Origin of the sequence: Fibrobacter sp. UWH4 (assembly GCF_900142475.1) — a bacterium.
Taxonomy (GTDB): domain Bacteria; phylum Fibrobacterota; class Fibrobacteria; order Fibrobacterales; family Fibrobacteraceae; genus Fibrobacter.
Genome location: NZ_FRAY01000001.1, coordinates 460,642 through 575,984 on the forward strand (window position 1 = coordinate 460,642; position 115,343 = coordinate 575,984).

73 protein-coding genes, 3 tRNA genes and 1 other RNA gene (2 of these 77 only partly in view) are annotated in these 115,343 nt (G+C 49.8%); 38 read left to right on the top strand and 39 right to left on the bottom strand.

All coding sequences use genetic code 11. From position 1 onward, the window contains the following. Positions 1-5 carry the start of a methionine--tRNA ligase gene (gene metG, locus BUA93_RS01885; RefSeq protein WP_072976931.1) on the bottom strand. Its footprint begins 2,065 nt before the window's first position, so 5 of the gene's 2,070 nt are visible here — the first part of the coding sequence; the start codon lies at positions 3-5; its stop codon lies off the left edge, out of view. A 110-nt stretch (positions 6-115) separates the two neighbouring features. Here metG and BUA93_RS01890 point away from each other — a divergent pair, with 110 nt between their 5' ends. Together BUA93_RS01890 and BUA93_RS01895 are read left to right on the top strand one after the other, a co-directional pair. Then, positions 116-529 (top strand): hypothetical protein, encoded by a 414-nt coding sequence (locus tag BUA93_RS01890; protein ID WP_072977252.1) that lies wholly within the window; start codon positions 116-118, stop codon positions 527-529. A gap of 38 nt (positions 530-567) precedes the next feature. Further along, positions 568-1,980 (top strand): MATE family efflux transporter, encoded by a 1,413-nt coding sequence (locus tag BUA93_RS01895; RefSeq protein WP_072976932.1) that lies wholly within the window; start codon positions 568-570, stop codon positions 1,978-1,980. On the opposite strand, the gene BUA93_RS01900 is transcribed toward BUA93_RS01895, so the two are convergent. Further along, positions 1,977-4,865 (bottom strand): type IA DNA topoisomerase, encoded by a 2,889-nt coding sequence (locus BUA93_RS01900; RefSeq protein WP_072976934.1) that lies wholly within the window; start codon positions 4,863-4,865, stop codon positions 1,977-1,979. The genes BUA93_RS01895 and BUA93_RS01900 overlap by 4 nt on opposite strands. Beyond that, positions 4,862-5,515: a hypothetical protein gene (locus tag BUA93_RS01905; protein ID WP_072976936.1), complete on the bottom strand. Its 654-nt coding sequence runs from the start codon at positions 5,513-5,515 to the stop codon at positions 4,862-4,864. Before BUA93_RS01905 ends, BUA93_RS01900 begins: the two co-directional genes overlap by 4 nt. Before the next feature lie 215 nt (positions 5,516-5,730). Between BUA93_RS01905 and BUA93_RS01910 the strand changes: the two genes are divergently transcribed. Both BUA93_RS01910 and BUA93_RS01915 read left to right on the top strand, forming a co-directional pair. Next, positions 5,731-8,433 (top strand): fibro-slime domain-containing protein, encoded by a 2,703-nt coding sequence (locus BUA93_RS01910; protein WP_072976938.1) that lies wholly within the window; start codon positions 5,731-5,733, stop codon positions 8,431-8,433. 321 nt (positions 8,434-8,754) lie between these two features. Next, complete coding sequence (locus BUA93_RS01915) at positions 8,755-9,489, top strand: SDR family NAD(P)-dependent oxidoreductase (protein WP_072976940.1); 735 nt, start codon at positions 8,755-8,757, stop codon at positions 9,487-9,489. 66 nt (positions 9,490-9,555) lie between these two features. Here BUA93_RS01915 and tgt read toward each other — a convergent pair whose 3' ends face one another. Beyond that, positions 9,556-10,692, bottom strand: coding sequence for a tRNA guanosine(34) transglycosylase Tgt (gene tgt, locus BUA93_RS01920; protein ID WP_072977254.1), 1,137 nt, complete (start codon positions 10,690-10,692; stop codon positions 9,556-9,558). 200 nt (positions 10,693-10,892) lie between these two features. Here tgt and BUA93_RS01925 point away from each other — a divergent pair, with 200 nt between their 5' ends. Then, entirely contained in the window at positions 10,893-13,127 is a 2,235-nt protein-coding gene (locus BUA93_RS01925) for a carbohydrate-binding protein (protein ID WP_072976941.1), read from the top strand. Positions 13,128-13,291: 164 nt separating this feature from the next. On the opposite strand, the gene BUA93_RS01930 is transcribed toward BUA93_RS01925, so the two are convergent. The 7 genes from BUA93_RS01930 to BUA93_RS01960 form a co-directional block, all read right to left on the bottom strand. Next, positions 13,292-13,375: transfer RNA gene (locus tag BUA93_RS01930), tRNA-Leu, on the bottom strand. A gap of 162 nt (positions 13,376-13,537) precedes the next feature. Next, complete coding sequence (gene murD, locus BUA93_RS01935; RefSeq protein WP_072976943.1) at positions 13,538-14,890, bottom strand: UDP-N-acetylmuramoyl-L-alanine--D-glutamate ligase; 1,353 nt, start codon at positions 14,888-14,890, stop codon at positions 13,538-13,540. After that, complete coding sequence (locus BUA93_RS01940; RefSeq protein WP_072976945.1) at positions 14,880-15,158, bottom strand: hypothetical protein; 279 nt, start codon at positions 15,156-15,158, stop codon at positions 14,880-14,882. Before BUA93_RS01940 ends, murD begins: the two co-directional genes overlap by 11 nt. 61 nt (positions 15,159-15,219) lie before the next feature. Then, positions 15,220-15,303: transfer RNA gene (locus BUA93_RS01945), tRNA-Leu, on the bottom strand. Between the two features lie 39 nt (positions 15,304-15,342). After that, complete coding sequence (gene secG, locus BUA93_RS01950) at positions 15,343-15,771, bottom strand: preprotein translocase subunit SecG (RefSeq protein WP_072976946.1); 429 nt, start codon at positions 15,769-15,771, stop codon at positions 15,343-15,345. A 30-nt stretch (positions 15,772-15,801) separates the two neighbouring features. Beyond that, positions 15,802-16,563, bottom strand: coding sequence for a triose-phosphate isomerase (tpiA, locus tag BUA93_RS01955; RefSeq protein WP_072976948.1), 762 nt, complete (start codon positions 16,561-16,563; stop codon positions 15,802-15,804). 168 nt (positions 16,564-16,731) lie between these two features. Continuing rightward, positions 16,732-17,172, bottom strand: coding sequence for a hypothetical protein (locus BUA93_RS01960; protein WP_072976950.1), 441 nt, complete (start codon positions 17,170-17,172; stop codon positions 16,732-16,734). 79 nt (positions 17,173-17,251) lie between these two features. Between BUA93_RS01960 and BUA93_RS01965 the strand changes: the two genes are divergently transcribed. Continuing rightward, the gene (locus BUA93_RS01965; protein WP_072976952.1) at positions 17,252-18,238 is read left to right on the top strand and encodes a hypothetical protein; all 987 of its coding nucleotides are present in this window, start codon (positions 17,252-17,254) and stop codon (positions 18,236-18,238) included. Here the strand turns inward: BUA93_RS01965 and BUA93_RS01970 are convergent. The 3 genes from BUA93_RS01970 to BUA93_RS01980 all read right to left on the bottom strand — a co-directional run bounded on the left by BUA93_RS01970 (position 18,149) and on the right by BUA93_RS01980 (position 20,953). Next, a complete protein-coding gene (locus tag BUA93_RS01970) occupies positions 18,149-18,919 on the bottom strand; it encodes a hypothetical protein (protein ID WP_072976954.1) in 771 nt (256 codons plus the stop codon). The two genes, BUA93_RS01965 and BUA93_RS01970, sit on opposite strands and share 90 nt — an antisense overlap. 311 nt (positions 18,920-19,230) lie before the next feature. After that, the gene (gene recA, locus BUA93_RS01975) at positions 19,231-20,328 is read right to left on the bottom strand and encodes a recombinase RecA (protein ID WP_072976955.1); all 1,098 of its coding nucleotides are present in this window, start codon (positions 20,326-20,328) and stop codon (positions 19,231-19,233) included. Positions 20,329-20,368: 40 nt separating this feature from the next. Next, positions 20,369-20,953: a CinA family protein gene (locus tag BUA93_RS01980; RefSeq protein WP_217650981.1), complete on the bottom strand. Its 585-nt coding sequence runs from the start codon at positions 20,951-20,953 to the stop codon at positions 20,369-20,371. 205 nt (positions 20,954-21,158) lie between these two features. Between BUA93_RS01980 and BUA93_RS01985 the strand changes: the two genes are divergently transcribed. After that, a complete protein-coding gene (locus tag BUA93_RS01985; RefSeq protein WP_072976956.1) occupies positions 21,159-22,238 on the top strand; it encodes a DUF5683 domain-containing protein in 1,080 nt (359 codons plus the stop codon). A gap of 47 nt (positions 22,239-22,285) precedes the next feature. On the opposite strand, the gene BUA93_RS01990 is transcribed toward BUA93_RS01985, so the two are convergent. Together BUA93_RS01990 and ffs are read right to left on the bottom strand one after the other, a co-directional pair. Further along, entirely contained in the window at positions 22,286-22,903 is a 618-nt protein-coding gene (locus tag BUA93_RS01990; protein WP_072976957.1) for a histidine phosphatase family protein, read from the bottom strand. A 115-nt stretch (positions 22,904-23,018) separates the two neighbouring features. Further along, positions 23,019-23,115, bottom strand: an RNA gene (ffs, locus tag BUA93_RS01995) — signal recognition particle sRNA small type. Between the two features lie 247 nt (positions 23,116-23,362). Between ffs and BUA93_RS02000 the strand changes: the two genes are divergently transcribed. From BUA93_RS02000 to BUA93_RS02035, 7 genes are all read left to right on the top strand, one after another. Further along, a complete protein-coding gene (locus tag BUA93_RS02000; RefSeq protein WP_072976958.1) occupies positions 23,363-27,889 on the top strand; it encodes a cadherin repeat domain-containing protein in 4,527 nt (1,508 codons plus the stop codon). A gap of 1,228 nt (positions 27,890-29,117) precedes the next feature. Continuing rightward, positions 29,118-37,229 carry a cadherin repeat domain-containing protein gene (locus BUA93_RS02010; RefSeq protein WP_175547355.1) on the top strand — a complete coding sequence of 2,704 codons (8,112 nt, stop codon included), beginning with the start codon at positions 29,118-29,120 and terminating at the stop codon, positions 37,227-37,229. Between the two features lie 51 nt (positions 37,230-37,280). Beyond that, positions 37,281-37,610, top strand: coding sequence for an SUI1 family translation initiation factor (locus tag BUA93_RS02015; protein WP_072976961.1), 330 nt, complete (start codon positions 37,281-37,283; stop codon positions 37,608-37,610). An 82-nt stretch (positions 37,611-37,692) separates the two neighbouring features. Next, positions 37,693-39,300 (top strand): FecR family protein, encoded by a 1,608-nt coding sequence (locus tag BUA93_RS02020; RefSeq protein WP_139257672.1) that lies wholly within the window; start codon positions 37,693-37,695, stop codon positions 39,298-39,300. Beyond that, on the top strand, positions 39,300-42,422 hold the full coding sequence (locus BUA93_RS02025; protein ID WP_139257674.1) for a right-handed parallel beta-helix repeat-containing protein: 3,123 nt from the start codon (positions 39,300-39,302) through the stop codon (positions 42,420-42,422). Before BUA93_RS02020 ends, BUA93_RS02025 begins: the two co-directional genes overlap by 1 nt. Positions 42,423-42,428: 6 nt before the next feature. Then, on the top strand, positions 42,429-43,271 hold the full coding sequence (locus BUA93_RS02030) for a deoxyribonuclease IV (protein ID WP_175547356.1): 843 nt from the start codon (positions 42,429-42,431) through the stop codon (positions 43,269-43,271). A gap of 48 nt (positions 43,272-43,319) precedes the next feature. Then, positions 43,320-45,155 (top strand): glycoside hydrolase family 9 protein, encoded by a 1,836-nt coding sequence (locus BUA93_RS02035; protein WP_072976964.1) that lies wholly within the window; start codon positions 43,320-43,322, stop codon positions 45,153-45,155. Here BUA93_RS02035 and BUA93_RS02040 read toward each other — a convergent pair. The 4 genes from BUA93_RS02040 to BUA93_RS02055 all read right to left on the bottom strand — a co-directional run bounded on the left by BUA93_RS02040 (position 45,141) and on the right by BUA93_RS02055 (position 48,223). After that, positions 45,141-45,992, bottom strand: coding sequence for a YdcF family protein (locus BUA93_RS02040; RefSeq protein WP_072976965.1), 852 nt, complete (start codon positions 45,990-45,992; stop codon positions 45,141-45,143). The two genes, BUA93_RS02035 and BUA93_RS02040, sit on opposite strands and share 15 nt — an antisense overlap. 1 nt (position 45,993) lies before the next feature. Continuing rightward, positions 45,994-46,458, bottom strand: a complete 465-nt coding sequence (rimI, locus tag BUA93_RS02045; protein ID WP_072976967.1) for a ribosomal protein S18-alanine N-acetyltransferase — start codon at positions 46,456-46,458, stop codon at positions 45,994-45,996. 31 nt (positions 46,459-46,489) lie between these two features. Next, the gene (gene tsaB / locus BUA93_RS02050; protein WP_072976969.1) at positions 46,490-47,116 is read right to left on the bottom strand and encodes a tRNA (adenosine(37)-N6)-threonylcarbamoyltransferase complex dimerization subunit type 1 TsaB; all 627 of its coding nucleotides are present in this window, start codon (positions 47,114-47,116) and stop codon (positions 46,490-46,492) included. Positions 47,117-47,188: 72 nt separating this feature from the next. After that, on the bottom strand, positions 47,189-48,223 hold the full coding sequence (locus BUA93_RS02055) for a D-alanine--D-alanine ligase family protein (protein ID WP_072976970.1): 1,035 nt from the start codon (positions 48,221-48,223) through the stop codon (positions 47,189-47,191). A gap of 408 nt (positions 48,224-48,631) precedes the next feature. Here BUA93_RS02055 and BUA93_RS02060 point away from each other — a divergent pair, with 408 nt between their 5' ends. Next, entirely contained in the window at positions 48,632-51,184 is a 2,553-nt protein-coding gene (locus BUA93_RS02060) for an ATP-dependent Clp protease ATP-binding subunit (protein WP_072976972.1), read from the top strand. Positions 51,185-51,346: 162 nt separating this feature from the next. On the opposite strand, the gene hisN is transcribed toward BUA93_RS02060, so the two are convergent. Beyond that, complete coding sequence (gene hisN, locus BUA93_RS02065) at positions 51,347-52,159, bottom strand: histidinol-phosphatase (protein WP_072976974.1); 813 nt, start codon at positions 52,157-52,159, stop codon at positions 51,347-51,349. 14 nt (positions 52,160-52,173) lie between these two features. Continuing rightward, positions 52,174-53,265, bottom strand: a complete 1,092-nt coding sequence (hisC, locus tag BUA93_RS02070) for a histidinol-phosphate transaminase (RefSeq protein WP_072976975.1) — start codon at positions 53,263-53,265, stop codon at positions 52,174-52,176. Between the two features lie 187 nt (positions 53,266-53,452). Here hisC and BUA93_RS02075 point away from each other — a divergent pair, with 187 nt between their 5' ends. Further along, positions 53,453-54,019, top strand: a complete 567-nt coding sequence (locus tag BUA93_RS02075; RefSeq protein WP_072976977.1) for a hypothetical protein — start codon at positions 53,453-53,455, stop codon at positions 54,017-54,019. Positions 54,020-54,054: 35 nt separating this feature from the next. Here the strand turns inward: BUA93_RS02075 and BUA93_RS02080 are convergent, their stop codons facing one another. Further along, on the bottom strand, positions 54,055-56,427 hold the full coding sequence (locus BUA93_RS02080; protein WP_072976978.1) for a DNA internalization-related competence protein ComEC/Rec2: 2,373 nt from the start codon (positions 56,425-56,427) through the stop codon (positions 54,055-54,057). Between the two features lie 73 nt (positions 56,428-56,500). Here BUA93_RS02080 and BUA93_RS02085 point away from each other — a divergent pair, with 73 nt between their 5' ends. The 8 genes from BUA93_RS02085 to BUA93_RS02120 all read left to right on the top strand — a co-directional run bounded on the left by BUA93_RS02085 (position 56,501) and on the right by BUA93_RS02120 (position 64,958). Next, a complete protein-coding gene (locus tag BUA93_RS02085; RefSeq protein ID WP_072977260.1) occupies positions 56,501-57,793 on the top strand; it encodes a zinc metalloprotease in 1,293 nt (430 codons plus the stop codon). Between the two features lie 25 nt (positions 57,794-57,818). Next, positions 57,819-58,358: a DUF4416 family protein gene (locus BUA93_RS02090; RefSeq protein WP_072976980.1), complete on the top strand. Its 540-nt coding sequence runs from the start codon at positions 57,819-57,821 to the stop codon at positions 58,356-58,358. An 86-nt stretch (positions 58,359-58,444) separates the two neighbouring features. After that, positions 58,445-59,404, top strand: coding sequence for a hypothetical protein (locus tag BUA93_RS02095; RefSeq protein WP_072976982.1), 960 nt, complete (start codon positions 58,445-58,447; stop codon positions 59,402-59,404). 12 nt (positions 59,405-59,416) lie between these two features. Next, positions 59,417-60,364: an asparaginase gene (locus BUA93_RS02100; RefSeq protein ID WP_072976983.1), complete on the top strand. Its 948-nt coding sequence runs from the start codon at positions 59,417-59,419 to the stop codon at positions 60,362-60,364. 99 nt (positions 60,365-60,463) lie between these two features. Next, positions 60,464-61,387, top strand: a complete 924-nt coding sequence (fmt, locus tag BUA93_RS02105; RefSeq protein ID WP_072976985.1) for a methionyl-tRNA formyltransferase — start codon at positions 60,464-60,466, stop codon at positions 61,385-61,387. Beyond that, complete coding sequence (locus BUA93_RS02110) at positions 61,375-62,628, top strand: transcription antitermination factor NusB (RefSeq protein WP_254793806.1); 1,254 nt, start codon at positions 61,375-61,377, stop codon at positions 62,626-62,628. The genes fmt and BUA93_RS02110 overlap by 13 nt, the downstream gene beginning before the upstream one ends. Beyond that, positions 62,629-63,231 carry a hypothetical protein gene (locus BUA93_RS02115; protein ID WP_072976987.1) on the top strand — a complete coding sequence of 201 codons (603 nt, stop codon included), beginning with the start codon at positions 62,629-62,631 and terminating at the stop codon, positions 63,229-63,231. After that, on the top strand, positions 63,231-64,958 hold the full coding sequence (locus BUA93_RS02120) for a hypothetical protein (RefSeq protein WP_072976989.1): 1,728 nt from the start codon (positions 63,231-63,233) through the stop codon (positions 64,956-64,958). The genes BUA93_RS02115 and BUA93_RS02120 overlap by 1 nt, the downstream gene beginning before the upstream one ends. 78 nt (positions 64,959-65,036) lie before the next feature. Here BUA93_RS02120 and BUA93_RS02125 read toward each other — a convergent pair whose 3' ends face one another. The 7 genes from BUA93_RS02125 to aroE all read right to left on the bottom strand — a co-directional run bounded on the left by BUA93_RS02125 (position 65,037) and on the right by aroE (position 73,110). Next, complete coding sequence (locus BUA93_RS02125; RefSeq protein ID WP_254793807.1) at positions 65,037-66,083, bottom strand: A/G-specific adenine glycosylase; 1,047 nt, start codon at positions 66,081-66,083, stop codon at positions 65,037-65,039. 123 nt (positions 66,084-66,206) lie between these two features. Beyond that, entirely contained in the window at positions 66,207-67,634 is a 1,428-nt protein-coding gene (locus BUA93_RS02130; RefSeq protein ID WP_072976992.1) for a glycosyltransferase, read from the bottom strand. After that, positions 67,603-68,424 carry a phosphoribosylformimino-5-aminoimidazole carboxamide ribotide isomerase gene (gene hisA, locus BUA93_RS02135; protein ID WP_072976994.1) on the bottom strand — a complete coding sequence of 274 codons (822 nt, stop codon included), beginning with the start codon at positions 68,422-68,424 and terminating at the stop codon, positions 67,603-67,605. Before hisA ends, BUA93_RS02130 begins: the two co-directional genes overlap by 32 nt. Beyond that, on the bottom strand, positions 68,424-69,437 hold the full coding sequence (locus tag BUA93_RS02140; RefSeq protein ID WP_254793808.1) for a hypothetical protein: 1,014 nt from the start codon (positions 69,435-69,437) through the stop codon (positions 68,424-68,426). The genes hisA and BUA93_RS02140 overlap by 1 nt, the downstream gene beginning before the upstream one ends. A gap of 98 nt (positions 69,438-69,535) precedes the next feature. Then, complete coding sequence (locus tag BUA93_RS02145; RefSeq protein WP_072976997.1) at positions 69,536-70,519, bottom strand: GDP-mannose 4,6-dehydratase; 984 nt, start codon at positions 70,517-70,519, stop codon at positions 69,536-69,538. Between the two features lie 91 nt (positions 70,520-70,610). Further along, on the bottom strand, positions 70,611-72,221 hold the full coding sequence (gene aroB, locus BUA93_RS02150; protein WP_072976998.1) for a 3-dehydroquinate synthase: 1,611 nt from the start codon (positions 72,219-72,221) through the stop codon (positions 70,611-70,613). Position 72,222: 1 nt separating this feature from the next. Beyond that, the gene (aroE, locus tag BUA93_RS02155; RefSeq protein ID WP_254793809.1) at positions 72,223-73,110 is read right to left on the bottom strand and encodes a shikimate dehydrogenase; all 888 of its coding nucleotides are present in this window, start codon (positions 73,108-73,110) and stop codon (positions 72,223-72,225) included. 155 nt (positions 73,111-73,265) lie between these two features. Here aroE and BUA93_RS02160 point away from each other — a divergent pair, with 155 nt between their 5' ends. Both BUA93_RS02160 and BUA93_RS02165 read left to right on the top strand, forming a co-directional pair. Continuing rightward, the gene (locus BUA93_RS02160; protein ID WP_175547357.1) at positions 73,266-74,390 is read left to right on the top strand and encodes a PD-(D/E)XK nuclease family transposase; all 1,125 of its coding nucleotides are present in this window, start codon (positions 73,266-73,268) and stop codon (positions 74,388-74,390) included. Between the two features lie 266 nt (positions 74,391-74,656). Continuing rightward, complete coding sequence (locus tag BUA93_RS02165; RefSeq protein WP_072977004.1) at positions 74,657-76,432, top strand: DNA repair helicase XPB; 1,776 nt, start codon at positions 74,657-74,659, stop codon at positions 76,430-76,432. A 40-nt stretch (positions 76,433-76,472) separates the two neighbouring features. Here the strand turns inward: BUA93_RS02165 and BUA93_RS02170 are convergent. Continuing rightward, positions 76,473-76,545: transfer RNA gene (locus BUA93_RS02170), tRNA-Thr, on the bottom strand. Positions 76,546-76,652: 107 nt separating this feature from the next. On the opposite strand from BUA93_RS02170, the gene BUA93_RS02175 reads away from it, so the two are divergent. Further along, a complete protein-coding gene (locus BUA93_RS02175) occupies positions 76,653-77,336 on the top strand; it encodes a tetratricopeptide repeat protein (protein WP_072977005.1) in 684 nt (227 codons plus the stop codon). Between the two features lie 103 nt (positions 77,337-77,439). Here the strand turns inward: BUA93_RS02175 and BUA93_RS02180 are convergent, their stop codons facing one another. The 4 genes from BUA93_RS02180 to BUA93_RS02195 are packed head-to-tail and all read right to left on the bottom strand — an operon-like array spanning position 77,440 to position 82,811. Then, a complete protein-coding gene (locus BUA93_RS02180) occupies positions 77,440-78,888 on the bottom strand; it encodes a GAF domain-containing protein (RefSeq protein WP_072977007.1) in 1,449 nt (482 codons plus the stop codon). Continuing rightward, positions 78,881-80,395: a TolC family protein gene (locus tag BUA93_RS02185; RefSeq protein ID WP_072977009.1), complete on the bottom strand. Its 1,515-nt coding sequence runs from the start codon at positions 80,393-80,395 to the stop codon at positions 78,881-78,883. The genes BUA93_RS02180 and BUA93_RS02185 overlap by 8 nt, the downstream gene beginning before the upstream one ends. Then, a complete protein-coding gene (locus BUA93_RS02190; RefSeq protein WP_072977010.1) occupies positions 80,392-81,198 on the bottom strand; it encodes an efflux RND transporter periplasmic adaptor subunit in 807 nt (268 codons plus the stop codon). The genes BUA93_RS02185 and BUA93_RS02190 overlap by 4 nt, the downstream gene beginning before the upstream one ends. Further along, positions 81,195-82,811: a carboxypeptidase regulatory-like domain-containing protein gene (locus BUA93_RS02195; RefSeq protein WP_083597082.1), complete on the bottom strand. Its 1,617-nt coding sequence runs from the start codon at positions 82,809-82,811 to the stop codon at positions 81,195-81,197. Before BUA93_RS02195 ends, BUA93_RS02190 begins: the two co-directional genes overlap by 4 nt. Positions 82,812-83,017: 206 nt before the next feature. Here BUA93_RS02195 and BUA93_RS02200 point away from each other — a divergent pair, with 206 nt between their 5' ends. The 7 genes from BUA93_RS02200 to BUA93_RS02230 all read left to right on the top strand — a co-directional run bounded on the left by BUA93_RS02200 (position 83,018) and on the right by BUA93_RS02230 (position 105,694). Then, on the top strand, positions 83,018-83,326 hold the full coding sequence (locus BUA93_RS02200; protein ID WP_072977014.1) for a DUF3467 domain-containing protein: 309 nt from the start codon (positions 83,018-83,020) through the stop codon (positions 83,324-83,326). Positions 83,327-83,872: 546 nt separating this feature from the next. Beyond that, complete coding sequence (locus BUA93_RS02205; RefSeq protein ID WP_072977016.1) at positions 83,873-84,772, top strand: Rpn family recombination-promoting nuclease/putative transposase; 900 nt, start codon at positions 83,873-83,875, stop codon at positions 84,770-84,772. A 218-nt stretch (positions 84,773-84,990) separates the two neighbouring features. Then, positions 84,991-86,223, top strand: coding sequence for an FISUMP domain-containing protein (locus tag BUA93_RS02210; protein ID WP_139257676.1), 1,233 nt, complete (start codon positions 84,991-84,993; stop codon positions 86,221-86,223). A gap of 69 nt (positions 86,224-86,292) precedes the next feature. Then, entirely contained in the window at positions 86,293-87,012 is a 720-nt protein-coding gene (locus BUA93_RS02215) for an LEPR-XLL domain-containing protein (protein WP_139257678.1), read from the top strand. Positions 87,013-87,147: 135 nt separating this feature from the next. Further along, on the top strand, positions 87,148-101,505 hold the full coding sequence (locus BUA93_RS02220; RefSeq protein WP_072977021.1) for a calcium-binding protein: 14,358 nt from the start codon (positions 87,148-87,150) through the stop codon (positions 101,503-101,505). 8 nt (positions 101,506-101,513) lie between these two features. Then, entirely contained in the window at positions 101,514-103,682 is a 2,169-nt protein-coding gene (locus BUA93_RS02225) for a hypothetical protein (protein ID WP_072977023.1), read from the top strand. Positions 103,683-103,747: 65 nt separating this feature from the next. After that, positions 103,748-105,694 (top strand): preprotein translocase subunit SecA, encoded by a 1,947-nt coding sequence (locus BUA93_RS02230; protein WP_072977024.1) that lies wholly within the window; start codon positions 103,748-103,750, stop codon positions 105,692-105,694. On the opposite strand, the gene BUA93_RS02235 is transcribed toward BUA93_RS02230, so the two are convergent. From BUA93_RS02235 to BUA93_RS02250, 4 genes are all read right to left on the bottom strand, one after another. Then, complete coding sequence (locus BUA93_RS02235) at positions 105,691-106,731, bottom strand: rhomboid family intramembrane serine protease (protein WP_072977026.1); 1,041 nt, start codon at positions 106,729-106,731, stop codon at positions 105,691-105,693. The two genes, BUA93_RS02230 and BUA93_RS02235, sit on opposite strands and share 4 nt — an antisense overlap. 45 nt (positions 106,732-106,776) lie before the next feature. Then, positions 106,777-108,366 carry a PHP domain-containing protein gene (locus BUA93_RS02240; RefSeq protein WP_072977028.1) on the bottom strand — a complete coding sequence of 530 codons (1,590 nt, stop codon included), beginning with the start codon at positions 108,364-108,366 and terminating at the stop codon, positions 106,777-106,779. Further along, positions 108,366-109,274 carry a hypothetical protein gene (locus tag BUA93_RS16130; RefSeq protein ID WP_072977030.1) on the bottom strand — a complete coding sequence of 303 codons (909 nt, stop codon included), beginning with the start codon at positions 109,272-109,274 and terminating at the stop codon, positions 108,366-108,368. Before BUA93_RS16130 ends, BUA93_RS02240 begins: the two co-directional genes overlap by 1 nt. Positions 109,275-109,429: 155 nt before the next feature. Further along, complete coding sequence (locus BUA93_RS02250; protein ID WP_072977032.1) at positions 109,430-110,284, bottom strand: outer membrane protein assembly factor BamD; 855 nt, start codon at positions 110,282-110,284, stop codon at positions 109,430-109,432. Between the two features lie 67 nt (positions 110,285-110,351). Between BUA93_RS02250 and BUA93_RS02255 the strand changes: the two genes are divergently transcribed. The 4 genes from BUA93_RS02255 to BUA93_RS02270 form a co-directional block, all read left to right on the top strand. Then, positions 110,352-111,764 (top strand): LptF/LptG family permease, encoded by a 1,413-nt coding sequence (locus BUA93_RS02255; protein ID WP_072977034.1) that lies wholly within the window; start codon positions 110,352-110,354, stop codon positions 111,762-111,764. Beyond that, on the top strand, positions 111,761-112,900 hold the full coding sequence (locus BUA93_RS02260; RefSeq protein ID WP_072977035.1) for an LptF/LptG family permease: 1,140 nt from the start codon (positions 111,761-111,763) through the stop codon (positions 112,898-112,900). The genes BUA93_RS02255 and BUA93_RS02260 overlap by 4 nt, the downstream gene beginning before the upstream one ends. 10 nt (positions 112,901-112,910) lie before the next feature. Next, positions 112,911-114,731 (top strand): sensor domain-containing diguanylate cyclase, encoded by a 1,821-nt coding sequence (locus BUA93_RS02265; protein ID WP_072977037.1) that lies wholly within the window; start codon positions 112,911-112,913, stop codon positions 114,729-114,731. Positions 114,732-114,811: 80 nt separating this feature from the next. Continuing rightward, positions 114,812-115,343: the 5' portion of a sodium:solute symporter gene (locus BUA93_RS02270; protein ID WP_072977039.1), read on the top strand. It continues 956 nt past the right edge of the window; only the first 532 of its 1,488 coding nucleotides appear in the window; it begins with the start codon at positions 114,812-114,814; its stop codon lies off the right edge, out of view.

Sequence of the window (115,343 nt, forward strand, 5' to 3'; positions counted from 1 at the left end):
TTCATGCGCTCAAATGTAGAAAAAACACTTCGGAGGCGTCAAAAACCGCTCCAAAAGGTCTATGGTTTTCTTGAAAGGCGCAATTATATTTATTTTTGATTGGACTGGAGAGCTTATGAATTGTAGAATATTGATGCGTTTCGTGGGGGTGAGCGAGGAACTCGCGGCAATTTATGATGCCCTCATGGAACAGTACCCCGAAATGGACTTGCCCAGTGAAGATGCGGGCGAGTGGTATTCGGTGGACGATGTGATGATGGACGAGTACGAATGCCGCTTCGAGGAACTCCCCGATGGCGAACTTTTGGCGATGGACGGATCTGTCCTGATCGAAGATGAACTCCCCGAAGATTTTTTTGCGGAGCTCATGGAACGTTTCGAACATGTCTACGGGGCCTTCAAATGGTCTTCCCTCGATGTGGGAGTCGGTTGCGGCACAAGCGACGGCTGGGGCGAGTTTATCCCGGACTATGCCGATGACTATTCCGACGAAGCGAACGAAATTTCCGAAGCCGTCATCGGTTTCTAAAAAATACTCGTGTAAAAAATTCTATCTTTGGCCACCCTATGGTCGATGCAATACTGAATAGGTTCTATAGGCCGTCTCGATTCAAGAAAAACGGCGATGTGAAGGATGTGCTGGTTGTTGCGCTACCGATGCTTCTGTCAATGTCGTTCGATACATTGATGACCTTTATCGATCGCTTGTTTCTTTCGAAGCTTGGTCCTGCCGAAATGAATGCGGCCCTCGGCGCGGGGGCGGTACAGCTGGCCCTCACGATGTTCTTTACGGGGATGATCAGTTACACGACCGCCATGGTGGCGCAACGGCTGGGGGGCAAACGGCGATGGGACTGCGCCCGAGCGTTTATGCAGGCGCTCTATGTTTCGCTGATGTGCGTGCCGCTCCTGTATTTGACGATTCCCCTAGGACACGTTGTTTTTGGTATGGAACATTTGCCGGCAGACCAGCTGCAGTATCAGAAAACCTATTTCAACATCTTGATGTTTGGTGGCGTCATCAACTTGGTGCGCAATGTGGCGCCTTGTTTCTTTAGCGGTATCGGTGAAACGAAAATCGTGATGAAGGCAGCCTTCGTGGGCATGCTCGTGAATGTAGCCTGCAATTTCGTGCTGATTTACGGTATGGGGCCAATTCCTGCTCTGGGCGTGGCGGGCGCTGCTTACGGGACACTTATCGGGAATTTAGTTTCGACCGTCATCCTGTTCGCTAAATTTTTCGGCAAGAGCTGTCATCGTCGTTTCCGCACGCGCTACGCATTTGCTTTCAGCTGGCCCTTGACGCAGGAACTTTTGAAAAAGGGAATTCCGTCGGGAGTCGAAATGTTCCTGAACATGTCGGCGTTCCAGCTGCTAATCCTGATGTTCCATGCGCTCGGTCCTGAGTCGGCGACAGCATCTTCGGTGATGTTCAACTGGGACATGGTGGCCTATGTTCCCCTGATGGGGCTTGAAGTTGCTTCTACAAGCCTTGTGGGGCGTTATGTGGGCGCGAAGGACGGGGCGGCAGCCTCCCGTTCCACTTATTCGGGTCTCAAGCTCGGCTGGGGCTATTCCTTGCTGATGGGCATTTTCTTTATATTCCTGCCGGGCATACTTACGGATATTTTCAAGCCCGATGTGACCGAGGCGTCAGCCGAAGCCATTGCAATCTTCGAATCGGCGCGTCCCATGAGTATCTTTATGTTGCGGATAGCGACCCTCTACATATTCGTAGAAGTCCTGCTGGTCATTTATGCGGGAGCTCTCCGCGGGGCGGGCGATACGCTATGGGTCATGTTTGCCTGTGCCATTATGAACTGGTGCGTGGCGGGTTCGTTGTACCTGGTAGCCTATGTGTTCGGTCTGCCTGCGCATCTCGCCTGGATTGCGGTCGTTGCGGTTTACAGCACGGCTCCGGTTCTTTTCTGGCTTCGCTGGAAAAACGGCAAGTGGCGCCGCCATATCCTGGATGTCTAGCCGTTAATGACTTCGACGGTTAACTTGTTGAAACCGATTTTGCCACCATCCCTTATTTCAAGAGCTGCGCGGAAGGTGGTGTCGTTTTTCTTGAACGGCTCCAGTACGGGGGTGCACTTGTTCTTGAGCAACCCTTCGACTTCTTCATCGCTGAATTTGCGCTGGTAGAATATCTGCGGAATACCGTAGCCGCATTGCGGGTTCATGCAGACGAAGGCGGCGTGCGTTTCGTTGCCTTGCGAAGTCGTTCCGCTGCGGAACCGTAGCTGGTCTCCACAGACGGGGCAGGGGAGGTTCCGGTGCAGGAATTCGAAGATGGCGCGGCCCCTGTCGGCGCCTTCGCCCCACTTGAGGCGCGCGGTAAATACGGCGCCTTTCTTGCTCTTGAAATCCTGGATGAGAGGCGTTGCCCCGTTGGTGAAAAGTTCGCTTATTTCTGCGGCGGTCAACGTGTGTCCTGCGACTGTCTTGAACAGCGTGAAGTTGCAATCTCCCGCACCGTCATTTGTCGTTGCGGTCGTTCCCTCATTTGTTGTCCCGGTCGCATCCTCGTTGGTCGTCCCGGCCGTCCCCTCGTTTGTCATCCCGGCCGTTCCCTCATTTGTCATCCCGGCCGTAGTGCCGGGATCCTTAGTCGCAGTACAGAATATCGCGTTCTTGTTTTCTTCGAGAACGGCTCCGCAGAGCGGGCACCTGTATTCGGTTTTCTGTCCGTGGAACTTGCCGTCGCTTTCGAATTCGAATTGGATGTTGAAATCCTTGTCGACGGTGAGTTTTGCCGCGAATTCGGTTCCTTTCTTGCTCTTGAATCCGACGAGGGGGCCGACTGCTTTGTTTGTGAGCAGTTCCTTCATCTCGTGGTGGCTGAGCATGCGGCCCGCTACGGTGTGCCCGATCTTGAAGGTGCAGGCTTCGTTCTTGCAGGTATAACCCCAGGGGGCGATTTCCAGGGGCTGTCCGCACTTAGGGCAGCCAATGGCGTCGGTCACGGTTTCGCGTTCGAACTGGCAGCCGTATCGTGCGTGTAAATCGGCGAACAGCTGCTTCACGTATTCCACGATGCCGTAGCGGAATTCCACCGGCGAAAGTTTGCCTTTTTCGACTTGCGAAAGCTGGTATTCCCATTCGCCCGTCATCTCGGGCGATTTTACCTTTTCGTCCATCAGCTCAATGACTTCGCGACCGCGGGCGGTGCTCACCAGGTAGTTCTTTTGCGCCTTGATAAATCCGCGTTTCTTGAGTGTCTCGATGATGCCCGCCTGTGTTGCCGGCGTTCCGAGCCCGCGGTCCTTCATGGCTTCGGCGAGTTCTTCGTTCTCAATCTGCTTTCCCGCGGTCTTCATCGCGGCAAGGAGCGTGGCTTCGGTGTAGTACTTGGGCTTGCTCTTCTTTTTCTTTTGCAGTTCGATGCTGTCGAACGGGGTGTGGTCGCCGACATTCCATTCGGGGAAACTTTCGACCTGGTTCGTGATTTCGTCGCTGTCGCCCTTGCCTTCGGCAGCGGCGTCCTTATTGTCGGTCGGTGAGCCTGTCGAACCGTTCTTTTTCTTGCCTTTCGTCTCTTCTTTCGTCAGCGCGCGGAAACCCAAGTCTTCGTTGCGCTTGAGCTTTAATCTGAATAAATCTTTCGTCTCTCGTCTTTCGTCTCTTGTCTGTAAAATCACCTCCATTTCGTTCCAGACATACGGTTTCAGCCAAGCCTGTACAAAGCGTTCCTTCGCGAGTTCGTAGATTTTCTGTTCCATTTCAGGGAGTCCGTTTGGAACTTCTCCTGTTGGGATAATCGCGTAGTGGTCCGTGACTTTGCTCGAATTGATAAAGACGAAATTTTCTTCGGCGCTCCGCATCACGCCTTTCTGCTCGGGGCTCGCAAGCCTTTGTGCAAGTGCGTAGGCTTCCTGTTTCATATTGTCGGGCAGGTACTGCGAGTCAGTACGCGGGTAGGTCAAAAGTTTTTTTTCGTATAAATTCTGTGCGCAGTCAAGCACCTGCTGGGCGCTGTATTTGAACCGTTTGTTGCCTTCTTTCTGCAACTCCGTGAGGTCGAAAGGCTTCTGTGGAAACTGCTTCTTTTGCTGCGTATCGATTTTTGCAATCGCAATATCGGCAGGAGGACTGCACCGTGTCACCACGGCGTTCGCACCGGCCTCTTTCTCGAAAACAGCAACTTTATCTTCTGCGAGGTACTGTGCCTGGAATCCTTTCCAGGTTCCGACGACACTATAGTAATACAGTTCCTTGAACTGTTCCACGATGGCGTCGCGTTCCACGACCAGGTTCAGGGTCGGCGTCTGCACGCGTCCCACCGAAATCATTTTCCCGCGACCGGCCGTCAAGGTGTAGGCTCGCGTGGCGTTCAGCCCGACCATCCAGTCGGCTCGTTGTCTCAGACGGGCTGCGTAGCTCAGGTTCACGCGCTGCGTGGCATCTTCCAGATTTTTCCAGGCCTTGTCGAGGTCCTTTGCCACGTAGCTGTTGACCCAGAGTCGCTTGATGGTCTTCTGCTTGAAGGTGGGGGTGTAGTCGAGGATCAGGTCGAAAATCAGGTTTCCTTCGCGTCCGGCATCCGCGCCGTTCACGAGAACGTCCGCCTGCTCCATCATCTGTCGCACCACGTTGAGTTGTTTCTTGGTGCTTTCGATTTCCATTAGTCGGAATTTTTCGGGGAGCAGGGGCAGGTTCGAAAGTCGCCATCCTCCTTCAAAGCCGGGGTAGGCGTCCAGCGGGGCAAGTGTAATCAGGTGGCCCACGCACCAGGTAATGCAATGGTTCTTACCAATCAGGCAACCGTCGCCCTGGGTGAATTTTTCACCTTCCAGGCGTTCGAGCATGGGGCGATAGTGCTGGTTTGCGACGGAGGGCTTTTCGGCGACAAGCAGAATCACGGGGCGTCATCCTGTTTGGGGGCCGAAGAGTCCCCGAGGTCGATTTGTAACAGATTCCCTTCCCAGGCGGCCTTGGCGTTTCGCAACTTGGCGAGTGAGTCGTCGTCGGCTCCGCTGGTGTCGCGGAGTTCCATCAGGTCCCGGTAGCCTTGGGCGAGTTCGTGTGCCTTGGGGTAGTCCGTCTCGAGTTCGTCAAGCTCCTTAAGGATTGCCTCGTCCGAATAGAGTCTCGCGATTCCTTCCAGGGTCCTCAGGATAAAATCTTCATGGCGTCCTTCTTGACGGGCCGATTGAGCTTCTTCGAATTCCAATGGACGGATACGATCCATCCAGGCTGCTTCGGCGCCAAAAAGTTCGTTGTCCTCGGCCAGGGCGTCCTTTTTTCTAGTAAGTTCCAGTTGCTTTTGCATAAAGGGGCGGTAGGACTCGGTATCTAGGTCCGTCCCCATTTTGGTGCAAAAATTTTTCAGATTCTGTAAGTTCCCGTTGGTCGGGTTGTTCAGAAGGCATTCCTTGAGCACGGCGAGCTGGTCTTTGGGGGCTAGTCGCTTGAATCCTTCGCCCTTCATGTTGGCGTCCTTGATTTTTAACCAAAAAATGCGTAAAAGGATGGCGACGATTGCGATTGTAAATAGGGTAGAAATTGACATCTTGTCCTACTATTTAGAATATTTGGGGCGAAAAAAACAAAAATTGAGCCAAAAACGCCCGGTGTCTGTTCAAAATGGCGTAAAAGCAGTCTCCATAATTCGCCAAAGGGCCTGTTTTTCCTTTTTTTTTCATAAATGGCGTTTTAAATCGGGTAGAAAAAGGTGTATATTTAGGGGTGAATGTTTTTAACCCATCTTTAAGGTGTGGAGATATTATGAAGCTGTTTGGTAAAAAAGGTAAGAATGTTCTCGGTGCTGTAATCGGTTGTGCATCGATGCTCTATGCTGTAGACGACATTCGTCAGTTGGATATCGTGGTCCGCGATTTCCAGCCGAATCACCCGGACTTTGAAAACTTCTCGGAAGAAGCTGTCGCCCATGACAACCAGATATTCAACTATTCCGCTAACGGTGCGTTGATGAATGTCTACGGCTACGATGCCACGTGGCTCGGCAAAAGGGCTTGCCATACGACTTGTGGTAACATGGCCTCCAAAACGGGAGCCCTGATTGCCCGTGACGGCCATCCCAAGACGGTGAACCCGGTGTTGCCGCCCTATTTGCAGACTGCCTCCATGGATGAAACCTTGGAATACGGTGAATGTGAAACATCGACGGTTCCTGGAATCACGCAGCGCGGTTATAGAAACGCATTGAATACGGTGAGCGGCTTTGTCTGCCAGGGCAACAAGACTTATTGGGCGAATCCGGTGTACTACACCCCGGGGATGGTCGCTACCTACATGCAATTCGACGCTCCCAACCCAGAAACGGGTGAACGAGACATGTATGACGGTGCCCATATCGTAAAGCTGAATGAACTTTGTGACAACCAGTTCTTCGACCAGTGGTACAACGATGTGGATGGCTGGAACCTGAGAACGAACATGACCATGGATATTCCGAAGGATCCGGCCGGTTCGAACTATTATATCTATGACTACAACTACAATAACGGTGGTTACTCGCCTCTCGATTCTATTGATCCGGTAAGTAAAAAGTGGATTCAGCCCAAGGTCTGTAATCCGGATATCCAGGAAAACAAGAAGTGTGAACAGTACGGTCCGCAGAGTCTTTCCATTTTCTGTCCGCCGTACGATTACCAGTACAACAAGACCCAGACCGACTTCCAGGGAGCCAACACTTACGCCCTTTGCACGTCCTGGTTGCAGAATGGCGGTCCCCGAGCCGTTACGGGTCCTATGGCAAACGTTGTCTATGGCGACGGTGTTCGCCCCACCACGAATATCACTCCTTACGGCAGTGCCGCGTGGAATGCCACCCAAGCGCATGGCGATCTTGGCTGGAAGCACCTGCGTAATTATGCCTTTACGATGATGGGTTATGCTAAGTTCAAGTATCGTGCCGCAAACCAGGTTCCGACTCCCGAAGTCTTTGAATTCGCGGGTGACGACGATATGTGGATCTATGTGGACGGTGTGCTCGCGGTGGATTTGGGCGGTACCCACTTGTCTGCTCCGGGTAGCGTGAACATCCAAACGCTTGCCTTGAATAACCATGGTTGCCATGCGGGTGAACCGCTTTCAGGCGATTCCAACTGCGAAGGCGCCTCTGACGCAACCGGTTGGGCCGACAATACTTGGCATCACCTGCACTTCTTCTATGCGGACCGCCAGACCGATGGTTCCAACATCTATATTAGAACGTCCCTTTCTGAACTTGCTCCGTCCCGCTACGGTCAGCCGGCCGTCGGTAGCGTGGTGGTCACTGTGGATGAAAACGGTAACCAGAACGTGAGCATGCTCTTGAACACGACTCTGGATGACAATACGCTTGCCATGATGCAGACCTCTGGACAGCCGGCGATCCTTGTTATGCGCGAAGTGGAAAATGCCGACGGAACGAAGTCCAAGGTCGTTTATGGCTTCTATATTAGCTCGGTGCAGCAAGGCCAGAACAAAGGCTCCTCTGGAGTGCAGTACGACTTCTCGGGTGTCCTGATGGACCTGCAGGGTAATATCGTTGAAACGGGTATCGTGGGTAACGACAAGATTGCGTTCAACTACCCGAAAACCGAAGGCCTTGTTTCTGATGAAGATGCCGCCGCCCTGTATTCTGAAGTCTGGACCCAGTTGATGGGCTGGGCCGAAAAGATGAGCTTCTCGGTTATGTCTTCGTCTGGCAAGGGCGTGACCGGTCCTCCCAACTCTTACGAAGACTGGGCAAACACCAAGCTCGTGGCAAACACCAAGGTGGCTTCGTTTACGCTTGACTCCCTCATTGAACGTCCTGACTTTACGGGTCAGTCCAATATCCTTACTCAGGTTGCCGACAATAATTCCGGTGAACTGCCGCTGAACTACACGGCCGACCTGTTGATCGCTTCTATTCCTGCCGGTAAGGGCCGCAACGGAAACCCGCTTGACTTGACCCCCGCAGAAAAGAAGGTTTACTCTGCTGCTGCACCGGAAGCGGGCTCTACCGGTAACCAGACGACAGCTTTTGTTGGTGGTAATGCCTCTGGCGCCTCTGGAATGTGCTACGGTAACGGTGATGGCACCAATGAAAGCTGCACCAGTATTGCTTATCCGGTTTCCGGTCCGTTCCGCCTGAATGTTCGCGTCTTTGACCATCTGGGTCATTTCGTAAGCCAGTACCAGCAGATCGTGACCGAAGAAATGCTGCACAAGGCGTTGGGTACTGAATCGCACCCGAGCGGATGCACCAAGCCGCTCTATGGTGAAACGGGTGCTGCCTGGATTACCGTCAAGATGTATCCGGTCTCGCAGAATGGCCGTCTCCTTGCAACGGGTCCCTACATTTACCAGGTGACTTTCGTGCAGGAACAGACGACGCATTGCCTTGTGGTGGGTGCTACCCCGCAGGACAACACCGTGTTCTATAGCCGTTCGAGCGACACCTACCGCTTTGGTTATAAGCGCAGCAAGCACAAGTAATTTCTGGCAAATTTAAATCTGAAATCCCCGGCATGGCCGGGGATTTTTGCACTTATGTCCGTTCCTCATCCAGTAGCCGTACGCCTGTATGTCCAGCAACAGTAACCCCGTTCGTCATGCAACAGTAATCCCATACGTCATCCTGCCCCAGTATGGGGCGGGATCCAGTGGCAGCATTCCTGCTTAAGGAATGAAAGATCTTCCCTTTACTTTTGTATACAGAAAAGGGCGGATTTGTTTTGCTTTTTGGGGTGCGAAAGTCTATTTTTTTATTTGGAAATACGGCGGATTGTTTCGTCGTTAAAATAAAAAGGATGGATTATGATCGACGTGAAGGGCAAATGGACCTTGATTACCGGCGGCTGCCGTGGAGTTGGCCGTCTCACCGCTATCGAAATGGCGAAACTCGGTGCGAACATCATTTTGCAGGGGCGCGACAAGGCTCATGCCGAACCGGTGATTGCCGAACTCAAGAAGTATGGTGTTGAAGTCCGCGCCGTAGGCTGTAACCTTGAAAACGAATCCGAAATTGATGCGGCTCTTGCCGAAATTGATAGCTGGGGAGTGCAGGTGGACCTCGTGTTCAACAATGCCGGGCTCATGAGCCATTACTTTACCGACTACCTGACCAATACCATGGACGATTTCCACCACGCCATGGCGGTGAATTTCTTTGCTCCTATCAAGATCGCCTATCACTTTTTGCCGGGCATGATCAAGCGCGGTTTTGGCCGTATGCAGCTCACTACGAGTGGTATTGCGAATGAACCCGAACTGATGGGGTATGCGTGCGCCAAGGCCGCTCTCACCAAGTTCGTGAAGGATTTCGCCTGCAAGCTGAATGGTACCGACGTGATGATGAACGTGATGGATCCGGGTTGGCTCCGCACGGATCTCGGCGGCCCGAACGCACCTAACGCTCCCGAATCCGTGATTCCGGGCTCCATGGTCTCTGTGCTTCTTGACGACAAGAAGAGCGGCCGTTGGTTCAGCGCACAGGAATTTACCGGTATGTCCCTTGCCGACGCAGTTGAAAAGGGCAAGTCTGTAGAATAATTGAAAAATCGAGGTGTTTGATAAAAGGTCCGGCAAAGAATGCTGGACCTTTTTAAGTGCTCGGGACTATTGAAGGTCGCGCTGCAAAATTTCGCACTTTTCCTTTTTCCATTCCTCGAAGGTGTCGTCGGCGATGTGCTGCTTGGCCTCGCGCATCAGGTGCAGGTAAAAGTGCAGGTTGTGAATGCTTGCAAGCGTAAACCCGAGGGATTCTCCGGCGTGATGCAGGTGGCGCAGGTACGCGCGGCTAAAGTTGCGGCAGCAGTAGCAGTCGCAATTCGGGTCGACCGGCTTGTCGAATTCTTCGGCATGGCGGGCGGCCTTGTAGCGTAATACACCTTCGCTGGTAAAGAGCATTCCGTTGCGGGCGTTTCGGGTAGGCATCACGCAGTCGCACATGTCCACGCCGCGCTCGATGAGTTCGAGCAGGTTCCACGGCGTTCCGACGCCCATCACGTAGCGGGCGTGGTCCTGCGGCAGAATGTCGGTGCAGAAGTCGGCGATTTCGTACATGGTTTCGGTCGGTTCGCCGACAGAAAGGCCGCCCATGGCATAACCGTCGGGGCCAAGTTCCGCGATGCGTTCGATAGCCTGCTTGCGCAGGTCCTTGTGCATGCCGCCCTGGATGATTCCGAAGAATTGCTGGTCGTAGCCGTGAATGGGCGGGTGTTCCTTGAGCCATTGCATGGCCTCGGCCGTCCACTTGAGCGTGAACTTGAGGCTATGTTCGGCTTCCTTGGCGGTACTCGGGAACGGAGTACATTCGTCAAGCGCCATGATGATGTCCGCGCCGATTTCGCGCTGGGCGTTCATCACGCTTGCCGGACTGAAAAAGTGCTTCGAACCGTCCAGGATGCTTCTGAATTCCACACCATCGGGGGTGATTTTGCGCAAATCCTTCAGACTCCACACCTGGAATCCGCCGCTATCCGTCAAGACGGGGCCGTCCCAGCCCATAAATTTGTGGATGCCGCCCGCTTTTGCGATTCGCGGGGTGGTGGGGCGCAGGTAAAGGTGATAGGTGTTTGCAAGGATAATTTCGGCCTTGATGTCCTTAAGTTGCGCGGGCGTTACCGCTTTTACGGTCGCTTCGGTGCCCACAGGCATGAAAATCGGCGTTGTCACGTCGCCATGGTCGGTGTGGACCACGCCAAGACGCGCTTTTGACTTTTTGGAGGTCTTTAGAAGCTCAAAACGGTTCATTAAGCCCAAATATAAAAAAACATATCGCAAAATCCAATTTTTTGAATCTAATTCCGAAATCCGAACTCTGAAATCCGAATTTTCCCCGTTGTCAATTTATCCATAGCAATATTGAAATTTAACTGGTTCTTACGCAAAAAAGGGGGTAGTTTTAACTTTGGATGGGTCTACATGTTGTAGATTCCTGCATGGAGTGATATATGGATTACAAAAAGGTGTGGAAAAGGGCTACCTGTCTTTTGGCGGGCTTGGCTGTGTTTGGCTTAGCCGACAATCCGGTTTCAACATATCATTATCTGGCGGACCCTTCTGCCGCATCTGACGGCGATACGTTCTACATCCTGACCGATGTCGACGACTACAGTCCTCAGAAAGATTTTAATTACGATATTGTGGGGCTTAACGCGTTCACTTCACAGGATATGAAGAACTGGACCGATCACGGCATGATTTTCAAGTCGAAACGCGAGTTTGGAAATTACCCCGACAATACCTGGGCATCCGGCATCGCCGTCCATAAGGGCAGAATCTACATCGTTTACCCTAATGGCGCTAGCGGCGTGGGCATGATTACTGCGACAAGCATCGATGGACCCTATACCGATCCTGTCAAGGAAACCCATGGCGTGAACTACATTGCGGCTTCCTTTGGATCTAGCGTGATTGGCAGCTGCGACCAGATTGCCCACTGCTTCGATCCGGGCATCTTCATCGAAGATGACGGTACGGGCTATGTGGTTTTCGGCGGTGGCGAAAACGCTCAGCGCCCCTATGGCAACAACCTGGATATCATTAAGTTTACCGAAAACAATGGCAAGATTACGTTCGATAAGAATTCTCTGAAGCGCATCAATGCTCCGGGTTCCTTCGAAGCTCCCTATATCCATAAGAAGGGGAGCACGTATTATCTGAGCTTCAATACGCAGCCGCAGGTGATCGACTACAGCATGTCCAATAACATCATGGGCCCCTATACGTTTGTAGGAACGGTCATTCCGGCTATCTGGAAGGTGCCTGATGCCCATAACGCGGGCGGAAACAACCACCAGGGCTTTGCGGAATTCAAGGGCAAGTGGTATGCCGTGTATCACGACCGCCGCCTGGTCACTGCGGACGAACATCCGGGTTCCTGCACGCAGTCGGGCCAGTGCACCAATAGCCCGAACAAGGAAAACCACAGAAGCGTGTCCATCGACGAACTCACCTGGAACGGTGACAAGATGAATGAACTCACCTTCACGAGCGAAGGCCCCAAGCAGATCAAGAACTTCGACCCGTACAAAACCTACAAGGCACTCACGAGTTCCAAGCAGCGTAACGTGCGCAGCCGTACCGACTGGACCAAGGGCAAGCCCGTGGTGCATGTGCTGACTCCGCTTGGCACGAAGGAATCCTGGATCCGCGTTTCTGGCGTGGACTTTGGTAACGGTGCCGAGAATCTCCGCGTGAAGGCTGCGAACGTGGGCGACGGCAACAAGATTGAAATCCGCAAGGGTTCCGTGAGCGGCACGCTCGCCGGTACCTGCAGCCTCGAAAAGACGGGTAACTGGAACTCCTATGTCGATAACGATTGCGAAATGAGTGGTCTTTCTGGTGTTGTCGATGAACTCTTCTTCGTGTTCAAGGGCTCTAAGGATTCCACCATGGGTATTATCGAATGGGAATTCCAGGGCACCAAGCGCGAACCTGAACCGCAGCAGCCGTTTGGCGGCAAGGCTTGGGCTATCCCGGGCAAGATCGAGATGGAAGACTTCGATGAGCCGGGCTATGGCGCAGGCAATGATTCTTATGCCGATAACGATTCCGATGATCACGGTGCCGAAAGTAATGGCGGCAAGAGCTACCGCGAAGGCACGGGTGTAGACATCTACAAGAAGGCGACGGGCTATGTGGTTGGCTATAACCAGACTGGGGAATGGCTGGAATACACTGTGGAAGTGGCTGAATCGGGCGATTACACCATGTATGCTGCCGTAGCCTCGGCCAATGCGACCTCAGGCTTCAAGCTTTCTATCGACGGTGATGACATTACCGAAGAAATCGCCGTGCCGCAGGCAAGTTCCGGCGAAGAAAACTACGATGACTACAACAAGGTCAAGGAAAACGTGACCCTCACGGCGGGCAAGCATATCCTCCGCTTCACCGTGACCGGTGACTGGATGGATATTGACTACATTAACTTCGTGAAGGGCAAGAATGCCGAAGATTCCGACCCGATCGGAGGTCCGACTGCAATCGGGAACAAGGTTGCGTTCAAGGCGATGCACTATACGGCTTACCGTGTGTTCGACCTGCGTGGCTCTGTGATAGGAACAGTGAACCTGGATTATGCTAATGCTGCCGAAGCCCTCAATGCTGCAGGTTTTGGCAAGGGCGTTTACATGCTCAAGCAGGTGCAGGGCGGCAAGAAATTCATGGTAAATACCGCCAAGTAGAATTTAGTCATACACACCTCCAAAAACCTTCTCGGTTCATGCCGGGGAGGTCTTTTGTTTAATGTCGTTGCTAGCCTGATTTGCCAACGAGGTGATCTCTAGAAACAAAGTATTGGATTAGTTTTAAAACGAAAAAAGACTCAGTTTTCACTGAGTCTTTCTTCTGCGGTCGGACAGACTTGAACTGTCATGGGATCGCTCCCACTAGCACCTCAAGCTAGCGTGTCTACCAATTCCACCACGACCGCGTGGTCCTTAGCGGAACGACCCAAATTTAGATTAATTCATTCCGCATGTAAAGGGGTAAGGGCGAATTTTTTTGAAAAAAAGTGAAAAAAAAGAAAATGCCGCACAGGGTGCGGCATAACTTTAAAACTGATAATTCCGAAATCTGAATTCTGAAATCCGAATTACAATTCGGCGACGAGTTTGTCAAACACCTGCCCGCGGACTTTGTAGTTCTTGAACAGCCCGAAGCTTGCGCAGGCGGGGCTCATGATGACTGTGCCGCCTTTACCGATTTGCAAGCTGTCTGCAAATGCTTCTTCGAGGGTGGGGAAGATGCTTGCGGGGACCTTTAGCCCGGCCTGCTTCAGCGATTCCAACATGCGTTCAGCGGTAGCACCGATGAGCGCGATTCGCTTGAGGTTCGGGCGGTCGTTCACCAGAATCTGCGAGAGTTCGGTAAAGTCTGCGTTCTTTTCGGAACCGCCGAGAATCAGCGCGAAGGGGCGCTTCATGCTGGCGGTCGCGGCGATCGTCGCGTCGGGGCGTGTGGCGTAGCTGTCGTTAAAGAATTCGATACCTCGCTTTTCGCCCTTGAATTCCATACGGAAGGGGAGTGTTTCGTAGCTCTTCAAGGCTTCGAAAGCGTCGGCCACCTTAATGCCCAAGGCCTTGCAAGCGAGGGTCGCCGCCGCCATGTTTTCGAGTTGGTAGATGCCGCGCACTTTGCAGTCCGAAAGGTAAAGTTTCTCACCGTCGATGGCGAGGGTGGCACCGTCGATGACGGCGTCTCCGTCGCCGGCACTCGGACCGTCTTTCAAACTGACCGCGAACTTCGTTTTGGCAGGGCTTTCGCTTGCTATCTTTGCGGTCGGTTCAGCATCCTTCAGGTAAACGCAGGTGCCGGCGCGCTTCTGCCAACGCACCAGGTTCGCCTTGGCATCGCGATATTCTTCGACGCTCTGGTGCCAGTCGAGGTGCTCCGTGGAAACACGCAGCACCACTGCTACATCCGGCGACACAGACAATGTCATCAGCTGAAAGCTCGAAAGCTCCAGAATGCTCACTCGGTCTGCCGTCTCGTCCTTCAAAAGGTCAAGCGCTGGCACACCGAAGTTGCCGCCAATCTCGTTATTCACGCCGCACTTGGTCAGGATGTGGCTAATCATGCTCACGGTAGAACCCTTGCCGAGCGTGCCCGTAACGCCTACAACCTTCTTTGATTTAGTTTGTTCTAAAAATAGCTGAATCTGGCTAGTCATGAGACCGCCGTTCATCTGGAACTTGAACAGCGCGGGACTCATCGGGTAAACACCTGCGGAACGCACCACCGTTACGCAGTCCTTAAGGCCGTCCATATAGTTTTCACCGGAACTCACCTTCACATTTATACCGGCTGAAACTTCCGGTAACTTCACCGGGTTCTTGTCCATGATTACGATGTCCTTGATACCGTTACGAACAAGGTAATTGAAGGTGCTTTGGCCTTCGACGCCAAAGCCCAAAACGCCAACAGGGGCTATAAGATTAGAATCCATATTCTTCTCGGTCTTTACATTTGATTTTCTCTGTGTTTGCACGGCACAGGGAATCGATGTTGAGTAGTTTTTCTGGTTGCAGAGTCGCTTGAATCTCTCGTTGCTGAACCTTGCATTTTTCGACGGCGTCTGTGTCTGTGCAAAGGCGGCTGTCGCGCTCGCGTTCGTTTTTGAAGAACTCGTTTTCTTCTTGGCAATGTTCGTCTGTCAGCTCCCAACATCCGCATGAGCTCAGTACAAGACAAAGAATTGTGACAAAACGCTTCATATCAAGAAATCTAACATTTTTACTTAGCGAAAAAAGTCCGCCACAAGGGCGGACTTCGTAATGCGGTCGGACAGACTTGAACTGTCATGGGATCGCTCCCACTAGCACCTCAAGCTAGCGTGTCTACCAATTCCACCACGACCGCAGCGTTGCCTGCGCAGCCTAAGCCGCGCGAGACAAAACCTTACTTGGCTTCAGCCGGAGCGGCAGGAGCTTCCGAAGCAGGAGCTTCTGTAGCCGGAGCAACGTCGGCGGCCGGTGCAGCAGCGTTAGCGGGAGCTGCAAAGTCGGCCGGGAGTGCCGGAGCCGGGGCTTGCTGCTGGGCAGCGTTTTCGCGGGTTGCCTTCTGCATCGAAGATTCTTCGACAGCCTGGTCCTGCTTGGCAGTAATCAGGCCGAGGGCGAATACGACGATAAAGAAGATCACGGCCACGACGCGGGTCAACTTCTGGATGAAGGTCGCGGCACCTGCGGTAGAGAAGGCAGACTGGGAAGTCATGCCGCCGAGGCCTGCGAGACCGCCCATCTTGTCGTTCTGAACCAGAACGAGCAACATGAGGAAGAGGCACAGGAACACGTGCAGGACGATACCAATCCAAAAGAGAGTTGTCATAGTCGTTTTACCTTGAGTTTAAAGTTTTAATTAGCGAGCTTCGGCAGCGTCGATGATTTCCTTGAAGGTGTTGGCCTTGAGACCTGCACCACCAATGAGACCGCCATCGATGTCCTTCTGGGCGAGGAGGCCGGCAGCGTTGGCACCCTTCATGGAACCACCGTACTGGATGCGCATACCTTCGGCAACAGCTTCACCGTAGATTTCCTTCACAACGGAGCGAGCGTAGGCCTGGGTGTCCTGAGCCTGTTCGTCGGTAGCGGTAACGCCAGTACCGATTGCCCAAACCGGTTCGTAAGCGAGAACGCACTTGGCGGCGTCTTCGGCAGAAACGTCCTTGAAGGCGCCCTTGATCTGGAGGCCGAGGACTTCCTTCAGGATGCCGCCGTTGCGCTGGTCGAGGGTTTCGCCAATGCAGATGATCGGCTTCAGACCGGCTTCGAGAGTCTTCTTGACCTTGAGGTTGACGGTTTCTTCCGTTTCGTGGAAGTACTGGCGCTGTTCGGAGTGACCGATAATCACGTATTCGGCACCGATTTCCTTGACCATGTCGATGGAAACCTTACCCGTGTATGCGCCCTGGTCCTTCCAGTGGATGTCCTGGATGGCGAGCTTCACGTTGGTACCCTTGATGACGTCTGCAACCTTGGTGGCGGCGAGGTAAGTCGGGGCGATGACCACTTCGGTCTTCTTCACGTCCTTGACGGCTTCCACGATATCCTTAGCGAGCTGAACGGATTCGCTAACGGTCTTGTTCATCTTCCAGTTACCAGCAATGATATACTGACGCATAATTAACTCCTTGAGAGGTTTAAAATTTAACGCGCCTAAATTTAGTAAAATTCAACCGAAGGCGGTAGTCGGTCTTTCTTTTTTGCAAAAAAAGAAGATGCCCGCGTGATAGCGGGCATGAAAACTCCATTATGTCATTCCGGGTTTTGACCCGGAATCCCTACTTAATTAGTAGTTGCTGGAATGCTTGGAGGTCGGAGCCGGAGAACCACCGTAGCGGTCGCCTTCGATCTTTTCCAGGATCCATTCTTCTTCGTAGCCCTTCAGGCGAGCCTGGTCAGGGTGCTTCCAGATAAGGCGGGTAATGAGCTTACCTTCGCGGGTGTAATATTCCCAGATGCTCGTCTTGTCGTTGGTCTTTTCGTGGTCGGGAGGGCCCCACAGCAGGTTGACCATGTCGTTGGTCATGCCTTCTTCGATATAGCCCTGCTTGAACACGTCCTTAAGACGCTTGTCGATGCCCATACTTTCCTTGACGGCAAAGTATTCGCGTTCGTATTCCTTGCGACCTTCGCCACGTTCAATCAGGATGGGGGAGGAATAACGGCTGGCGCATGCCCAGAACATCAGGGCGCTCACGCCAAGCACGCATAAATGAGACAGCTTCATAGTGACTCCTATAAATTAATGCCTACAAAATAAGAATTTATGGCGCAAATGGGAAAATTATTTTAAATTTTATCCCGAAATGTCTTTTTTTAAGAAATTTTCGGCCTTTATTGTAGTTTTTTTTACTTGCAACGTCGCCTCTTTAGCTGACGGTTTCAATGAAATTGCCAATTATGGCTTCCGTTACGGCCCGAACCTTTCCTGGAGCCTGATGGGGAACACCCCGTTCGTGTGGGGCCAGTGGCTTCCGCAGGCGACGGGTATGTTGCACTATACCTGGCTCGAACCCCTGCAGGATCTAGCGTACGGGGAACGTCTCGATGTCAATCCGACCTACCTGCGTATGGATGCCGCGCTGGAGGTGTCTCCGTTTTATGGCGGTTACCTCGCTGGGCTCGGAATCCGTCCGTTCAAGACGAATCCGCAGCTGGAACTCAACGCGGTTTATGAAAGCTATGTTTATTTCCAGTCTAATCTGGAAATGGTGACTGCCGAGGTGGAAGGCGAGGGGCGCATTGCTGAAAGCTGGAACGCCGACTACATCACGGATAACCTTTACGAGGGTGACGACGATATTAACTATATGCAGCTTATTGACCTTGCCGCAAGTCTCAGCTATTCCTTTCCGAAGGGCTCCATCCTGGGGTTGAAGTTCCACTATGTCCTGTCGGACATCAGTACCGACTTCGAAGGCAAAAGCTACGACTACCGCAGGAATATTCCCGTGTTCAGCCGCGATTTTATCATCGTCCTGGACGGTTACGGGCGAATTCCCCTGAACAATAACTTCGCGGTGCTGTTCGAATCGAGTTTCTACAAGACTGGCCTTTTGCGCGAGAAGAATACGGTGCAGAAGGAGTCGCTCAGTTATGGCAAGGCGATGCTCGGCACGCATTTCTTCTGGGACGACGGCCTGCAGAACATTATCTTGGAAGTGGGTGGCTGGAGCCGCACCGAAAAGCGTTTCTATAACGGATCACTCGCGCAGCAGTTCCTGATTCAGCTTGAGTATCAGGGGTATTTTTCTTTCCCCTTTCACCGGAATTTTTCTAAAGAGGTCCGGTAGCGGCTGCTTGGTCTTGCCTTCGACTTTGTTTTTCAACGGGTCGCTTGCGAGCGCTTGCATCGGATAGGCGGAACGGATCCAAAGTTCGCCACTGTATCTTTCGCTTTCTAGCTTTACGAGGGTGGGGAGCATTTCACCCGAGTAGTTTTTCCACTGACGGATGCTGAAGGTTCGCTTTTCTTTGCGTGCGCCGTTCATGGTGACCTTGGATGGCGTGGGCAGCGAATCTGCAACCAGGTTCCACCAGGCCATTGAGAAGGCGGTCGACAGAATGTTCGGCTTTTGTTCCGTAGAATCCTTGCACAGGAACTGCCCGTTTGCGAGAAGCTCCATGTCGTCAAGTTTCAGGGGCGTTTCGCCGATGGTTTCCTTTAGATGGTGCGTTCCCAGTTGGCGCTTGACCTTGATATCTGGAAATTCCATATAGCGGTATTCGCCCGCAGTAATGAAGTTGAACTTGGGCGCGTCAGGCTGGTTTACAAAGAATGTGTCCAGTGCATCTGGATGGTGTCGCCATTCCACGTCGAGGCTTGCTCGTGACATCTTCTGGTTGATGAAAAATCCCTCGATGTTCACGACCATCGGGCTTTCCAGCAAAAAGTGCGGACACGACGACTGGGCGTGGCACAAGGCGGCTACTCCGGCAATCGCTATCATCGCATTCTTTATTTTGCTGAACATATTTATAAAATAGCAAATAAATTAGACCGGGCGCTTCGGCTCGAAGCCACCTTGATCTGTAAACGGAAAACCCCGACCTGTCCCAATGGCTAAAGGATTGGTCGGGGTTTGTTGCTCTTCAGGAAGAAAAGGTTCGTCATTCCGGAGCGAGTCGCAGTTTCCCGTAACGGAATCGCAGAATGTTCCGGTTCGTCATTCTGGAGTGAGTTCCTGTTTCCCGTAACGGAATCGCTGGATGCTCCGGTTCGTCATTCTGGAGCCGTTAGGCGACGGAATCCAGAGACGCATTCCTTGATGAATTCGAGTGACCTTTATGCTTCGTCGCTTACGGAGACTTCTTCGCCTTCGTCGGCTTCGATGGAATCACCTTCGTTCAGCTTGAACAATTCCACGTCCTTCATGCTTTCGCGGATCTTCTGCTCGATTTCGTTGCAGAGTTCCACGTTGTCCTTCAGGAACAGGCGGGTGTTTTCGCGACCCTGACCGATGCGTTCGTTGTTGTAGCTGAACCAGGAACCGCTCTTCTGGATGATGTCGAGCTCGGTGGCGAGGTCAAGGATAGAGGCTTCGCGGGAAATTCCGCAACCGTAAAGGATGTCGAATTCGCACTGGGTGAACGGAGCTGCCACCTTGTTCTTTACCACCTTGACGCGGGTGCGGTTACCGATAACTTCTTCACCGTCCTTGATAGCGGCGATACGGCGGATATCGATACGCTGCGTGGCGTAGAACTTCAGGGCGTTACCGCCGGTGGTCGTTTCGGGGTTGCCGAACATCACGCCGATCTTCATACGCAGCTGGTTGATGAACAGCATGCAGGTGTTGGACTTCGAGAGGATGCCGGTGAGCTTACGCAGGGCCTGGCTCATGAGGCGAGCCTGCAGGCCGACGTGGTTGTCGCCCATTTCGCCGTTGATTTCTGCCTGCGGCACGAGAGCTGCCACGGAGTCGATGACGATGATATCGATGGCTCCGGAACGCACGAGGGTTTCGGCGATGTCAAGGGCCTGTTCACCGGTGTCCGGCTGGGAAACGAGCAGGGATTCGATATCAACGCCGAGCTTACGGGCGTAAACGGCGTCAAAAGCGTGTTCCGCGTCGATGAAGGCTGCGACACCTCCGAGCTTCTGGGCTTCTGCAATGGCGTGCAGGGTGAGGGTCGTCTTACCGGAAGATTCCGGTCCGTAAATTTCGATGATACGGCCGCGGGGGAAACCTCCCACGCCGAGGGCCATGTCGAGCTGGATACAGCCGGTCGGGATCACGGGAATGTCTTCGACGGGCTGCTGGCCGAGAGCCATGATGGAACCTTTACCATAATTCTTTTCAATCTGGGCGATGGCGGCTTCTACTGCCTTTGCCTTGTCTGCGGAAAGGTTGCTGGTCGGGGTTGTTGTTTTCTTAGCCATATTGGACTCCATTTTGTTTTTTCGTTTTTAAATATAACATTTAGTGTTCACTTGTGCAAGTGTTTTTTTGGTTATTTAGCAAAAAAAGTAACTTGCCCAATACACTATACACGCTTTTTTCACGCACACAAGTGCGGTTTCCTGCGAAAATTTTACAAAAAGCCGTATTTTTTTTACCATTGGTCACTGCCATCCATACGGTGCCGACGGGTTTTCCGGGTTCTGCACCACCCGGACCTGCGATTCCCGAGGTGGCGATTGCCCACTGGCAACCGAATTTTTTGCGGGCACCTTCGGTCATGTTGAGCACCGTTTCGGCAGAAACGGCTCCCTTTTCCTCGAGAACGGAATGCGGGACTCCGAGTAGGGCTTCCTTGATTTCGTTCTGGTAGGCGACAATGCCTCCGGCGAACACGGCGGAACTTCCGGCAATATCGACAATGTGGCTTGCCACGAGACCGCCCGTAAGCGATTCGGCGGTGGCCATCATCTGTCCGCGCTCCAGAAGGATCTGCTGAATCTGTCGAGCGATTTCCTGCGTCTTTTCGCGGATGGTGGCGAGGTCTTCGCTGCGCTCGATTTCGTCCAGTTCGGCCATTTCGATTATTTTCGTTTCGTTTGCCATGTTCTTTCCTTTTACATTACCAAATATAGGTAAATTTAGTGTCATAAAATGACAATGAAGTCAATCTGTGAAAAAAAGTAGAAAAAAACGAACTTGGAATAACGTTATTGCGAGCGAAGCGCGGCTATCTGCAACCGTAAAAAGGTCCCTGGGCTTGCCGTAGGGGCGACTATGCCTTATCAACTATTTTCTATATTCACGCTCGATGTTTTTCCGTTCGTTTATTATGGGCGTTGTCTTGGCGGTACTGTTTGCGGTGCCGTCTTTTGCCGACGACAATCTGGCGGAAAAAGTTGCAGAACATCCTGCAGAAGTTGAACCTGCTCCAGAATCAGCTCCAGAAACGGCGGCTGTAACGGATTCCTCTGTGGTGGATTCAGTTACTCCGGCGAATCCCTTGCAAAAGGGCAAGACGGGCATTGTCGCTATTGATACGCTTACGGTGAACGAGTGGGATATTCCGACATCGCATAATTCATTGCCGCTTACGCTGCTGTTTGCCATTTTCCCCGGTGGCGGTCAGTACTATACGGAACATTATGTGCGGGGCGGCTTTATTACGGGCATCGAGTTGTTGCTTCTTTACGAGGTGACGGCGAACAAGAGTTACCAGGACCGCCGCGTGCGGGAACAGACGAAACCGTTCCAGGATTCGGTCGGGATCTATACGCAATGGTTGCTCCATTCCTCTACGCGGGACAGTCTCGAGTATTATCACGAAAAACGCGCCGAGTTCGTGGCACGCGTCCGCGAAAAAAATGACAAGAAGATGGAACAGGAAGATCTCCGCAAGGCTGAAACGGCCTGGATGTACGGATTGTATCTGTATAGTTTCTTTGATGCGTTTGGAATCTGGTATAACAACAATTACCGTAGCGTTGAACTCAAGAGCATGAAAACCGCTCTCCTCTGGTCGATTATCCCTGGTTTTGGACAGATGTACAATCGCGAATTCGGCAAAATGGGACTGTTGTATATGGCGTTCATCGGTTCTGCCACCAGCATCTGGACATCGCAGAACATGGTGGAATACTATCTGGACCGTAAGCACCTGGTCGAAAAGGAAAGTACATCGTCCGAGGAATACGAACGGGTCTGCGAACGCATCACCTACTACCGCAAGAACCGCAACCAGTACATTTGGGCGATTGCTTTAATTTATCTGTATTCCGTTGGCGATGCTGCGGTCGATGCCCTGTTGAGCGATTTTGACAACCCGATGCACCTGGCCGTTCTTCCGCGTCTCGAAGGCGGAGTGCAGGCACTGATGTCCTTTGATTTTTAACTGTCATTCCGGGCATGTCCCGGAATCGCCATTTCTGTTTAAATACTTTAGCCGATTTTCAGCGGAGCCATCTGGATGCCGTCGTGGATTTTTTCGAATGTTCCGCGGAAGTGCCCTTCGGCGTCGCGCTTGAACTCGAAACGGGTTACCATGGCGTAACTAAAGGCTCCTTCTACGAACTGTTCGTCGGGGAGCCCGCAGGCAAAGTGCTGCAATGCGGCAATCACGCCCGCGTGCGTAATCCACAGGAATTCGCCGTTGTCGTCGAGCGTGTCCAGCAGCGACTGCACGCGGCGGTCGATATCATAAAAACATTCGCCGTCCTTGAACTTGTATCCGCGCAAGTCGCTGGCCCAGGCTTTCATCTCCTCTCGGGGAACTTCCGTGAGTTTCTGGCCTTCCCAGGTTCCGAAGTTCATCTCGATGATTTCTTCGCGCTTTTCCATAGAAAGGCCCGTTGCTTTTTCTGCCTTTTCGGCGAGTCGCAGACAACGGAGGAGTGGGCTCGTGAACATTCTTGTGGGTTTTGCGCCAGCGCCCAGCAACGCTTTCAACGCCCCGTCGCTTTCTTCTTCAAAAGTGGGGGATACATCAAAGTCGAGCCTGCCGTAGCAGACGTCGTTAGGGTTGTAGGGCTTGGTGTGGCGAATGGTCCAAAGAATCATTTTTTTAGTAGACAGTAGGCAGTGGTTAGTAGACAGTAGACTGGCGCAACGTCATCCTGGAGCGTAGCGACGGAATCCATTTTTTTATAAAAAAAGCCCTGCTAAGGGCGAAAAAAAATCCTAGGCGACCTGAGCACATAAAAATTCGCAAGTCCGTTGCTGCTTTCGCCCTGGCGATTTGCCCGCAAATAGTCATTGCGCAGGGCCTAGGACTACCAAATCTAGCAAAATTCGTTGATTTTTGTCAACGATATTGCGCGTTAGTGGCTAAAATGAGTGATTTTTTGACATTTTGTTAACGAAAATACGATAAGTAGTTAAAAAATAGTAACATTTGTAAATTTTTTTGTATATATTAAGGGTGTGATGTTGGACACATTCCCTGCATCACGGGGGTAGTTGTATTTACTTGTTGATCCAATTTGGAATATGCCAGGTCGGAAAAAACAGGAGGTTTGTATGAAGCTGAATGTGAAAAATATAGGGGTGATTTTTGTAGGGCTTTTAGCCGCCAGTTGTCTATGGGCGGCAGAGTCGACCTATTCTGTAGATGTTTATCCTCTAACGTTTGGTACCCAGGACACGACGGCGCAGCTTAAGGTGTGGAACCGTCTGATGAAGTATAAGCTGTTCGCGGAGGGGCTTGCAGACGCCGATGGAATAGAGGGCGTTACCTTTGCGGGCCAAAATATCCATATTACCGATGAAGTGGGCTATGTCGGGAGCGCTACGGGCGATTTCCGTTTACAGGGAAACCTGAACCATTCTGTCGGCGGTCCGGTCCTGTTTGCTGGAAAGTTTGTCAACGGGGATGGTACGGATTCCATTCTTACTGGGCCGACGCGTTTTCTGCAAAAGTTTGAACCGACGTTCAATAGTAAGGACAAGAACTTTTTTGCGGGCTTTTATTGTTTTGATGCGGGGTATAACGACGTATATACGAATCCTGGAATTGAAGCGGGAAAGACTGTAGTTCCGAATACGGCGATTCTTAGTACCACCTCGTGTGCCGATACGTCGGTTGTTCCTGCTGTCGATACGGATGTGGATATCCCGGAACTCACCGGCGGTGTCGATGCGTATGCCTGGAAAACGGGTATTAGCGGAAACGGGACGACGGAATATATTCATGTGCCGCCTCCGGTTGATGAAAACGATTTCAGCAGCTATAGCTATTTTGTCGAGTCCATTTCGTTCAGCAATAATTCGAAGCTATATATTGTCATGCCTCCCGAGGGCCGCTTGACGAAGGTTTTCGTTAAGACCTCGATTTATGGCTTGGGAAGTACAGACAATAATGACATCGTCGTGGTTTCCGGTGCTGAGGGATCCTGGAATGGGACGGAATGGACTGAAATTGGTGAACCGCTAGAAAATAAGGACTATGCGGGAAATCTTCTCTTTTTCGTCAATGAAGATCTTAGTCTGGGGGCCGGTCAGAAAACAATGCAGGGTACCTACATTTCGACCGGTGTAATCAAGTTCGCGCAGCACACCAAGTTCGCGGGGCAGCTTCTTGCAAAAGTCATCAGGATTGATGCGGATTTTGAAGCCGGAGACTTCAAGTATGTTCCGTTCAATCCGCCCGTACTTGATCCTACGGCGCTCGCGTCAGGCCTTTTCTTGGAAAACGACAAGGACGTGAAGGTCCCGGTTCACCTGAACAAGGCTACAGAAACGGGAGTGTCCTTCAAGTACTGCTTTGAACTGAACGATTCGATTGCGGAAGCTGATTTCAACAAGATTATCGGGGACTATCCTCGCAAGGGAATGTTGCCCCCGTTCTGCGGAATCGATTCTGCTGAAGTTAAAATTGATAAGAATGGTACGGAACCGACATTGCTTACCGAGGTTTACCTGAATGTCACGGACGACAACCTTGAAGAAGGCAACGAAATGCTCCGGATGCATATCTCGGAGTTGACCGGCGCAGTGCTCCCGGGTAACAAGCGTTCGGGCTTCTTTACGTTGACCCTGGTTGACGCCCCGATTATTGACTTTGTCGACAACAAGGGTGACTATAGCGTCGAGGAAAATTCTCCTACAGAAACCGAAGTGGTGAGAATCAAGCTTCGGGGAAGTGATGCTTCCAAGATGGTGCTTTCGATGGAGGATAACGGAAGCGTAAAGTTCCCGCTCGATAGCCTGTTCAAGTATGAATTGGTCAAGGAAGGTTCTACTTACTATGCTGTCATTACCGTAAGGGATAGTGCCAAGCTGGATTATGAACAGATTGACTCTGTGTACAAGGTGACGCTTGTGCTGAAGGACAAGAATGGTGCCGAAGGCTCTCATACGGTAGAGGCTCCTTTGAACATTCACATTATTGATGTCAACGAAATGCCGATTGCCATACATCCGACTCCGGATCTGACAATTAACGAAAACATTCCTTCGGGAACGGTTGTCGATACCCTCGAATATGACGATATCGACAAGGCTCTCAAATACAGGGACGATGTGTTTGTTGCCGTCGGTGGTGATACGACTTTCTTCAGCATCGACCCCAGTGGCGTCATCAGGACCAATCAGGTTTTCGATTACGAAATGAAATTGTATGACAATCGCGATACGACCTATCAGTTGATTGTCCTTTTGAGGGACCGCAACGACGCTACGCTTTCGGTACTCGATACGGTCGTGATTCATATCAAGAATGTGAATGAAATCCCCTACATTCTGACCGATACGACAAGCGTTCCCGAAAACACGAAGCCGGGGACGGTGGTCGATACGTTGAAGGCTGTCGATGCTGACTTTGACGATGTCGATTCCTTGCTGAAGTTTACCTTGGTCGAGGATCCGAGCGGCTGCTTTGTTGTTTCTGAAAAGGGCGTCATCACGGTCAAGGAATGTAAGGATCTCGACTACGAAAAGAACAAGCAAATCTCGATCGTGGTCAAGGTGGAAGATTCGCACGGCGGTTCCAGCACCAAGACAATCCGCGTGAAGGTCCTGGATGTTCCTTCGCCTACGCTTGAAATCACCGAGGCTAGCAATAAGGATTCCATTTGGGTCAAGCCGAAAAACCCGATTTATACGAATGAGTCGGACATGAACGTTTGCTGGGAAGTGAACCGAACGAACCAGGATTGTGCCGATACCATCCTCAAGCCGGGAAAGAATGTTATCCGCAAGGAAGTCTGCGACATCGAAGGCTTTGAGGGCTGTGCCGTAGACTCGTTGATCGTGTATTACAGCAATGCGGCTCCGGTCGTGATCGTGTCTGCGAATCCGGATGACCAAAAGGCCGCCAATATCTACACGATTGTCGAAAAGATGGATTCCGCCGATGCGAATATCTACGTGAACCGAACCCAGAACGATATCTTGGTGACGGTGAAGGATTCCGCAAGCCATAAGGACACCTCGTTTACGGTCAAGCTGAATTTGGAAACGTTGTCTGTTCCCAACAAGACTTACGAAACCCTGGCGTCCGTGGTGAAGGAGTCGGTCGCCCTTGACGAAAATGCGAAGAACAAGAAGTTGACGCCCGTAAACGGTACCGAAATCAAGGTGTCGTATCCGGCAAAGGTAGCTGGCGTCGATGTGACCGTAAGTTACATGACCGACAATGACGGCGAAATCGTCAAGCAGAAGGTCGTGAACGACAAGGGCAAGGAAGAATCGATCGAGGTCATCACGGTGTCCTACGAAACGGTAATCAACGGAAAGACCGTGACGGTCTCTTATCTGGCGGATGCGGCGACCGGTGCCAAGCTGGTCAAGGAGGCCTCGGGCCGGTTGATGATGGAATCTGCGGCCGAAAGCGAAAAGGTGCAGGCCGGATCGTACTCCGTGACTTACGAATACAAGGATGCTTCGGGCAATACCGTGGTGGTGACCTACTTTGTAGACGAAAAGGGCTCTTTGGTGAAGAATTCCGAAGGGAACACCGGCTACGAGGTCTCCTACACTTATGAAAACCAGTACGGCAATTCCGCGACCCAGTCCGTGTTTATCGTGCTGGACCAGGTGGGACCCAAGGTTGAAATTATTACGCCCGTCAAGGGACAGGTCATCCGTTCTAACTTTGTAAAGGTGGTGTGGATGGTCGATGGCTTGGAACAGGATTCCCTGACGCTCCAGGGCCTAGAAAAGGGAAAGAATTCGATCAAGCGAATCTATCGCGACAAGGCGGGTAACGAAGCTGTTGACTCGGTAGTCGTCATTATGAAGGATAGCAAGGATGTCGATATCTCGGTCGAACAGCCGGTGACCGAGATTTCAAAGGATAAGATTGAAAAGTTCTATTCGGAAAATCCGCCTAAGGAAGGCCAGACCTTTGCGGTGAGCATCAGGAACCCGGGGACGGGCAAAGAAGTGGAAACCCTGATTGGCGGAGATTTCAAGACGACGGCAGGAAGCGGTAAGGAACCGTATTCGGGTGAAACGACCCATTTGGGCCCGACACTTGCCCTGGATGTGAAACTTCCCGTGGTGAGCGGCGTGGGTGGCCTTGCGACACTAGACGACCTGTTGAGTTCCGATGGATTGATCCCGATGGAAGGCGTGGATGCCGATGGCGGAACCAAGATGACCGTAGAGGAATATGTCCAGGAATACTGTGAAGACGACGTAAAGACAGATGACTTGAGCCGGGTGAATCTGTATAAGACCAAGCTGAGCGTCAAGATCTGGGTATACACGACTCTCGGGAATTTTGTGGATTACTTCAGCTTCGGACAGGATATGAACGATCCCGATTATACGAACGATGCCGGCATGCTCCAGATGTTCTTTGAACTGAAACCGGACAAGGATGGCTACGTTCGCGCCGAAAACGGCAAGATGATGGGGACAGGCGCCTACCTGTACAAGGTGGAAGCTTCGATCAAGTCGCATCTCCGTTGCACCCTCCCGTCCAAGGAATTCGATTCCAAGACGAAGACTTTCGGTGCAAACGCCAAGAAGAAGGGCGATTCCATCCGTTCTTCCGAAGACCTGCTGAAACCCTTCGGTTACAAGCGCCCCTCCGGCAAGTAGCCCAAGGTTCTGTTCAACGTTATGTGTACAAAGGTCGTCCTGTGGGACGGCTTTTATTGTTTTGAAATGTTTACAAAGGAAACCTTTGGAATAGGCGAAATTTAGTGCAATATCTCACGGAAAAACGTCTTTTCTACAAAATCTGGATAATTAGTCAATGAAAAGAACGCTTTGTAAACTTTTTGTGCAAAAGGTTGTTGTAATTAAAATAAAATTTTTCTATCTTTTACATAAGAAAAAAATATAGGGGTGTATTGTACACTCTTGAGATTAGGAGTTTATTATGTGGTTTGGAAAGAACATAATGACAAAACTCGGCCTCGTACTGGCCATGGCAGTCCCTGCTCTTGCTGCGGATGATGAAAATGAAGCGTTTCCGCTTGATCCGTTGTATTTTCCTGGTGCGAGTGATGATGCAAATGCACAGGAACTTTGGAGTGAGTTGATGAAGTACAAACTTTGGGCGACATCCGGCTTTGATGTTGGTAACCGCCTAGAGGTAAAAGAAGATAAGGGATGGGTCGGTACTTCTGATGGTGACTTTGTAATGACTGGTCCCGGCGCTCAAGTGGGTGGGCCTATTATTATTGGTGGTAACGTTGATTTGCAGAATAAAGGTGCCGGTTTTTTAACAGGACCTCTTCGTGTAGAAAAAACATTAACACTTAATACTGAAAGTGAATTTTATGGGACGGTTTGTATTCAGGGCGATACTGTCGTGCCTACGCGTGACGATTGGAATGCGGAATTTATTAATGGAGTATATCAAAATGTACATGGTGAAATGATTATTGGCCCCACAGAGGCAACGACAGGTGCTTGCGCTAACGATAAGGTTGCTTTTGTTGAAAAGAAAATGACAGTCCCTTCTTTAAAAAGTGTTACATATAACGGAAACTTGGTTGCGACAGGGAACCATCAAATTAATGTGCCTAATGAAGAGGGACCTTATGATCTTTATTATGAAAGCGTTAAAATTAGTAATGATTCCAAATTGCACATTAATATGCCTAAGGGCGGTCGTCTGACTCGAATTTTTACAAAAAGCATAACCTTTGGTAATCAGGCTGAACTTCAAGTGATGTATGATGGTACTCTTTTGTCGAATCAAGAGTACGAAGGTATGTTTATGATTTATGTGGATGGAGATATTGTTTTTGATAATACAAATGATAAAATTTTGCAGGGAACTTTTATTAGCTCGGGAACGATTACAACTAAATGTAATATGAAGTTTGCTGGTCAGATGATTGCTAATAAAATTGTTATAGGTAATGAAATTAAAGGTGATGATGCTTTTAGATATGTCCCTGTTGTTCCACCTGTAATTGATATAAAGCCGACAGCATCTGCGATGGGTGGCTTTATTGAAAACAATACGACTGTGGAAATTCCTATAACTTTGAGCACCGCAACAAAAAATGGTGTTAGCTTTAAGTATTGCTTTGAATTGTCTGAGTCTTCGGCAAAACTTGATGACTTTAACGTATATCCTGATAAAGACAAAGATGGTAACGAGTATCCGGCATTCCCTGTATGTGGATCGTGTGGATCAAATTGTGGAACTGTGGATATTCCTCGAAATGCCAAAGAACCTGACAAGAAGGTTTATCTTAATGTGAAACTTGATGATGATGGTGAGGAACCGACTGAAAAACTTGCGATGAAAATTTATGATTTGAATGGTGCTGTGTTGCCTAAAAATAGTAATGGCCTGTTTGATTTGAACATTTTGAATGTCCCGTTGTTTGATTTTGGTGATGTTGAAAAAGAATACAAGATTGCAGAAAATTCAGTTTCACCGAATGATACTGTTGCTAAAATTCCTATTGAAGGACAGAATTTTACGGATTTTGTAATTGAAATGGTTGATAAGGCTGGTTCTGATACTCATCCTGTAAAACTTAATGATTTGTTTGATATCGCTATTAATGAAACTGAAAAATTCGTTGCGATTACAGTAAAAAAACACGATGAATTGGATTATGAAAGTGATAGAATAAAGCACGAATATCAGGTTACGTTGAACCTTAAAGATAAGGGTGGTGTAGAAGGTTGCAAAACTGTTTCTGCGCAAACAACGCTTAAAATCACCGATGTCAATGAACCTCCTTACTTTGTTGAATTCGGTCCCTATAAGATTCCGGAAAATTCTGAAGTTGGTGTCGAAGTTGATCCGAATCGCGCTCATGCAGAAGATCCCGATAAGGATGTTGCTTTTAATACGTTGGTCTATTCGATTCCTGTAAATGAAGATAATGATAAAACGAACGATGTTCCTTTTAAAATCCATCCTCAAACAGGTGTGATTACGGTTGCGGATAAGTCAAAGCTTGACTATGAAACTCATTCGCTGCCTTATGTGTTTAATGTTGAAGTTTTTGATAATTTGAATAAGGTTCCTCAGGAAGTCGAAATTTATATTCTTGATGAAAACGAACCGCCTGTCATTATAGATACTACTGGTGATACTATCTCGGTTGCTGAAAATTCTCCGGTCGATTTGACGAAGATGGCATACTTTGAAGTCTCTGATCCCGACGAAGACGACAATGCCAATTTGCTGACACAGATCGTTCCCTCTATTAAGGACAATAAAAAGAAAACCGGTGTTGTCTCTGCGGAAGATCTGTTCGAAATGGTCATGGAAAAGGTTAAGGATGAATATGGCGTGGACAAGTATTGGGCCGTGCTAAAAGTTAAAGCGGATCTTGACTTCGAAGCCATTATGGCTGCCCGTGGAGATTCTGTATTTGACGTGACCTTGACCTTTACGGATCAGGCTGGTGCCGGTTTGGATACTTCGCTCGCCAAGAAAATTGCCGTAACCGACGTGAACGAAGAACCGTACTTTACTGCAGCAGGTCCGTTTGATGTCAAGGAAAATTCTCCTGTGGACACTCCTATCGGTGAAGTAAAAGCCGCCGATGATGATATTAAGGAAGAGTATAATACGCTCTATTATACGATTCCCGTGAACGAAGATAGCGATCCGGATAACGATGTTCCGTTTGCTATTGTGAACATAAAGTCTGGTTTGATAACTGTTGCTAATAAAGAAGCCTTGGATTTTGAAGATCCCAATATTCTTGAACATAAGTTTGAATTCAAGGTTCAAGTGACTGATGGGGAATTTGTGAAGGATACCCTGGTGACAATCACTTTGGTTGACGATGACGAACCGCCTATCATTATTCCTATATGCGAAGGCGATGAGTGTCCCACAATATGCCAGGGCGACAAGTGCGTCGAGTGCAAGGACGAAAGCTGTCACGAGGAATGTGTTGAAAACTGCGACAAACCTAATGATCCTGTTGATGTCTTGACTGTGTCTGTGAATGAACGTTCTCGGCAGAATTACGAGATCATGAGGTATCTGGTTCGCGATGAGGACTTTGGCGTTGGACATTCCACGGCGTTGACGGCCGAAATCAAGAATACGACCGTTAACACCGGTGCTGAAGACCTTTTCGGTGCCAAAATGGAAAAGGATGCCGACGGTAATTGGAACGTAGTTGTCTATGTAGCTGATAGCTCGAAGCTTGATTACGAGACGTTAGACTTCTATACGCACGACGTGACGATTAACGTGCGTGATCCTGAGGATGCGGAAGGCGTGCATGGCTCTCTCCTCCGTGTTATCAAGGTTGTCGATGTGAACGAACCGCCTACTGTTGCAGACACGACGTTTATTATTCCTGAAAATCTGGGTAACGATAAATTCGTGGGCGAAGTTGTTGGTAAGGATCCGGATTCCTTGAATCAACATGGTTTCGAACACTTGGAATACTTTATTGACCCGGCCAATACGGTTGCCAATGCTGCCTTCAAAATTGTGGATCCGACGAAAGGAAATATCACCGTTAAGGATTCTACGAAATTGGATTATGAAACGGTTCCGGGCCATAAGTTCGAATTTGACGTGCTCGTTAGAAACTGCGAATACGATGCAGTCAAGAAGGACTATACGGCAAATTGCTTAGAGGACGTGGTTTCCCATGTTACTGTTGAACTGACCGATGAGGGCGAACCGCCTATCATTATTCCTATATGCGAAGGCGATGAGTGTCCCACAATATGCCAGGGCGACAAGTGCGTCGAGTGCAAGGATGAAAGCTGTCACGAGGAATGTGTTGAAAACTGCGACAAACCTAATGATCCGGTCGATGTCTTGACGGTGTCTGTGAATGAAAATTCTCGGCAGAATTACGAAATCATGAGGTATCTGGTTCGCGATGAGGACTTTGGCGTTGGACATACCATGGCGTTGACGGCCGAAATCGAGAATACGACCGTTAACACCGGTGCGGAAGACCTCTTCGCTGCGAAAATGGAAAAGGATGCCGACGGTAATTGGAACGTGGTTGTCTATGTCGCTGATAGCTCGAAGCTTGATTACGAGACGTTAGACTTCTATACGCACGACGTGACGATTAACGTGCGTGATCCTAAGGATGCGGAAGGCGTGCATGGTTCTCTCCTCCGTGTCATCAAGGTTGTCAACGTGAACGAAGCTCCGACGATTACTGGCGTTGAAGATTTGAACGGCGATTATAAGGATACCAAGGATGACTTTACCTTCTACCCGAAGGAAGACCTCGTGGCAGGTGGTCCTGTGGGTTATGTCCATACGTATGATCCGGATGTGAAGAATTTGAATGAATTCGGTTATCGCGAATTCTCTCTCGATAATCCCGATAACTATCCGTTCGAAATGAAGGACTCCCTGCTGGTTCTGACGAAAAAGCTTGACTATGAGAAAGATTCCAAGGTGTACACGTTCGATGTCATTGTCAATAACTGCGAGCGAGCAAAGAATAGCGCGGGCAAGTATGAAAAGATAAATCCGCCGAAGTGTACTGAACCAGTAAAGCAGACTGTAACTGTTAAACTGCAGGATGTCCCAGAACCGCCTAAGATTATTCCCGTATGCGAAGGTGGTAATTGCGTCGAAATCTGTAAGGGAGACAAGTGCGAAGTGTGCGTGGGAGAAATTTGTGACGAACACGAAATTTGCACTGACAACTGCGATAATCCCCGTGGTGACGACCCTGCAAAGACTTTGACAGTTGCTGTGAATGAAAATTCGCAGACAGGTCGTAAAATTATCAGCTATGCAGTTCGCGACGAAGACTATGGCGTTGGCCATACCACGGCTTTGACCGCTGAAATTAGGAATACAAATGGTTCTGGTGCGGACACCCTCTTCGAAGCCAAAATGGTGAAGGATATAAATGGTAATTGGAACGTTGTGGTTGCTGTGATTGACAGTGCTAAGCTTGACTACGAAAAAGTCAATGAAACCCATAATGTGACGATTTACGTTTATGATCTCGATGATCCGGCTGGCATGTATGATTCGCTCCTCCGTGTCATCAAGGTTGTCGACGTGAACGAAGCTCCGATTGCCGAAGACGCTGACTTTAAGCCGGAAGAAAACCTGCCGGATAGCGCAATCGTGGGTGAGTTGAAGGTTGCTGAGCCGGATACCAAGCATGTTCCGGAATTTGGCCATCTGGAATATTCGATTATCGGTAAGGACGAAACCTTCGTATTTGCGATGGACTCCAATAGGGTCATTGTGAACGATCCGTCCAAGATGGATTACGAACTGCCCGTTCATTTCTACACCTTCGATGTCTTGATTACAAACTGCGAATTGAACAAGACTTCGGGTAAGTATGATGGTGCTTGCTTGCATGACACTGCTACGGTGACTGTCGATATCCAGGATGTCAACGAGAAGCCGGAAATCATCATTGACGGTCCTACTCCGGACGGTGGTGACGATTCTGAGCCGTTCTGCGTTGCCCATTGCGATACCACGGGTCGTGGTGTTTGGAAGGATTCTATCCTTACGGTAGGTGTCAAGGAAAATACCGACGATAGTTTGCTCTCTAAGACGGGTATGGTCTTGTTCCAGTACCATTACGTCGACGAAGATACGGGCCATGTTGCTGGTGCCAAGGTTACCTGGTTCGATGCTGGCTCGACAATTTCGAGTGTGTCTACGAAGGGTTCCGACCTCTTTAACATTGAGGGCAAAAACGGTGTGATTACGGTGACCGTCAAGGACCAGAAGCTGCTCGATTACGAAAAGCTCAGAAACGCAACGTCTCGTGATGATCCTGATCCGGAATACACGATGGGCATTGTCGTGACAGACCCGAAGGGATTGAAGGATACTCTCTATCGTATAATCCGCGTGGTTGACGTGAACGAAAAACCGTTCTATACAGCGGAACCCAGTGTGATTGTCGAAGGCAACCATCCTGGCGACTCTATTGGCCATGTGGAACATCCGAGCGATATCGACTCCTTGTCTAGGAATCCGGCCTTGTATGATAACCAGTTCAAGATGACTAAAGTGTCCCATGAAAACCTGTTTGACTTGAGAAAGGATACAACTGATTTGATGAGAGTTGTGCTTGCCGCACTCGATTCGATTGATTGTGAAAATGGTTATACCTGTGGTGACAGTACCATCTACTGGGTTGAATTGACCTATGGAGATACTTCGCTCAAGACGGTGTATTCCAATTTGAAAATTCCGGTTACGATTCTTGACAGGAATGAAGATCCGATTATCAAGACCGATACAATCGGTGTTGCAGAAAACTCTCCGAAGGGAACACCGGTTGATTCTATCAGATGGTTTGATTACGATGTGTTTGATAAAGAAGGTTTGCACTTTGAGATCAGTAGTGACCCGAGCGGTTGCTTCGAAATTGATCCGAAGACCGGTTTTGTGACAGTGAAGAAGGATAAATGCTCCGCTCTTGACCATGAAAAGAACCCGACCTTGGAAATCGAAGTGTCTGTAACGGACATGGTGTATGTTACTGACGCCAGCATGATTTATGGTGGCCCCAATACGGTCAAGAAGACTATTAAGGTGAATGTCCACGACGTGAACGAACCTCCTTCCATCATAGAGGAAACGTTCTCTGTGGATGAAGATGCTAAGAAGGGCTCCGTGGTGGATACGGTCAAGGCGACCGATCCTGACAAGGATCCTAAGTATAACAAGCTCATCTTCACGGCTATCGGTGGCGACACTGCTACGTTCAAGATCGATTCCATTACAGGTATCGTTACTCTGAAGGATACCTTGGATTACGAAACCAAGAACAAGTACGAACTTGTTGTTCGTGTGTACGACAGTGAATATGCCGATACGGCAATCGTGCCGATCTATGTGAATAACAAAATCGAAAAGACCGAGGTGAAGATCACCTTGTACGACGATTCGACGAAGGTTTGGCATGATCCGGATACGGTGTTCACGAATAGTCCGGGGCGCGAAATCTGCTGGGTGCAGGGACGTTCTGACCGTGACTTGAAGGATACCTGCATGGATGTCCACATTACCAAGGATTCGGTAATCGTCATTCGCTATAAGGATCCGACGACGGATTCCTACGGTGTCGATTCCGTGTTTATCTTCTATAGCAACGCGACTCCGATCGTGACCATTTCGGGTGACCAGGAGACTAACCTGGCGAACAACTTCTATACGATTGTCGAAGACACGGACAAGGGCGATACCAACCTGTACGTGAACGAGCGTAAGAAGGATGTACGCGTGACGGTGAAGGATCCTGCGAACAAGAAGGATACGTCTTTCGTGGTGAAGTTGAACCTGCAAACGGTGAATGTCCCGCAGAAGACGCTTGATGAGGTCAATACGATTGTCAACGAAAATCGCTTTGTCTTGAACGAAAACCCGAAGGGCGGCGTGACCCGCACTCCGGTAAACGGCAACGAAGTCAAATACTCCTACAGGGAAGTCTTTGGCAAGGATACCGTGACGGTTTCTTACAAGACCGATAACAATGGTAACCCGGTGCTGGTTCCTGTCTTGAATGATAAAGGCAAGGTTGATTCTATTGAAGTAATGACCGTTTCTTACAATGTCGTGATTGACGGCAAGACGGTGACGATCTCTTTCGTGGTTAATGCTGCGACGGGCGAAGTGCTGGTGAAGGATTCCAACGGAACGCTTATGGAAAGTGGCGCCTCCAAGGTCGCATCCAGCTCGTCTTCGAAGGGCAATGCAACCTCTTCTAGCTCTAGCAACAAGTCTAGCGTGACCGAAGGCATGTTCCTGATTACATACAGCGTGAAGGATCCTCTTGGAAATTCGACAACGGTTTCTTACTCTGTCGACGAAAAGGGTAAGATGGTGCAGAATGCCGATGGCGATACGGGTTACGCTGTGGCCTATACCTACACGAACAAGTATGGCAATTCCGCAACGCAGTCCCTGTTCATCGTGCTTGACCAGAAGGGTCCGACTGTTGAAATCTTGAAACCGCTCAAGGGTCAGGTGATTCGTTCCAACTATGTGGAAGTGGTCTGGACGGTCAATGGCGAAATCCAGGATACCTTGACGGTGCAGGGACTTGACAAGGGTCCGAACTATATCAAGCGCTTCTATCGCGACAAGGCCGGTAACGAGGCTGCGGATACGGTGCTTGTGATCATGAAGGACAGCAAGGATGTGGAGATTGCCGTCGTGACGCCGGTGACAGAAATGAACCCGGACGAGGTGAAGGAATACTACGAAGAAAATCCGCCTGAAGAAGGAGAAACCTTCGCGGTCAGTATCCTTAACCCGACGAGTGGCAAGGAAGTCGAAACCCTGAAGGGTGGCTCCTTCAAAACCAAGAAGGGTAGTGGTGAGGAACTCTATCCGGGCAAGGAAAAGAAGCACCTCGGTCCTACCCTTGCTCTTGATGTGAAGCTCCCGACCATCAAGGACGGCGAGGGCAACACGGGCCTGGGCGGTCTTGCGACACTTGACGACCTTGTGCTCCCGAACGGCAAGATTTCGAATATCGGTATCGGTATCGATACGTCGAAGCTGAGCGACGAACTCAAGCGCGAGTATAAGGAGTACACGGTTGAAGAATACGTGGAAAAGTTCTGCGAAGACGGAACCAGCGTGCCGAGCGACTTGAGCAAGTTCAACATGTACAAGACCAAGATGCAGGTGAATATCTGGGTTTATACCTCTCTTGGAAACTTCGTGGACTACTTCAGTTTCGGTCAGGAAATGAACGATCCTGAGTACACTAACGATGCCGGCAAGTTGAAGATGTTCTTCGAAATGAAACCGGACAAGGATGGCTTTGTCAGGGCGGATAACGGCAAACTTTATGCGACGGGCGCCTATCTGTACAAGGTGGAAGCGACAATCCGTTCGACTCTGCGTTGCACGATCCTGGACGAAGCGGTGCTGCACGACAAGCCCAATGCCAAGCGCAAGGGCGACAAGATCAAGTCTGACGACGAACTCTTGAAACCGTTCGGCTACAAGCGTCCGAAGACGAAGTAGGAATCTTTGGCCCCCGCCCCTTAGAGCGAGGGCCTTTTTACAGGAGTGGATATGTCTATAGAAGAACGTTCAACGCTGGTTTATTCGACGGCCCTGGGCGGCCGTGTCAAGCAGGAAAAGCTCAAGGCTGAACGCCCTAAGGGTGACGGCGTGGTGCGGATTCAGCTCAAGAGACTCGGCGGGGGCAAGATGGCCAGTGTCGTGGTCGGGGTTCCGCTCGATGAACCGGAATTGAAGGAACTGGGCCGTGAATTGAAGCAAAAATGCGGTGTCGGCGGGTCGGTCAAGGATTTTGCGATAGAAATCCAGGGCGATAAACGGAACGTTCTGAAAGCCGAACTAGAAAAAAGGGGCTATACGGTAAAACTGGCCGGCGGTTAGGGTTGTTTTTTATCACCCTTAAAAAAAAACTTTTACCCTTTTGGAAAAAAAAGGGTATTTTTATTATATCAAGAAGGTGTCTATGTTTTGTTCTGCTAAGTTCTTTTTTCGCGTGGCTGTTGCACTGGCTGTTTTGCCTGCACTGTCGTTTTCTGCACCGGCTGCAGGCAAGGTTCGTTCTACATCGGGAATTGTCGACCGCTGGAAGATAAAGCTGAATAATTGGGAGCAACTTTGGCCGGGTGCGAAGGTCTATCAGTCCGACCTGGTGCGTACGGGTGTAGCATCCGAAGTTGTTTTTGCATTGCCCGACGGAAGCTCTATTACGATTGCTGAAAATACGGAAATAGAATTGTCCCAACTTTTGGAACCGAATGACGAAGGCGGTTTCGAAACGAAGATCGATGTTCACAAGGGCTTTATCAATTTTGCAGTCCGCAAGCAGAAAAACAAAAAGTCGAATTTCAAGTTCAAGACGGGAACGGCAACGGCATCGATTCGCGGAACCGAAGGTTTTGTCGGTGGCGAGGGAATGTTCTTTGCGGGACTTAAGACGGGTAAGCTGGAAATTGTACCCGACGGTAGCAACAAGATGGTGGCGATCGAGGCGGGCGAGACGACCTTCGGTCGCGATTCGCTCGTGGTCCTGAAGCTGGCGTCATCGGGCGAGAAGCGCTTTGCCGAACGCCTCGAAAAAATCCTTTTGAACAAGTCCAAGTCGATGGGAGATTTGGTGCGCGAGGTGCAACAGGCTGATTCGGCATTCCAGGAACAGTTGAGGGTAGAGGCCCTGGCGCTGCCCGAAAACGGTTTTGCGGTGACGTCCGCTTCGCCGGTGAACGTCTGCGAACAGGGCCTGGTGCTGGAAGGCTCTTACAGGACATCCGATAAAAACGCTTCGCTGATTTTGCAGGTGGGGAATGGCTTTGTCTCGAACAACCTGATTCACTCCGCCGACGGCAATCCCCATCCCTTTTCGCAGCAGGTCGTGGTGAATGACGAAAACGGACTGTGGACGGTTAATAAGGCTACTCTGACGTTTACGGGGGCGGGTTTGACAACGAGTAAGTCCATTGACTTGAAGGTGAACAAGGCTTGCTCTGAAGTGAATACCAAGGCTCCGACCGTAGTGGTGGAATCCTACGATTCCTTGCGCTGTTCCGCGAATATTGCGATTAATGAAATGCAGAACGATGCGGGTATCATGGTTGTGGCAGCTGACGGATCCCCGCTGTCCGAAGATGCGGTGACCAAGAATACTCAGAAACGCGTAAAGCTAAAATCGGGAAAACACGAGTATACTGTCAATGTCGAGGACCAGGCCGGCAATAAGGTGACTGTGGCAAAGACGATGGGCTGTTATCCGGTCAAACGCTTTAACGTGGACATTCAGGGTGGCTCCAGGGAGGTGCTGAAGGTTCCACCTCCGCCCAAGGATGTGACGGACCGGATTTCGCAAAGCTTGCAGTTCAGGATACGTGTTCCGGATAACAATCCCGAAAACCTGTACAAGGTTGTCGTCAAGCAGAACGGAAAGGTTATTCGGCAGGAACTCCTGGCGCAGATCCATAGCCTGGATTACCAGATTCCACTTGAGTTGTCGAGAGGCGGTGTAAACCGTATTGAAGTGGAGGTGACCCACAAGAGCGGGTTCAAGGCGAAGGCTACGAAGGTGTACGAGGTTCGTTGATGAAATGGAAGTATTTGGCCTTGATGGCGTTTTTGATAGCGGCACTCCATGGGGGTGCTTTTGCCGTTGATACGGAGGAGGCCTCGGGGAATGTCATTGGGGGAAATCTTTCCGGCTTTTTGAAAGCGGATCGTTCGCCATACAGGGTGAATGAAACTCTCGTTGTTCCCGAAGGTCGCGTTCTTTTGATTGAGGCTGGCGTAGAACTGCATTTTGCGGAGGGGACAGGTCTTGACGTTCGAGGCGGATCGCTTGCGGTGATGGGTGAACTGGGAAATCCGGTTGTGTTTGCCGCGGCAAAGGAAGGGGGCTCCTGGAACGGAATCTCGGTGACGGGGGCGAAACGCTCCGAGGTGCAGGGTGTTGTTGTCAAGAATGCCGAGTTCGGTTTTACGGTCGAAAGCGGCGCCCTGGAACTTCGTGATGCCGAAATTAATAATGCCTCACGGGCGGCCCTTTATGTCCGCAATGCGTCGGTCGATATTCAGTGGGCGACAATCCAGAATTCAGGGAATGTCGGTGTATGGGCGACTCAGAGTGCCTCGGTGATGATTGACGGGACGAACTTTGACAATAACCATATCGCCCTTGTGGTGGGGGATGAATCCAAGGTGAGCGTGCAACGTTCCTATTTGGAATCGAACGAAACCGCCATTCTTGATATAGGGAACAATTATCTGAAATTGCGCAATACGGTCTTGGAAGGAAACCAGATTGGCTATGCTTCGCAGGACCTGCCTCCCGAAGACGTGAAGAAGTCCATGAAGAATAACCATAAGGACATGATTCACGATGTGGAATATTTGCAAAACGGCATTGGCGATGAACCGCGCAATCCCTACGCGAACGGGTTAAAAATCGGTGCGAATCTCGGGGTGGAATCGGTCGATTCTGTATGGAATGTTTCGGGAAGTGTCGGTGTCGAAGTCGGTTATCACAAGGTGCTGACCCGGAAACACTATGAGAGTGAACCTTATGTGTCCGGAACCGATACGGTTTATACGGGGGATCGTTACATCAACTATTTCCAGGTTCCGGGACTGTTTACGAACTGGAATGCGGATGTCTTGATGCAATCTCCGACTGGGCAGGTGGTTGAGGTGGTCGCCGACGTTTCTAGCGACAGCTGGGACCATTTCAAGGTGCACCGTTTCCAGGCGTCGTATACCGATGAAAACCAGCGACTGGTTTTGGGTGATGTCTATGCGCATGCGGGAGAACTTTACCTAGCCGGAGTGAACGCTTTCGGTGGCTCGTATGACTTGAAGGTTCTGCAAAATTCTGTGAAGGATCCGCTGTTCGAAGGTTCCGTCTTTGTGGGCGAGACCAAGGCGCCCAAGATTATAGGGGAACGCAACTATGACGTATACAAGGATTATGTGGAAGACGGCGAAGCGGAGCCGCAACGGATGATTGTGGGTGGAAAGGTTCGCTGGAACATGCATCGTCGATTCAATGGAACGCTTGGCTTTATCGGAAACGAGGATTACGTGAAAGATCCGTTCTTGAGGGACGGCATGTCGGAAAAAGTCAATATGGCGAGCCCGAGAATTTCGTCGAAGACTTTCTTTGCCGATGGAAACTGGCTCTTTTTCCCGGGAGATATCAAGCTGAATGGCCAGGTGGCTGTCGGTGGTGTCGATACGGTGAATGTCGAGACGATGAGGGCGATTAACCAGGTGTTTGCCGAAGCGGGGCTGGATGCCTCTAATTATGCCTTGCTGAACCGTTTGATGAAGGACCCGCGTCAGGTCAGTGCGTTGACGGCTAAGCAGCTGGAATCGATTTATGGGGACAATTCGCTGAAGACGCCTTCGGAAATGCGCGCAGAATTGCGGAGCCTGTTGGAAAAGGCGTCCAAGATTGCAAAAGAAACGGTCGTGGACCAGTCCAAGCCTTCGAACGGAGACTTTTGGGGACATGAACATTGGGCCGTGGCGGGGTCTTACCAGTGGTCCGACGACAACACTTTTATAGAAGGTTACTTACGTTACGTGGGGCGCGAATACTTTAGTGCCGGATCTCCGGACCTGTTGCAGAATACGCGTATGATTGGCGGTAACCTGAAGCGGAAAATCTACGATTTCTGGAACCTGGGTTTTGGATATACGGTGAATGTGGAAAACGCTGCCGACGATGGTTCCGGCTACAACATATTCGGCATGGCGGAAGGTTCCAAGTGGGGAATGTTCTCGGGAGCGGAAAGTGACTGGCTCGAGGAACATGAGCAGGATGAAACACGTGCTCAGTATATTCACGATGCTTACTTGAGTAACGATTTCGGCTTGACGGACAAGGTAAACCTGATGCTGAAGTATTCCATAAATTATAGGACTCGCAGTACGCCGCAGCGTTTGTATGCCAATTATTCAGCCAATTCCGGAATCTATAATGATCCTTGGTTCAGGGCGCAAAGCGGACGCCCGACTTTGAAGGTTTATACCGAAGATGACACGTTACTAATTGACTCGGCTCGCTGGGCGAAGTATTATAGCGTGGCTGACGAAGATTACCTTGCGACCCAGTTTGTGGAGCGGTTGATGAAGCATACGCTTGAACTGGGATTGACTTTTAAGCTGCCCCAGAAGAGTGTCTTGAAGGTGGGCGGTGTTGTGGAAGTTCGTTCGGACATATCCAAGTTTGAACAGGATGACCTGTTGGACCAGTTTGATTTCAAGGATGAAACTTACGGAATATTGGGATACTATTTCCACGGTGGAGATTACTTTGAACAACGTTATCCAGTTTCCTTGACCATTTCAAGTGACGGCTTCAGGAATATGTTTGCCGTGATGCCGCGATACAAGATTTATAACCGTAACGAGATGCGCGAATTTGAATGGACCCTGTCGGACAATATGGATATCGACTTGTCCAAGAATTTCCTGGAACTTTCGCTCGGTGCGGGGCTCCGTCAGAATTTCCTGAGCTATGAAATTGAGGAAGAGGATTATGACGAAATGGAACTGGATGTAGACGGTTCCGCCAAATTGCGCGTGTATCATACGCCATCGCTGTATTCGGATTGGACTGTTGGCGCAATCTTTAATTACAGACCGGATAACCGGGCCGATCAATACAAGGATTTCTACATGATTGCGGCTTTGAACTATGAATTCTAGAGGACCGTGATGTATATCGGTTGTCATTTGTCATCTTCCGCCGGTTTTTTCGCGATGGGCGAAACGGCATTGTCGATTGGTGCGAATGTTTTTCAGTTCTTTACGCGAAACCCGCGCGGCGGTGCCGCAAAGCCCTTTGACAAGGCGGATGCGGTAAAGCTTGTCGCGTTGCTGGAGGAAAACCGTTTTGGCCCGATTTTGGCACACGCTCCGTATACGCTGAATGCCTGTGCCGCCGATGATGGCCTTAGGCAATATGCCATAGACGTAATGAAGGACGACCTGTTCCGTATGGACCATTTCCCGGGAGCGATGTACAATTTTCATCCGGGAAGCCATGTGAAGCAGGGTGCCGAAGTCGGCATAGAGCTGATTGCAAAGGCGTTGAATGAAATACTGAATCCTGCACAGAAAACGACTGTGTTGCTGGAAACGATGGCTGGCAAGGGCTCTGAGGTCGGAAGAACTTTTGAGGAATTGCGCGCGATTTTAGACCGTGTGGAACTTTCTGACAAACTGGGCGTTTGCTTGGATACTTGCCACGTGTTTGACGGTGGCTATGATATCGTGAATGACTTGGATGGCGTCCTGGAAAAGTTTGACAAGGTGATTGGACTGAAGCGCCTGAAGGCGATTCACCTGAATGATTCGAAGAACCCCATGGGAAGCCATAAGGATCGTCATGAGGTCCTTGGGGGTGGTTTTATTGGACAGGAAGCCTTGTTACGAGTGGTGAAACATCCTTTATTAAAAGAGCTGCCTTTCTACCTGGAAACGCCCAATGAATTGCCTGGGTATGCGGCCGAAGTTGCGCTTGTACGGAAGGCGGTTGCGGCGGTAAACAAATAAGTGGCGAAAGAGGTAGCGGGATTCGTTTTGAAAAGCTATTCTTGCGCTATGAAAATACCTGTCCGCTATAACCATGTGGGATATGCTCCCCAATGTGCCAAGATTTTCTTTGTGAATACGAAAGAGTTGCCGTGTGACAGACTTGCTGTAGACGACTGTTTCTTTAGAATCGTGAAAGTCGGTCGCGGTGTGGATGGTGTGCAGGTGTACGAGGGACGTTTTAGGGACGGTACCTTTGAACACGAGGGACTTTGCGAGTACACAGGGGAATTGCTCTGGTCGGGTGATTTTTCGGTGGTCAGGGAGCCCGGCGACTATACGATCCAGATTTGGCAGGAAAACCGCATAGAGAAGGAGATGCTGTTGTTTGAAACTGCCCCGTTCGTAATTTCGGACGGCTGGATTTATCGTCAGTTGCTTGCGAATATCAAGTCGTTTTATTTCCAGCGGAGCGGGGTGGATCTTTTGCCCGAATATGCGGGGAAGTGGATGCGTCCGGCGGCGCATCGCGACGATGCGATTGAATTTCACCCAAGTATGCAGAGAAAGGGCGTGTGGAACGCCCATGGCGGCTGGTACGATGCGGGGGACTATGGCAAGTACATCGTGAACGGAGGGGTGTCTGTGGCGACACTTCTGCTCGCCTGCGAACTGGCGGATGAAAGCCTTTGTGGAGAACCGGTTCCGTGCCAAAATCAGCTCCGTGAGGCGATTCTTGGCGGAGGGGTGGAATCGGGGGATGGCCTCAGGCAGTATAGCCTGAAGGACGAGGTGCGGTTTGAACTGGAATTTTTCTTGCGGATGCAAGATGAGGACGGGGGCGTATTCTTTAAGGTGACGCCGGAACATTGGGACGGCTTTGTTTCGCCGAAAGATTCTGATTTGCTGCAGAAACGCATGATCCTGGGGAAGTCGACGACTTCGACGCTGAATTTTGCGGGTGTATTGGCGGCGGCGCACCGCGTGTATCGCGGAAGCGATGCAGCGTTCGCTGAACGCTGCCTGCAGTCCGCGGTTTCGGCGTACCGCTGGGCGGTCGCGCGCCCGTTCGTGGATTGGCCGCACAATACCGAAGGCAGCGGCGGGTACGGCGACGAACACGCCGAAGATGAATGTTTCTGGGCGCGCGCGATGCTGTACCGCGAACTGCAGACACGCGGCGGTGCTTTCGCTGGGATGACCGCTGCGGAACTCCGCCCGCAGATTCTAGAAGATATGGAAAATTTGCCGCCGAAGTTCGGTGCGGATTGGCGCGATACGCAGAACCTCGGCTGGATGGGGCTTGCCCTGCAGGACCAGGATGTGGAACTGCGGAATAGCGCAAGGAACGCTCTCGAAAAGACCGCTGAAGATATTGTCGAGGCGCAAAAGCACGATGCGTACGGCATTTCCCTTTCCAAGTTTATTTGGGGCAGTAACGGCGAAATTGCAAACCACGCCCTCACCCTTGCCGTCGTGAAACGCTGGAAAAAAGACGGCTGTCTTGATGACGCCTGCGGCAGCGATTGTGGCGAAAATGTTGGCGGCGGCGAGCGCGAAGCCCGTGGAAAGGGTTTGTCTCTTGATTTCTGGTGTCGCGAACTGTTGAACTTTATCTACGGTCGCAATCCTGTAGACGTAAGCTTCGTGACGGGCTCGGCCTGGAGTTCTCCGAAATTTCCGCACCATCGCCTGAGCCATTCGGACGGAGTGACAGAACCGATTCCCGGACTTTTGGTGGGGGGAATTAACTGTGACCGTCAGGATATGCACCGCGCCCCGCATTACCCGGGAGAACTCGCGGGATTCTCGTATACCGATGAGCGTTGCTCTTTTGCGAGCAACGAAACGGCTATCAACTGGAATGCCCCGCTGACAGCGGTCCTTGCCTTACTTTGTTGTTGAGTCCTTTGCCGTTGAGTCTTTCTTGACGACGGTATCCTTGGCGGTCGTGTCTGCCTTTACGGTATCCGCTGTGGTTTCCTTCAGCTTTTCCTGCACCTTGGGAAGGAGCGATTGCAAGTCGACGACGGGGTTGTTTTCGGATTCGAATTCCTTTGCGGAAATGATCGGCTTGTAGTAGAAGGAGTCTGCTGCCGTAAGGTTCCCTGCGGGCAAAAGATCGTAGTACGAAACAAACAGAGCAGCCCAGCCTCGCAGCCATTCCTTGCGGGATTCGCGGCTTGTATACCAGGAATCGGCATTGTAGATAAAGTGGTGAAGGTCTTTGGTGAAGTAGACGGGACTGTCTCCGGAAAGAGTCCTGAAAATGTTCTTGACCCGGTGGGTCGAGGCGGCGCTCGTCAAGAGAAGTACGGTGTCCGCCTTGTGTTTCTTGAGCCAGGGAATAATGGTGTATGCTTCGCCGATGGTGGATGGATCATCATGCCTTGCGATAAAGACCGCATTACTGTCGAAATCCCCTAGCTTCATGAAATCGTCTAGGTAGAATTCGGCGTTGGTCTTGTTGCGAAAAGTACGTCGGCCGAGAATCAGTACGGAGTCCGCTTTCCCGCTTGCCATCAGTTCGGCGGCATAGTCGGTGCGTTCCATATCTGCGGTCTGTCCGTCCAAAACGACAACCCAGTTTACGTGGTCGAAATCGTCGTCATCGACAAGCCAATGCCCGCTTTGCGTCATTACGATGTAGAAGGTGATGACGAAAAAAATGGCGGTAAGGACAAGCGCACTCAGAATGATCTTTTTCTTCTTGATTTGCTTCTTGGTGGGTAGCTTGGACAATTTAAACTCCTTTTCGCGATGGATCTATGTCGCTTCTTTTTTCGGTGCGGTAGAGGGCCGCGTTTTCACCGTCGGCGTAGTATTTTTTGCGTATTCCGAACAAAGTAAATCCATGTTTTTCGTAAAAGCGGCGGGCTTTGAGGTTGGTCTCGCGGACCTCCAGAAAGCAACAGTCCGTTTTTTCAAGGTCAAGTTGCGAAAGCCCTGCCTGCAAAAGTTTTCCGCCGATCCCGCTATGTTGCGCCGAGTTGCGGACTGCGATGGAGAGCAATTCCGAATCGGCTCCCAGTAGATGGAAAACCGCATACCCGATGATATCGCCATCGTTTTCGTAGACGACGGCGTAAGTGTAGGGAGCCTTGATTTCAATCTCGTATTGACGCTCGTTCCAGTCTTGGAATGCGAGCTCGCCCTGAATTCGCAGGACGGCAGGAATGTCGGCGGAATTCATAAGGCGAATCGGCATGGCGTTTTCCTATGTGGCAGTAAGGCAGATGTCAGTGCAACTTTTCGAAATACGAAGGCAGGATGTAGTTTGCTTCGAGCATCAGGCTGGGGGAGACCGTATTGAAAAGGCGGCTCCATTTGCTGAGCGGCTGACCCTTATCCAGAATAGTCCTTGCGCCGGTTGAATTGAATGCGGCTTGCAGGGACTCGTCGGCGAGGGCAGCCTCGTCTACGACGACTGCTTTTACGGGGTGAGCCTTGAGGGCTTCGATGACCTGGGCCGTTTCGATAAAGCTTTCTTTTTCGTCGAGGCGCAGGTACCAGTAGTCCTTGCGTGCGCGGATGACGACTGCCGCACTTTCGGACGCGTCGGCAAAGCAGGCTAGGGCCGCCAGGGTAGAAACTCCGTAGAGCTTGCGCTTGCCACTAAAACTGAGCCCTTCGCAAAAGGCGACTCCCGTGCGTAGGCCGCTGAAAGAGCCGGGACCGAGCGTAACCATGACGCGTGTGACCTGGTCGAGGGTGGCGCCTGCTTTTTCGAGGAGGGCGTCGAGCATGGCCGAGGCGGTTTCGCCACGGGCCGATTCATCGATGGATTCGATGTAGCGGTTTGCTCCCGATTCGAGGAGCGCCATCGAGATTCCCTTGCGCGAAGTATCTACAAATAAGTCGAACATAGTTAGAGCTTAGAGTTTAGAACTTAGAGTTTAGAGCTTAGAAGAGTTTTTCTTATCTAAGTTCTACCAACTTTATCTTTTGATGTAGAGGCTCTTGTCGATAATCAGGTCGATCAGCTGGCTGTAGGTAATGCCTACGCTGGCAGCTTCGGCCGGAAGAATCGAAGTCGGAGTCATGCCCGGGAGCGTATTCGTTTCGATGGCAAACAGTTGCTTGTCTTTGGTGATACGCACGTCGGTACGGCTGTAGCCTGAACCGCCAATAGCATAGTGAGCGTTTTTCACGAGTTCCTGGATGCGTGCCGTAAGATCGGGCTCGAATTCGGCCGGAGTGACTTCCTTGCATTCGCCGTTGTACTTGGCTTCAAAGTCAAAGTATTCGCGGGTGGTCATGCGCATTTCGGTCGGCGGCAGGGGCTTTTCGCCTTCGATGTAGCCGCAGCTTGCTTCTTCGCCGGCAATGAACTTTTCGCAGAGCAAGCGGTTGGAATCCTTGAACAGGTCCTGGGCAATTTTGCCTGCTTCGTCAAGGTCCTTGGCGATACCGATGCCGATGGAGGAACCTCCCAGCGGATCCTTGATTACCAGCGGGAATCCGAGTTCGTCGGAAACGGACACGAGCGTGTCGCCGGTAAAGTCGTGCTTCCAGATGACGCGATACGGCGGAGTCGGGATGCCGTTTGCCCTGTAGATTTCCTTGGTCTTCACCTTGTCCATGGCAAGGGCCGAGGCAAGGAGACCGCAACCGGTGTACGGAATACCCCAGTTTTCGAGCATAGCTTGAATGTGGCCGTCTTCGCCCCATTTACCGTGCAAGGCGAGGAAGGCGATGTCGGCGTCGGGGAGTTCAGAAAGGGCCGGAGATTTTTTGCAGTTTGCGGCGGTGCCTTCGAGTCCGCGGAAATAATTGACCGAGAAATTGTCCTTCTGGTAGGGGGAAAGTTCGCGGGAAGACCAGTGCCAGGTACCGTCTTTGTCGATAAGGACGGGGTGGATATTGTAACGGTCCGGGTTCATGGCGCGGACAACGCCGGTGCCACTGACAACGGAAACATCATGTTCGGTGGACGGACCACCCATCAAGACCAAAACGCGCATACGAGCCATTATAAACCTCTTTAGAAATAAACTTTATAAATAATGTAGTAAATTAGGATTTTTGGGGAATAAAAAAACTAACGGCATCCCCCCCAAAGGGATGCCGTAGTTGGTGTTTGGGATGTTTGGTTTCGTATCTATAAGATAGATTTGTGGAGGGGCAAAAGGTAGGGGGAGGATTGATAAAGTGTTGTTGCGTTTTACAACACCCTTGCAATTTTATGTAGGAGGCGTCTTGATGCCGCTCGAATGGTCTGATCCGTCTCAAAACGAGCTGGAAAACCGTTTTTTTTTGAAAAAAAAGCATTTTTTTATTAAACACGGGGTGTAAATTTTGCCTTTTTTGGGGTGCTTCTGGGCATTTGGGGCGTTGGCACGGCCTTTGCATATAATAGGGCGGTAAAAAAGAGAGGTTTTATGTCCGATTTTAATAACGATGCAGAAAAGGTGTTGGCGAAGGCGCAGAGCCTGCGCGACCGTTGCTCGCATTCCTACCTGGGTGCGGCACACTTGGCCGTGGGCCTGGTAGAAGGCCCCGATGCCACCTTGAAGAAACTCTACAAGTCCAAAGGCGCGAAAACGAATGAACTCCGCGGCAAGCTGGAGCCGTTCGTGCAGAAAATTCCGCGTATGGAAGGCGTGAACCCCGACGTGGAACCCGATAACGACTTGAACCGTATTTTGCGTGCCTCGGTGCAGGCGGCGCGTCAGGTGAACCGCATGGTGACCCCGGGCGACATGCTCGTGGCCTTGATGAAGTTCTCAGGCGATCGTGGCCTTGCGAAGGTGTTCGAAGATGCGTTGGGAAGCGTCGAGGTCGTGGAAACTTGGCTTTCGGACCCGTTTGCGGGAGCCGCCAATGCCGAGGAACAGTCTCCGCTGAAACTGTACGGCCGCGAACTCGTGGAAATGGCTGCCGACGGAAAGCTTTCTCCGGTAATTGGCCGTGAAGAGGAAATCCGCCGCGTCATCTTGATTTTGAGCCGTAAGACGAAAAACAACCCCTGCCTGGTCGGTGAACCCGGCGTGGGTAAGACCGCCATTGTGGAAGGCCTTGCCGAGCGAATCTATCGCGGCGATGTGCCTGACGCTCTGAAGGGCAAGAAGTTGTTCGCACTGGATTTGTCTGCCTTGATGGCGGGCGCAAAATATCGTGGCGATTTTGAGGAACGTTTGAAAGCCGTGCTGGACGCCCTTGAAGAAGACGGCAATACCTTGCTGTTCATTGATGAAATTCACACCATCGTGGGTGCGGGCAAGACGGAAGGCTCCATGGACTTGGGCAACATGCTCAAGCCGAAACTGGCCCGTGGCGAACTGCACTGCATCGGTGCCACCACCACTCAGGAATACCGCAAGTACATCGAGAAGGATTCCGCCTTGGAACGCCGTTTCCAGCCCGTGCAGGTTGACGAACCGAGCGAAGAGGAATCGATTTCTATTCTCCGTGGCATCAAGGACGGATTCGATGCGCACCACGGCGTGCGTCTGCATGACAATGCGCTTGTGGCGGCGGTGAAGCTTTCGAACCGCTACATCAGCGACCGTTTCTTGCCGGACAAGGCCATTGACCTGATTGACGAGGCCGCAAGCCTTGTGAAGACACAGATGGATACCGTGCCTGAAGCCTTGGACACCTTGCAGCGTAAGGAACTCCAGATGAAAATCGAGGAGCAGGCCTTGGCGAAGGAAACCGACGACACCAGCGTAAAGCGCCTGAAAGAGTTGCGCGAAGAGCTGGCGACGACGGATGCTGCTGTAAAGCTGATGCAGGATCGTTGGCAGGAGAGGCGCGCGAAGAATGCCGAGTTGCAGGGCCTTAAGAAATCCTTGCAGCAGGCGAAGGACGAGATGGAGCAGGCCGAAGCCCGCTACGACTTGAACCGCGCCGCCGAACTCAAGTACAACAAGATTGTGAACCTCGAAAAGGAAATTGCCGCGAAGACGGAAGAAATCAAGAAGTCCGCAAGCGACGGCGACCTGAGCGAAGAGGTGACGGAAGAGACCATCGCCCTTGTGGTGAGCCGCTGGACGGGAATTCCGGTGACGAAACTTTGCGAAGGCGAAAAGGCCAAGTTGTTGCATTTGGACGAACGCCTGCATGCCCGCGTGATAGGCCAGGACGAGGCCGTGGAAGCGGTTTCGGAAGCAATACTCCGTAACCGTAGCGGTCTTAGCCGCGAGAATGCGCCGATCGGTAGCTTCTTGTTCTTGGGCCCCACGGGTGTGGGCAAGACGGAACTTGCGAAGGCGCTTGCCGTGGAACTGTTCGACGACGAGAACGCGCTGGTGCGTATCGATATGAGCGAATACATGGAAAAGCATAGCGTGAGCCGCTTGATCGGTGCGCCTCCGGGATACGTGGGCTACGAAGAAGGCGGCCAGCTGACCGAAGCCGTGCGTACACATCCGTACTGCGTGATTCTGCTGGACGAAATCGAGAAGGCTCACCCCGACGTGTTCAACACGCTGTTGCAGGTGCTTGACGACGGTCGTTTGACCGATGGCAAGGGCCGTACGGTGAACTTCAAGAACACCTTGATTCTCATGACGTCGAACCTGGGTGCCGCTCACTTCCAGAACCGCGCGGGTGATGCAAAGCCCGTGACCCTGAAGGAAATCGAGCCGGAACTGCGTAGCTTCTTCAGGCCGGAATTCCTGAACCGTCTGGATGAAGTGCTGGTATTCCAGAGCTTGACAAAGTCGCAAATCAGGGACATCGTAAGGCTCAAATTCAAGGGACTCGCCGAACGCGCCGCCCGTCAGGATTTACAGCTCACCCTGACCGACGCCGCCCTGGACGCCATTGCCGACGGTGCTTACCAGCCGGAATTCGGCGCACGGCCGATCCAGCGTTACCTGGAAAGGAACGTGGAACGCCCGCTGAGCCATGCAATTCTCGCCGGTACCGTGAGTGCCGCAAAGCCCGTAGTCATCGACTACGACGGAGCCGCGTTTACGGTAAAGTAATTTCTCCAATCATCCCTCCTCCTAACCAAAAGACCCGCCCCAGTGAAAACTGGAGCGGGCTCTTTGGGTTATATATAAACAACGATCAAAGAGAATTCCAACAGACTGCAGGTTCGTTGCCGCAGCTTGGCTTTTTTAAAGCAAGGATGGATTGCCGCGTTGCTACGGATTCATGATTTTCGCGACTTCGTCGTGAATCAGTCCGTTCGAAGCCATACTCGTATAGCCTTCGTAAATCGGGGCAACCGGCTTGCCGCTTGCATCGAAGAGTTCCGTTTTGCCATCGATGGTGCTGAACTTGCCGCCCGCCTCCTTGAACAGCAGCGGATACGGGGCGATGTCCCACAGCGAAACCACGGGGTCAATCATCAGTTCGGCGCGTCCGGCGGCTACCAGGTAGTAACCGTAACAGTCGCCCCAGCCGCGGTGCAGCTTGGCCGCCCGACGTACAGCGGCGTATTTTTCGCCATAACCAGTTGATTCCATGGTATTCACGGTACCCGAAAGCACAAGCGAATCGGAAAGCGAAGCAACTTTAGAGCAGCGGATTTCACGGCCGTCTAAGAAGGCTCCGCCATCTTTTACCGCCCAGACCGCCGTGTTCATCGCAGGAATGCGAATGAGGCTTGCAATCGGCGTGCCCTTGTGATACAGCGCAATCAATGTTCCAAACAACGGCACGCCATGAATAAACGCCTTGGTGCCGTCGATGGGGTCAATGACCCACTGGTATTCGGCATCGGGATTCTCGATCCCGAATTCTTCGCCAATGACGCCGAAACCCGGAGTTTCTTTTTCCCAGAACTTGCGGGCTATTTCTTCGGTGCTCTTGTCGGCGATGGTTACAGGCGTGTTATCCTTTTTCCATTCCACGCCGACACTTGCCTGAAAATACTTCATGATATTTTCTTGGGCAAGGTCTGCGGCCTTGAGCGCAATTTTCAGAAGTTCTTGATTTTCTGCGGTCGCTGCCATAACACCTCCGGCGATTAGACTTGTGCCTTCCACTTTTTGACGAGGCTAACCAGGAGTTCGTTTTCTTCGCGCTTGCCGAGGGTCACGCGGATGTGTTCGGGCAAGCCAAAGCTGGTAAGACCGCGAACGATCATGCCATTCTGTTCAAGGAACAGAACCAAGTCCTTTGCCTTGGGACCGATGTGCACGCAAATAAAGTTGCCTTGGGTCGGCAGCACCTTGAATCCGAGCGATTCAAATTCCGGTGTCAAGTACTTGATGCCTGCGGCGTTGAGTTCGAGAGTCTTCTGGACATGTTCCTTGTCGGAAAGGGCGGCAATCGCTGCCACTTGGGCGGCCTGGTTTATGTCGAACGGCGGCTTGATTTTCCACATGGACTTGATGACTTCGGCGTTTGCCATGGCGTAGCCGATGCGGAGACCAGCGAGACCGTAAATCTTGCTGAAGGTTCGGTTGATGAACAGGTTCTTGTACTTGTCCAGCATATCGATGAGCACCGGATAATCTTCGGCGGTCGCAAATTCGGAATAAGCCTGGTCGAGGAATACAAGCACTTTGCTCGGAACTTTGTCCAGGAATTCAAGCAGTTCTTGTTTGTTGTAGTAAACGCCAGTCGGGTTATTCGGGCTGCAGATAAAGACCACGCGAGTCTTGTCATTGATTGCCTTCAAAAGCTCCGAGAGCGGAGTCTTCTGGTCGCCTATGCCGACACCGATAAAGTCGGCGCCGTTCGAAAGCGTCGTAAACTTGTAGACCGAGAAGGTCGGCGTAATGCCCACACAGTTGTCACCCTGACGAATGAACGCCTTACCCACCATGTCGATGATTTCGTCGGAACCGTTACCGATGACAATCTGGTTCGTGTTCACACCGTAAAAATCAGCGATAGCGTTAATCAGCTTGGGAGCATCACCGCGCGGGTACAAGTGCAATGCGCCAGCGATTTCGTGGAAAGCTTCGATCGCCTTCGGAGAAGCACCGAGCGGGTTTTCGTTCGAGGCGAGTTTGACAACTTCGGAGAGCCCGTACTTTGCACGGATTTCTTCCATGGATTTGCCGGGAACGTAGTCAGAAAGTTTAGAAAGCTCTGGACGCGGATCTATCATGATATCCTCTTTTTTTTGCGACTAAAATTTAGCTAAATTGAGGCGCATGAAACATTTCCATTTCATTATTTTGACGTTAATCTGTATTTGCTTTCAGAATGTGCTTGCTCTGGATCGTATGTGGAATATGCGTTTTACGTTTGGTCCTGAGGCAAGGCCAGTACCGAAATTTGGAGCCGGCGTAGGGATGCGTTCTGATTTTGGCAGTAATGTCCTTTTCCCGATCAACATTATGGGCTCGTTGAACAAGGAGTGGGAATTGGGCGCCAAGGTGGATATGTATACCTACAACCAACTGGATAATGTGGAAGCGTCGGTGGACTTTGGTGGACGCTACCGTATGGGGGCGGCCCGCTATATTGAATTGGATGGTTACTTCGGACTGAACCGAAACAATGGTGGCGCTTTGGTCTTGACTTACGGAAAGGAACATTACATCGCCAAGAACTTCTCGAATTCCTATGAAGCCCGTGCCGGTTTTCTGGAAGGAGTCACGGGGGAAGATGGGTATGTGAAGTTTGGTCTGGGTACAATTCCGACGCTTCATTTTGGAAGAAGTTTTCTTTGCATGATCGAAATTACGTCCAGCGGCAGTATCGGACATTTGAAGGACGATTTCATGGTGGATATTATCCCCAAGATGGAAATCGCCTTCGGAGCGACTAGAGTCCGTGTCGAATTTGATATCGGCGTGATGCAGGACGATAACAATGACCAGAAGAGTATCGCCTTGTACGTGATGACGGCTTTATAAATGTGTGATGTGTAGAATGACATCGTTCATTCAAACTACTTAATCATTGTTTCAACAATCATTGTATCGGCGCGGAATATGATGTCAATTGTTCCGCGTTCGGCCGTATTCAAATACGGAATTTTCAGAGAATCAAGTCTTTGCAGGACCTGCTTGCTCGGATGGCGGAAACGGTTCTTTCGTCCGCTAGAAATGGTGGCCAGTTTCGGTTGAATCTGCTTCAAAAAGGATCGGCTGCTTGAGGTCTTTGAACCATGGTGTCCCAATTTCAGGATGTCACTGTTGAGGTAGGCTCCGGTTTTGAGAATTTCCTTTTCTCCTTGAACGGTCAGGTCTCCGGTCAGTATTGCCGAGTGCTTGAGACCTGCTATCCTGAAGGTGATGCTTTGAGTATTGGCGTCTATGCAGTGCCTGGTTTCGGGATGAAGGACTTTGATCTCGAAGAGGTTTTCCCTGTATCTAAATCCGCGTGCAATGTCGCGTATGCGTATGTTGCGCCGGTAGGCTTCGGAGATGACTTGTTGCCATTCTTCTTTGGGCTCGATTCTTGCGCAGTCGGTAATCCAAAGTTCCTTGACGGGAAAAGTCTTGATGATTGAAAGGGCTCCGCCAAAATGGTCCTGATCAGGGTGCGTGATGATGAGTGCGTCCAGGTGCGATACCCCGATATGGTGCAAGTAGGGGACGATGATGTCCTTCCCTGAATCTTGTCGCTTGATGTCGCCGGCGTCTACAAGGAGGTGATTTCCGGAGGGGGTGGTAATCAGGTGAGAATCGCCTTGGCCTACATCGATGGTGGTGAGTTTCCAAGTCGGTGAATTGGCCGAATGAAAACTGCTGTAGCTGAAAATAGTTGCAAATAGCAAAAGGCTTGTTAGCGAAATTCGTCTGGCGATGCGATTCTTGAAGAAGAGAGGAAATAGGACAAGCAGAAATCCTGCTAAAAGGAGGATGGATGGGCCGAAGGGGCCGACGGTGACGGAGGCCTGAGCGGAATCCGAAAGTAGCCGGGTCAGGAGAGAGGCGAGCCTTAAAAAGAAACGTGCCGCATAACAGAAGTGTTCACGCAACAGGTCTATTGGCGACAGGAGTGCGAAAAGTCCCGCCTGCATTCCCATCGAAATGGCCGGTACTACGACGATGTTGCCGAGCCAGGCGACGGGGGAGAGCGTCTTGAAATGGTGTATCAGAAACGGGGCGGTCGAAAAGGTTGCACATAAAGTAACGTATGTAGGATCCAGGATGAAGGTTTGGAATCGCATCCACCATTTGTTCTTGATAAGTGCTTCGGGGAGTTTCTTGAGCGGATTTAGCGGGCCTCCGATAAGGATGCCCATGGTGGCGGCGACAGAAAGCTGAAATCCCGGATTCCAGATGACGGAGGGCTCCGGTAAAATGATGAAAAGCAGGGCGACTCCGAGGCTGTTCAGCGTGTTGGCGGGGCGTTGAAATAAGGCCCCTAGCTGCGGCACGGCGAACATCAGGACGGCCCGCCTTACGGCGGGCGAGCCGCCGGTCACGGGAACATATAACAGCAGCAGGAGAACGGCGGCTACCCGCACCAGCCGGTGCGGGAGTCCTGTCGCCTTAAGGAATATCATCAGCATTCCGGCGAGCAGCACCACGTGAAATCCGCTGATGGCAAGTACGTGAACCAGTCCCGATCGTTGAAAGTCGCTCCTTAATGCATCGGGAATTCCTGACCGGTCTCCCGCGAGAAGCCCGAGAAGAAGCCCTGTTTCGGCGGAATCCAGGTACTCGTGGAATCTGCGCCCTATCCAGTTGCGGAAGGCAAAAAAGCTGCGCTCGGGAATCCAGTGGCTGCCATGTACAGTCCAGTGAAGCATTTTGCCGTAGGCGGCAAGACCCTGTGAATTCAGCCAATTCCTGGTGTCGAATGCACCCGGAACGCTTGGAGGCATGACGGGGTACCATGAGGCTTCGTAACAGATGGAATCACCCGGTAGCGGGTACTGCGGCAATTCCCTTTTTTCGGTTAGCCTTATACGATACTCTGTTTTTTCCGACGGAATGGTGGTGGAATAGTCCGTACGGATGACGATCGCCTTTCCGCTTGTTTTTTGCTGGATTGTTTCGACCGTTCCGCAGGCTTTGGTGGCGGGAGGTGTCGTCGATGCGATGTATGGACTGTTTCCTGAAATTAAGCTGTGGCTTACGATAGCCGTTGTGATTGAAAAAAGGACGACCCATTGGAGCGACCTTGGAAAGAAATGCGTTGCGATAACCAAAGGAAGCAGCAATGCGGGGGCGAATGCTGGGGCGTCTAGGCTGGCGAATACGGCGATGATCATGATGGCACTTAATAGGGCGGGTTTCCCGGCAAGAGGGAATAGCATCTGCACAAAATCGGCAGAGAGGGCGTGTTTTTTATTCCATTTGGAACGCATGAAGGTGTATTTCCTTGTAAAAAGTTGTATCTTCTCTATACACGTATCTTTTGACGTCTCACGGTGCCTTTTTATGCAAATTTTTTGTAAAAAATTTTTTGTTTCGCTTGGCTTCAGTATCGCTCTTTGCGTAAGTGTTCTTTTGACGGCCTGTTTTTGGGAGGATGAATCTTCTGAAAAAGTGGTTCTGTATCCCGACAACACGATATCCTTTTCGATATTTCCGAATGACCAGGCTCCCAATGATTCTATAGCTGCAAACCTTGCGCACGGAATCAGCCTAGAAGTTCATCCATCGGCGGAATACCAGCTGTCTTTCGATGAAGATCCTTCTTTTGAACCTCCCGTTCTCCAGCTGTTCCGGGTCAATAAGAATAATCGCTACCGTCAAGTCAGGTCGTTGAAGGCGGAACGCGCAGGGGGTCGTCTGGTTTATCGCTTTGTTTGCGAAGAGTCTTCTGCTACGGAATGGGTTACGACCTTGGAACAGTCAGGAACATTCTATAAGGGGAAGGTTTCTAATGTCCGGTTTGAAGGCGATGGAGCCTATTCCTCTGTTTTGTCTCTGAACCTGATTGCGGTCGGTAATGTAGAAGAGGATCTGGGTGATATAAGCTTGCGGGAATTTGGGGACGAGTTGCTGGCTGCTTTCCGTCATTATTATACTTCGATAACGATAGATACCTTATATGTGAACCGTGCGCATGAACATCCGACTTTAGGGGGAAACTATCCGGCAAATCTGCCTTGGGTGGCTGAGTATGGATCTGCCGGCATGATGCTTTCGGAACTGGGGGCTTGGCCCGGGGCTGAAAAGGCTTTGGACATCGTTTTGGTTCACGCGATTAACAGTGAAGGAATTCTCGGTACATCCTCGCTTTATGGCGGTGGTCTGGGTGGCGGTGTTGCCAGTACGATCTTGTTAGGAACAAGTGTAGTCGCTCCGTATAATACCGAAAAACGCGAATCTGTTGAATCGATTATCGAGACTGCCGTGCATGAGACGGGCCACTATTTTGGACTACGCCATACGACTTCGACGAAGGCTGATATGCAGCACTTGGTGGATGGAATTGATTATGGCGATTATTCCAATATCGAAGATGGCTTGGATGATACTCCGTTTTGTTCGGAACTGTTCAAGAGCGGTTTGCTCAAGGCGTCCGAATCGGTCAACAGCGATGTTGTTTTTTATCCGCCTCATAAGAAATACAGCCTTTATCAAAGGTCTCTAATTGATGTGACTGCTGAATGTCCCGATGCGGAAAATGTGATGTTCCCGACGACAGTCAAGAATCGTTCGCTAAAATTTAGTGATCAGCAACTCCAGCTGATTCGCAAGAGCTTAATGATTTTCCCGCATTGATGGTGCGGTCTAGAGATAAGGTACGATGAAAGCTTCTCAATTTTCTGAAAACGCACAGCTTTTGGCATTTGTCTTGCAGCCCGGTGAACAGTGGCTGCCCGAAGTGATTGACGCATTGGAACGTACCTGGGGCAAAATTCGCCACAAGGGCAAACTTTTTGCTTTTGACCAGACGCCCTATTACACGCCCGAAATGGGCGAAGGCCTTTACCGCGGCGTGGTTTCTTTTGAAAAGGAAATTCCGCCCGAAACGATTGCCGTGGAAAAGGAGCGCAGCAATGCGCTGGAGCTGACGATGGCGCAGGCGAGCAATCCCGATGCGCGCCGCGTGAACATCGATATCGGCTACATGGACTTGGACAAGGTGGTGCTCCCGAGCTATAAGCGAGGGCCGTTCAAACTTTACGCCGGCAAGGGCGTGTGGCTTGACATGCTGTTGACTTATGCAAAGGGGCAATTCCATCCGACGGCGTGGGCATTCGAAGATTTCAAGCGAAACCCCTACCAGCACGACCTGCAGCTCATTCGGGAGCGTTACAAGAAGGCCGGGAAAGGCAGACTGTAGTTAGTTGATGTCATCCTGGAGGGCGTGTAACGACCGACGGGAACAGAGATGAATAAAGAATGAAAAATATTGTCTATATAGTCCTTTTGATTATTGTACTCCTTATTGGTGTCCGCTGGTTTATGCAGCAGTCGGCGGCCAAGGAGGCTTTCGAGAAGCACGAAGCATTGATCAAGGAAACCAACGAATGCCTTGAAATGGCCGAATGGAACTGCGCCGAAAAAAACGTGCGCATGCTCCTCAAGGAAACTCCCGACGACCAGAATTTGCAGCTCCATTTGGCAGGAATCCTTTACGAACAGGAGCGCTACGAAGACTGCATTGCCTATGTGCAGTCGCGCAAGTTTAATCACGCCGACTTGGATTATTTGAAGCAGAAAAGCGAAGCTCTAATCCGCGAAATGGACGAACTCAAGATTGAACGTTCCATGCATTTCCGCGTGGAATTCGAAGGCCGCCCCGCCCGCAAGGATATCATGGAAGCGCTCGCCGTGCTGGAAGTCGCCTACGATTCGCTCTGTCACCTGTTCGATTTTCATCCCGAAAACAAGATGCATCTGGTGCTTTACGAATCATCGCAGTACCAAGGCGTGGGGCCTCGCCCCGAATGGGTTGGCGCCGTTTTTGACGGCAAATTGCGAATTCCCGTAAACGTGATGGCCTACCGCGAAATATACCGTCCGATGTTTTTTCACGAACTTACACACGCCTTCATCCGCGCCATGACGCGCTATCATGTTCCGCTTTGGGTCAACGAAGGAATCGCCCAAGTGATTGACGCCTCGCGCACAGGCATGCAACGGCCCGAGGGCGGCGCCCCCAGCATCGAAGCACTCACGACACCGTTCGTGAACGAAAACAACACCGGCACAGCCGTTAAACTTTACTGGTATTCGCAGGCCATGGTGGAACGCCTTTTGGCCCGCAATGCAAGCCTTGTGCACTTTAGGGATTTTATCCAGAACATGCGCACTTTGGGCGACGACGAAGCCCTAAAAAAATATTACGGCGTCACCACGCAACAGCTGCTCGACGAAGTGAGGTAGCAGAGGATTTCTATGGCGAAGAAAAAACACATCGTGATTCTTGCGACAGGCGGCACAATCGCAGGCGTCGGTGAACCCGGTAAAAATACGGGCTACGTGTCCGGGCAGATTTCTGCCGAAGACTTGGTGGCGTCCGTGCCGGAGCTTTCGGAGTACGCCGAGATTACGGCCGAACAGATTTGCAACGTGAATTCCGACGACATGACGGACAAGCTGTGGATTGCGCTTTCGAACCGCATTGCCGACTTGCAAGCGGACGAAACGGTGGACGGCATCGTGGTCACTCACGGCACCGACACTATGGATGAAACGGCCTACTTCGTAAGCCTTACGGTCAAGTGCGAGAAGGCTGTGATTTTCACAGGTTCCATGAAGCCCGCTACCGCTAAGGACCCCGACGGCCCCGCAAACTTGTTCGGCGCCGTGCGTGCGGCAGCCGGCTTCGCGGTCGACGACGATCCGCCGGCGAATTTGGTGTGGGTGTATTTTGCGGGCGAACTTTTCGACGCCCGGAGCGTTCAAAAATGCTCCGCCTCGGCGATTAACGCGATGGGCCTAAGCGCTCCCGGCGAGGGCTCCAACTGGAACGCCTTAAAGGAACAGAACTTCTTCGACGTTTCTAAGCTCGAAAGCCTGCCGCGAGTAAACGTAGTCTACTTTACCGTAGATGCCAACCCGAAAATTCTGGAATACGCCGCTTGCGTCTCCGACGGTCTCGTGATTGCGGGCGCCGGCTCTGGCGAATTCAGCATCGCTTGGGCCCGCGCCCTCGAAAACATCGACATTCCGGTCGTCATCGCAAGCCGCACTCACCACGGGCTCGTGACTTTGAACGAATCGCTTGCGCCTGGCCGCATCTGTGCCGGACGACTGCCGCCTCAAAAGGCCGCAGTCCTCCTGAAACTTGTGCTCACACAAACTAGCCGCACCGACGACATCAAGCGTGTTTTTGCGCTGTAGAGTGGACTGGATTTTGTAGATTGTTGAAAGCCTTGAAAATGCCCGCGGATGCGGGCTTTTTTAGATGCATTTGGCAGGGGGTTTTCTAAATTATTCATTATGAAAATCGTATTTATGGGAACGCCGGATTTCGCGGCTCATTTTTTGGAACATCTTATCGCTTCTGATAATGAAGTTTTGGCTGTTGTCACTCAACCGGATCGTCCTGCGGGCCGCGGGCGCGTCCTTACGCCTCCGCCGGTGAAGGAAGCTGCTCTGAAGCATAATTTGCCGGTGCTGCAGCCGACGGACTTGAAGTCGCCTGAGTTCGAAGCGGATCTCCGTAAGTACGATGCAGACCTTTTTGTGGTGGTCGCCTATTCGATTCTGCCGAAGAATATCCTCGCGGTTGCGAAATTCGGCGCGGTAAACGTTCACGGAAGCCTTTTGCCGAAGTACCGCGGTGCGGCTCCGGTGCAGCGTGCGATTGCAGACGGTCTCTCCGAAACGGGCGTGACGGTTTTTCGTCTCGACGAAAAGATGGATCATGGCCCGATTTTTGCGCAGCGCACGGTTACGATCGGTCATCAGGATACGACAGCATCGTTGCTGGACAAGATGGTTGCTCCCGGTTGTGATGCGCTGGACGATGCGATTCGCCAGTTGAAGGATGGCTGCGAGAAGGACTTGACCCAGGATCATGCGCAGGCTTCGGGAGCTCCCAAGCTGAAAAAGGAAGAAGGCCTGATTGATTTTAAGTTGCCGGCGAAGGTGATTCACGACCGGATTCGAGCTTTCAATCCGTGGCCGGGCGGATACGGAAAACTCGGTGGCCGCATGGTGTACCTGCGTAAGACGGACACGCCGGAAGTAGGGCCGAAGCTTGCCCCGGGCGCGGTTGAATTCAAGGATAATCGCTTTTATGTCGGAACGGGCGAGGGTGTCCTCGAAGTCGTCGAGATTCAGGCCGAAGGCAAGAAGCCGATGCCTGTCGCCGACTTTATGCGCGGAATCCAGAAACACGAAGGACTTTGCTTTTGCTAGATGAATCCTTGAAAGAACGCATGGACGCTTACCGCGTCCTTTTGCTTTGGCAGAAGGATGGTTCCTTTATCAAGGAAAGCGGACTTTCGCCATTTGCGATGGAACTTGCCTTGGGCGTGTGCCGCCGGCATTTGTATCTGCAATATTTTTTGAAGTCGCTCATGAAAAAGGCGCCTTCGCTTGAAGTCTGCACGGTGATTGAACTGGGACTTTTTCAGATGTTTTTCACCGAAGTGCCGGACCATGCCGCTGTCGCGACGACGGTCGAGTTGATTAAGGCGGCGAACCTTGGCGAAGGTTCCGCGCGGCTCGTGAATGCCGTGCTGCATGCCGCGCGCAGGTCCGGCTTGCCGCAGCTCCCGCCGCAGCGAGTGCGTCGCGTTTCTATCGAGAATTCGGTGCCGGAATGGCTGGTACGCCGCTGGTTCGATATTTACGGAGGCGACCGCGCCGAAGCGATAGCGAAGGCGACGCTTGAACGCCCCGTGGAATGGATCCGCGTGAACTTGCAGAAAACTTCGGCTCCGGTGGTGGCGCAGAAGCTTGGCTTGACTGGCGCAAGCATTCTCTACGATCGCTACATTCAAGTGCCCGCCGATGCAAAACTCAAGCCGATTCTGGAATCGGAATCTTTTGAGAAAGGTGAATTCAGCTTGCAGAACCCTGCCGCATATCGGGTTATCCAGTTGCTTGACTTGAAACCTGGTCTTAAGGTTTGGGATGCCTGTGCCGCTCCTGGCGGCAAGTCTGCGCTGATGGCCGAGATGGATTCTTCGCTAGATATTCTCGCGAGTGATGTCTCCGAGACTCGCGTGCCCAAGATGCACGACCTTGTAAATCGCCTGGGACTTACGAATGTCCGTGTGGAATGCCGCGACGTACTGAATTCAAAATCCAAAAATTCGAATTCTGAATTTGACAGAATCCTTCTTGATGTTCCTTGCAGCAATATGGGCGTTATCGCGCGTCGTCCGGAATCGGTTTACCGCATTACGCCGGAATCGGTCAAGGAACTGGTCGAATTGCAATTTAATCTGCTGGAAAGCGTTTCACGCTCGCTAGCTCCCGAAGGCGTTCTTGTCTATGCGACTTGTAGTCCCGATCCCGATGAGACAACGAAGGTCATTGGCCGATTCTTGAAGGCCCATCCTGATTTTGAAAAAGCGGGTGCTGCGGTGCTGCCCGGCACTGAGGATTCCCGTTTCGATGGATTCTTTGCGCAGGCATTGCGGAGAAAATAGATGATTTTGAATAAATTAAATATCGCACTGGCGGTTGCATTCTTTGCAGTGCTGTCGTGGGCTGAACCGAATGCGTCCGTAGAAGATGTTGCGTTTTCGCATGCCTCCATCGGCATTGAGGGTGGCGAAATTTATCCGTTCGGAGAGCTGGAAGACGCCGTAGAAAGTTCGCTTTACGGTGGCATGAATTTTCGTTACTCCTACTGGGAAAATGTGGAAGGCGTCGTGATGTTCCATTATGCCTATTTTAAGCCGATTCCGGAAGCGGTGCCTTACGACGGTGTGCACCAGGCATCGGGAAAGCTGGGAATGGATGTTCAGTTGCCATGGATTCGTTTTGCAAAACTTGGAGCGGGATTTGCCTGCAACTGGACGCGTGCCGACTTGGAAGATGAAGACAAAAATGAAATTTATGGGCAACCGGGTGGCACTCTAGGAGACAACGAAACGGAGTTCGGCTGGTACGCAAGAATGAATTTGAATGTGCTTCATTACGAAAAATACAAGGTCGGTCTCAACGTGATGTGGGAAGAACTTTGGACTCTGCCGGAACGTTCGGATATGTTGTATGTAGGCCTCTATGTAGAAAGGAGTCTTTGGTGATGAAGAAATTTGTACAGATTCCTTTTTTTGCATTGACTGTTTTGTTTGGAATGGCCGTTGCTCCGTTTGCCCAGATCCCCGCAGAAATGGAAGGAATGGAATACGAGACTCGTGCCGATGGAACGTTCTTGATTGGTGGCCCGACTTATGCGTTTGATCGGATTCTTGGTGCCGGGGGAGTCCATTCCGAAAGTGAACTTTGGACTCCCGCCAAGTTGCGTGACCGTCTGCTTTTTAACCGTTGGTCGGGTACGCCTTCGTGGACTCCGTTCGAACCTTCGGTCTGGATGAAGACCGGAAATGAACTCGGCGACTTGATTTATCAAGATTTTGTGACCGAAAAGGACAGGCCTGCCAACAGGACTCCGATTTTGGAAGGCGGTTTCCGTACCCCCGATTACAAGGGGCTTTGGGCGACTGCCCGCTTGTTCCAGGACGATCATTTTTGCAGCGGCGCTTATGGCTACCGCTATAAGGCCGTCGATGGAGATTATTCGCATTTTGGTGCCAACTGGCCGTTCTTCAGTTCGGCTTACGCTGGAATCGGTTACACGAATTCGCTCGTGAATGCCTCTGTGCTGGCGGGCGAGGAATATCTGTGGTTCTATACGGCGACTTCGCTTTGGATCCCGGTACATTACAAGCCGCGTGTCGAGGGGCGTGTCGATGTGAAAGATTTGTCCTTGACTGTAGCCTACGAAGACGGTGAATACCAGAATATGTACAAGAAGGAAACGGGAACGCGCAAGGAGGTAAACGGTTCCGTTTACTACAAGTGCGGTAAGGCTTGTCAAAAGGGTATTTTGCAGGTCTCGGCGGGCCTCGCTTTCCGTGCGGTCGATGATTCGGGCAGTGTGTATACGGAACTTGAAGAAGACCGTGTCGCTTGGCCGTTTATGGAACTGCGTGTACAGCCGATTCAATGGATGAGTGCCGACGTGACGTTTGGTATAAATGAACGTGACTGGTTGGTGCAAGACAGCTTGCAGTTCATGCCGATAACTCCCGATGATTTGGGCGTGACGATCGGTGTCAAGAATATTTCGGGTACGCGAATGAATCCGTTGGCGGACACGAAGGAATTTTACGGAGATCGAGTGGTCGACTTGACTGCGGATGGCCAGATGAACATGATTCAGGGATACCTTACCTTTGTCGATACGATGGGTTATGTCGCTATGGGTGGCCGCGGCTCTTATTGGGCCGAATATGGCGCCGAGACATTCGAGGTTGAGGAATACCTTTCGGAAAAGGGCGACGAGAAGATTCACGCCAGTATCCAGACTCGCTATGGAAACGTCGGACGAATTCATGATTGGATCAAGGGCGTGACGGGTGAATTCTGGCTGAATGCCTGGTATCGCGATATGTTCAAGTTTACGGCGATGGCGGGCTTCGAACACATCGATGGCCCTGTCGAAAATGTGGAAGTGACTCCTGCGGAATTCTACACGGGCTTTACGGGAGACTGGCTCCTGAATGGAACCTTCAAGATTTCGCATTCGTTGCGTTACCGGAGCGACGCCCAGTGGAATTTGCGCTCGAGTGATCCGATGGTGGTCAAGGGCGACTGGACCTGGGATGCTTCATTCTCGCAGATGTTCCCGAAGTATGGCTTGACCTTGACGGGAACGCTGTTGCATGTGCTGGCCGACAAAGTGATGGAAACGGTGAATGGCGGCTATGACCGCATCCGCTTTATCTGCACGGCGAAAAAGACCTTCTAGTAAACGTATTTGCTCCTTGTGAATTCTTCTCCGCGATGTCATTGCGAGCCTCCTGCAAGGAGGCGTGGCAATCTCGTGTTAAAGTAGCGCTAGAGCCTTTAGGCAGAAGCTGTTCGCAAAAAATTCTTGGGCTTCTTCTCGCTTGACCCACTGAATTTCATGCGCCGTTTTTGCAGAATTATTGCGAACGGGAGCCTTGCTTCTGAGCTGGATATGCAAAACGTCGCATTCCATTTTATGCACCGTGATGTTGTGCTTGAAGTTCCCGATGCATTGAACGCTTGTCACTAGGTCTGCGTTAAAGTAGGTTTCTGCCTGGGCGGGAATACCTGCGGTTGCGTTTCGCGGCGATTCAAAATGCGGCAGCGTGAACTGGTTCTTGAAGAATTTTTGTCCACCGTGGATTGCCAGAATCTTGTGGTCGCTGCTTTCGATGACGAGGACGGTTCCGTGCCAGTCCTTTTGAATGTGCTTTTTGCTGGGCGGAAATTCGGCGGTGCGATTTTCAAGAGCCGCTCGGCAGACCTTTTGAAATGGGCAGCTTGCGCAATCGGGATTCTTGATTTTGCAGACTGTGCGGCCGAGTTCCATCAAAGCTTCGTTGTGCATGTAAGCCTTGGGCGAGTCGGCGATTTCGCGTGCGTAATCCCAGTAGGTTTTTAGGGCGTCCTTGGATTCCGTCGGCAAAAAAGCGAGCGCGTAAAGCCGCGAAAAAATGCGTACCAAGTTTCCGTCGAGAATCGCTTCTTGCTGGTGGTAGGCGAGGCTTAAAATCGCCCCTGCCGTGTATGCCCCGATACCGGGCAACGCTTCCAGTTCCTTGCGGGTCGTAGGCATGGTCGCCTTATTGTCATCCTGGAGCCGTAGGCGACGGGATCCATCCATTTTTTGCTGATTGATTATCTTGGCCGTTTTCAGTATATTCCTTGCGCGGCTATAGTAGCCTAGCCCTTGCCAGTAGCGGAATACTTCACTTTCTTCGGCGGCGGCAAGCGTTTCTATGTCGGGAAACCGCTCCATCCATCTTACGAAATAGTCGCGGACGGTAGAAACCTGCGTCTGCTGCAGCATAGTCTCGCTAATCCATACCGCATACGGATCGCGCGGCGCATCCAAATCGCTCAAGCGCCACGGCAAATCAGCGGCGTTCTTGCGGAACCAATTGCGGAGTTCTTTTAAGGATTGCTTCGTCGTGATACTCCTCGCAATGACGTTCTGAATTCTGAAATCCGAATTCAGAATTCAGGATTAAATCCCGTACGCTTCTTTTTTCAGTTTCCTAAAGTATTCGAACTGGGCCTTGGTGGAAGATTCCATAGTGTACTTGAGGCTGCGTTCGTGGGCTGTCTCGCGCATCTTGGCGTAGGTGTCGGGTTCTTCAAGGTACAGCTTGCGGCATTCTTCCAGGGCGTTCAGCCAGGCGTCTTCGTCAATCGGCAAGATTCGGCCGGCGGCTTCGTCCATCACGATGTCGTGCGGTCCGCCGTAATCGCTGACGATAGCGGGCGTGCCGGTGGACATGGCTTCTACGACCACGTTCCCGAAGGTATCCGTTGTGCTTGGGAACAGGAAAAAGTCGGAATCGGCGTAAAGGCCTGCGAGTGTTTCGCCGCCCTGTTCGCCTGCAAAATGCACGCTGCTGTCGCCTTCGAAAAATTTCTTGATTTCTTCGAGGTACCAGCCGTAACCCACATACATAAGTTCTACGTCATCGTGCTTGGCTGCAAACTTTTTCCAGACGCCGTTCAAGAATTCCAGGTTCTTTTCCTTGGAAATGCGCCCGATGAACGAAAAACGAACCTTGCGCGCGCTGCTATCGCTGTACTTTTCCCAGGTACCCTTGCCGCGTAGGTTCTGCGAGAATTTTTCGAGCGGGAGTCCGCGGGGCAAAATTTGCACCTGGTTTTCGGGCACTTTTAGCTGCGAAGTCAGAATGTTCGCATAGTCCTTGCAGGGGCTGACCACGGGGCGTGTCATGCGGTAGAAAATCTTCATGAGCCAAAGCACAAAGTGGAACATCCACTTGGCTTTCACGAGCGTCTTGGTGTAAGTCGGAACGTCGGTGCGGTAGTGGCTGAATACCTTGATGCCTGCGACTTTCGCGCAGAAGCAGACAAGCCATGCGCCAGGACTCGGCGTCTCGAATTCAATCAAGTCGACGGGATAGCGCTTGAGCAGGCGAAGCACCGGACCCACGCGGGGTATTGCCAATTCACTGTTGGCGTAACCCAGCTGTTCCATGCTGAACATACGCGGAAGCAAAAGGCAGTAGCCGTTTTCCACGACGCCGCAGGGGCGCGTGTTGAAGGCGTTTCCGGCGAGGAAAGCATTCATACCGTGAGCCCGCATGTAGGGAATCACGTTTCTTAAGTTGTTTGCAATTCCGTTGGTTTCGTCCAGGTTGTCGGAATAAAAAAGAATGCGCACATCATCGGCAGGGTGTTGCTTGCGTTCTTTTTTCAAATAGAATCGCAACTTCAAGAGTTTCGGTAAATTAAGAAACAGCGACCCGAATACGATCGGCGGAATCATGCCGGTGCGCAAATTTCCGGGGGGCTGGTGCTTGAAACCGAACATCTTTCGGAAGGTGCTCGTGACGGTGCGTCCAAAGATAGCCGGACGCGTATCTAAAACGTCGGTGGCTTTAAGCTTTGTTGAATTTGACGCAGTCGGCATACTTCACTCCTTTGCCACCGAACAGGTCCAAGGCCGATCCGATGGTGAGATCAATCGTTCCGTTAGAAATTTGTTTGCAATGCTTGAGGTCTTCAAGCGACTTGGCGCCTCCCGCATACGTGCAAGGAATCGGGCTGTGCTCGGCGAGGAACATAATCAGTTCATCGTCCATGCCCTGCTGCTTTCCTTCGACATCGGCAGCGTGAATCAGGAATTCGTCGCAGTAACGCGAAAGGTCTTCGAGCGTTTCCTTGTTGATTTCGATGTCTATCAAAGTCTGCCAGCGGTTCGTGGCGATTTTCCAGCGGGGGCGTGCTTCGTCCGGATCGTCGATTTCGTCGTCGGGGACAAATTGCTTTTTCTTCGCGGAACTCACGCGCTTGCAGCTCAAGTCAAGCACCAGGTGCTCCTTGCCGACCGTCTTGGAAAGCAATTCCAGTCGCTCACGGTCGAGCTTGCCTTCAGGGAAAATCCAGCTTGTCACGATTACATGAGATGCGCCTGCATCCAGATATTCTTTCGCGTTCTCGGCAGTGATGCCGCCGCCGACTTGCAGTCCGCCGGGATAGGCGGCGAGCGCTTTTTTCGCGGCTTCGGTGTTGCCCTTGCCGAGCATAATCACGTGGCCGCCCCTGATTCCGTCTTTCTTGTAGAGCTCCGCAAACCAAGCGGGGGAACGGTCCGTTTCGAAATTCGTCTTGAGGCCAGCTCCGCTGTCATTCAGCGAACTGCCTACAATCTGCTTTACACGTCCGTCGTGCAGGTCGATGCAGGGGCGAAACTTTGTCATTAGTCTTTAACTCCGGTAATGCACCAGTCCAGTTTTTTTCCGTGGCTTGCGTCGCTACGACCCCTGTAAAAGAGGACTTCGCCGCCGGCTGCAATCTGGAAGGCCTTCTTGGCGAACCAGCCGTCTACCTTGTCCAATAGGCTAGCTTTCTGGAGCGTCTTTGCCACGCTGAACTTGAGTGCAGGAATAGAGGCGTCTTGCCATTCGAAGGTCAAGTCGCCTTTTGCAAATTTCTTGCCGTTGTAGTTGTCGCTACCTTCCTTGATGGCCTTGGGGGTTGCGACTTTCATTCCGGATTCGTCCTTGTATAGCGCGTATCCGAACGGTTCGCCACTTTTGGAAATTGAGACTCGTCCTGCAAATAGCGGGCTGCGGGCGCTGGTGCTGAAGTTGACCGAACGTGCGGCCATATCGGTGGCCTGCTCGGTTTGCCAGGTCTGATCCATGTAGGCGTAGCCCTTTACGGCGATGGTGTCTTCGTTGTAGGCAATTTTGCCTTTTACGCGTCCGTAAGGAATGTGCACGTATTGTCCGAATGTTTCCTTGCCGATTTTCCACACGCCGTTACCGGGAACTTTCCCGACTTCGGCAGATTCGAAAGTCACGTCGACCAGGAATTTGCCTCCCTTGTCGGCAGAAAAGAACACGCGGTGATCTTTGCCCGGCTTGTGCTCCATCGCATATTCGCCGTTGATGTCGATGCTTGCCGTGGCCTTGTTTGCCTTCAGGCGTTCCGGCGGATACTGGCGGCCAACCGTGTACGTTTTGCTCTTGAAGTTCCAAAAGCTCATGTCGCAGGTGACCTTTTTACCGGCGCCAGGAATATGGAGCGTAGAATAGTTGATAAAGGCGCGAGTGCCGTTGTCGAAAACGAACTGGTAACTCCAGGTCTCGTTGAATTCCTTGACGCTGCTCTGGTGCGGCATAAAGTCGTCGACAGAAACGTTACGCACGGAACCCTGCGGCGCCACCACATCGCCTGCAAAAGCAAACGATGTACAGAGTGTTGCCATAATCGCTATCAGTATAGATTGCTTTGTCATGTTCGTTCCTCGCAATGACAATTCATTTTTTCATATTCTATTCCGAACTCTGAATTCCGAAATCCGAATTAGAGTCTCAAATCCTGTCCCATGCCGAGCTTGAGTTCTGTGCGGCGGCGTAATACCATTTCGTTGAACAAGTCGGTCAGGCTGTCTTCGATGCTGATCATCGGTTTCCACCCCATGCTCATGGCCTTTTCTGGGTTTCCGATCAGGAGCGGAATGTCGTTGCTGCGTTCGTAACCGGGGTCAAAACGAAAGTCGACGCTCACGCCGGCAATGTCGACGAGCATTTCGGTAAGCTCGCGGAACGTGTAGGATTTTCCGCAGCAAAGGTTGTAGGCTTCACCCGGTTCGGACTGATTCAAAAGCTGGATCATGCCGCGTGCCACATCGCGCACGTCAATCACGTCGCGGCTAATGTCGAGACTGCCCGAATAGACTGTGGGTTCCGCACCGTAATACTTGATTTTGACAAGCTGGTAGGTGATGGAAGGAATTACGAAACGGCGGCTGTGGTGCGGACCCGTAAAGTGGAAGGGGCGCGCGAAAACCACGTGCAATCCGTAAGCGTTCTTGAACTGGTTGCCCAGAAGTTCCATGCAAGCTTTCGATGTTGCATAGGGCGTGAGCGGATTCGGGGCGTCCGTTTCTTTATGCAAATAGGTGAGCTGGTGGTCGGTGCGACCGTAAATTTCGCTAGAACTTAAAAGCATCACCTTTGCCTTGGGGCAATTCTGGCGCACGGCTTCGAGCAAGTTCTGTGTGCCGAGCAGGTTGATGTTCAGCGTTTCGTAAGGTTTCTTGTAGCTGAGTCCCACCGACGACTGGCTCGCCAGGTGGTAAATGTGCGTGGGCTGCACGAACTGAATCACGTCTTGCATGTGTTTGAAGTTCAGCAAGTCACCATTCAGGTATTCGACGCCTTCGACTTTCTGCCAGGGCTGCGGCTGTTCGTCGCTAAAGCTGTACAGATCGTGGGTGGTTCCCACAAGGCTCGACAGAATGTGGTACCCGAGGGCACCCGTTCCTCCTGTTACAAGAATACTCATATATTCGTCCTTAGTCCATAGTTGTTGGCAATTAGAAATAAAGAATCAGAATTGCAAAATCATTCTGAAATCCGAATTCCTAATTCCGAATTCATTTAATCGCTCCCCAGCTTTGAGTAATGATGTCTTTGTCGATGTTCACGACCTTTTCCACGGCTCCAATCTTCGTGGGAAGGATGTAAACACGTTTGCCCTTTTCTGCCTTCTTGTCAACAGCCATGGCGTCCCATGCGGCTTCTACGTCGATATCGTATTTCTTCGGGAATCCGAGGTCGTCCAAGAGTTTGTTCTGACGAGCTTCTTCTTCGGCGCTGATTTTGCCGAGGAGAACTGCCGCGCGGGCGGCCACGCGCATGCCAAGCGACACGGCGATGCCGTGGGTGAACATGCTGTAGTGCGTCAAGTTTTCGATAGCATGCCCGAAGGTATGCCCGTAATTCAAAATAGCACGGAGTCCCGCTTCCTTTTCGTCGATGCCGACGACTTCGGCCTTGATGGCGCAGCTGCGGTAAATCAGGTGCTTCAAAACGTCGAGGTCGTGAGCCTTGATTTTTTCGACATTCTGTTCCATATAGCGGAAGAATTCTTCGTCGTAAATCACGCCGTACTTCACGATTTCGGCAAGGCCTGCCAGGTATTCCGTTTCGGGCAAGGTGCTGAGTACCGCGAGGTCGCAGACCACAGCCTTGGGCTGGTAGAATGCACCAATCATGTTCTTGCCTTCGGGGTGGTTCACGGCAACCTTTCCGCCCACGGAACTGTCCACCATGCTAAGGAGCGTTGTCGGGAACTGGATAAACGGAATGCCGCGCTGGTAGGTGGCTGCACCGAAACCTGCCATATCGCCGACCACGCCGCCGCTAAACTGCAACAGGCAACTCTTGCGGGTGTAGCCGCGGTGGAGCATAAAGCTGAACAGCTGGTTCAGGTTGTGAAGCGTCTTGTTCTTTTCGCCGGCCTGGAACTTGAAAATCGGGCAACGCCCGGCCTGGCCTCTCAGTTCGCCAATCATCTGGCTTTGTACTTTGGCAATGTTCGTGTCGGTGCAAACCAGAAATTCGTGGCTCGGCGTGAGCTTGAGGCTTTCAAGCAAAACGCCCGCTTCGGGAATAATGTTCTTGCCGATAAAAATGGGGTAGCGTCCGCCGCTGCTCGGACAAACGTCCAGTGCATGGCTGTTCCAGAAATTCAGGATGTACAGGATGCGTTCGATCACGTGGTCTTCGGTGTATTCGTCGGAACTTTCCACGCTGAAATCGGCGTGGGCATAATTCTTTTCGCGTTCCTTGAGCATCACCTTGATTTTTTCGAGACGTTCTTCGTCGCTAAGGTTTGCAAGCAACGGGCGCGTGTTCTTGCGGCCAATGCGTTCCGAAAGCACTTCGGGCTTTGCCCACAGACGAATGATGGTGCCGTTTTCGCGGATGACCTTGAGGTTTTCCGGCTGCGTGAGTGCGCCACCGCCTAAAGAAATGATGTGCGGGGTTTCTTTCTTTGCAAATTCGGCAACTACGTCGCGTTCCATTTCGCGGAACTTGGCTTCGCCGTCCTGTTCAAAGATTTCGCTGATGGTTTTACCCGCGCGTTCGACGATAACGGCGTCGGTATCCACGTAGGGGCGGTTTAACCGTTCTGCCAGGGCGCGTCCGGTGCGGGTTTTTCCACTTGCCATGAATCCGGTGAAAAAGATGTGCTTGTTCATGTTAACCCTGCATTCCTTTGCGCATAATCTGTGCGAGTTCGTCGTTCGTCTTGTTTTTAGTTTCTTCGGGGAACCACTTTCTAAAGCTTTCGATGCCCTGGTGCACCAGCATTCCTTCGCCGGTCACGACTTTGCAGCCTTTTGCCAGGGCCGTTTTTAACAGCTTGGTCATGGGCGGCGTGTACACGATATCCATCACGGCCTGGCCTTGGTGCAAGGATTCTTCGGTCAGGGGAGACTGGTCTTCGTTTGGAGTCATACCCACGGAGGTTGCATTGATGATGATTTCGATATCCTTGGATACGGTCGGAAATTCATCGAACGTGGCGACTTGGACCTGGGGAGCCTTGCCGTTAAAGAACTGGTTCAGGCTGTCGGCGAGTGCGGCCCCTTTTTCGCGGTTGCGGCACACGATGGTGAGCTGGTTCTGCATTTCGGCGAGCGTGTAGGCGATTGCCTTGGCTGCTCCTCCGTTCCCGAGCAGGGCGACCTTCTTGTTCGAAGGTTCTACACCCGATTCCTGCAGATTGCGGATGCATCCGTAGGGGTCAGTTGTCGTGCCGCATAAGGAGCCTCCGACAACGCCGTCTTTCCAGTACAGCGTATTGACGCTGCCGGTAAACTTCGAAATGTCCGAAAGTTCGTCCACAAGGTCCATCACGGGGGTCTTGTAGGGAATCGTGACATTTGCCCCGCGGAACTTCATGGCTCTAAAACCCTTGATGGCATCGGCCAGGTTTTCGGGCTCCGGGGCGTAGGGTAAATAGGCCGCATTGATGCCTAATGCTTCAAAAAGGGCATTGTGCATCAAAGGCGACTTGCTATGACCAACAGGATGACCGAAAATGCAAAGCGTCTCGGTCTTTCCATTCAATTTTAACTGGCTCAAAAAAACCTCTTTTTTTACAATATAAAGATATAAAAATACACGAAAATGAAAGATTGTGATGTCACGGAGGGTGGTATATGGTCTTTATTTTCTCATTTTTTCAAATACTTGCGTGTATAGTAGTAGGGACTATTAAAAAAAAGGAACTATTGACTATGAAAACTGCAAATAATCGAGGCGTTGACCCCATTCTCGAACTTCTCGGCCTTGCACACCTGTATCGTGGCAGGCGTCCGCTTGTTTGGATTCCGGATCTGTACCCAAAGCCGGTATCTACACCTCTAAAAACCGATGAACAGCGCGAAACGAAGTCGAATTCTTTACGTGAAAAGGTTTCTGCGTATGGGGTGGGATCAAGGGATCCCGGTAAAACGGGGGATTCGGCTAGCAGTTCCGCCGAAGTCGATCTCTCGGAATATTTCGTTGACACCAGGGAGGATGGCCCCTACGCGAGCCTCTTGACTGATGAAACCTTCAAAAAGGCGTTTTCCCCCGATACGGAGCAGGGCAAGTGCAACCTTCTCAACTTGCTGAACGATATGCTCGAAGGGCAGATTCCGCACCGCATTATTGACGTGTATTCGCAGCAGCTTGAGCAGAACGAATCCGGCAGCAAGGAGTCCAGGACTTCCATTTTTGACCTGCATTGTCGCGACGAGGTGGGGGATTTTATCGAAATCGAGGTGCAGATCCGTAAAAAGACGAACTTCTTGAAGCGCCTTGCTTTCTATTCGGGGCAGATGATTGTAAAGCAGGGGATTCCTGGTGACGAGTGGAATTACGATGTCAAGCCGACTTACGTCATTGCGATTACGAAGCACAGGGTGTTCGATGATGACCGCGCTATCCACCGTGCGGGTATCGTGGATTATGCGACTAACAAGCCGATTGTCGATAGTGTCAACTTTACGGTGGTTGAGTTGCCGAAGGTCGGGCGGATAATCCGCGAGAACGATGCCGAGGCTGCAAAATGGATGTTTGCTCTCAAGTACCTGAACCGTATCAAGCGCCTACCTCCCGCCTTGAACGAGGGAAAGTTCAAAGGGTTGCTTCTTTCTGCAAAAGTAGCTAGATTCAATAAGGAAGAACTAGAAAGGTACAGGTATACTATGAAAATGGAATGGGACGATTATGCGGAATGGACTGCCCTTGTCGAGGACCACCCAGAGTACTTGAAAGAGGCTGAGCAAAAGGCCGTTGACGCTCGTGATAGTGAAATAGCGCAAATGCTTGATGACGGAATGACTCTGGAAAAGTTGCGGGAGTACTTGCGTAAATAGGGATCGATTCGTTTTATGGGAATGGTGATTATGTTTTGCTAAAAAATCATTCCTTTTCCCCGATGATGGTGGCGCGGGCATTTCCGGCGAAGGGTGTTCGGTAAGGTCAAATGATGACGGCTCGTTTGCTTTGACTTGTCCCGATGGTACGAACATCGATTTTTATGCGCCTTTCAAGATGAGTGTGCGTGAAGGTAGTGAGAATGTTTTATTTAAAAGCATAAAATATTATTGTCATTCCGATTTTTTTACTAAATTTGGCGCCTATGAATCCGAATGGCGCCATTATTGTTCAGAGTAATATGGAAATTATGGTGGAAGTTGATGCTCCCACCTACGAAGCTGCCCGCGACGCGATTGCCCCTTTCACCGAACTGGTCAAGAGCCCCGAGCATTTGCATACCTACAAGATTAGTCCCCTCAGCCTGTGGAACGCCGCTTCGACGGGCCTTCGTGCACCGGAAGTTCTGGAACGTCTCGAAAGCCAGAGCCGCTTCCCGATTCCTGAAACCGTCGTTACGGAAGTTCAGGACTACATGGACCGTTACGGTCTGTTGCGTCTTAAGAAAGAAGGCGACAAGCTGATTGTCGAATCCGATGACAAGTACATGTTCACCGAAATCTGCCACCTCAAGGAGGTGGAACCGTTCATTCTTCAGTTTATCGACGACTTGCACGCCGAAGTGGACCCGGAACGCCGCGGCCACTTGAAGATGGCCCTCACGAATGCGGGTTTCCCGGTGGAAGACTTGGCTGGTTATACCGTGGGCGATCCGCTCCCGATTCACTTGCGCGAAACGACGGTGGGCGGAAAGCCGTTTGCTCTCCGCGACTACCAGAAAGAAGCTGCCCAGGTGTTCTATGCGAGCGGTTCCGAAAAGGGCGGTTCGGGCGTGATTGTGCTGCCTTGCGGTTCGGGTAAGACGGTGATTGGCCTTGCCACGATGGCTTTGGTACAAACTAAGACCTTGGTTTTGACGCCGAACATTTCGGCTAGCCGTCAGTGGATTCGTGAAATTTGCGACAAGACGGACTTGACGCTCGACCAGGTAAAGGAATACTCCGGCGAAGTCAAGGAAATCGGCCCCGTGACGGTGGCGACCTACCAGATTTTGACGCAGCGCAAGCGTGCCAAGAAGGCCGACGAAAAAGCCGATGCCGATATCGGCGATTTGACCGAAGAAGAAGTCAAGAAGGAACTCGCGAACTTCCCGCTGTTCAGTCAGGAAAAGTGGGGCCTGATGATTTACGACGAAGTGCACTTGCTGCCGGCTCCGGTGTTCCGCCTGAGTACCGAAATGCAAGCCACTCGCCGCCTGGGCCTTACGGCAACGCTCGTGCGCGAAGACCACAAGGAAACCGAAGTGTTCAGCTTGATTGGCCCCAAGAAGTACGACATCCCGTGGCGTATTCTGGAAGCCCAGGGCTGGATTGCGACTGCCGACTGTAACGAAATCCGCATCCCGATGGAAGCGGAACTCAAGATGAAGTATGCGCTTGCGCCTGTCCGCGAAAAGATTACGCTGGCATCTACGAACCCCGAAAAGACGGACATCGTGGAACGCCTGCTCAAGTACTTCGACAAGCCCGATGACCGCGTGCTGATTATCGGCCAGTACATCGACCAGCTCGAAGCCCTTTCCGAAGATTTGCAGATTCCGCTGATTACGGGTAAGACGCCGAACAAGGACCGCGAAAAGCTTTATGCCGCCTTCCGTAACGGAACGCAGAAGAACTTGATGGTCTCGAAGGTGGGTAACTTCGCCATCGACTTGCCGGATGCCAACGTGCTCATCCAGATTTCGGGTACTTTCGGTAGCCGACAGGAAGAAGCCCAGCGTCTCGGTCGCGTGCTCCGCCCCAAGAGCGACGGCGGTGCAGCGCATTTCTACAGCATCGTGACGCAGGATTCCAAGGAACAGGAATTCGCCATGAACCGCCAGCTGTTCCTTACGGAACAAGGCTATGCTTATAAGATTATCAAAAGAGGAGACTGGGACATTCTCGCTAGAACTCCCGAAGAGTTAGCTGCTAGAAAATAAATAAAAGAAAAATCCCGCTCATCGAGCGGGATTTTTTTCGAGCCACCCAGCAGATTTGAACTGCCGACCTGCTGATTACGAATCAGCTGCTCTACCAGCTGAGCTAGAGTGGCGTGGTAGGCCAAAATTAGTAAATCGGGGTTGTTTTGTCAAGGTCTGCTGACAACACAATAAAATTTTTCTATGATTGGAACACAAAAATTTAACATGGACGTTAAAAATGGCTAACGAATCGAATACCAACAATTCTGAAATTAAGGAATTTTTTGTCGCTCACGGCTCCAAGGTCGTTGCCGCCCTCGTGGTGGTGATGGTTATCGTGGTGGGTGTGGTGCAGTTCCGCGACTACCGCAAGGCTTCTGCCGCTGAACAGGCTGAACTCCTCGGTCCTGGCATGACTTATCTGTATGCAAGCGAAAAGGACAGTGCCTTGGTGGAATTCGAATCCAAGATCAATTCTGGCAAGCTTTCCGGCGTGGCTCTGGCCAAGGCCGCTCTCTATGCAGGCAACATCAAGTACCAGTCCGGTGACTTTGACGCCGCCGCAGTGTTCTTCCAGAAGAGCCTCGACAATGCCGGCTCCGTGGCCTTGGTCCGTTCGGCCGCCATGCACGGTCTTGCCTCCGTGAAGATTGAAAAGGGCGACTATTCCGCCGCTGCCGGTCTGTTGGAAAAGTACATCTCCGAATTTGCAAAGCGCACGGGTGACCAGGAAGACCGCTTCCAGAAGGACGAACCGGTGGACGAAGTTCCGATGGTGGCCGACGCCATGTGGAAACTCACTCTCGTTTACGAACAGCTCGGTGCTGCCGACAAGGCCAAGCAGACTGCTGAACGCATTCTCACGGTCTACGGTGACAACCAGGCGTACGCCGACAAGGCAAAGAAGTTCCTCGCTAAGTAATTTGGAATGCGCCCTTGTGGCGCATCAGTTTTGCTGAGTATTAAGAAAGGCGGCTTTTAAGCCGCCTCTCTTGTTTTCTATCGCTGTCAAAAATTGTCGTGTCTTACCACCAAAGCTTTATTCTTAAGTAATCAATTGCTTCGTGCGAAATAATCCACCAGAGCGTCTTTTTCTCAGATAAAATCTTTGCGATGCCGGTCATGCCCGGGCGGAACCACGAGGGAGTCTGGCGCACGAATTCGCCGCGTACGGCAAAGGTGTTCTCTTGCTCCTTGACCTCGGCTGTGGGGCTTATACGCTCGGTTCTAAAGCGGTAAACGTAGTCGGGGCGGCTCTTGATAGCCAAAAGGCCTTCGCCGCCTAAAGTCACGTTCTTGAGTTCGCCTTCGGGCACGTTGATTTCGACATAAATGTTTTCGATAGAGGCAATCTGGAACAGTTCGCTGCCTTGGTTGACTGGGGCGCCGATTCGCTTTTGCAAATCGCCTTCGATAATGACGGCGCTATCGACGTTGACAGTCACGTTTGACATGGAAAGCTTGTAACGCACGGTTTTGAGCTTTGCCTGCGTCTGCGAGAGCTTTGCCTGGTAGATACGCATGTCGGCCAGTTCGCGGGCGGCCTGTGCTTTTTGTATTTCGCGGCGGCTATCCTGTTCCTGTGCCATCAAGTCGGCTTCTTCGAGCTTGAGTTCTGTCTGGTTCAAACGCAACAGCGTCTGGCCCCTGTAAATCACGTCGCCCGGCTTTACGAACACGCTGTCGATATAGCCGTCGTAGGGCGCGGTGGCGTAAATAATCTTGTCCGTCTTGAGGATGGCGGGGGCGCTCACTCGGTAGGGGAGCGGATAAAGCGTTGCAAACAGCACAAGCCCAATACCCAGAATGCCGAAAAATTTGGCCCAGGTATGTTCAAAGCCCAAAAGTTTGGCGAGCGCCTTGCGCATTTTGCGGGCAGCCCTTGCTCCAAACCAGTTGCTCTTTTGATAAAGCTCTAAAAGCCTTGCGCTGCACAAAGACGAGGCCAGGTAAATCTGTTCGGTTTCAAGGTCGGTAAAGGGCTTCCCCTGGCGTTCGCAGGTAATGACGCCGATAACTTCTTCGCCGTCTTTGGGCGAGGTGCGAATAGGAACCGAGAGCAGATTTTCGCAGTGGTGTTCCTTGCTGTATCTTTCGTGTGCAAGAACGGTCAGGTTGTCTTTGACCGGCGGGTACAAAATGGCGGCGTCTTGTTCGTAGGCCTCTTCCATAAGGCCTTCAAGGTCCTTGACCACCTGCATCTTCTTTTCAAAATGGTCGGTGTGGCTGATTGTCTTGAGCCGAATGTAGTCATGCTTTAGCCAGCCAAGGCTTACGCGTTCGGCGTGGTGCTTGTCGGCAATTTGCCCCACCAAGGCGAGTGCTGCGGTCTTGAATTTTTCGCAGCCCATGACGCTCTGTGCAATTTCGATTACCTGGGTCAGTTGGAGAATCTTGGAATTGGTTCCTTGCAAGGCACCCTGCAAGGCTTTGATAATCTGGTTTGTTTCTAGCTGTTGCGCGGGCTTAGTCATGTAACAAATCCTCGCGGAGAGAAAGTTTCCCCTGGCTCCACTTTTCAAGTCCTGTCTGCATTAGTAGCTTGCCTCTGGCGCGGGCGAGCCGTACATCGATAATGCGGAGCATTTTCATGTTTTCCAGGTGCTTTTGCCTTGCTTCGCGCAGGTCTTCTTCCATTTCGAAAATCTGGTGGTAGTTGCTCTTGCCCAGAGCCAATTTCTTGAATTCTTCTTCCAGTTCCTTTTTGTGGTAGGCTACGGCCACTTCGCCGTATTGCCACTGGTGCCGAATTTCTTGAGAGCGGGTCTGCAGAATGCGGTATTCTTCAAACAGCCTGTTCTGAATCAGACTAAGCTTGATTCTTGCCGAATGCACATTGGCGCGTTCCGAGGCAATCTGGTGGCGCTCATGAATGTTTGCAAACAAGGGAATGTCGATCTCGATTCCGCCCGAAATCACGGTTTGGCGCCTTTCGGGGTCCTTGAAGTTCGAAACGGCGAGCTTGGCGTTAGCGTTCCTGCTACGAATGCCGTAGCTTCCGATAAGGTCCAGCGTGGGCATGGCATTGGTCTTGCGGGCGTCCAGTTCTTCTTCGCGTAAGTTGAGTTCTGTGCTTTGGGCCAGGTAACTCGGGTGTATCAGGCTAATAGAATCTAGGAACGAGGCGGAATCCAGCGTAATGTTGGTGTCCAGCGTGGTGTCTGGTCTAATGGAAACCGGGCGCAGGTCGTGCAACACTTCGGGCGATGCAATCATTAGCAAAAGTTCGAGTCTTGCGTTGCGCAATTGGTCTAGCGCTTCGATACGGGCATTTTCGCGGTCCGAAAATTCAGCGACCGTCTTCTGGTAATCAAGCATCGAAACAAGGCCTAATTCCATGCGCTTTTTCGCATCTCCAGATATTTCGCTTGCCACGCGGGCCGATTCTGTTGCAAACTGCAGGCTCTGTTGGGCAAAATGGTAATTCCAGTAGGCGTTGCAGAATTTTTCGAGAATGTCGCTCAAGGTTTCGCGGTACTTTTGGTAGGCGAGTTCCTTTTGTAGCTTGGCTTCGCGAATGTTCTTGGTCGGGGCGAAGAACATCATGCCGTCTTTGAGCAGGTGTTGCCTGAGTTCTGCGCCAAAATAAAGTTCCGAAGTGTTGTCGCTGTGGGTGTATGTGGCCTGGTTAAAGCCAACATCGTATTCGGTGCCTGTAGGTAGTTTGCCCCGCACGCCAAGTTTGTATTCGTCTTTAGTCTCGGTAAACAGGGCGCTTGGACGGTCACCGCGTTCCTTGTTTAGTCGACCAATCAAATGCGGTTCAAAGTCGCCGTATGCACCGGTTGCAAGTTCCGCATTCGAACGCCACAAAAACTTGGCTTCTTGAATGTCGGCGTTATTCTTGACAACCGTTTCAATCGCTTTTTTAAAATCAATAAATAGCGAATCTTCGGCGAGCACAGGCTCTGCAACGGGCTCTTGCGCAAAGGCAATACCTGCTGTACAAAATAGGGCTGTCGCAAAAGAACGCAAAATCATTTGAGGTAAAGTCTTCCTGTAACGCCCGGTTCCACGGAACGGTCGGAATTATCGAAAATGACCTTGACGGTTCTGAGTAAACTCGATTTGTCTACCACGGGCGATACGAATTCAATGGTGCCGTTGCGGGTGCGGTTCTTGCTTGCACCATCGAGAGAAAGTTTTACCTTTTGGCCGACTTTAAGGCCATGTGCCTTGTTGGCTATAATGTAGGCGGTCATGCGGCAGGTGCGTACGTCTGCAATTTCTACAATCGGTTCCAGGGCTTCGACGCTTTCGCTGTTGTTCTTTTTGATGCTTACGATTTCGCCGTCAAAGGGGGCTGTCAGGTACATTTTCTGGAGCTGGGCCTTTGCCATGCGGTATTCCAAGGTGTCCTTGGCCTTGGTGACCTTGGCGGCATTCCAATCGGCTCTAGAAATGTCGAAGTTCATCTGCTTTTCCCAAACATCTTCTTGACTTACCGAGTTGCTTGTTTCGTACAGTTTCTTGATGACGTAGTAGTCGTTCAGGTAAGTGTCCATTTTTGCCTTAGACGATGCAATGCTCGAATAATCGTCGGCAATAATCTTTGTCATGTGTACGCGAATTTCTTCTTCGGTCTTGATCAGGTTCATCAAGGTGTCGCCCTTGTGGACGAACGCGCCTTCTTTAACCCAAATGCTATCGATTTTCCCGGGAACGGTAAAGCCGATTTTAGCTTGGTTAATGGGTTCGGTGACGCCGTCAAAGGTTGCGCATGCAAAGCTAGCAAGCGCAAGGATTGTTGCGGTAAAGCACTTGCTCATGTTGGACTTACTCATGTTGCGCTACTCGAAGCGGGTGCGGTGCTGCTAGAAGATGCTGCCGTTGCGTTGCTAGAAGACGATTCTGCCGGAGCGCTGCTTGAAGATTCTTGACCTTCGCCCGGTAATTCAAGGGCCGAACTGCTTGATAAATCAATGAATGGTTCGCTGCTAGAAGATGTTGCGTTATTCACAGAATTGGCGCTGCTTGAAGAGCTTGATTCCGAAGAACTGCTAGACTGTGGTGGTACGACAAGTTCTGTTCTCAAAGAGAAATTTTCGGCGTACATACCGTTCTTTGCGTAGATTGTAATATTGAATCCGACGCTGTCACCTTGCTGTCGATCTTGCAGAATTTTTTCGTTCATTTGTACGAACACGGTGTCTTTCTTGACCCATGCCTTGGAATTGGCGTAAAACCCGTTGCCGTACAAAGTCCTCTCGACATCGCTGCAGTAATTCCATTGAATGCGGTCGGTGTTTTTGTCAAGTTCTTCGGAAAATTTGACCCACATGGTGTCTTCTGTACCGAATGATGCCTTGAATTTGTTGTTGCTTGGCCAGACGTTGCTAGTAATTGCATAAAGTCCGCGGTCTGTTGTAAAGGCGGAATCTCCGCTAAGAACCATTTGGATGCGGTTGCCGGAATTTTTTTCGTAGGCGACAATGCTTACGACGATTTTCTTTTCTGATGGGAATGCTTGATCGTGTTCCAGGAACAGCGTGTCGTCTTTAACAATTGGCTTAACATACAGCTTACTTGTGTCTGCCGATACGTTTACAGTCAGGTTGCTGGAATGGATTTTTTGGGCGAATACGTAGTAGGGCTTTACAAGGGTGGATACGTTGCCGTAGCCAATCATGTTGTTGTCCATCACGTTCGAGGCAATAATCTTTTGTTGCTGTGGAATTAGGGTGTCTTGAACAAGGTAAGCACGCCCGATATCACGGGTGCCGCCTGCGGTAAGCTTGGGAAGGGCAACACCGTAGAGTTGGTAACGTATGTTCTTGTAGGTGTAATCAGTTACGTTCAGCACAAGGCCCGTGTCGGCGGGCAACTTCTTAAAGGTGAATTTGCCCAATGAGTCGGTTTTTGTTGCAAAGGTTTTCGGAAAAATATTGATGTAGCTCGAATCAATGTGCGAAAGGCTTAGTGTAAGACCTGAAACAGGAATCTTTTTGCCGGAACCCGGATCGTTAATGTAGAGCTCGCCTGTGACGGTGGCGTTGAGAGGGCTCAAACGTACGACAGCCGAGGCGCTTGCGACCACGCCTTCCATACGGCTAGATTCGTTGGTGCTGGAAACGTCAAAAACTTTTGGCGTATAATATAGTGTGTCCTTTTTGTTGATGCTAATGTAATTGAAAGTGAATGTCCTGGAACCGTACGGCAGGTTGTTTATATAAAAGTTTCCGTTTTCATCGGTTTCGGTGGTGTCTATGTCACCATCGTTATCGAGATAAGAAATCTGTGCGCCTTCCAAAGCAAGCCCGGTCGATGCATCGATAACCATACCCGAGAAAGTCCATTTGGAGTATTCTGAACTTTCGGAATCTGTTACGGAACAGGCTGAAAAGTAAGAGGCTGTCAAGAGAGCGGCAACAGCAATAAACCAATCCTTTTTTATCATTGGACCTCCGGTAACTCAACATTCCCAAAAACGTGGCGAATTTTAGAATTGTTTATATAAAATGTCAAGATGCAAAATTGAATACCTTGTATGTTTAATTTTACACGTTGTATAAGTTTTTTGTAACAATTTAAGCGGTTTGCTTTTGTTAAATTTGACCCTGCGTTTTTGGGAGTGCACTTTTTACACAATTGGAGGCTTTCTGTATGGCAGAAAATACGAACGAAAAAAATGAATCTGTTGCCCAGCCCGAAGTTATCTGGAATGATTCTAACATGAAAAGTCTTTATGTGAACGCCACCAACGTGGTGGGCGGCCGCGAAGAAATCATGATGCTTTTGGGCCTGAATCAGGCTTGGAACATGAACCAGGGCAAGGTGAAGGTTGACATCGCCGAACGCGTGGTCATGACCCCGTACACCGCAAAGCGCCTTGCCGTTATGCTCGCCGCCACTCTCAAGGCTTACGAAGCAAAGTTCGGCCAGATCGACATTGGTCTTCAAAAGAAAGACTAAAAACACATTTACAAACGTCATTGCGAGCCCTGTAAGGGCGAAGCAATCCATACTTCTTGCCATGGCTCTTGTCTTCTATAGGGGGGAGGGTTTAAAGAGTTGGACAAGGTTGCATATTGGTTTTATCCAATAGAAAATTCCTATGCTGAGTACGCTTCTGCTGATGATGGGTATACAAGTTATTCGGATAAAGTTATGCATACGAATGTATCGCATAAAGAGAATGGTCTTTCAGTCCGCTGTGTAATGGTTGAATAACCATCACTTTCAAACTGTAAAATTTTAAACAAAAAATCAAAAACTAGGCATTCCGTACGGAATGCCATTGAGGGTTATTATGTCCAGGCATAGCGTGCTAAGTGAGTGTCGCGGCAGACCGCTTGCGGGCAGACATGACCGAGTGACGCCGCGGACGGGCTGTTTTTGTAAAAAGAAATAAATTTTTCGGGAAATCGGCATTGAGAGTCTGAAAAATACGTGTATAGTATAGATAGGGGCAGTTCTCTATTCGCGAAAACCGACGCGTTTCGGTAGCAAGATGAAAAAATGAGTGCAAAACGCATTCCTTTTGAACAGCTCCCCATTACGAACAGGTTCATGTTTGCAATGGTGTTTGGCCACAAGGAAATTGCAAAGCCGTTCCTTGAGGCTGTGCTTGGCATTAGGATTCACGAGCTCAAGGATCCCGAGCCCGAAAAGACTATTGACGTAAGCCCGTTCTACAAGGGTATCCGCTACGATGTCTTTGTAAAGGAAACAGGCCCAGACGGAGAAGTCCTCCGCAGTTTCGACATTGAGATGCAGATGGAAGATAACGTGGACATCCCCAAGCGGACCCGTTACTATCAGGCTATGTGCGACAGCGAGGCGCTGAACAAGGGCGAGGTTTACTATAAGCTGAATGATCTTTACATTATGTTTCTGTGTCCCGAGGACATTTTCGGGCAGGGAAAAGCCGTCTATAGGTTCAAGAATCTCGAAGTCGACAACCCGAAAATTGAATTGGGGGACCTCTGCTACAAAAATTTTTATATATTCAATAAGTACCGCGACGTCGCCGAGAAATCTATCAGGGAGTATCTGGAGTACTTCGCGACAAGGAATCCGAGTTCTCCAGAAACCAAGAAGATTGACAGGATGGTGAAGTGGTACCAGACGGACAACGAAACGAGGAAACGCTATATGACTTGGCAACAGGAAATCGACATCGCTGTAGACCATGAACGCCAGCGTGCAAATGATGCGGAAAAGCGCTTTTATGAGGCGAAGGACCGTGCAAACAAAGCTGAAGCTCGTGCCGATGAAGCAGAAGCTCGTGCTAATGAAGCGAAGGGCCGTGCTGACGAGGCAGAAGCCCGTGCTGACGAAGTTGAGCGCCTTGCGAATGCGGAAAAGGCTCGTGCTGACAAGTACGAGAAAATGCTTCGCGAACTCGGCAAGTTGTAATACCCTGTAATACGTAATTTTTGCAAAACGTACAAACTTGTAAATTTCTTACAAGATTTTACAGTTTTAATTCTGTAAGTAGTTTGTAATAAATTTTATCGTAAAAACACATATAAAGTATTTTTTTTGCGACTAAAAGTTCCCACTTTGGGGAACTTTTTACTATTTTTAGATTGGGTTAGGAGGTTTTGGTGGGATTTTACAACTGGAGGTCTTCTGTGAAGATTTTTACATTGCGTCATTCTTGGCCTGTCATTCTCGAAGCGAAGCGTAGGGAATCCATACTTCTTGCCATGGCTCTTGTCTTTGCTGTATTTACTGCGTGCGACAGCGGTTCCAGCAGTACTGACCCTGACCCGATTGCGGAAGTTTCGAGCAGTAGCGATGATATCCGCCAGTGCGAGGAACAGAGCGATGACTGCGACGATACCAGCTCTAGTAGCGGTGAAGTCTCTAAGAATTCTTCGAGTTCGCAAAAGATCGCCGATAAGGACAAGTCTTCTTCCTCGATTGAAGAGAAATCCTCTAGTTCTGTAAGTGGCAAGAATAGTAGTTCGTCTGTAGCAGAGTCGAGTAGTAGTGATTCTGTTAAAACTTGTACGCCTGATCAAGAAGGTTTGGAACAATGGTATTTTTTTACTAAGGAAACTTATGTTTGTCAGAATGGTGTATGGGTTCTCCAATCATCAAGTAGCGTTGTTGAAGAGTCCTCTAGTAGCAAATATTATGACATGAGCAGACAGTTTAATGCCAAACTCAGCTATGGTGAATTTACTGATCCGCGCGATAATCATGTATACAAAACGATTCGTCTGTATGACGATGTTACTGATACACTCACGTTTTTTGCGGAAAATCTGAATTTTGGTAAGATGATTTCTGGTGGAAATCAACAAGGTGATTCGACCAAATATTGTTATGATGACGATCCTTGGTATTGTGAAAATGGATGGGGTGGGCTTTATACCTGGGCTACCGCTATGGCTTTCCCCGCTGTTTGTGATTCTTCTCAAATGGGAAGTGATAAATGCCCGAATACGACGGATGAGTCTAGGAATACTCTTGTACCAAATAATTCGGAGTATGTTGTCCACCGGGGAATTTGCCCGGAAGGCTGGCATATTATGAATCGTGGTGAATGGGTGGCTGCTATTAATGGGCATGGGGCGATGAATGGTAGTCAATATCTTAGTTCGGAGGTTTGGAATGGAATCATGAAAAATCCGAGAGGTTTTTCTCTTTTGCCGGCAGGTTTGTATGATGAATACGGCGAATTTTCTCAAATTATGAAACAAGCTTTTCATTGGGTTCCTGGTGAGTCGTTCGATGAAAAAGCGAACTTGTATAAAGGCTTATTTGTTCGTGCAACAGATTTGGATTTGCAGCGAGATTCTAAAAATAGATTTATTAAAACAGCTGCGTTCTCTATTCGTTGCGTAAAGGATTATTGATCCTTTAGTATTATCCGTTAATTTTAAACAAAAACTGGGCTGTGTTTAAATAGCCCATTGGGAGTTATTATGTCCAAGAAGAACGTCAAAAAAAACAAGAAAAATTCTACCCGCAAGAACTACAAAATCGAAGCTCTTGAGCCTCGTTTGATGATGGATGCGTCCGCGGATAATTGGTTGGCCGAAAATGCCCTAACTCAATCAACGCAGATGAATTCTTTTGTTGATAATATTTGTGCTAGTTCTGCGGCTGGAGAAAATGATGTTTTCGAAGGTATAAAGAAAATTGATGGAGATAAGATTGAATCTGTAAAAATTAAGGATTTGATTGGTGCCCAAAGTATGGCATCTAGTTTGAAGTTTGGAAATGATTTTAAAAATATACATAATTATATTGAAAAATGTGTTGAAGAATGTCGTAAAGATGCGTGTGCTACAGAATGCTTAGCTTATCAAAATGCGGAAATCGTTTATGAAACTCTCTTGAAGTCTTCGAAATCAACGCCAGAAGAAATTAAGGCTGCCAAAGGTGCTAAGGATGCTTCCTGGCAAATTTATCAGAATAAACTAAAAACAGCTGTGGTTACGACGGATGATTTGTATACAAAACTGACTGATGCAAGAACCAAACCGGTAAACATTTCGTTTGCCAAGGATGGTAATGGAGCTATTGTTGTTGAATTTTCTGGAAACAGGACCTCTGTTGAACAAAGTCTGAATAGTCAGATAGTTCCTGAAGTAAGTGAAGAAACCCTTTTGGATGTAAAGTTTGAAGATAGTTATGTTTAGGAAAATCGTTATAAGTGGTCGTTTAAAATTGATGGTGATGTAAAAAATGGTATTGAACAACAATTTGCCGCTGCAACAGCGTTACATTTTAAGCAGGACCAAGGTGCTGGTAAAATTGATGCGAAATTAGGAACATTGGGCTTGTTGTCTAAAGTGGATACAGATGAAACTTTACCTGATTTTTCTGTTGTAGGCTCGTTTGTTGGTGGACAAAATATAACACCGAAATACGAGAAGGCTTATAATGTTGATTTGAATTTCGCTTTAGATAATGCGAATGGCTTGCTGGATAATAATCTGACTCTCAATAGCCCGTCGGACTTGTGCTTGAACGGCGTAGGAATTTCGTCGTTATCCAATGCTTCATGGGGCGTGAACGATACTTTGTTGTCGCAGATTAAGCATGTTCAAATGGGTGATGTGCTTAATACATTAAATGATATGTTACACGATTTGTCGATGGCGGCTTTAAAAAATGATGATCTTTTAAAAAATGATGTTCTTGACGGAATGCTAGATCAAAAGTCAACATCCTTGATTAATTTTTCAACGATGTTTGATCCAATAATCAAGTATCCTCCGAAATCGATGCAGGAATTGATGAATCGTTTGCAAGAATTGTCAAATATTTGGAATACGGGGTGTGGTGTTCCTTTGACTCCAATTCATGCAACGATATCAGAAAGTAATGGAGATTATACTTTAAATATTCCTTTTTTAATTTTTTCGGGCAATACATCTAAGGTTAGTTTGTCGAACTATTTCTTGAAACAAATTGTTAACGGAAAGAATAGCACGTATTTGGATAAAATTGGCTTGTCTGTGGTTGACAAAAATGCTCTTGATTATGAGAATTCGTCGCTGCTGTGCTTTAATATGGATATTGCTTTAACGAATCAAGGCCGTTTGATAATTGAAAAAGACTCAACATTAAAGAATATCTTAAATTACGATTCAAGTAAATCTGAAACCCTTTCTCAATTGGGAAAATCATATGCCGTTGTTGCAACTAGAGCTATTGCTGAAGAAATTGATGTAGAAATTTCTGAAGATATCGAAATATTGTTGAGTGATGGCAAAAAAAGTCAAAATGTATCTATTAAGAAAGGCGTTGTTGATAACAGTTCGATTTCACAAGACATTCTTACGGGTTTGTCGTTAAAAGATTCTGCAGCTTCGGTATACCATAATAGTGGTTGCTGTTTATTTGAAATTTCGCCAACTATTAGTGTTGATATAAATGTTGTTAGTGGAAAATCGCAGGAAATAGGAGTCCTTGGGAAACGATCTTTTGAAAAGTCGTATTTGTTTAACTTGATTGCCGGCAGTTCGTTAACTATTGATGGGAATACTTATACAGTAGAAAAATATAAAGAAAGAGATTTTGTTTCCTTAATTGGAGGAACTCTTAGTAACAAGAGTGGATTTAAAGTCTCGTTTGTAGAACCGGATGGGCTCGCTCCTATTTTGTTAATTCAGAATGAGTTAGATGATTTTTCTACTTTTGGAGGTGGTAAACTTTGTAGAACATTGATTTTGTATAGGAATGAACAAAATCATGTTGTTGAAAAAAATGAGTTGGCGAATCCTTTTACATTGACTTTTGAAATGTCAAGTTCTGTAGTGGATGCTTATTCGACTACCTCAACAAAGGTAAAAACATTTGTACTTAATTTTGAACCAGAAGATTTTGCCGCCTGCAATACAGGAGATGATGTAGCAAGAGTTGTAAATGAAAAGTTGTCTAGATATGTTTTAGTTGCTTCTAGTGGGAAACAGGCCGTTGTTGCTGAAATTGTTCATGAGGAGAACTTGAGTACAAAGACAACTTTGCAAAAAATAGTTTTTAGGTGCAGTGGGCCGTCTTTTAAGGTGACTGCTTCTGAAGATACTCTTGGTTTTGCAAAAAATACTGCGGTTAATTCGTCGTCTGATTCTATACGTTTGGATATCGATGGATCTATATATGATGTTAGTTTGTATGATTCTCTAAATGATGCGCTAGATGATGGGGCTGGTAATGACTTGACTATAGAGAATTTGGTTAAGATTATTCAGAAAAAAATTAAACAGAAGTATTCGAAGGATGTGGATATTGATTCCACAGGAACATCGTTTAAAAAGCTAAAAAAGATTGAAGGCTTGAATGGGTTTACGCTAGTTGATGCTTTAGGCTTGAATGATGGCGTTGATTCTTCTACGTCTGAAACGGAAAGACAAAAAATTGTAAAGCCTTTGGTTGCGATCTCAAATGTTACATTGCTGATGTCTGATACGATTAAGCCAAGTGCTTTGAGTGCTCATGCGAATATGGGTATGCTTGGCATAGATTTTACAGGAAAAGTCCATTTTGAGGCTGGTTATAAAAAAACGGCGTCTAGTTGGAATGATTTTTTGACAAGTAAACAGAAGATTTGGTCATATAACTCCTTATCAAATAATGATTTGAACGCAAATTTGTCTTCTGGGATGACGGGGACGGTTGTATCGGCAAATCTGTTCTCTTTTGATAATATCTCGAATGAATGGTTGTTCAGCCCTAATATTATTGATGGCTCGGTAAAGAATTATTATTCATCGTTCTCCAACTTGCAAATGTCTGATGTCGTTTTGTCGGTGTCGGATAAGTTGACTGATTTTCTTACCAATAAAATTGTTGATAATGAATTCTTGAAAAAGAATATCCCGCTGTTAGGTAAATCTGCGACGGACGTTTTGGGAATTTATGCAAAGGTTTCGGAACTGATTAGTGAATTGCAACGTAATACTCCGGCCACGTTGCAAGAATTGAGTGCTCGCTTAGAAAAGTCGCTTGGTGCAAAACTAGCGTTCTCCATAGAACGAACGGGTATTAAAGTCTCTTTTGATTGGACGAAAGATGTTGGTGGTAATAAAGTTGCCATAGGCAGCTTGGCTTTGGGATCCGATAAGGTTTATGTGGGTGGTAATGCAGAAGCGTATTTAAACGGTAATGTTCATGTCATATTGGATATGATTGTTAAACCGTCAAGAAATGCTGGTGGATCTCTTCTTGATGTTGAAATCAAGGATACCTCTTCGGTTGATTTTAAAGTTTACATGAAGGGAAACCCGCTTAAGTTTGATTTGTCTGTGTCAGGTGGTGGATTAAGTGCGTCGCTGCTGAAGGTCGTGAGTACAAATGATAATCCGAGCTATTTGAATATGATGGCTCACATGAATCTCAAATTTAATTTGAAAGACGATAAATTTGTCTTAGATAATACGACTGATTTTAGAATTGGTGGCGAGTTACATGTTGAATGTGCTGGGTTGAATGTTGGCTCGGTGAAACTTGGCGTGTATGGCGATGATTCGTCGACTATTGAATGTTGGGATGGAAATGAAAGTAATCAATCTGGGACTTTTGATATTGCGCGTCTGACGGATATCAATGTTGTATGTGATAAACTTGGTTTAAAAAGCGATTCAGCTAAAGAAAAAAAAGGAAATCTTGTTTTAAATCTTAATACAGCGAATATTGATTTTGAAAAATTCTCGTTTTTCCAAAAATTGAGGCTTGTCGCAGATGGCTTGAGTTCGGTATTGCGTAAGGCTCAACTTGGTGTAAGTAAGACGTTTGTTTCTGAATCTATTCGTAAAATTCCGATGGTCGGAGATGCCATTGTTGCTGGTGCAGATTGCTTGTCAGAATTGGATTCGAAATTTATTGAACCGTTCCGAAAGTATGTTTATGGAGATCATGAATTAGATGCGGGTGTAGTTGCTGAATACCTATACGATATGTTGTCTAATGCAAATCTGTTGAAGAATTTAGATAAATGTAGTGAATCCAGTAAGATTGCTTGGGCCGGCTCTGTATTTGATAAATATTTCACGCGAGATGAAAATAATGGTGTCGTTCAGTACAATTATGATGCTCAAAAAGGATGTGCTGAATGGCATGTTTGTATTGGAGGCGAATATACATTAAATGCAAATGGTGATTTTGATATAGGTTTTTCTGGGTTGGGCTTAAGAGGTGAAGGTGGTGTAGAAACAAAATTTGAATGGAAATGGAATATTGGCTTTGGTATATCGAAAACTGAAGGTGCTTATATTCTTCTTTCAAATGGAACCGATGTCGATGACTCGTCAAAAAAGATAAAAGCGGATGGATTTAAGGTAAAGGCTAACCAAGATTCCGATTCTGATGATAAGACGAGTAATGATGTTGATCGTTACGAGATGACAGGTGATGATATTGAGCTTACGCTGACAATTACACCGACTGCTATAGCTAATGCCTCGCTTGGTTTTTTGAACGCTGATGTTAAAGTGTTGTCAAACGCACAAACCTTGCGTTTGGGTGTTGATTTGAATGATGGTAAGAATGGTTCTGATAGCTTAGTGGACGATAAACGTACCGATAAAGGTAAGGATTCTAAAATAAAGATTTCTGATTTAGGCAAGGCGCTTTCTGTTGAGGCGAACCTAACGGGAAATGTTGACTTTGAGGCGAAATTAACTTTAGGCTTGGATTTGAGTTCAACGGGAGTTTCAATTGGATTCCCGGAACTTGGGGCTAATTTCGAAATGAAATGGTCTGCAGAATATGGCAATATTGCTGGTAAATTAAATTCGCTTGGTTTTAACAGTATTTACTTAGATGCAGGCAGCTTTGCTGATAGAGTCCTCGGTCCGATGTTAGAAAAAATTAAGAAGGTTGTGGAACCCTTGCAACCGCTTATTGATTTCTTACAAATGGAAATTCCTGTTATCAATAAATTGCCTGTTGGTGCAAAGCATATAAAAATGTTAGACATAGTAAAGTCATTTGCAAAGGGTAAAGTTGATTTGGGCTTCTTAGATGATGTTGTTCAAATTGGCAATTTGATATCAAGTTACAAGAATTTGAATTTGAAGAAACTTGACCTTGGTAGTTTGGAATTGGTCGGTGCTTCTGTTGACTTTACGAAGGAATTAAATGGCCTCATTGATTTTAATGTTGGAAGTATTTCTTTAAAACCTGGTTCAGACCCAACAGCCAATGCGGCGGATGAAGCTCACAATGTGAGTGAAACGGAAAAATTATTCGGGAAAAATAATGGTACATATGGCTGGGCGTTCCCAATTATTCAGAGTCCAGCAGAACAAGTTATTAAGTTGCTGCTTGGTCAACATGCAGACCTTGTGACATATAGAATGCAACCGCTTGTCTTTGAAACGCAATGGGGCAAGAATTTCCCAATTGTCGGACCGCTCTGTGCCGATATTGGCTTTAATTTCGGTGCTGATATCCAGCTTGCCTTTGGTTGCGATACCTTAGGATTCGGAAAATGGAAAGATAGTCACTTCAAGGATTTCTGGGCCTTGATGGATGGCTTCTATATAAATGATTATGATGAAAACGGCGTTGATATTGCTGAAGTTATATTCCATTCGGGAATTACGGCTGGCGCAAGTGTTGGTGGTATTGCAGGGATCAATGTCGGTGTTGATTTGGATCTGAATTTGAATTTTGATGATCCCAATAATGATGGCAAGATTCGTTTGCAGGAATTGGCTCGCAATCTTTCACTGAACCCGTTGACAATTTTTGATGCCTCTGTAACGATGGAAATTGAGGCTTTTGCATACATCAATTATTTTATTGGAAGTGAAAAGTTTAATTTGTGGAAGAGTGGCGCCATAGAATTGTTCAATACCGATCGAGGAGATGCTGATGAACCGGTATTGACAACGGAACAAAATGGCGATGTATATATCAATATTGGCGATTATGCTGCTAAAAGAAATAAAGGTGATTTAAGTGATAATGCTGATTCAGTAACGATAAAAGTTAAATCAGCAACGTCATTTGATGTTACCTATAATGGCAAAACTCAATCTGTTACAATTGGGGAAAACCGTAGTCTTTATATTTATGCCGGTGAACATAATGATGTTATAAAATTTGAAACGGAAAATAGTGCCGTTGCTAAGTTTAATATCATTATCGATGGTGGAACAGGCAATGATGAAATCGATTTAAGTAAGGTTACTTTAAATGATTCTTGTATTGCTGTTGTAATTGGTGGTTTAGGTGCTGATATTATTTATGGTGCAAGTGGACGTAATTTCTTGTTTGGAGAAACGGTGCTTCCGTTGCAATATAAAAAGGATGATCAGGAGAAAATAGGAGATGTTCTTTGCGCTGAGTCTTACCCTGACGATGGCTCTGCAGAAATCAACAAGATTGTTGCAAATGGAACCAAGAAAAATGTGATTTTCGGTGGTGCTGGCGGCGATATAATTGTTGGTGGTTTGGGGGCAGACGTTATCTTTGGCGATGGTGGCCGGTATATCAATGGCATTGCGGATAGATATGATATATTTGAAAATGGCGGCGATGATATAATATATGGTCGTTCGGGTGAAGATTATATCATGGGTGGTGCTGGAGATGATACCATTTGTGGTGGCAACGATAGAGATTTCATTTTTGGAGGTCTCGGCAAAGACTTAATCTCTGGTGGTGCCGGTGATGACGAAATTGATGCAGGTGAAGGCGTTGATGTCGTCTTTGGCGACGCGCTTCCGCAGGGCATCAATGACCTTATCAAAAAGACCTTCCGGACAGGATACATTCCAGAAACATTGAGGACGGGTTTGTCGTTTAATAGTGTTTCTATAGCGCCCCAAAATATAAGTTCTTTCTCTTATACAGAAGCTGCTGTTTCGCAGTTTGGTAACGATGTGATTTATGGCGGCGACGGCTCAGATGTTATCTTTGGTGATAATGGACAAAATAATGGTGATAATGGTGGAAATGATAGAATTTACGGTGGCTCAGGAAATGATTTGATTGATGGTGATGCCGGAAACGACTATGTTGATGGTGGCATTGGCGAAGATGTGATTTATGGTGGCCAAGGCGACGATACTCTTGATGGCGGTGCCGATAACGACATTGTTTTCGGCGATGATGGCTTCAATGGAAAAAATGGTAAAGAAACTTCGGATCTTTTCGTAGGTAAGCCCTCCGATGATAATCAGAACAAAACATTTGGACAAAGTATAAGCAAATTTGCTAGAGAGTTCGATTATACCGCGTTTACAAAAGCTGTGGACAAGGGTGGAAACGATATCATTATGGCAGGAAACGGCAGTGATATTGTTGACGGACAGAGTGGTGAAGACACATACAAAGTCAAGATGATGGATAATGGAAACTTGGCTTACACCAATGTGATGGATTCTGGCGAAAATGATAAACAAGATTCCATGATTATTGATGGTACAGTCAATGCGGATGATTTCTTGATTCGTGCATCAACGGAAAATCTTGGCTTTGTTGCGAAATTACCATCGCAAAAGGATGCTCAAATTCAACGAGTCAATTTCTGGAAAAAAGACGATGCTTATTATGGAATTGAAAATATTTCGTTGAATGCTGGTGCTGGTAACGATAATATTGCTATTGATGGAACGTTGTCTACGATTTCTATTGATGCTGGTGCAGGCAATGATTACATTACAGTTGGTCAAATGTTCAATTCCGTCCGTGAAAGTGGCGATGTGAATAGTAATGTATTGCCGAAGGATTCTTTTGAAACCACGAAAAACGCTAAGGGATATTTAAGCAATGGTGTTGAACATTCCACGTCGATTGTTGGTGGTGAGGGTAATGATACCTTCAACCTGCTCCATAATACGGCCGCCATTTCGCTTGCTGGTGGTGCTGGTAAAGATACGTTCAATGTGGCGTTGTTCCAAGAAGTACATGATGATGGAACCAAATCAATTATTGAAAATGGTCCAGTTACTTTGATCGGTGGAGCAGACACTGATAAGATGAGCATTATCGGCAGTGATGGTGATGATACATTTGTGCTTTCTCAGGGGAAAGTTCTCGGTAATGGAATAGACATCTTGTCCGTAAGCATTGAGAATAAGAATGTTTATGGTGGCGATGGTGATGATTCTTTCTATGTGCTTGATTCTGTAGAAAATGAAGTGACCAAGCTGTACGGCAATAAGGGGAATGATAGTTTCTACAATGGTGGTGCTGGAACGGCAGAAGTTCCTGATATTACTGCAAACAGTAAAAATTCTGATCCGAATGCAATTGGTGTTGATTTTTACAGTGCCGATGGAAAAAATAAACTAGAACTTGCCAAGAGTACTCTTGATGAAGATGGTGTAAGTAAGACTGTTTATAAAATTAAACTGGATAAGGCACCAAAGGCTGGTGAAATTGTTTCTGTAACGATTTTTGCTCCTGGTGAGACCTCTGAAGCCTTAGAACGTGGTGATCGTGGAATTTGGCTTGCTTATAACAATGCAGATGGTGTGGAATGCTATTGCAAGTCTATAACTTATAAATTTGCGGCTAGTGCTGATAACTCTAATAATGTGCTAGCATGGAATTCCCTTGCCGATGTAAAATTGGTTGCTTTTGGCGACAGTGTTCGTGAAGGTGATGACTACTTCTCGCTGTTGCATAATGTGACGATTGAATCAACTGCAACAGATGCCACAGGGGATAATACGCTTTCTAATTTGAAAGATTGTAAAAATGCATTGATCTTCTTTAATGAGTTGGATAATTCAAATGGCTTTACGAACCAGTTCTCTGTAACAGATGAATATTTGTTGACGAGTACTGATGTTGCTCAAAAGTCGTTGACTTGTTACTTGAAGGCTTTGCCTGAAGAAAAAGATATTGTGGCATGGCTCGTGCATGATGGATCTCCGGTGACAATTCCTGTAAGTGATTTGACGAGAAATCAATCTAATAATGCATTGACTGTTAATTGCGAAACCATGCCGATTAATGGTGTTGATGAAAGTGGGAATCCTGTGGTATCTACAGCCTGCTGGCCAGTTGGAACGAAATTCTATTTCAATTACAAATCAGATGCGGTTTATGTTGAAGAATCGAGTGTTGTTCAAATGGCGAATAGTACAGATGGCATGACGGCTCATCTGATATATGTTCCGTTTGATAAATCCATAGGACAATATGATGATGAAAATGCGTGCGTGATTGTTCCAAAAACGCAACGCAATAATGCTGGTAACTATAGCTATTATTATGAAACCGCTGGTACTCAAATAATTATCTGTAGTGTGAGTACGGGTAAACCGATACAGATAAATGGTAATTTGTACTTGGCATGGACAGAACACGAAAATTCCACATCTGTTACAATTAAAGATGAATTAGATTCTTATAAGGAATCCTCAACTCAAAATATTAAGGATCGTCTCACAGATGATACCATTGCTGATATCAAGGGCCCCATGTATGAAGATGGTGCTGGAAAGGAAGCTTCCCTCGGCGATCATGACCTTCTGATGATTCATTATGGTGAAATACCTGATTATACAGAAGGTAGTGACGATGAACAGAATGGTATTAGTGATGTTGATAAGGCCGCACGCAAAGCTGCTGAAGAAGAGGCTGCCAAGTTCGATGAAGGCAACAGCAAGGACCGAATCTTTGTAAACAACCGTAATAATACTAAGGCCGGTGTGCAAAATGACCTTAACGCCTTGAACGATGTGGCCACATTTGACAATATCCTTATCGCCAAGGATGTTGATTCTGCATCGGTTTTGCAAAAGACAGAAGATGTCGTAAAACAGGCCGATACGGAATGGCGTGATTCCGATAAGCATTCCCTGCGCTTGGACCATAAGGATGCCGGGGCTTCGGTCACGAACCAGTTTAATTTGGGCAATATGGAGTATGCCGAAATCAATCTGGGCCAAGGCGTAGACCGAGTTGATGTACACAAGACTGTCTATCGTGAAGATGGCTTCCAGACCTTTACGGTGGTGAATAGCGGTAAGGGCGGCGATACCGTCAATGTGCACAGCTATGCCGAAGAAAAGTCCGATAAGATTGCGACATTGAAAAATCTGTCTGCGACGAACTATAATGGCTCTATAAAGAACGTTGTTGCGTACAATGTGTCTGGCTTAACTTTCTGTGAAGGCAAGTCTGCTGCTACATTGACTAGTGTTAAGAATGCCAATGCTACGGCTGAAAAGAATGGCCTAATTGATAGAAATAGGGTCTTCTTGAACGTCGAATTTTCTGATGGTACGCTTCAACGTCGTGAAATTGTGTTGGATGCATACGATATTACGAAGATGCTTTTGCTCAAGCGTGCGCTAACGCCTGTGGCACTGGGAGTTTCAATCGTTTCGATGTATCTGGCGAATGGTTATACGGGCGATGGCTTGCTGGTTGTAAACGCACAGAGCGGTAATGATACCATTAATGCTATGGGTGACAATGATGCTGATGGCAAGTCCAAGGTGACTCGCGAAGGCATGGTTGTAATTGGCGGAACAGGTAACGATACACTCAAGGTCAATACGAACGTAATCGCCTTTGGTGACCGTGGTCAGGTGATTTACGAGAATGAAAAGGGTGAGGTGGTTACCCGCCTGGGTTCGCTGGATGTGGATTCGTCTATTACCAAAGATGATGTCTTGGACCAGTACGATTACACGACTCCTTCGGCAAAGACCCAGAAAGTCAACGGAAAGGATGTTCCCGTTACCAACTATTATCAGACCGACGGTGTGGTGCGTGACCCCAAGTATATCCATTCTGTAAGTGAAAAGGTTGGCGGAACCGATACGATTATCGCCAATGGCGATAGAAATGTGGTTCTTGGCGGTGCCGGTGCCGATACTATTTCCCTGAATGGTTCTGATAACGTTGCTGTTGGTGATAATGGCGAAGTCAAGTTTGCTAATAGTGTTGTGGTCAAGAACGCTTCTGGCGATGTGGTTAATCATGTTTATGGTGATTCTACCAAGACTTACCTGAACTATGTGCAGTCTACGTTTGATGCAGATGGCGATACGGACACGATTACAACCAAGGATGGAAAGAATGTTGTAATTGGCGGTACCGCTTCCGACAGGATTGCTACTGGCAATGGTAACGATATTATTGTCGGTGATGGTGGCGAAGCTTATGTGGACCGCAATCGTGAAGCCCTCTTGGTGAGCAACCAGGGCCGTAATCTTGATGGTAATAGCGCGGGTTCCGATGTCATTAAGACAAGCGGCGGCGACAACGTTATCTTGGGCGGTTTGAATTCCCAGTCTAGAGACTTCGATTTCGTTAAGAATGAGCAGTCTGGAGAATGGGAAACGACCTCTGTTGACGAAAATAATGAAGACCTGATTGTGGCTGGCTCCGGCAAGGATGTTGTGTTCGGCGATAATGCCTATGCGTCCTTCCGTGGAAATTACAAGATGGTCGAAGAAAAGTTGAATACCAAACTTCCGACTTTCCAGACGGGTAATTCCAGTGAAGAAAAGAATATCTCTGATACTTCTATTCTGAGCTTCAACTTTACGGGTGATTCCGACAAGAAAATTACCCCGGAAATGGAAGCTGGTGTAGAATCCGCTAAGAACTGGAATAATATTTCGGGTCTTTTGTCCGGGACTTACGGTAATAATGACAATGAAATTGTCCGCTTTGATGACGGTACCCGTGCAAGCGCTATTAGCGTAAGCTACGGCGGTCATGAAAATCATCGTAACACGTCTACGGATTCCCGTATTAACCTGCAAGGTTACAACCATTGGCTCAATGGTGACGACGGAAATACGATCTTGATGAATTCGGGCCTTATGTCTACTGCGCCGAACCAGCAGTGCGGCAGCCTCTTGGAAGTGTCTGTCGATGGTCTTGCTCAGTATTACGAAAGCTACGATGTCATTGTTTATCTCGATATTCCGGATTCCCATTCTTCTGCAAACGAAAGTGTTCGTAAGATTACTTTGTCTACGGAAGATGGTAAGTTTACGAAGTCGTACTATATTGATGATAGGGCTGGAAAGACATTTAGTGGCTCTCTTGTCAAAGGTAACAACGAGACTGTTCAAGGCGCCATTAACGCTGTGAAATCTGATGATAAAAATGTTGTTCAGAACTATGTTGTCTTTAAGGTAGGCAAACAGTTTGCTGCAGATCGCATTATCATAACGGTTGAAGATGGTCTGCATCCTTACAGCTATAACGGCAAGGATCTGCCGGGAATTGCGGGTCTTCAGATTAGGGGCGATTTGCATAAGCAAGATGTAGCTGTTTCGACCGATATTGACTATGGTGGAAACGACGTGGTTGATACGAATGGCGGTGACGATATTGTTGTCGGCGGTACCGGTAAAGATGTCATTGTAACCTATGGTGACGAACGTTATAGCATTGACGATAATGATGTCGTTTATGGCGATAATGCTAAGTTGCTGTTTGCTGATCGTGATAACAACCCGGATACGGCAACGACGCTTACCAAGGCTGAATCCATTGTTGCAAGCAATCTTGCTGCAACATACGATGATGCAATCCGTACTGGTGATGGCAACGACGTTGTGGTGGGCGGTATCGGTAACGATGTTATCTTCTCCGGTGATGTCAAGGTTGATGATGGTACCGAAGAAACCGCAGGCCGCTTTGAGGCCGTGAAGGACAATGACGCAAACAAGAATACGGATAAGGTCAAGCTTGACAATCTGGATATCTTGAGCTTCAACTTTACCGCCAATAATAGCGGTGACGATGCACGCGTAGCTCATGGCGTTGCGGCTGGTGTTGTTGTCGATGACGATTGGCACGACTTCTATCGCAATGATCGTGGTGTCTTGATGTGCGACGACACTAAGGCCGGCTGGACTCAGAACTTGTATGAGGAAGAAGTTAACGCAATTGCCAATAACCATGCGTTCAATACGTTTGCTACGGTTGATGGTGTGAATGTCGACCTGTACGGTCGCAGTGAGCAGAATAACAATCCTCTGGGACTTTCTGCCTATACACAGAAAAATGTTGCCGAACTGGATGGCGATACTGCTAATTCTAAGATCTTCAATTTTTCCTTGGCGCTGCACTCTCAAGAAGAGATTGTTCTTAAACTGTCTGGTTTGAATAATTATCTTGCCCGTAAGGAAAGTGGCGAAACTAAGGGTGATCAAAAGACTTATGATGTCTATGTTTACCTGGGCGGCGATAATGACAATTCAGATACCTACAACTTCGTTTATGACGTATTCTCCGATTCGTATGGCGACTATGCGGGTGAACATCGTTATGTGAACGATTGGGTCGGTCACTTCTTTGATGGTGATTACCGTGAAGCCACTTGCACTGATGCAGATAAGGCTCGCGTGGTTGCTGAAAACGGCGTTACTCCCCGTGTCGAAATGATTGGCAACTATGTTGTATTCCGTGGTGTTACCGGCGATAAATTTACGGTGCATATCAAGAATTATCATATTCCTGGTTCTGATCAGTGGCCGAAGAACCTGCCCGTGATTACTGCTGTGCAGATTGTGACGGGTAAGGGGCGCTTTGAACTGAATGAAGATGGTAATCCGAAGACCAATAATGATGGCGAAAAGGTGAGAGCGAATGTTGCGATTGGCGGTGATCACGATAAGGATCTTGTCTATGGTGATGACGCTTATCTCGAATTCGATTTCGATATTCCGTATGGCGTCGGTGAACATATCAACGACTTCCAGAACCGTGTCGTTTCAGCCAACTCTATGGCAATTAAACATGACGATGCTGTTAAGGTTGATACGCGTGATATCATTTACACCGGAAAGGACCGCGATGTGGTTGTGGGTGGTGAAGATGCCGATACAATCAAGACGGGTGCTGCCGATGACGTTGTTGTCGGTGACAATGCCAACTTGATGATGGAACACAATAACCCGATTGGCGTGTTTACTCCGAGTAACGAAATCACGTTGGACGACCATACAATCGATACTTCTACTAAGGAAGATTACCTTGGTCATGACAATGTTACAGTTGAAACCATTCAGCGCAAGTATGATCCTAACTGGGGCAACCAGAACAATGGCTACTGGGGCTGGGGTCAGTATGGTTGGGGCTGGTATAGCAACAACAATAGTGCCCGCGGTTCTATTGAAGGAATCAAGGAACCTGTTGATACCGAAAATACGGGCCGCATGGACAATATCGTTGATAACGAAGGTAGTAACCTGCTGATTGAAGGCCAAACCAGTTCCGACGTTCTGTATGATCCGAGTGCATTTGAAAATCAAGATGATAATGGCGACAATCATGGCGATGATAATCAGCCGGTGAATGACAACGAACAGCCTGTTGATGACTCTCAGCCTGAAGAAGAATTGACTCAGGATGACGGCGTTATTAGACAGATTGTTCTCGATAAGAAGGATCAGGGCCGCGACATTTCTATCGAGGCTGGCGAAACTATCATGTTGGTCTTGACGGATTGGTTGGAAGGTAATCCTTGGTATCAACCGAATGTCCTTCTTCAAGTGGATCTGTTGAATGGCGATAATTTGAATCATTCACTTTTGGTAAGCTGGAATGATCATGCAGAACTTGTGACGTTCACTGAGAACTGCAAAAATATTGACATCCCTGATTCTGCAAATGTCGATGGTGAACACAAGATTGTTCTGTTGGTTTCATCCGAAGAAGATCTTAATTTCAAAGCGACTGTGACAAATTCCTAGTATAGTCCATGATTCTCGATCAACAGCGCAAGATTTTCCACGAATCCTGGTACCGCCTTTCGGAGAGCAAGATTGCCCTCCGGGCGAGTGTCCGGGTGCACCGCCAGGTTTACCGGGGGGTGGTGTGGTATGTTCTTTATGAACCGTTTACAAATAAGTTTTACCGCTTGCCGCAGGGGGCGTACGAATTTGTTTCGCGCCTGAGCATAAACAAGACGGTAGGCGAGGTGTGGAACGGTATGCTGAACTCCGCCACGGGCGAAATCCCGGGGCAGGGTGAGGTCATAGAGATGCTTGCGCAGTTGTACCAGTCGAACATGCTCATGTACGACGGAATCGAAGATGGTGCAAAGCTGTTCGAACGAAACCAAAAGCAGAACCGCAAAAAGGTGAAGGCGTCGCTTTTGAACATCTTCTTTTTGAAGGTGCCCTTGGTCGACCCCGATGCCCTTTTGAACAAGTTGCGCTGGCTGATTGCTTGCCTTATCAGCAAGCCGTTTGCCTTGGTGTGGCTTTTGACGGTGATTGTGGCTGCCAAGTACGGTGTCGAAAATTTTGACACCCTAAAAGACAGCGCGCAGGGCTTTTTGTCTCCGTCGAACATAGGCTGGGTTTACGTGTGTACGGTATTCGTCAAGCTTTTGCACGAATTCGGGCACGCGAGTGTTGTCAAGCGATACGGCGGCGAGGTGCATACGCTGGGCGTCATGTTCATGCTGCTTGTTCCGCTCCCGTATGTAGATGCCACGGCAAGCTGGTCGTTCCGAAAAAAATCGAGACGAATGCTGGTGGGTGCCGCGGGCATGCTCACGGAATTCTTTATTGCATCGATTGCCTTGATTTTATGGGCGAATCTGGGTGGCGGCATTTTAAAGAACCTGGCGTACAACGTCATTATCATGGCGTCTGTGTCGACGGTGCTCTTTAACATTAACCCCCTGATGCGCTTTGACGGTTATTACATGCTCACGGACTTGCTGGATATGCCCAATTTGCAGCAACGCTCCGTTCAGCATTTAAAGTATTTGTTGGAACGCTATATATTCTTTAAGCGCGATGCCGAGCCTGTCGCCGAAACTTGGAGCGAAAGGGTCGTCTATTTCTTTTACGGCATTTGCAGTTCCGTGTACAGGGTGTTCTTGTTTACGGGGTTCATTGTGGCGATTTCGCAGCACTACCTGTTGCTTTCGTTCTTTATGGGTATTCTGCTGTGCTTGACCATGGTGATTATGCCGGTGGGGCGCTTTCTCAAGTATATCTTTGCAAGCCCGGGACTTGCCTTGGTGCGTTCGCGGGCGGTGATTTTAACGGTCCTGTTCTTTGGCGGCGTGTTTGCGTTCTTGTTTAACTTTCCTGTGCCCGATACGTTCAAGGCACCGGGCGTTATGGAGGCTCGCACATACGAAAATGCGGTTGTGGGCGAGGGCGGAATTGTGAAACGTGTTTACCATTATGCCGACGGTCTTGTGCATAAGGGCGATACGCTCATGCTGCTTAAGAATCAGGAACTGGAATATCAGCTCGAAGAAAAGCGGGCCCAGCTGCGCGAGGCGACGCAGTCTTACTACCAGGCGCTGGAAAAAGCTCCCGAAAACATGTTGCCGATTGAAAAGCGAATGGGGGCACTCAAGCAAGAGTTGGAAAAACTCGAAGAAGATCGCAGCAAGCTGGCTGTAATTGCCCCTGTTGGTGGAATTTGGGACCTTAAGGATTTAGATGATTACAAGGATCGATTTGTACGCCAGGGTGATTCAATCGGGCTTTTGCTCGATACAAGTGCGTTTGATTTCTTGGCGGTGGTTAGCCAAGAAGAGGTCTCCAGGCTTTTTGCGGGTAAGCCGCGGTCGGTGTCGGTGCGCTTGAATGGCGATGCTTTCACCGAAATTCCGGTGGAAAAAGTCATGGCGATTCCTGCTGCAAGTGATCACTTGCCCTCGGCGGCACTCGGCTGGCTTGCCGGCGGCGAAATCGAGACCCGCATGAACAAAGCGCAAAATGGCGAACAGACGGTAGAACCGGTCTATATCGTGCGTGCGCAGTTGAATGATAGTTTACTTGCCATGCTCAAGCGCCACGGGCGCACGGGTAAAATCCGGTTTGACTTGGGTGAATCGCCACTTGCCATGCAAGGGATTCGCAAAGTGCGTCAGGCTTTGCAAAAGTACTACAGGATGTAATGGTAACGTCATTGCGAGGAACTTTGTGACGAAGCAATCTATTGATGATTAGGTGTATTTAATTTATGAACCTGACGGACAACTATCGCCTGACGACTTGTAAGCAAGTGAAAAAGATTCCTACGGGGCTCGATGCGTTACTTTACCGTATGGTTGGCCGCTTCAAGGGTCGCCATGGTGTTTTGATTCGCTTGTTGAAAGATGCAATCAAAATCGATAAGGAAAGTCTTAAGTACAGCAAGTTTGGTGATTCGCTGCTTCAAAGCCGCATGAATACGGTTCGTCAGCAGTTAAGATGCCGCTTTGAAAAAGAAACCTTGCTGACCGCTTTTGCGCTGGTTCAGGAATCGGTCAAACGTACACTTGGCTACAGACCGTACGTTGAACAACTTGCCGGTGCGCTCGCCTTGTATCGGGGCTATATTGCCGAAATGTCGACGGGCGAGGGCAAAACGGTTACTGCTGCCATGTGCGCTACGGTGCGCGGCTGGAGCGAACGCCCTTGCCATGTGATTACGGCAAACGATTACTTGGCCGCACGCGATGCCGAAATCATGCAACCGCTTTATTCTTTTTGCGGCGTGACGGTGGGCGCTGTTACGGGAAGTATGAAGCCTAAAGAACGCCGGGCAGGTTATGAGGCTGACGTCACGTATTCTACGGCGAAAGAGGTGCTGGCGGACTTTTTGCGCGACCGCATTGCCATGGGTCGCTACCAGAGTTTTGCAAAGCGCCTTGCGAACGGGACTGTCCTGAATTTTGAACAGATGGCGCAGAACCTGGTGCAGCGCGGGCTTTGTACGGCGATTGTCGACGAGGCCGACAACGTACTGATTGACGAGGCCGTGACTCCGCTCATTATTTCGAGTGAAAAAGAAAATGCTGACTTTAATGAGTCTTGCAAAATGGCGTATGCGATTTCGACCAAGTTGCGCCGCGATGTAGACTACGCGGTGGACTACAGGAATCGAACGGTCCGTTTTATTGTAGATTTTGACGAACGTCTCGAAGACATGCAGGAATCGACTGCGTTTTCGCGTGCGGGGTTCCTTAAAGATTTGGTGCGCCAGGCCCTTGTGGCTCGCGAACTTTTTGAACAGGGCCGCCATTACGTTGTCGAAGAGGGCAAGGTGGTGATTGTCGATGAATCGACGGGCCGTAAAATGCCCATGCGCTCATGGAACGGCGGGCTCCACCAGATGATTGAAATCAAGGAAAACCTGGAACTTTCGGGCCTTAAAGAAACGCAAGCCCGCATGAGTTTTCAGCGCTTCTTTAGGTTGTACAGGAATTTCTCGGGCATGACAGGTACGGGCAAGGAGGCCGCCGCTGAATTCTGGACGATTTACGGGGCCGCGGTGGTGAGCATTCCGAATCACCGCAAAAGCAAACGCAAAATTTCGCACCTTAAAACGTTTACCTCTAAAGAATCCAAGCGCCGCGCCATTGTGAAAGAGGTTGTCCGCATGCATGCAAAAGGGCGGCCGATTCTGATTGGCACCAAGGATATCGACGAAAGCGAAATCCTGGGCAAGAGCATCGAAAACGAAGGCCTGCACTGTCGAATCATCAATGCCGTGCGCAGTGAAGAAGAGGCGGCCATCATTGCCGATGCAGGCAAGTTCGGGGCCATTACGGTGGCAACTAATATGGCGGGGCGCGGTACCGATATCAAGATTCCGGATAGCGTCAAAAAGCTGGGTGGCCTGCATGTGATTGCAACGGAATGCAATCCGTCTTCTAGAATTGACCGCCAGCTTTTTGGACGTTCGGCGCGCCAGGGCGACCCGGGCAGCGTGAGCCATTATGCTTCTTTTGAAGACGATGTTTTGCGTCGCAATTTGCCGAATACCATGGTGACGCTTTTTAAGCACATGGGCCCGCTGTCGGCGCTTTCGGTAAAGTGGGCGCAGCAGCGTGCGGGGCGCAAGGCTTACAAAAGCCGCCTTTCGGTGCAGCGCACCGATACCTGGCTCGAAGATTCATTGGGCTTTAGCGACGGCGGCGTTTAAGCCAACGCAATTTTCCACGCGATTACGTATAGCGCGTAGTAAATGAGCAGGCCGATTCCGTCGGCGGTAGCAAGCGGCGTTCCCCAGCGGAGCGCCTTTTTGCTGGGAATGAATCCGCAGAAAAGTCCGGCAACGAATCCGTAGGCGTGGCCGAGAATGTCGGCGTTCTCGCCAAGTCCAAGGAACACGGCGAGCGATGCCGCGCCGCAGAGCGGCGCGAACCTGCGAAGCAGGCCGTGCGTTTCCTTGGGCATGAGCCTAAATTCAATGACGCTGAGGCAACCGATGGCGGCGAACACGAATGTCGAAAACCCGAGCGAACGGAAACTCGTCTGTACGGTCAAGGAAACGCACAGGTTCGCGATTGCTGACGCAATCGCGATAAACGGCGCGAGCCGCAAGAGCGGAATGCGGAAGGTAATCATGTTCATCACGATATAGCCGCAAATTAAATTCGAGGCCAGGTGCCTTACGTCGCCGTGCAATGTTTGCGCGGTCAGCGAGCGCCACCATTCGCCCTTAAGGACCTTGGCTGCATCCGAAATGCCGGGCGTATGCAGGTTCATGGCGTCTGTAAAATCAATCAGCGTGACAATCAAGAGCGCAAGCAAAACCCAGAGCGGCTGCAGGCTAAAACTCAAGGGAATCGGTGGGTTTTCTTCTTTGGGCGGATTCTCTTTACGGTACAGTTCCAACTGCTCGCGTGCTCGCGCCTCATGCTCGGGCAAAACCAAAATCAGGAACGGGCCTTCGATACTGCGCAAGAGTCGGTGTGAAATTCCCTGCGAAAGCAGCACCAGGCTGTCGTCGCGAATCTGGCGGAACGTGCCTTCGGATACGCACACGATTTCAGGATATTCGGGTTCCTGCGGCTCGGGCGATTCTTGCGCGGCATTCAGCGAAGCCGTATTCGCTTCGGACGAAAATTTCGGCGCTTCGGGTGTCGCCGTTATGGATTGTATATGCAATCCTTCTTTCGGAATGTCCGATGGGGAACGCATGTAGCGCGGTCGCAATGGCGACATGAATCGTGGCATGTGTACCTCCTCGGATGGGTTACCCTTAAGATATAAAATTCGCAACTACGCGAGTACCGCCGCCGAGGTCATCGCGAATTTGCCGGTTGCCGTTTCGCATTCGGCGCGCAAATAGGCAAAGTTGTCTGCGTTTACGGTGATGTCTGTTTTTGCCGGGGCGGCGACAAGGCTTTCTATGCAGACGGTTTCGTTCTTGGCGAGCTTGCCGCCTGCAGAACGCTTGCGCCCGTAGATGCGAATGTAGCGGAAGGCACCGCCAAAATCTTGCGTATTGCAGGCATGGAATGTCACCGTCTTTTCGCCGCGTTCCCACCAGAGAGCAGGGCCATCGGTAATGTAGCAGTTGTCGCCCGCGAATGCTTCGTGGATTGCCTCGCTTGAAACTTTAGTTCCGAATTCCGAATTCCGAATTCCGAATTTAATTACCGTTCTCACTTTCCCGAAAACATGTTCGCGGGAGTGCCTCAATGAAATCAGCGGCATGCTGACTGATGTCGTGTCGTTTAAATCTCCGTGAGCGTCGTTGCCACCAATCGGGAGCAAGAAATTCCCCTTGCCGAGTTCCTCGATCCACCATTCTCTTCCTAGCTTGAATCCCTCGTCGCGAATTCCGTTCCAGAACTGGATTCCGCGGATCTTGTGGGTTGCGTCCAGATTCAAATCTTTGTGGCTCCAGTAGCCGCGACGGAAGATGAATTTCTCGAGGTAGCCCATGGGCTGCATCGGGTGTGCGGCAAAGCAATGTGCCGCGGTCATTTCCAAAAGCTTTGGAATCTTGAAAGTGGGCTTGTTGTCGAGCCAGTTGCGTCCGCAGTCGCCAAGGCCGGGCAAATAACCTTCGGGGCCGAGAACGGTCATGTGCACGTTTTCGCCTTTGGAATTGCCTGCCGAAACTTCTTCGCCTGCAATCATGAGCGGCATGTCGTCGGCTTCGTTCAGTTTGCGGACTTCTTCGCGCAAAGCGTCGAAGCGGGTGAGGGGCGTGTCCGCTTCTTTAGTGTAGTCTTCGGTCGTGAAAGCGAAATCGTAGGCGTGGTCGGTGCAACTCACAAAATCGAGCCCGACGGCTTGGGCCGTCTGTTGCAATACTGCAGGCGAGGCTCCGTGTTCCACATGGTCTGCCGAGTAGTGCGTGTGGCAATGCATTTCGCCTGCCACAAATCCAGGTGCCTTGGGCGGTTCTTCTGCAAGAACTTGAATCTTGAGGGGCTTTGGCTTTAATCCGGGAAGGTTCCAGCGTCTAAAGCATCTTTCCTTGTCTGCGGTAGGCTCGCCGTTTTCGCTGATTCTTTTTGCGTAAATCGTGCAGTCGATTTCATAAATACCCGCAGGAAGCTTGCCCAACCTGACGGGGTAAAATCCAAATTGCTCCATGGCGCGGATATGTAAATCGACGCTCTTGTTAGTGCTGAAATTTTCGGAGCCTGTAATTGAAATTTCAATTTTTTCAATAAGCGTCGGGAACCGATGCGCGTCGCGGACCACCAACCATAAAATAGGCTCGACTCCAGGAACAAACTGGAAGGGCGCATCCGCAAGAATTTCGGGCCACGGCTTGTACAGTAGCGACCACGGGAGCTTGAACTTGAAATGCGTCTCGGCGTAATGCAACTTTTCGCCAGGAAGAAAACTCATTATTCCTCCGGGACTTTTTCTTTTGCAGTCCGTTCCGGTACGCTTGCCGTGGGAGTTGCCGTGGATGTTGCCGGGGATGTTGCTGGGGGAGTTGCCGTAGATGTTGCCGTGGGAGTTGCAGCGTTTGTTGAGTCGTCGTCCGCGTCGTCATCTTCTTCGACAGGCTCGGGTTCGTTCCAAAGTCCAAAACCGACGCGCACTTGCATCGTGAGTCCACCGATATTCCATTTGGCTTTCTTTTCGGGACCGTCAGGAGCGATGTCCGAATACTTCTTGTCCGATTCCACCTTGATGCTGCTGTAGCCTATGTCGCCGTAAATGTTGAAGTTTTTCCAGTTGGCAATAAGGTAGCCGACGCTGATGCCGAAACCCGCTCCCACAGCGGACGATTTTGCTTCCAGCTGTCCCCAGGTGCTGTAAATTTCGGTGCCAGGCAGCACCCAGTACCAGCGCACGGCGATACTGAAGAGGCTTTCTCCCGAAAGGGTCATCAGGTTGCGCGGAATGCCGAGGCGGTATTCAAGGAACAGCGGCATCCCCTGGATGGTATAGCTGTAGTTATGCGTCCTGTTCTTGCGGTCGGTGAGCACCACCTCTTCGTTGTCGTAGATAAAGCTCAGACCGAGACTTACGAAATTGTCGGGGAAAATTTGGTATTGCAGTCCGGCCGAAATCGGGAAACAGAAGTTCACCTTCTGGAAATCCTGCTTGGCGACGCTGAGCGATTCACTTTCGGTGAGGGCGTCTTCCCTAAAACTGTAGTAGAGGGTGTCGATGGCGTTCTGGAAGTATTCTCGCTCCGGAAAATCCAAAAAAGAAACGGCGGGCTGCAAAAAAATCGAAAGTCTGGAACGGTCGCGTGTCGAGGTTTCTTCGGCGGCCATCGCAGATGCGGCAAGGAGCACCACAAGGAAAATGTGTAGCAGCTGTTTCGTTTTTGGTTTCCTATTAATGTCTATCACAATACGTCATTCTCGACCCTGGAGTGCGTAGCACGATAGGGGAGGGAATCCAGTACTGGTTCCCGTCCCCCCTTCGGGGGTCCAGGATGACATTTTAAGGGTTAGTTCTGCATCTGTCGGTCTTCTTTCCAGAACCTCTTCTTCTGAGAATCCTTCTTCATGCGTTTGGCGAAGGCGAGTTCGGACTTGTCGATAGCCTTTTCGCTTTTCTCGATTTTCTTCAGGATATCCTTGTCGTCGGGGGAGGCCTCGTTTCTTGCGATGTTCAGGTACAGCTTGGCGGTTTCGAACTGGTCAAGTTCGTTGTAGGCTTCCGTAATCATGAACAGGGCCTCGGTATGGCGCTTGCTGTTCGGATAGGTTTCCAGGAATTCCTTCAGATAGATGACGGCTGCCTGGTACTTGTCCATGCGCATGTAGAGTCTGGCCGTCTGGAATTCCTTTTCGGCAAGGCGTTCCACCAGCAGGTTGTAGTAGTAGTTCACCGAGTCGCGCAGCGGAGATTCGGGGTAGTTCGACAGGTAACGTTCGAAGTCCCTCATGGCGATCGTCGTGTTGGCTTCGTCGCGGCTCACGCGGAATTCCATGTTGAACGAAGAAATGGCCTTGCGGAATTCGGCGGTCTCGATAAACGGGGAACCGGGGAAGTTCAGGATAAAGCTGCCGTACTCGCCGCGGGCCTCGATCCAGTCTTCCATGTTGAAATAGCTTTCCGCCATCAGGAACTGTGCCTGTTCCATGTAGCCGGTCCCGGCGCAGGTGGCGAGAATTTCTTCGAGCTTGTCGGTTGCACGCCCGTACTTCTCTTTCTTGAAGAGTTCCTCGGCGTTCTCGTAGCGGATTCTGCACCATTCGGTATGTTTCATCTTGGTCTGCCCGCTAGACGAACAACCTATAAAAGCGATTGCAAAGGCCAAAAGATAAAGGAATAGGGGAATCTTTTTGAACAGGTTCATTTTTTTTCTTTGGTTTTAATTCTAATTTTACTCCCGTAAAGTAGAAAATTTTGCAAGTCCAGAAGTAATGATTCTAGTCCGCTATGTGTTGAAAGAGCTTATAGCCCCGTTTTTGGCGGCTCTTTTTGGCATCACCTTCTTGTTCGTGGTGGACTTTCTCGTAAAAATCCTGGACAATGTGCTGTCCAAGGGACTCCCGGCAGAAACGGTGCTCGAAATATTCGCCCTGAACCTCGCGTGGATGCTCTCGCTCTCGATTCCGATGGCTGTTTTGGTGGCAAGCCTCATGGCGTTTGGCCGGCTTTCGGGTGACCAGGAAATTACGGCCTGCAAGGCGGCGGGCGTGTCGCCGCTTTCGCTGATGCGTCCGGTTCTTCTCGTTTCGTTGCTGATTTCTTTGTTGATGGTGATTTTCAACAACTGGGTGCTTCCCGAGGCGAACCACCGTTCCGTGGAACTCATGAATGCCGTGTCGCGCAAGAAACCGCACGTGTTCATCGATGCGGGCCGCCTTATTACGCAGTTTCCTGATGTGCAGCTGTGGGTAAACCGCATCGACCCCGTTTCCGGAACTTTGTACGGAATCCAGATTTTCGAGATGGAGAAGCGCGGCGCTCCCCGTATCGTGTATGCGGATAGCGCCTCCATGGAATATGCGGATAACGGTGCGACCTTGATGCTTAGGCTCCGCAGCGGCGAGACGCACATGACGGATGCCGACAATCCCGAGAACTATTTCCGCATTCGATTCTTCTCGCAGGATCTCGCGATGAAGAATGTCGATGACCGCCTGGAACGCCGTAGCCGCAGTTACCGCAGCGACCGCGAAATGCCGATCGAGATGATGACCGAAGTCGTGGAAGATGCGCGGAAAAAATATGTGGAATACCGCGATGCGGCCCTCGAAAAGCGTCTGGGCTCGTTGGTGGCGTTGCGGAACGATGTCGAAGGCGATTCGATTGTTCCTGAATCGGTCGAGAGCGGCGTGACACTCGATTCTATCCAGCGTAGGCGGTCGTTGCAGCGTCTGCGCGTCCAGGAAATTGCGACCTTCCGCACGACGGAGCGCCTGTATGGTCGCATGGAAGCCGAACTCAAGCGCGAGGCGCAGTATACGGTAGAAATCCAGAAAAAGTACAGCACGAGTTTTGCCTGCTTCATCTTTATTCTGATCGGGGCCCCCCTTGGTATCATGGCCCGCAAGGGCGGTATCGGAACGGGTATCCTCTATAGCCTTGCGTTCTTTGTGATTTACTGGATTTGCCTGATTGGTGGCGAAAATATGGCCGACAGGCTCCTGGTGAGCCCCTATCTTGCCATGTGGGCGTCCAATATCATTATCGGTGCGTTCGGCATCTTCATTACGATTGCGATGGTGCGAGACCGTTTCTCGGGCGATTCCAAGTTCTTCAGGGCGGTGCGTGCCGTGGGGCGCTTCTTCAAGAATATCTTCGGCTTTTTGGGGAGGAAATTCGGATGAAGTTTACCCGCTACATGATGTGGAATTTCCTCAAGATGTTCCTGCTGGTGTTGCTGGGCGCAATCCTCATGTTTGCGGTCATCGACTTTGTGGGTAACATCAAGACGTGGCTTGCCCGCGACACCAAGGATGCCATCGATTACTACGTGAGCTATATCCCTTACATGGTGTACCTGATTACGCCGGTCGCCTTGTTCATTGCGGTACTCGCATCTATCGGTAACATGGCGCGTCACCTGGAAACGAGTGCCATGCAGAGTTCGGGGCAGAGCCCTCTCAAGACCCTTTTCCCGATATTTGTTTTTGGAGTCCTTGTTTCGATAGGTTCGTACGAGATGAGCGAACTTTGGCTGCCCGATGCGAACCATAAGCGACTCGAGACCATGGAAACGAATGCGCAGAAAAAGAAGAATCCGCGCATCAAGGAAAAACGTGACTTTACCTTTATCGACAGTGAGCGGGCGAGCTGGTTCTTTAGGCATTACTCCGGCGTCAATCGACTAGGCCGCGACGTGGTGCTCCTGCTGCGCGAAGATGGCCGTCTCCGGGAACGCTACGACGCAAGGATTGTCCGCTGGGAAGAAATTCCGCCGAAGGATTCCCTGGATTCCATCGCCCGGCTCGAAAGTATCGAACCGCCTCCGGGATGCTGGCTGTTCGAACGGGGAAACCGCCGTGAATTCAACAAGGACGGTTCCGTCAAGGTTTACCCGATCAAGCGCGAAAAAATTTGCGACAAGGTCAACACGCATCCGAACGACCTTATCAACGAACGCCAGACCGCCGACGAGATGGATTCCAAGATGGTGATGGCGCGAATCAGCGTGCTGAAACGTTCCGGCGAAGATACCCATGCCATGGAAACGGCTTTGCAGTTCAAGCGTTCGGCCCATTGGATGAACTTAATCGTTCTGCTCATTGGAGCAGCTCTTTGCCATCGCTATAGCCGTTCCGGGGGGCTTTCCCAGAAGTTCGGGGTTGGCCTCTTGATTGTTTTTAGCTATTATATCTTTGAACGAATCGGTTTGAAAATGGGAGAAAACGGTGCGTTGACGCCTTTCTGGGCGGCGTGGATTAGCCACTTCGTTTATGGAGGCGTTGCCGTGGTCATGTTGTACCGTTCGTTCCGTCTTTAGAAGGTGAAATATGTCGGTTTCTGAAATATTGTTTATTGTGGCAGGTCTTTTGGTTGGCCTTTCGTTTCTGAACGGGATGTTCCTTTTCCTGATCCCCTTTGCCGTGGTGGCTTTTGTCCTTGCCTGGATGAACCGTCCGCGCCTGGCCGGCCCGGGGGCATCTACGGCGACACTTCCGGTGATTACGCTCAAGAACCGTGCAACGGGGACGACTCCCGTGGTGGCTCCCGATTTGCGTTCCGAATTCCGCAACGGCAACGGTATGGCGAATGAACCCGAGGCGGCACTCAAGGTGAGCCAGGTCTGGGCGCGTGCCAATGCCGACATCAACAGGGCCATGATGGATCTTCTCCTTGCCCTTAAGGGTATTGTCCCGAATGTCAATTCCGCCCTGGTCTTTTCGCAGCGCAATGCCAAGGAATGGGGCGTCCGCAATTACGTGAACGACAAGGAAGTTTCCGTCAATCCTTCTACGGTAATCACTGAAACTTCCGGACTTTTAAGTCAGCTTTTCCGTTCCGGGGTTGACCGTCTCCTGGAAGGCGACTTGCCTGGTTGCAAGAGTCTGCAATATTATGTAGACAACACCCCGATTAAGTCGGTGGTGGCCGTGCCCCTGATCGACCATGGAAGCGGAGTCCGTGTTGGCGCCCTGATTTTGGATTCTGTTTGCCCGAACGCCTTCAACAATGCGACAGCCCGAGCGCTGACTTATGTGGCCGGGGCGATTTCGATGCTCGACTACAAGGGTTTTTATTCGGCACAGAAGCATATTGCCCTGCAGCAGTATAGCGGCCTTTACAACTACTTGCGCAAGTTCTTCAAGACGATGTCGGTGAACGACATTTACAAGGAAATCATCAACTACGTCAGGGCCAATATGGCCTACGATCGCCTGACGATCATGGCGATGGACAAGGATAAGGATTCTGGTCGTGTCATCCATTGCGACGGCGTGGATGCGGACCAGTTCGTCAACAAGCGCTTCACCCTTTCGGACAAGGGCATCTTTGTCCTTTCGATCATGCGCAACCGTCCTATGGAACGTTCCTTCTTGCCCGGCTTCAAGGATTACCTGCCTCGCCTGAACGATTCCGAAAAGAGGAACCTGAACCTCCGCCAGATTTTCGTGATGCCTATTGCGGCTGAACACGATGCCGCCACGGCCGATATCGCCATTTGTCTCGAAAGCAGCAGCTCGCTTCCCTATAACGATCACGAGAAGGAATTGCTCAAGGCGTTCGCAAGTGTCGCCGGTTTTGCCTACGACCGTGCCTGCAAATTCGAAATGGGCCGTGAACAGGCGATGCGCGACGGCCATACGGGGCTTATCAATAAGAAGACTCTGTTCGAAAAGCTCCGTGCCGAAAAGAGCCGCGCCGATCGCGGCAAGTACAGTATCGGTGTCCTGATGATGGATATCGACCATTTCAAGAGTGTGAATGATACCTACGGGCATCCGATTGGCGACGTGGTCATCAAGGGAATCGCCGATACGATCAGCAAGGAAATCCGTAGCGATATCGACATCGTGGCGCGTTTCGGCGGCGAAGAATTTGTTGTTGGGCTTATCGAGACCGATGCGAACGGCATGGTCGAAACGGCTGAACGTATTCGCAAGGCTGTCCAGAAGCTCTCCTTCGACATTCACCAGGCGGAACCCCTGCGTGTGACGGTCAGTATCGGTGCGTTCCTCCTGCAGCCCAATTTCAACGGGGACCTCCAGAAGGCCGTAAACAACGCCGACCAGGCACTCTACCGCGCCAAGGAAGGCGGCCGTAACCAGGTGGTTCAGTTCCAGACGGCGGAACCCGAACCTGCAACTGTTTAACTTAGAACTTTGGTTCGGCAGGCTCACCAACCTTGTAGGGTCCCTGAGCTTGTCGAAGGGCCAACTATCGACTTCCTGCTATGTTTACTGTTCTTGATTGGATTGTTCTTGCGGCGTACTTGCTGCTGTCTGTATTTATCGGTCTCTGGGTGTCCCGTGGCAACAAGAACCTGAAGGAATACATGTTGGGCGGCGGCTCCATCCCGTGGGTGGCCGTGGGCATCAGCCTGATCGCGACATCGGTGAGTGCGACTACGTTCCTCGGGGCGCCTGCCGATGTGTATGGCGACAACATGACGTTCCTGATGTTCCAGATCGGTGCGCTCATCAGTATCGTGGTCGTCGGCTTCGTCTTTATCCCTAGGTTCCGCAGTTCGGGAATCAATAGCGCCTATGAACTTTTCGAGGTGCGCTTTTCCAAGCCGGTCCGTCGGCTTGCGGCTATTTTCTATTGCCTGCACCTGTTGCTCCGCACGGGAATCCTGCTGTTCGCACCGTCGCTGGTGCTTGCGCAGATTCTGCATATCGACCTTAAGCTGGCGATTGTCGTGTCTGCAGCCGTGGCCATTTTCTATACGTGGTTCGGAGGCATCAAGGCGGTCATCTGGACCG

What these genes read in the sequence shown, in the direction of transcription:
- BUA93_RS02090 (WP_072976980.1), top strand. Translation starts at nt 57,819, where the DNA reads ATGAAAGCTTCTCAATTTTCTGAAAACGCACAGCTTTTGGCATTTGTC.
- BUA93_RS02115 (WP_072976987.1), top strand. Translation starts at nt 62,629, where the DNA reads ATGATTTTGAATAAATTAAATATCGCACTGGCGGTTGCATTCTTTGCA.
- BUA93_RS01895 (WP_072976932.1), top strand. Translation starts at nt 568, where the DNA reads ATGGTCGATGCAATACTGAATAGGTTCTATAGGCCGTCTCGATTCAAG.
- BUA93_RS02020 (WP_139257672.1), top strand. Translation starts at nt 37,693, where the DNA reads ATGTTTTGTTCTGCTAAGTTCTTTTTTCGCGTGGCTGTTGCACTGGCT.
- BUA93_RS01980 (WP_217650981.1), bottom strand. Translation starts at nt 20,953, where the DNA reads ATGGCAAACGAAACGAAAATAATCGAAATGGCCGAACTGGACGAAATC.
- BUA93_RS01915 (WP_072976940.1), top strand. Translation starts at nt 8,755, where the DNA reads ATGATCGACGTGAAGGGCAAATGGACCTTGATTACCGGCGGCTGCCGT.
- BUA93_RS02205 (WP_072977016.1), top strand. Translation starts at nt 83,873, where the DNA reads ATGAGTGCAAAACGCATTCCTTTTGAACAGCTCCCCATTACGAACAGG.
- BUA93_RS02080 (WP_072976978.1), bottom strand. Translation starts at nt 56,427, where the DNA reads ATGCGTTCCAAATGGAATAAAAAACACGCCCTCTCTGCCGATTTTGTG.
- BUA93_RS02100 (WP_072976983.1), top strand. Translation starts at nt 59,417, where the DNA reads ATGGCGAAGAAAAAACACATCGTGATTCTTGCGACAGGCGGCACAATC.
- BUA93_RS02075 (WP_072976977.1), top strand. Translation starts at nt 53,453, where the DNA reads ATGCGTTCTGATTTTGGCAGTAATGTCCTTTTCCCGATCAACATTATG.
- BUA93_RS02215 (WP_139257678.1), top strand. Translation starts at nt 86,293, where the DNA reads ATGTCCAAGAAGAACGTCAAAAAAAACAAGAAAAATTCTACCCGCAAG.
- BUA93_RS01925 (WP_072976941.1), top strand. Translation starts at nt 10,893, where the DNA reads ATGGATTACAAAAAGGTGTGGAAAAGGGCTACCTGTCTTTTGGCGGGC.
- BUA93_RS02015 (WP_072976961.1), top strand. Translation starts at nt 37,281, where the DNA reads ATGTCTATAGAAGAACGTTCAACGCTGGTTTATTCGACGGCCCTGGGC.
- secG (WP_072976946.1), bottom strand. Translation starts at nt 15,771, where the DNA reads ATGACAACTCTCTTTTGGATTGGTATCGTCCTGCACGTGTTCCTGTGC.
- aroB (WP_072976998.1), bottom strand. Translation starts at nt 72,221, where the DNA reads ATGAACAAGCACATCTTTTTCACCGGATTCATGGCAAGTGGAAAAACC.
- murD (WP_072976943.1), bottom strand. Translation starts at nt 14,890, where the DNA reads ATGGATTCTAATCTTATAGCCCCTGTTGGCGTTTTGGGCTTTGGCGTC.
- BUA93_RS02255 (WP_072977034.1), top strand. Translation starts at nt 110,352, where the DNA reads ATGATTCTAGTCCGCTATGTGTTGAAAGAGCTTATAGCCCCGTTTTTG.
- BUA93_RS01910 (WP_072976938.1), top strand. Translation starts at nt 5,731, where the DNA reads ATGAAGCTGTTTGGTAAAAAAGGTAAGAATGTTCTCGGTGCTGTAATC.
- BUA93_RS01890 (WP_072977252.1), top strand. Translation starts at nt 116, where the DNA reads ATGAATTGTAGAATATTGATGCGTTTCGTGGGGGTGAGCGAGGAACTC.
- BUA93_RS01990 (WP_072976957.1), bottom strand. Translation starts at nt 22,903, where the DNA reads ATGATTCTTTGGACCATTCGCCACACCAAGCCCTACAACCCTAACGAC.
- tsaB (WP_072976969.1), bottom strand. Translation starts at nt 47,116, where the DNA reads ATGTTCGACTTATTTGTAGATACTTCGCGCAAGGGAATCTCGATGGCG.
- BUA93_RS02180 (WP_072977007.1), bottom strand. Translation starts at nt 78,888, where the DNA reads ATGACTAAGCCCGCGCAACAGCTAGAAACAAACCAGATTATCAAAGCC.
- BUA93_RS02010 (WP_175547355.1), top strand. Translation starts at nt 29,118, where the DNA reads ATGAAGTTTGCTGGTCAGATGATTGCTAATAAAATTGTTATAGGTAAT.
- recA (WP_072976955.1), bottom strand. Translation starts at nt 20,328, where the DNA reads ATGGCTAAGAAAACAACAACCCCGACCAGCAACCTTTCCGCAGACAAG.
- BUA93_RS01940 (WP_072976945.1), bottom strand. Translation starts at nt 15,158, where the DNA reads ATGAAGCGTTTTGTCACAATTCTTTGTCTTGTACTGAGCTCATGCGGA.
- BUA93_RS02120 (WP_072976989.1), top strand. Translation starts at nt 63,231, where the DNA reads ATGAAGAAATTTGTACAGATTCCTTTTTTTGCATTGACTGTTTTGTTT.
- BUA93_RS02175 (WP_072977005.1), top strand. Translation starts at nt 76,653, where the DNA reads ATGGCTAACGAATCGAATACCAACAATTCTGAAATTAAGGAATTTTTT.
- BUA93_RS02130 (WP_072976992.1), bottom strand. Translation starts at nt 67,634, where the DNA reads ATGCCGACTGCGTCAAATTCAACAAAGCTTAAAGCCACCGACGTTTTA.
- BUA93_RS01905 (WP_072976936.1), bottom strand. Translation starts at nt 5,515, where the DNA reads ATGTCAATTTCTACCCTATTTACAATCGCAATCGTCGCCATCCTTTTA.
- BUA93_RS02085 (WP_072977260.1), top strand. Translation starts at nt 56,501, where the DNA reads ATGCAAATTTTTTGTAAAAAATTTTTTGTTTCGCTTGGCTTCAGTATC.
- BUA93_RS02235 (WP_072977026.1), bottom strand. Translation starts at nt 106,731, where the DNA reads ATGCCACGATTCATGTCGCCATTGCGACCGCGCTACATGCGTTCCCCA.
- BUA93_RS02165 (WP_072977004.1), top strand. Translation starts at nt 74,657, where the DNA reads ATGAATCCGAATGGCGCCATTATTGTTCAGAGTAATATGGAAATTATG.
- BUA93_RS02200 (WP_072977014.1), top strand. Translation starts at nt 83,018, where the DNA reads ATGGCAGAAAATACGAACGAAAAAAATGAATCTGTTGCCCAGCCCGAA.
- BUA93_RS02035 (WP_072976964.1), top strand. Translation starts at nt 43,320, where the DNA reads ATGAAAATACCTGTCCGCTATAACCATGTGGGATATGCTCCCCAATGT.
- BUA93_RS02195 (WP_083597082.1), bottom strand. Translation starts at nt 82,811, where the DNA reads ATGATAAAAAAGGATTGGTTTATTGCTGTTGCCGCTCTCTTGACAGCC.
- BUA93_RS02060 (WP_072976972.1), top strand. Translation starts at nt 48,632, where the DNA reads ATGTCCGATTTTAATAACGATGCAGAAAAGGTGTTGGCGAAGGCGCAG.
- BUA93_RS02225 (WP_072977023.1), top strand. Translation starts at nt 101,514, where the DNA reads ATGATTCTCGATCAACAGCGCAAGATTTTCCACGAATCCTGGTACCGC.
- hisC (WP_072976975.1), bottom strand. Translation starts at nt 53,265, where the DNA reads ATGATAGATCCGCGTCCAGAGCTTTCTAAACTTTCTGACTACGTTCCC.
- BUA93_RS02025 (WP_139257674.1), top strand. Translation starts at nt 39,300, where the DNA reads ATGAAATGGAAGTATTTGGCCTTGATGGCGTTTTTGATAGCGGCACTC.
- BUA93_RS02260 (WP_072977035.1), top strand. Translation starts at nt 111,761, where the DNA reads ATGAAGTTTACCCGCTACATGATGTGGAATTTCCTCAAGATGTTCCTG.
- BUA93_RS01965 (WP_072976952.1), top strand. Translation starts at nt 17,252, where the DNA reads ATGTCTTTTTTTAAGAAATTTTCGGCCTTTATTGTAGTTTTTTTTACT.
- BUA93_RS01985 (WP_072976956.1), top strand. Translation starts at nt 21,159, where the DNA reads ATGTTTTTCCGTTCGTTTATTATGGGCGTTGTCTTGGCGGTACTGTTT.
- BUA93_RS02230 (WP_072977024.1), top strand. Translation starts at nt 103,748, where the DNA reads ATGAACCTGACGGACAACTATCGCCTGACGACTTGTAAGCAAGTGAAA.
- BUA93_RS02240 (WP_072977028.1), bottom strand. Translation starts at nt 108,366, where the DNA reads ATGAGTTTTCTTCCTGGCGAAAAGTTGCATTACGCCGAGACGCATTTC.
- hisN (WP_072976974.1), bottom strand. Translation starts at nt 52,159, where the DNA reads ATGGCAGCGACCGCAGAAAATCAAGAACTTCTGAAAATTGCGCTCAAG.
- BUA93_RS02160 (WP_175547357.1), top strand. Translation starts at nt 73,266, where the DNA reads ATGAAAACTGCAAATAATCGAGGCGTTGACCCCATTCTCGAACTTCTC.
- tgt (WP_072977254.1), bottom strand. Translation starts at nt 10,692, where the DNA reads ATGAACCGTTTTGAGCTTCTAAAGACCTCCAAAAAGTCAAAAGCGCGT.
- rimI (WP_072976967.1), bottom strand. Translation starts at nt 46,458, where the DNA reads ATGCCGATTCGCCTTATGAATTCCGCCGACATTCCTGCCGTCCTGCGA.
- BUA93_RS02140 (WP_254793808.1), bottom strand. Translation starts at nt 69,437, where the DNA reads ATGGCAACACTCTGTACATCGTTTGCTTTTGCAGGCGATGTGGTGGCG.
- BUA93_RS02265 (WP_072977037.1), top strand. Translation starts at nt 112,911, where the DNA reads ATGTCGGTTTCTGAAATATTGTTTATTGTGGCAGGTCTTTTGGTTGGC.
- hisA (WP_072976994.1), bottom strand. Translation starts at nt 68,424, where the DNA reads ATGACAAAGTTTCGCCCCTGCATCGACCTGCACGACGGACGTGTAAAG.
- BUA93_RS02055 (WP_072976970.1), bottom strand. Translation starts at nt 48,223, where the DNA reads ATGGCTCGTATGCGCGTTTTGGTCTTGATGGGTGGTCCGTCCACCGAA.
- BUA93_RS02145 (WP_072976997.1), bottom strand. Translation starts at nt 70,519, where the DNA reads ATGAGTATTCTTGTAACAGGAGGAACGGGTGCCCTCGGGTACCACATT.
- BUA93_RS02185 (WP_072977009.1), bottom strand. Translation starts at nt 80,395, where the DNA reads ATGATTTTGCGTTCTTTTGCGACAGCCCTATTTTGTACAGCAGGTATT.
- tpiA (WP_072976948.1), bottom strand. Translation starts at nt 16,563, where the DNA reads ATGCGTCAGTATATCATTGCTGGTAACTGGAAGATGAACAAGACCGTT.
- BUA93_RS01960 (WP_072976950.1), bottom strand. Translation starts at nt 17,172, where the DNA reads ATGAAGCTGTCTCATTTATGCGTGCTTGGCGTGAGCGCCCTGATGTTC.
- BUA93_RS01970 (WP_072976954.1), bottom strand. Translation starts at nt 18,919, where the DNA reads ATGTTCAGCAAAATAAAGAATGCGATGATAGCGATTGCCGGAGTAGCC.
- BUA93_RS02190 (WP_072977010.1), bottom strand. Translation starts at nt 81,198, where the DNA reads ATGAGTAAGTCCAACATGAGCAAGTGCTTTACCGCAACAATCCTTGCG.
- BUA93_RS02000 (WP_072976958.1), top strand. Translation starts at nt 23,363, where the DNA reads ATGAAGCTGAATGTGAAAAATATAGGGGTGATTTTTGTAGGGCTTTTA.
- fmt (WP_072976985.1), top strand. Translation starts at nt 60,464, where the DNA reads ATGAAAATCGTATTTATGGGAACGCCGGATTTCGCGGCTCATTTTTTG.
- BUA93_RS02250 (WP_072977032.1), bottom strand. Translation starts at nt 110,284, where the DNA reads ATGAACCTGTTCAAAAAGATTCCCCTATTCCTTTATCTTTTGGCCTTT.